This window comes from Agrobacterium sp. 22-210-1, from assembly GCF_053522525.1.
The window spans coordinates 1670966-1778138 of sequence record NZ_JBNWCI010000001.1 but is presented as its reverse complement, the minus strand read 5'-3'; the positions used below and the strand labels follow the sequence as shown (position 1 = coordinate 1778138).

Here is a 107173-nt window from a genome sequence, read left to right as displayed (position 1 = left end):
CAATTTCATCCAAGACGCGCACCCCACGCACCATCATGCTCCTGTCCTCCACCCACAGGACACACCCGCACCATGACACCCGAATTCCTCATCACATCTTTCATCGTCGCCGCGTCTCCCGGAACCGGCGTGGTCTACACGCTGGCCGCCGGTCTTTCGCAGGGGGCGAGGGCGAGCATCGTCGCGGCCTTCGGCTGCACGCTTGGCATCGTGCCACATCTGCTCGCCGCCATCACCGGCCTTGCCGCCATACTGCACGCCAGTGCGCTGGCCTTCGGTATCGTCAAATATCTGGGGGTCGCCTATCTTCTCTACATGGCGTGGAACACGCTGCGGGAAGACGGTGCGCTGAAGATCGACGACACCAGGGAGCCTCAGAAAGCCGCCCGCATCATCGGCGAGGCGATCCTCATCAATCTGCTGAACCCCAAACTGTCGATCTTCTTTTTCGCCTTCCTGCCGCAATTCATCGCGCCGGATGAGGCCTTGCCGACATGGCGCATGGTCGATCTCGGGTTGATCTTCATGGCCATGACGTTTCTGGTCTTTGCGCTTTACGGCTGCTTTGCCGCCTCGGTCCGGCGGCAGGTGGTGTCACGCCCTGCGGTTCTCGCCTGGCTGCGGCGCAGCTTCGCGGCCGCTTTCGTGGCGCTGGGTGTGAAGCTGGCCCTGACCGAGCGATAAGACGGGAGCGGATGGCCCCGTTGCCTCAGTCGTCCCAATCGGGCGCGAGGTGGCCGGGGCTGACGATGCGGCCATTCGGCTTTGCAAGCGCGTGGATCGCCTGCATTTCCTCTTCCGTCAGCGCAAAATCGAAAACATCGAAATTCTCCTTGAGGCGGCTTTCCGTCGCGGTCTTGGAAAGCGCCACGATATCCGGCTGCTGCACCGCCCAGCGCAGGGTCACCTGCGCGGCGGTCTTGCCGTGTTTCGCGCCGATATCCTTCAGAACGGGATCGTTCGGCACCCGGCCGTCGGCCATCAGATAATAGGCCGTCACCGACATCCCGTGTTTGCGCGCCGCCGAAATCACCTTCGTCTGGTCGAGATAGGGGTGATATTCGATCTGGTTGGTGGCAAGCGGTGTGTCCGACAGTTTTACCGCCTCGTCGGTCAGCGCCACGTTGAAGTTGGAAATGCCGATATTGCGCGCCTTGCCGGCCTTGCGCACCGCGTTCAGCGCGCCCATGCGTTCGGCAAGCGGCACATCGCTTTTCGGCCAGTGCAGCAGCAGCAGATCGACATGGTCGGTCTTCAGTTTCGCAAGGCTTTCATCGACGGAGGCGAGAAAATCGTCGTGACGGTAACGGTCCACCCAGACCTTGGTGGTCAGGAAGATATCATGCCGGGAAATGCCCGATTGCGCGATGACCTCACCGACGGCCCCCTCATTCTTGTAGATCTGGGCGGTATCCACATGGCGGAAGCCGAGTTTCAGCGCTTCCGGCAGAATGCGCCTGATATCGTCTTCCGGAATGCGGAAGGTGCCGAAACCGAGGGCGGGAATATTCGCGCCATTCGCGCTGACGTCATACATGGATGTCTCTCCTGTTTGCTGAAAACATGGCCGGCGGGGGAGGCCGGGCGGGGAAGCCGTCTTTCATTAACTGGTGTCCGAGCAATCGGTTTCAACCCGGCGGGACGATATCACATCAGCACGTAATCCACCGGGCGCGGGTCGGCCGGCAGATCGGTCTCGCCCATCGCCTCGCGCAGATTGATTTCGATGGTGGTGGCAAGCGCATTGATCGGCAGCGCATTGAAGCCGGAGCCGAAGGGGTCTTCCAGCTCGTCGGACAGCGCATCGAGACCGAAAAACGTATAAGCGATGAGCGTGCTGGTGAAAGGCGTGGCCCAGCCGAGCAGATCCGTGAAACCGAACGGCAAAAGCAGGCAGAAGAGATGCGCGGTGCGGTGAAGCAGCAGCGAATAACCGAAGGGAACAGGCGTATGGCGAATACGCTCGCACGCGGCCTGTGCGGCCGCCATCTGCTGCACGGTGGCATCCAGCATCTGCAACTGTATATCGCTGATCTGCCCCTTCGCATTGGCGGAAACGAAGGCGCCGGATATTTCGCGCAACAGCATGTCCGGCTTGTTGCGGCTGCGGGCATAGGTCTGCGAAATGTCATCGGGAATGAGGCGGGCCGCGGTGGCGGTCGCGTCACCGGGGCGCAGATGCGAGACCAGCGCATGGCAGAAGGCGATTGCGAGATCGATGATCCGCCGGCGGGCAACGGGACCGGCGACATCCTGCCGGCTCTCGAGCATGGTGCTCTGGCGTGCCAGCGTGCGCGCCCCGGTCATCAGCGCGCCCCATTGCTTGCGGGCCTCCCACCAGCGGTCGTAACAGGCATTGGCGCGAAAACCGAGGAACACCGAAAGCGCAATACCGAGCAGCGAAAATGGCGCGCCGTTCAGCGCCTGCACCAGATCCGGCCGGACCTTATGCGCCCAGACAACCAGCGTCGACAGCAGGAAAACGGCAAGCACCTGCGGAAAGATGCGGACGACGATGGAGCCGCGCAGGATGGTGAAAAGTTGCAGCAGGTTCGGTTTTGGACGAACGATCATGGTGGAGACTCAAAATGCCTGTGATGGTGGCGGGAACGCGAAAATCCCCGCACATATTTACATGATGGCACGTCGGGCTTGTCCACTCCTTTTTGCGCGGTTGCGCCCGGCAGCGGGCGGAGTTACCCCTCGGGTCGCGTCGGCGAATGTCGGCGGCACGATCCGAATGGGCGGATGGAAGGAAATGTCGCATGTCACGCTCAGAACGGCTGCTTGATCTGTTGCAGATCCTTCGTTCCCACCGCTTGCCGGTCAGCGGTGCGGCCCTTGCCACGCAGACCGGCGTCAGCCTGCGCACGCTCTACCGCGATATAGCGACGCTTCAGGCGCAGGGCGCGGATATCGAGGGCGAGGCCGGCGTGGGTTATGTGCTGCGCCCCGGCTTCCTTTTGCCGCCGCTGATGTTTTCCGGGCAGGAAATCGAGGCGCTGGTGCTGGGTTCGCGCTGGGTGGCGGGTCGTGCCGATGCAGGGCTGGCCGAAGCCGCGCGTGCTGCGCTCGTCAAGATCGCCGCCGTGCTTCCCGATGCCCTGCGCGAAGAACTCGACAATTCCACTCTGCTCATCGGCCCCGGGCAAGCCATGGCAGCCATCCGCGTCGATCTCGCCGAAATTCGCGATACGATCCGCAAGGAGAGCAAGGTCGTGATAACCTATCGTGACGAAATGGGAGAGTTGACGGAGCGGGTGATCTGGCCTTTCGCACTCGCATTTTTCGATCTGGTGCGGGTGGTGCTGGCATGGTGTGAGACGCGGCAGGATTTTCGCAGTTTCCGGGCCGATCGCATCGAAACTTTCCGCCCTCTGAACAGCCGTTATCCCCGCCGCCGGCAGGCTTTGCTGAAAGAATGGCGCGAGCGCGAAAAACAGCGGCGGCGGCGGGATCATGCTGACAAAAACTGACAGCAGGCGGGTCTAGACATCGTTCATCCGCAACACAGGAGAACGACCATGACCCACCCCGATTTCACCATCCTCTATGTCGATAACCCGCCGGCCAGCACGCAGTTTTACAAAACCCTGCTGGGTACGGAGCCGGTCGAATCCTCGCCCACATTCTCGCTTTTCGTGCTTCAGAACGGCATGAAGCTCGGCCTCTGGTCGCGTCACACGGTGGAGCCGAAGGCAGCGGCGACGGGCGGTGGCGGCGAGCTTGCCTTCCGTGTCGAAACCGACGCTCAGGTGGATGAGACTTTCGCCGGCTGGCAGGCAAGAGGCGTCGCCATGCTGCAGCAGCCCGCAAAAATGGAATTCGGCTATACCTTTACGGCCACTGACCCCGACAACCACCGTCTCAGGGTCTATGCCTTCGCGGGCTAACGTTACTTCTTCACCGCAACCACAAACAGCCGTGGAAAGCGCAGAAGCAGGCGGCCGTCCGCCATCGGCGGATAGGCCGCCTCGATGCGCCGCGTGTAGTCGGCGAGGAAGGCTTCGTGGTTTTCCTCGCCGGCGGCGGTGAGATAGGGGCGAAGCCCGGTGCCTTTAACCCATTCGACGATGCTTTCCGCATCCTTCATCGGGTGATTGTAGATGGTGTGCCACACATCCACGCGAGCGGCTTTCGGCGCCAGTGCGTTGAAATAGTCGGATGGCGCGGGCAGGGGTTTGCGCCGCAGCCTGCCATCGGCAAATGTGTCTTTCCACGCGCCGTTGGCCCCGGTCTCCTCCATGGCGCGATGCGTCGGCTCCTGCAGATTGTCGGGCATCTGCACGGCCAGAACCCCGCCGCTTTCCAGCTGGTCCATCAATTGCGAGAGAACGGTGAGATGATCCGGCACCCACTGGAACACGGCATTGGCGTAAAGCAGGTCCGCCTTCTGCGCCGGCTTCCACTGGGCAAGATCGGCCTTGCCGAAACGTGTATTCGGCAGCCGGTCCGCGGCCTTTTCCAGCATGTCGTCGTCGCTGTCGATGCCGGTGATGACATTGACACCATAACGGTCGGTCAGAAGCTCGGTGGAATTGCCCGGCCCGCAGCCGAGATCATAGCCGTTCAGCACTCGCTCCAGCGGCACCTGCGCCAGAAGGTCCCGGGCGGGACGTGTCCGCTCATCTTCGAATTTGAGATATTGCTGGGCGGACCATGCCATGATTTCCTCCTGCAAGAGAGCTGTAAGACCGTGAGCATCGCACGGGCGAAATAGCGCCGCCATCATCCGATGCATGAATTATTGTGATGAACCTATTCACCAACCTTTTGTTTCGCCTCATAAAACATCTTTCCCGGGGTGTCGCTTTGTTATTTTCCATCAAAATCTGAAATCGCGGCAATTAAAACTTGACCTCATCAGGCGAGAGGCATTCACTCCGGCCGATTTCCAGAGCATTTCCAATAAAGTGCAAAGCGTTTTGCGCCGGGAATTGCTGCAAGACAAAAAGACGGAGCGTTTTTACCGAAACGCTTGAGACAGGAGACCATCATGAGCGTCGATACCGCACCCCGATCAACCACCTGGACCTATGTTGACGGTCAATGGCTGCCCGGCAATCCGCCGCTCATCGGCCCGACCTCGCATGCCATGTGGCTGGCCTCCACGGTGTTTGACGGCGCGCGCTGGTTCGATGGCGTGGCGCCCGATCTCGATCTGCATTGCCAGCGCGTCAACCGCTCGGCCGTCAATATGGGCATGAAGCCGACCATGACGGCGGAAGAGATCGAGAACCTGGCGCTGGAAGGCGTCAAGAAATTCGACGGCGAGATGGCGATCTATATCAAGCCGATGTATTGGGCCGAACACGGCATGCCCGGCAGCGTCGTGGCGCCGGATGCCAGTTCCACCCGCTTTGCGCTCTGCCTTTTCGAAGCGCCGATGGATGCCGGCAAGCCGCTGACGCTCACCGTCTCGCCGCTGCGCCGCCCTTCGCCGGAAACCGCGATGACAGACGCCAAGGCCGGCAGCCTTTACCCCAATAGCGGCCGCGCCATTCTGGAAGCCCGTTCGCGCGGCTTCGACAACGCCCTCATGCGCGACATGAACGGCAATGTTGCCGAGTCGGCCTCCGCCAACATCTTCATGGTCAAGGACGGCGTCGTCCTCACCCCCGTTCCGAACCGCACTTTCCTTGCCGGCATCACCCGTTCACGGGTGATTGGCCTGCTGCGCCAGGCCGGTTTCGATGTGCGCGAGGCGACCTTGTCGGTCGAGGATTTCCGCGAGGCCGATGAAATCTTCTGCTCGGGCAATTATTCGAAAGTATCGCCGGTCGTGAAGCTCGATGACCGGGAATTGCAGGCCGGACCCGTGGCGCGCAAGGCGCTCGATCTTTACATGGACTGGGCGCGTCTCGGCACCGACGTCTGAGCCTTCAGCAAGTCCTGTTTTCAGAAGCCGCGATGGGTCCATAACCGTCGCGGCTTTTATTTTGCCTTGCGATATTTACCCTGAAAATTAAGGGGCAATTTAATCCAATTTTAGAAAACCACCCTGTAGTCTGCGGCATTATCGATTTAGGCTATGGGGGCCACCAATGTTTTTCAGCATACGCAATATACTTGTGGGTTTTTTTCTGGTTGTCGGCATCGCACTTGCGGGTTTTGTCGGCAACGCCATGTGGCAATCCGTTCATCGCGCCCGCACGTTTTCGGACGTCGCGCAGCTCGTTTCGCTCGACAGGCTGCTGTTTAACGCCCTGCTGAATTTCCGCAGCGAACGCGGCAACAGTGCCTCGGCGCTGACCGTCGATCCGGCGAAGACCGCCAATACCATCGCCAGCGTGCAGGCATCGCGCCAGAAGGTGGATGCAGCGATGGGCGCCTTCCTCGAACAGTCTGCCGCACTTGATCAGGCTGGCCTTCAGGCGCCGCTTGCCCGCGTGAAGGATATCTACACGCAATTTCAGGAATTGCGCAAAAAGGTCGACGCCAACGTTACCCTGCCGCTCGACCGTCGCGAAAACGGGCTGGACAAGACTGTGCTGGCGCTCGGCCAGGATTTCCTGACCGCACTTGAGACGGGATCGACCGCGGTGGAGGGAGAGGTTCGCTCGCTGGACCAGAGCCTGACCGGTCTCATACAGCTCAGATCCTATGGCTGGTCGGCACGTGCGCTCGGCGGCAGCGCCACCGTCGTCATCAATGCGGTCGTCGCCCAGCAGCGGCCGCTCACCCCGCAGGAGATCCAGCAGCTCGGTAATTTCGATGCCGGCGCGGCGTTTGCGTGGAAAGCCACCGGCGAACTCGTCGCGCATGAATCAACGCCGCAAGCCCTGAAGGATATCTACGCCACTGCCGACCGGACCTATTTCAAGGGCGATTTCGTCGCGCAGCGCGCCAAGCTTGTCGATGATCTGAATAACGGCCGCACGCCGTCCTTCACCATCGATACATGGCGCAATACGGTCACGGCCAGCCTCGATACGGTCGCGAAAATCGCCTCCGAGGCGATGGAGGTTCTCAATGCAAGCGCTGAAAAGGCCAAGCAGCAGGCCTTCATCGGCGCGATGATCTATCTCGCGGCTTTCATCCTCACGCTTGGGGTCTGCATTCTCTGCCTTGCCGTCATCATCGGCCGCGTCACCCGCCCGATCAGCCGGTTGACCAAAGCGATGATGGAATTGTCCACCGGCAACCTGACCGTCGATGTATCCGGCTCCAGACGCAGCGACGAAATCGGCGAGATGGCCCGCGCGGTGGAAATCTTCCGCGAAGCGGCCATTCGCAACCGCGAGCTGGAGATGCAGGCGGACGCCAATCGCGACAAGGCCGAGCGCGACCGCGTCGAATTGCAGCAGCGCGCCGAAGCCGAGGCCGAGGAACGGCTCAATCAGGCGACCGGCTCGCTGGCCGGCGGCCTTCGCCGGCTTGCCTCCGGTGATATGGTCTGCGAGATCGCTACGCCGTTCGCGCCGCAATTCGAGGCGCTGCGGCATGATTTCAACAGCTCCGTCCACCAGCTGCGCGAGGCGCTGACAAGCGTCGGCCACTCCGTCCAGACGGTGAACGGCGGCGCGCATGAGGTTTCGTCCGCCTCCGACGATCTGTCCCGTCGCACCGAGCAGCAGGCCGCGTCTCTGGAAGAGACCGCCGCCGCGCTCGAGGAAATCACAGCCAATGTCACCGCCACCTCCAAGCGGGCGAGCGATGCACGCGACACGGTGCGCGATGCGCGCACCAAGGCTGATCTTTCCGGCAAGGTGGTGCGCGATGCCGTCTCCGCCATGGAACGCATCGAGCATTCCTCGCGCCAGATCGGCCAGATCATCGGTGTTATCGACGAGATTGCTTTCCAGACCAACCTTCTGGCGCTGAATGCCGGCGTCGAGGCGGCGCGGGCGGGTGATGCCGGCAAGGGCTTTGCCGTGGTGGCGCAGGAAGTGCGCGAACTGGCGCAGCGTTCCGCCAATGCCGCCAAGGAAATCAAGCAGCTGATCAACACCTCCGCCATCGCCGTGGGCGAGGGCGTCAGGCTGGTGGCCGATACTGGCGTCGGCCTTTCCGAGATCGAACAGCTGGTGCTTTCCGTCAACACCCATATGGACGCCATCGCCACGGCGGCGCAGGAACAGTCGGCCGGTCTTTCCGAGGTGAATACCGCCGTCAACCACATGGATCAGGCCACGCAGCAAAATGCCGCCATGGTTGAGGAAATGAACGCGGCCGGCGCGGGGCTGGCGCAGGAATGCGCCAATCTCCAGGCGCTGCTTTCGCAATTCCAGCTCGGCCAGCAGGCCTCCGCCTTGCATGAGACGGCAAGGCAGATGCGGCGCGCCGCAAGCCCCGGCCGCACTCCGGCCTATCCCGCTCCGGCCCATCCTGCTCTGAAGGCCCGCCCGGTTGCCGCACGCGGCAATGCGGCGCTGGCCGTGAGGGGTGATGACTGGGCGGAGTTCTGAAGGCGATCCAGCGTTGGATATGGCGAGGAACTGGCATCCACCCGCCGTCACCACTTGATCCGGGGCCCAATGCGATCAAGTCCTTGATCGCGAGAGAGTCCTTTCACGGCGCAGACGCGCCGTGGCTGGATGCCGGATCAAGTCCGGCATAACGGAAGAAAAGTGTCCTCCTCAACTGCCCGGGCCCGCATCCGCAACAGGTGCGGGCTTCATCGTTTCCGCACATCCGGCAGCGCAGCGGCAAGCGCCCGCAGCGGCGCGGTCATATGTTTGTCGCGTCTCATCGCCAGCGCGATCCGCCTTTCGAGCGGCGGGACGAGAGAGCGCCATTCAAGCCCGGACGCCGCCCCTTCGTGCTCCATCGCCATGCGCGGCACGATGGCAAGCCCAAGGCCCGCGCCCGCCAGTTTCTTGATCGCCTCGACGCTGCCCAGTTCCATGGCGGGCTGCACGGTGCGGCCGCTCGTCGAAAACCATTGATCCACCAGCCTGCGCGTATTACCGCCCTCGTAAAGCAGCAGTGGCCGCGTCGAAAGTGTTTCGGCGGTGAGTGCCGTTGCATCAGGGACGGCGCCATGCGGGAAAACCGCGACCAGTTCGTCGAGATGGATGTCGCTGACGTCGAGGCTGCGGCCGCTGGCGGGCAGGGCCACCACTGCCGCGTCGATCGTATTGGCCTCCAGCAGCCGCAAGATATCGTGGGTATTGCCGGTCTGCACGATGATTTCGATGCCTGGCATCGCCTGCCGGATGCGGCCCAGCACCGGCGGCAGCAGGTAGATGCAGGCGGTGGCGCCCGTGCCGATGCGCAGGCGTCCCGTCACCCCGCTGCGATGCGGCGCGACGGTATCGATGGCATGCGCCACTTCTTCCGCAATCCGCCTTGCATGGATGAGAAAATCCCGGCCCGCCGCTGTCGGCTGCGCGCGTCTGCCGACCCTTTCGATCAGCCGCACGCCAAGCTGCTTTTCGAGCAGCCTTATATGCAGGCTGATGGCCGGCTGCGTTAGCCCAGCCTTGTCGGCGGCGGCGGAAAAACTGCCGAGATCAGCCACATCCATGAAACTGCGCACCTGCCGCAGATCGAGGTCCATCATCAAAGAAAACCTTATCGTTTGTATAAGATAGATAATCTTTATTTTGGATGCGCCGCAATGCACAATGATGGCGTGAATGATCCGCAGGACAAGAGAATGACCCTTCCCACCGTTTCCAGCCTTACCATCCGCCCCTGTGAAGAGACGGATATTCCAGCCATTACCGAAATTTACCGGGACGCCGTGCTTCATGGCCGCGCCAGCTTCGAGATCGATCCGCCAACGGTGGAGACGATGGCCGAGCGCCGTCGCCTTCTGGTGGAGGGTAACTATCCCTATCTCGTCGCCGATGTCGGCGGAAAGGTAGCCGGATATGCCTATGCCGGCGCCTATCGCGCACGCCCGGCCTATGGCGCGGCGGTCGAGAATTCCGTTTACGTCGATCCGGCCATGAAAGGCATGGGCATCGGCCGCAAGCTGCTCGATGCGCTGATTGCGGAGGCGACCGCACGCGGCTTCCGGCAGATGATCGCGGTCATCGGCGATTCGGCCAATGCCGCCTCGATCGGCGTGCACCGTGCCGCCGGTTTCGAGCATATCGGCACCTTCAAATCCATCGGCTGGAAACACGGCCAATGGCTGGATACCGTGCTGATGCAGCGTGCGCTGGGCGAGGGTGACACCACGCCGCGCTTCTGAGTCGTCAGGGCGGAATGGCGAAAACCGTGAGCGGTTTTCGCCTGAAATCCCGCTCTCGCTGGAAGAATTAAGGCTTGGTGGAGCCGGGGATTTCGACCTTCAGCGTATCGCCGGCCAGCTCGCTGCCCAGTTCCACCGCCTTGGTCTTCTTGTCGTAAACGCAGATATGGCTGACCGTCGCATCCGCGCCTTTCGCCTTGCCGGTAAGGATGGCAAGGCCGTAATTCTCGCTGCCGACGGGATCAACCACTGCCTTGGCATCCTCGATCATGTCCCTGGCGCCCGCAAGGCAGGCGGTCTGCACATCCGCCACGAATTCCTTCCACGCATCATCCGATGATGCGGCGGCGGGGAGTGCCAGGGATGCGAAGGCTGCGAAGAAGAGAATGTTTCGGGTGATGAAGCGCGTCATGGAATTTCCTTCCTGCATTTTCGGTAAAAGCGAACCGATAGGGTGGAAAACGGTACGCCAGGGTTGTGAAACAAATGTGGTGGCAGCCGGCTCGAGACGAATTTTCTCTTTTGTCGGAACATTTTGATATTTCGCAGGTTGCCCAAACAGAGGTTCGCTCCTATGGTCCGCTCACACGGTTTCTAGGAGCGGTAACCCGCTGCAAAAAGGAGTAAAAACCATGGCCTTCGAACTTCCCGAACTCCCCTACGACTACGATGCGCTTGCACCTTACATGTCGCGCGAGACGCTCGAGTTCCATCACGACAAGCACCACAAGGCATATGTCGACAACGGTAACAAGCTGGCTGCCGAAGCCGGTCTTTCCGACCTGTCGCTCGAGGAAGTCGTGAAGAAGTCCTTTGGCACCAATGCCGGCCTCTTCAACAACGCTGCCCAGCACTACAACCACGTCCATTTCTGGAAGTGGATGAAGAAGGGCGGCGGCGGCAACAAGCTGCCGGGCAAGCTGGAACAGGCGATTGCTTCCGATCTCGGCGGCTACGACAAGTTCAAGGCTGACTTCATCGCTGCCGGCACCACCCAGTTCGGCTCCGGCTGGGCATGGCTCTCCGTCAAGAACGGCAAGCTCGAAATCTCCAAGACCCCGAACGGCGAAAACCCGCTGGTTCATGGCGCTGATCCCATCCTCGGCGTCGACGTCTGGGAACATTCCTACTACATCGACTACCGCAACCTGCGCCCGAAGTACCTGGAAGCCTTCGTTGATAACCTCATCAACTGGGACTACGTCCTGGAGCGTTACGAAGCCGCTGCCAAGTAAGGCTTGGCGAACGGAATTTTTGAACACCCGGCCTTTGTGCCGGGTGTTCTGCTTTTGGGGCGTGCGTGCCGTTCCGGCCGCTTGTCACAAGCCTGTCATCAGCCGGGTTTATCGCGGCGCATCATGAGTGAAAAAAGCAAGCCTCTCTTCTCCTTCGGCATCGTCGCCGATCCCCAATATGCCAATGCCGATCCCCGTCCGGACATGGGCCGCTATTATGCCGAAAGCCCGAAAAAGCTCTCCGAGGCGATCGCCGTCTTCAACGAAGAGGACCTCGCCTTTGTGGTGACGCTTGGCGACATCATCGACCGCGGTTTCGACAATTTCGATGCGATCCTCAGTGTTTATGACGGGCTTCGCCACCCCTCGGTCCTGTTGCCGGGTAATCATGATTTTTCGGTCGCGCCGGGGCATCTGACCGCCATCCATGCCCGCCTTGGCATGCCGGCGCCCTGGCATGACTTCGCCATCGGCAATGTCCGCTTCGCCGTGCTCGATGGCAACGAGGTCAGTCTCTTCGCCCCGCCGCTCGACGATCCGCGTCGTGCACTTGCGCAGGAGCGGCTGAAGCACCTGCAGCAAGCGGGCGCGATCAATGCACAGGACTGGAACGCCTCGCTCAGCGACGAGCAGTTCGAATGGCTGCGAAACGTCCTGCAAAAATCGGATACGGCCGGCGAAAAAGTGGTCGTGCTGTGCCACTATCCGCTTTATCCGGAAAACGCTCACAACATGTGGGACGCGCCCCGCATTGTCGATCTTCTCAGCGCCCATTCTTCAGCCGTCGCATGGTTCAATGGCCATAATCACGAAGGCAATTACGGTGTGCTGGGCAACACCCACTTCGTCAATTTCAAGGGCATGGTGGATACGCCCGACCAGAACACTTTCGCCATCGCCGATGTTTTCGAAGATCGGATCGTCATTCGCGGTTTTGGCCGCGAGGAGGATCGCCTCTTACGGCTGTGAGGATGGAATGCCCGGCTGGTTGCTCTGCCAGCCGCTCATCCACAATTGCCGCAGCTTTTCACCTTCCAGCTTGAAAAAGCTGCCGGTGCTTTCGCAGGTCAAGACCCGGTCCGAGCGGAAGTTACGGATCGCCTGCCGTAACTCGCACCAGCCGACGATATTCACCGTCTCCGAATAATAGATCACGGCAATGGGCCGGATCTGCCGCCGGGTCTCTGTGCCGGTTTCATCGCGATAGCTGATTTCGAGCCGTTCTTCATCGCGCACCGCACGCCTGACCGTCGCAAGATCGATGCCGACAGGCGCGGGTGCGATGCTGCCCCAGGCATGCAGGGCATTGGCCGACAGGGTTTTGGACAGGGGTTCGGGCAGGGAAGCGGCAATCTTGTCACTGGCCTTTTTCGCTGCCTGCCGCAATTCGGTATCACTGGAACGGCCAACCATGGCGAGCGCCAGCACGATTGCCTCGGTCTCTTCGATGGAAAACATCAGCGGCGGCAGGCTGAAGCCGGGTCGCAGAATATAACCGACGCCGCGCTCGCCTTCGATGGGCACCCGCATGGTCTGAAGGGCGGCTATGTCGCGATAGACCGAACGCGCCGTCACTTCCAGCTTGTCGGCGATTGTCTGTGCCGTGACTGGCCGGCGCGCCAGTCGCAGGATCTGGATGATCTCGAACAGTCTCGACGCCTTGCGCATTGACATTTTCCCGGCGTTTTTTCAAGACAACTGACACAATGCTGTCAGTTGTCTTTTCCTATAAACGGCAAAACACATTGAGAAACATGCATATTCCTAAATGTGCCGTGAACCGTCTGGGGAGATACTGACATGAGTTACGCCGAAAATCTCTGGCTTTTCTTTCTGCTCCTGTTCGGCATCATCATCCTGCCGGGCATGGACATGCTGTTCGTGCTGGCAAGTGCGCTGACGGGCGGCAAGAAAACCGGCCTTTCGGCCGCAAGCGGCATGAGCGCCGGCGGCATCGTGCATTCGCTTTATGGCGCGGCCGGCGTTGGCCTGCTCGCCACCTGGATGCCGTCGCTGTTCCTGCCGCTTCTCATTGCCGGCGCTGCCTATATGGTCTGGATCGGCATCGGCCTGATGCGCAGCGCAATCGTCGTGAATGGCGATGAGGCGCAGGCGAGCGCCTCAGTGAAAAAAGCGTTCTGGCGTGCGGTGCTGACCTGCCTTTCCAACCCGAAAGCCTATCTGTTCATGATGGCGGTCTACCCGCAATTTCTCAAACCTGCCTATGGTCCGATCTGGATGCAGGGGCTGGTGATGGGCGCGATGGTGGCGGTAACGCAGTTTACCGTTTATGGCGCGCTGGCGCTGACGGCGGATAAAAGCCGGCAATGGCTGGTGTCTTCCCCCGGTGCCACGATCTTCATCGGTCGCGCTGCCGGTTTCATGCTGGTTGCCGCAGCGCTGCTGACATTTTGGGAAGCCCTGTCGTGGAGCCTCGGCGAATAAGAGGAACAGATACTGCCGCTCCAGGGAGGCCATTCCCCGCACACCAACGAATGCTCTGCCAAGGCCCGTTGTTTTGTCACGGGGTCTTGTGGGACAACCGTCAGATACTTTTCGGCCTGATACTCTAGACTTCTGTTTTCACGGCGGAATTCACCGCAATGTGACTTCTTTTCGCCATGCGGGAAGGGCATCCTCGCGCCGTTCCATCAAGCGTCCGGCACCTGCCGGAATCAAGGAGAGAGTGTATGAAACTGAAAACCATCGCGGCGGCCATGCTTTTCGGCTGTCTTTGCGCCGGAGCGGTCTATGCTGCCGGCGAAGTCGAAAAACGCGAAGGCATGATGAAGCAGATTGGCGGTTCCATGGGTGCGCTCGCTGCCATCTCCAAGGGCCAGAAGCCCTTCGATGCCGAAGCCGTCAAGGCTGCCGTCACGACCATCAGCACCAACGCCAAGGCTTTCCCCGAACAGTTCCCCGCCGGCACCGAGACTGGCAGCGCGGCGGCTCCGGCCATCTGGGAAAATTTCGAGGACTTCAAGGCCAAGGCGGCCAAGCTCGGTACTGATGCCGATACGGTTCTTGCCAATCTCCCCACCGATCAGGCGGGCGTCACCACCGCCATGCAGACGCTCGGCGCCGATTGCGGCACCTGCCACCAGACCTATCGTCTGAAGAAATAATCACGAATTTCAAAACGCCGCTTCCCGGCGGCGTTTTTTCACGTTGAAAGACACCTGATCAACTCGGGTGGGAATGGGGAGAGGGGTATGTCTTCCATTTGGACGAAGCTTGTGGGCGGGGCCGTGATCGCGGCCATTGCCGGCTATGGCATTTTCGCCTGGGTCACCGCGCCGCAGCGTCAGGCGCCCAGCCATTGGGTCAGCCTCGGCGAGCCGGATCTGGCCAATGGCGAAACGCTGTTCTGGGCGGGTGGCTGCGCAAGCTGTCATGCCGCACCGGATGCCACGGGTGACGCGCTGCGGACGCTCGCCGGCGGGCAGCCGCTGAAAAGTCCCTTCGGCACCTTCCATGTGCCCAATATTTCCTCTGATCCGCAGCACGGCATCGGCAGCTGGACGCTGGCGGAATTCGGCGATGCCATGACGCGCGGGGTGGGAAAGAACGGCGAACATCTTTACCCGTCCTTCCCTTACGCTTCCTATGCGCGCATGACGCAGAAGGATGTCAACGACCTGTTCGGTTATCTGAAAACCCTGCCGGCCAGCCAGAATGACGCGCCGGATCACGATCTGCCGTTTCCCTTCAACCTGCGCATGGCGCTCGGCGGCTGGAAGTTCCTGTATTTCGACACCTCCGCACCGCCGCGCGTCGAGCTTGCCAATGCCAATGCCGAATTGCTGCGCGGCCAATATCTGGTGGAAGGGCCGGGCCATTGCGGCGAATGCCATACCCCGCGCGATGCTCTCGGCGGTTTCCTGAAAGACAAATGGCTGGCCGGCGGCCCCAACCCGGAAGGCGAGGGCCGTATCCCCGATATCACGCCCGGCTCTCAGAGCATCGGCGCCTGGACGACGGCCGATATTGCCGGTTATCTGGAAACCGGCTTCACCCCGGAATTCGACAGCGTCGGCGGCTCCATGGTCAAGGTGCAGCAGAACATGGCGCGTCTGACCGCCGAAGACCGCAATGCCATTGCCGCCTACCTTAAGGCGATCCCGTCTCGGTAAGGCGATACTTCGCCCGACGGATGACATTGAATGAGGTGCGTTGCCGGCCGTATGAACATCTCGCCGCCATTGACTCCCGCACTTACCCGGCGGATAACATGACCGTGATGGTTCCTTCCGGGCGTTCCGGAAGGTGAAAAGGGAACACGATAGGGAGTCGATCCTCATTCGTGGCTGCCCCCGCAACTGTGAGCGGAGAGCCTGAAACGAAATGCCACTGGCAAGCCATCTCGCCCCTATTCAAGGCGAGGGCGATGCCGGGAAGGTGTTTCAGGTTTTGACCCGTAAGCCAGGAGACCTGCCATCGCGGAAATGTCCATGCCGGCGGGGTGTCCGGAAGAGCGGAATGTCAGGGTCGTCGGTTCGATATCCCTGTGTCAGTCTCGTATCCCCGTGGTGAAGTGTATCATATGCGGTCTTGTGGCTTTGGCCATTCGGCCGCTTCTTATGGCGCGGGGTCGCGCCGGGAGAGGGGTCACCATGTCTATCCAGCAGAATACGGCCAATGCAGCCGTTTCAGCAAAAACGGGCAGCTTCGCGCAATCGCTGACGGCGATCGTGCTGGGCCTGTTCGTCGTCGGTTTTGTCGGCTTTTCGCATGTGGAAGCCGTTCACAATGCCGCGCATGACACGCGTCATGCCAATGCCTTCCCCTGCCATTGAGGGAAAACGGCATGTCATTTTTTCGCAATATCGTCTTTACCGCCGTCCTGGTCGGCATCGTCGGCGGTTTGGCCGTCTCGGCCATGCAGGCTTTCGGCACCACGCCGCTCATCCTTCAGGCCGAAACCTTTGAAAGCGCCGGCGGCGAAGCGGCCCATAGCCATGATGCGGCAGCACCCGGCGCTGCTGTTCCCGCCCATGAGCATAATGACGAGGCATGGGCTCCAGCCGATGGTTTCGAGCGCACCGCCTATACTGTTGCTGCCAATGTGCTGACCGCCATCGGTTACGCGCTTGTTCTGACCGGTCTCATCTCGCTGCGCGGCACCGATGCCGGCTGGCGCGAAGGCCTTCTGTGGGGCGTTGCCGGTTTTGCCGCCGTGATGCTCGCACCGATGATCGGCCTGCCGCCGGAATTGCCGGGAAGCCCGGCCGCAGCACTTGAGGCACGGCAGATCTGGTGGCTCTCGACGGTTGCCGCAACCGCCGGCGGCATTGCACTGATCGCGTTTCGCCGCGAGCCCTGGGCCATCGTTATGGCTCTGGTGTTGATCGTCGCGCCGCATGTGGTGGGCGCGCCGCTGCCGCCGGAAGGCGAACATGCGCTGGCGCCGCTGCCGCTGGAACGGCAGTTCATCGTTGCCGCCACCATCACCAGCTTCGTTTTCTGGGCGCTGCTTGGAACATTGAGCGCGTTTTTCCTGAAACGCTTCCAGTCGGCGTAAATCCATGCAGGACGCAGCGGAGTGGAGTGACGAACTCGATGCGCTGCGTTTTGCCGTTCCCGGTCACGGCGCTTTCTGCGCCGTGCACCGCCTTGCCTTCAAGGCCGCTCTGGGCAAAAGTCCCGATCGTGATGCGGCGCTTGCCTATTTTTATGACCACGAAGCTGCCTTTGCCGCTGCGGCAATCGCCAAGATAAAACGTTCAAACTTGCCCGCCGGCCGCAGCCTGCATTTGAACAGCCGCGATATCCGCCGTGCGATTGCCGGCGAGGGGCCGGAGTTTGCGGCGCGTGTCTGCCGGGTGCTTGATCGGCACTGACTGGCCTGATGTTCCCACTTCCGTCATACCGGCCTTGAGCCGGTATCCGGCCAGCCCAGGTCCCTGGGCTGAAAAGACTCTTCTCGCCGCGCAGACGCGCGTCGGCTGGATTCCGGCTCAAGGCCGGAATGACGGGGAGGTGGAGAGATTGTACGGCATCAAGACGGCTGCGCCTTACCGATGCTCCGCTGCAAAAACCTGAAGTTCCGCCGGCTTCCGGACCAAAGAGGCCGAGGTTTTTCAGAATTTCCACCGCAAAACTCACCGGCGCGCTGCCGGCTGCCGTGATGATGCCGCCATCGCTGACCGCCTTCGGCTGGTCGCGATAAAGACCATCGCCATTATAGGCCGGATAGGCCTTGTGTGAGGCGAGCGAATTGCCGGTATGGGCGACATGGTTCAGGATACCCGTGCCCGCCAGCGCGCTTGCCGCCGCACAGATACCGGCAACCAGCCGGTCCTTTTCGCGAAAGCGATGCACCAGCCCGCCAAGATCGGCGGCCGCGCCCTTCTCCCAGCTGAGACCGCCGGGAATGACGAGCGCATCGATGCTGTCAGGATCAAGCGCAGCATGGGAGGTTTCGGGTGTCACATTCAGCCCGCCCATCGATGTTACCGGCCGCCCGTCCGGGCTGGCTTGAACGATCTCGACGCCGAGATAGCTGCGTGCCGCCGCTGCAAGCAGCGCCGGTTCCCAGTCCGCAAAATCCTGTGCCAGCGCAATGGCGATCCGTGTCATGGCCGTCTCCGTCGGTTTTGATCAGGCGATGGACTGCATGTAGCGCATGCCGGTAACCGGACGCGGCGCGAAATCCATGTTTTCGTAGAAACGATGCGCCGCCACATTGCCGGTTGTGGCGCTGACGGAAAGATAGTCGCAACCCAGCCGCTTGGCGATATCACGGGCGCGGGAAACCAGATGCTGGCCGGTGCCGTGGCCGCGATGGCCGTCGCGCACGAAGAGATGGTGCAGCTCAAGCCCGCGCCGGCCTTCCTGCGCCCTGTAGAGCGGCAGAAGCAGTGCGTAGCCGATCAGCGCGCCATCGGCTTCGGCGACAAGGCCATGCACCCAGGGCAGGGGGCCGAACAGGTCGCGCTCAAGCTTGGCCGGCGTGATTGCCGCCGCATCGCCGTGGTAGGAGGCAAGCAGCGTGATCATCTCGTTAAGCTCGGGCAAATCCGTCTTGCGCGCGCCGCGAATGATGACGACGGGCGGTCTTTCCAGTGTAAGGGAGCTATCTTCGGTCATTTTTTCGGTCCTTTGGTCTTATCGGTGCCGTCAGGACGTTTGAAAACAACAAAGCCGCCTGACGGCGGCTTGTTGACAATATGATCTGTCGAGCCGCCCTTAAAGGTAGGCCCAAAAGTACGAGCAGGAGATGGGTGCGCGTTCGTTGATCATGTCATTGCAATGCGCCCGAATCCGTAATCTGTCAAGCGGCTTCAATTTGCAAATCGTGCGATTGCTGAAACAATCGCATCTTCCATCCCAGCATCCCCGGTGGAATGCCCGGCTCCACCTATGGCAATCAGCTCGCTTCCCGGCCATGCGGCGGCAAGTTCGCAAGCGGTGACGGGCGGTCCCTGCAGGTCGCGCATGCCCTGGATGAGCACGCCGGGAATGCCGGCAAGCAGGCCGGCATTGCGGAGAAGCACGCCGTCCTCCAACCATGCCGCATGGTGGAAGTAATGGGCGCAGAGGCGGGCGCGGGTCAGAATATAATCGGCGTCGCGCCATTTTTCCGGAAAGGCCGAGCTTGCCTCCGCGCTGATCGAACCCGCCTCCCACACATGCCACTCAAGTGCCGCCATGCGGCGGATGGCCGGGTCAGGATCGTTCAAAAGCTGGAGATACGCGCCAACGGGATCTTCCTTCGCCATGTGATCCGGGATAGCTGCGATGAAACGCTGCCACTGTTGCGGCAGAAACATCGCCAGCCCCTTGTAAAGCCAGTCGATCTCCTTTTGCCGCGTGGTGGTGACGCCGGCCAGCACCATCGCGCACACCCGATTTGGGTGGCGCTGGGCATAGGCCAGCGCGAGCGTGGCGCCCCAGGAGCTGCCATAAACCAGCCAGTCATCCACCGAAAGCGCGAAGCGGATGGCCTCCATATCGTCGATCAGGTGATGTGTGGTGTTGTGCGCAAGGCTCTCGCTAGCATTCGGCGTGCTTTTGCCGCAACCGCGCTGGTCGAACTGGATGATGCGGTAAAGGGCGGGATCGAAGTAGCGTCTGGCAGTCGCCGAAAGCCCGGAACCGGGGCCGCCATGCAGCAGGATCGCCGGCCGTCCCGCCGGATTGCCGGCAATCGTCACATGCAGCCTGTGGCCTTCGGAAACGTCGAGGAAAACAGTGTCGAACGGGGTGGTTTCGGAAAATATTTCGGCCATCCGGCATCCCTTCCTCAAGCAGGAGAGAGCGCATACAGGGCGCAGATGACAGTGGAATGTCAGCCCTGTTCCGGGTTGGGCCTAGTGTTCGCCGCCGCACATGCCGTGGTCGGAAAGTGCACGGATGACGTAGCAGTCCTCGATGGAATGGCCGTCGCAATGGGCGACGATGCGTTCCAGCTCGTGTTCCAGTTTCCTGAGCTTGGCAATTTTTTCGCGCACATCGGCCAGATGTTCGGCGGCGATGCGATCCGCTCCTTCGCACGGCATCTGCCGGTGCTGGCTGAGCGCGATCAGCTCGCGGATGGCATCGATGTTCAGCCCAAGATCGCGCGCATGGCGGATGAAGGCCAACCTTTCGAGGTCGGATTTTTCATAACGGCGCTGGTTGCCATCCGAACGATCCGCCTCGCGGATGAGGCCCATCTGCTCGTAATAACGGATCGTCGGCACCTTGACGCCGGTGCGTTTCGACAATTCACCGATGGACAGCATGGCTTTCTCCATATCGCGGACGCGGCTGAGTGGCGGGAACGGTCCCGCCGCTCATCATCCGATGCTCTAGTCTCTAGAGATATGGCTTTTTTGCCTGCTGTTCAATGGGGTCAGGCCGCTTCGTTCACGCCCAGCGCCTCAGCCAATGCCTTCAGAACTTCGTTCTCGATATTGGCTGCGGCTTCAGGCTGCGTGGCGGCGGTCATTTCAACGGCCGGCTTGGCCGCGTCGGAGGCGCCGCTGTCGAGATTCCACAATGCGGCGGCAAGACCGGCCGATACGCTGGCGGCAGCCGGTGCGACCGCCGTGGCAACGCTCTCGGCGCTTGAGATGGCGCGGTGTGCGGCGCGGGTCAACTCCAGCAGGGCTTCGGTGGTGGAGTGGGCTTCTCTGTTTTTCGTCGGCTCAACGGTCCGGACCGGAGATGCATAATAGCTGGTGGTGGTTGCTGCGATAGTCGTCATGACTGAGTCCCCAAGTTCTGATGGGGTATTTTTAGGGGCCGAAACATTCGCGAGGATTGCGTCACGCAGGACTTGAACGAAAAACCAACACAATATAGTATACCCCCCTATACTATATGAGGTGCTTATGTCCCATACGATCCGCAACAAGGAGAAGCTGCTCGCCCGCATCCGTCGCCTCAAGGGCCAGATGGAGGCGGTGGAGCGTGCGCTTGATGATGCCAAGCCCTGCGGCGAGGTGCTGCAATTGCTGGCTTCGGTGCGTGGTGCGCTATCCGGCCTGACGGGGGAGGTGATGCAGGAGCATCTGCACGAACATGTGGTGCATGCCGAGAATGAAGACGAGCGGGCGCGGGCGGCGGAAGAACTGGCTCAGGTGCTGAAGACCTACATCCGCTAGCGCGTCCCCCCAAAGTGTCCGCGATTTTGGGGGAGAAGACATGCGTGGAAAAAACACCTTGAAGATCGAACAGGATTAGCGACATGACGACGACATCCGAATTCCCTGCCGCGACCGGCCACGACCATGTTTTTCTAGGCCAGAACCATGAGCGCAATGAAAAGCGCGTGTGGATGGTCATCGCGTTGACCACCGTGATGATGGTGGCCGAAATCGTCGCCGGCAACTGGTTCGGCTCCATGGCGCTGACGGCTGACGGATGGCACATGTCCACCCATGCGGGCGCGATGCTGATTTCGGCGCTGGCCTATCTTCATGCCCGGCGCGAGGCGCGCAACCCGCGCTTCACCTTCGGCACCGGCAAGTTCGGCGATCTCGCGGGTTTTGCCAGCGCCATCGTGCTGGCGGTGGTGGCGCTGCTCATCGCCGTCGAAAGTGCGATGCGCCTCGTCAATCCGGTCGAAATCGACTTCAACCAGGCGATCATCGTCGCCGTCATCGGCCTTGCCGTCAATCTCGTCAGTGCCGTGCTATTGAAGGACGATCACGGGCATGACCACGGCCATGGTCACGGCTCACATGCCCATCACGGCCACGGCAACCACGATCACGGTTCGCACGCGCATCATGGAGACCATGGCGCAGCAAAGGGCGGCAGGGACAATAATCTGCGCGCCGCCTATCTGCATGTGCTGGCGGATGCGCTGACCTCGGTACTCGCCATCGTCGCCCTGCTGCTCGGCAAATGGAACGGCTGGTCTTTCCTTGATCCGGCAATGGGTATCGTTGGCGGTCTGGTTATCGCCCGCTGGTCATGGGGCTTGGTGCGCTCGACGGCGACAACCCTGCTCGATGCCATGCCGCAGGCGGAAGACCTGCCGCAGGAAATCCGTGAAAGCGTCGAGACGGAAGAGGATCGCATCACCGACCTGCATGTCTGGCAGGTGGGTCCGGGGCACCATGCCGCCATCGTGGCGATCCAGTCGCAGGCGCCGCAAGCGCCGGCTTTCTACAAGCAGAAACTTGCCGCCATACATGAACTCTCGCATGTGACGGTGGAGGTCAGCCCGGCAAGGGCCTGAGAAGAATCGCCTATTCGTATTCGGAATAGGCGCTGCGCACCCACTCGGCCTGCGCTTCCGCCTTGTCCTCGGCGGAAGCCACTGCGGGCGTATCCTGATAGGCCGGCGCGCTGCCATTGCCCACGGCCCACAACACGTTGGCCAGCGAATGCGAAAGAATGGTGCTGGAAACGGTGGGGTTGCCGGGGCCGCGTTTGACGGCCTGCTCCTCCGGTGTGCTCTGCGCGCTGCCGGTTTTTTCGATCTCGCGGATACGTCCCTGATAATTGTATCCGCCGATATTGCTTTCGATCTGCATGTCGGTGATTCCGCGTTCAAAAGTTAACAAAGGGTTAACGGCGGCGACTTGTCTGAAACTTGCGCTTGTTGCGTTGCAGCGACTGTCCCGGCTTGACAGGCGGTGAAGTGGTGCTTCGTTTAGGCGCGGAAGAGGAAGTGATACTCCCTGATGGCGCGCAACGGAGACGAATAAGATGAAGCGATGCCGACGCTACTACAGGCCTCCTCGCCCCACCCTCCACGTCATCCTCGCCCTTGAGGCGAGGATCCATTTTTAAGTTCCATAGCGTCCGGCCGTGGATCCTCGCCTCAAGGGCGAGGATGACGCGGAGTGTAGGGTGAGGGATGACCAGTTCGGTGTGAGGAGTGAACCTCAAAACTTATCGAACTATGCCGTTTCCTTCTCCACCGGCAAAACCGGCTCCCGCACCTTCGCAGGCTCCTCCACCGTCTCGGCCTTCTGCGGCGCGGGCGTCACCGCCTCAACCGTGGTGTCCGGTTCCTGCGCAGCCGGGGTCACCATCGCTGCCACCAGCGTGTCGAGACCGATCGAACCGACCGGCTTGCCATCCTCATCAACCACATGCGCCTGAGTCTCGTTGGCCTCCGACATATCGCGGGCAATGGTTTCCAGCGTCGCGTTCTCAGGCACCGACATGCCTTCCGGTTTGCTGTCCAGCGGCTCCATGACCGTGGTGGCCTGCAATACGCGGCCACGATTGACGTCGCGAACGAAGTCGGTGACGTAGCCATCGGCAGGAGAGAGGATGATGCTCTGGCCGTCGCCCTGCTGCACCACTTCGCCGTCCTTGAGAATAGCGATGTGGTCGCCGAGCCGCAAAGCCTCGTCCAGATCGTGGGTAATGAACACCACGGTCTTTTTCAGCTCCTGCTGCAGATCGAGCAGCATGGTCTGCATATCGACACGGATCAGCGGATCGAGCGCCGAATAGGCCTCGTCCATCAAAAGAATATCGGCGTCATTGGCAAGCGCCCGGGCAAGGCCCACACGCTGCTGCATGCCGCCGGAAAGCTGGTTCGGATAATAATCCTCGTAACCGGCAAGGCCGACGCGCTCCAGCCAGTAACGACCCTTTTCCTCGCTCTTGCTGCGCGGCACGCCCTGGATGTCGAGCCCGTAGACGCTGTTTTCCAGCACGGTGCGGTGTGGCAAAAGGCCGAATTTCTGGAACACCATCGCCGTCTTGTGGCGGCGGAACTGCCGCAGCGCCGAGGCGCTCATGCCGCAGATATCCTCGCCGTCATAGAGAACCTCGCCCGCCGTCGGGTCGATCAGCCGGTTGATGTGGCGGATCAGCGTCGACTTGCCGGAGCCGGAAAGGCCCATGACGACGGTGATCTTGCCGCCCGGCATGGTGATGTTGATGTTGTTGAGGCCAAGGACGTGGCTGTGTTTGTCATTCAGTTCCACCTTGTCCATGCCTGCTCGCACCGCTTCGAGGTATTTCTCGGGATGCTTGCCGAAGATCTTGTAAAGATTCTTGATTTCGATGCTTTTAGCCATGGGAGACCTCGCGGTATTTCTGCAGGCGCTTGCCAAAAGCCTGGCTTGCCCGGTCGAACATGATGGCGATGGCGACCAGAGCGAAACCGTTCAGGAAGCCCACCGTGAAGAACTGGTTGTTGATGGCCTGCAGCACGTTCTTGCCAAGCCCGCCGACACCGACCATGGAGGCGACGACGACCATGGCGAGCGCCATCATGATGGTCTGGTTGATGCCGGTCATGATGGTGGGCAGCGCCAGCGGCAGCTGCACGTTGAACAGCTTCTGGCGGTTGGAAGAACCGAAGGCGTCCGCCGCTTCCAGCACCTCGCGGTCCACCAGACGGATGCCGAGGCTGGTCAGGCGGATAACGGGCGGAATGGCATAGATCACCACTGCGATCAGGCCCGGTACCTTGCCGATGCCGAAAATCACCACCACGGGGATGAGATAAACGAAGCTGGGCAGGGTCTGCATCACGTCGAGCACGGGATTGATGAGGCGTTGCAGGCGTTCAGAACGTCCCATCAGGATGCCGAGCGGCAGGCCGATGACGATGGCGATCAGGGTGGCGATGGCGACGATGGACAGTGTCGTCATGGCATCGCGCCACAGGCCGACCGCGCCGATCATCAACAGGGAGATGGCGGTGCCGCCGGTGATCTTCAGGCTGCGCCCGGCCAGATGCACGATGGCCAGAATGACCAGCATCGTGATGATCCACGGCGTCTGGATGAACAGCCGCTCCGAGGAGTTGAGGAACAGCTGCAACGGATGCACGATCACATCGATCGCATCGCCGTAATTGCGCACGATGTCGCGAAAACCATCATCGATGGTCTTGCGTGCCACACGCATCGTGGAGTTGTCGATGGCCGGGAACTTGCAGAGCAGGTCCGGCAGGTAATTGCAGAGGGCCATTATTGTTGTTTTCCCTTTGGGGTTTGGGATGGGCGGTTAAGGCTGGAGCGCGGGGCACCCCCCTCTGTCCTGCCGGACATCTCCCCCACAAGGGGGGAGATCGATCCGGGGCAAAGTCTCGCCCATCAAACAGGTTGCGGATTTGTGAGAGGGTGCGCCCAGCCGATCTCCCTCCTTGTGGGGGAGATGCCCGGCAGGGCAGAGGGGGGTAAGCCACGGATGCCAACCGAAGCTTCCCACTCTCATCACATCGAAGCCTTGATCTTCTCCGCCACCTCGGCCGGAACCCACTTTGTCCAGGTTTCCTCATGGTTCTCGAGGAAATATTCCGCGCCATCCTCGTTGGTGCCCTGGTTCTCATCCATCCAGGCGAGGATTTCGGCGACCATCTTGTTGTCCCAGTTGCGGGCCTTGAGATAATCCATCGTCACCCCGGCCTTGCCTTCGAAATCCTTGGTGATGACGGTAAAGACATCGGCCACCGGATAGGCGTTGACCTTGGGATCGGCGCAATCGACCTTGGCCGTGCACTCGTCAAAATGGGCGCGGTCGAGTTCGACGCCGTCATCCAGCTTCACCATCTCGTATTTGCCGAGAATGGCGGTGGGCGACCAGTAATAACCGAGCCAGCCCTGCTTCTTTTCAAACGCATTGGCGATGGAGCCGTCGAGGCCGGCGGCAGAGCCGGTATCGACCAGTGTGAAGCCCTTTTTGTCGCCTTCGCGCGCCTTGTAGAGATTGGTGGTGGTCACCTGGCAGTTCCAGCCGGAGGGGCAATTATGCACGGCGCCCTTGCTGGCATCCTCCGGAGCGGGGAAGAGTTCGGGATGTTTCAGCGCATCCTCGACGGTCTTGATATCTGGGTGTGCGTCGGCGATGAATTTCGGGATCCACCAGCCTTCGATACCGCCTTCGGAAAGAATTTTGGACGCTTCGACCATGCGGCCGTCCTTGACGGCGGCGTCGAGCGGTTCGCGCACGGCGTTCACCCACAATTCGGGCGCCATGTCCGGCTGGCCCTTTTCGTTCATGGAGGCGAAGGTCGGCATGGTATCGCCGCTGACGACGTTGACCGTGCAGTCATAGCCGTTTTCCATGATGAACTTGTCGACGTAAGCCGCGACACCGGCGGATGCCCAGTTCATTTCGGCGATGGTGATGCTGCCGCACTCTTCGGCGGCATTGGCGGCATTTGCTGCACCGGCAGCGATGATAAAGCCCGTTACGAGAATGGTCGAGGCTAGGAGTTTCTTCATGGTGTAAGACCCCCAAGTCTGATGCAGTGTTTTCAATTGGCAAAGCGGGAGCACTGCAAAGCCCGGATTGCCAAGGGCGAACTGACATGGCGCGTGAAAAAGCCGAAAAATTCCGGCATAAAGAATATCCGCAATACGTGCTGCGGGAATGCCGCAAGAGGTGCGGCGAAAAGGCGCATGAATATGTCAACGACCGGCATAATACGGCCAAAAAGTGATATTGCAACGCGAAAAGGCGCATTGCAGCCATGCATTCGATTTTCGGAACATTTTCTCATGTCGGGTAATACATGAGCGTTATTTGCTTTTAAGTCAGATATATTGTGAGTTACAGTAACAGAAAATAAAAATTCACTAGCGACGAAAGTGGCATTTGTAGAAAAGGCACAGTCGAGATTTTGTGGAAAAAATATTCAAAAAGAGGTTTTTTACAGGTATTTTCGTTCGAGATAATGTCGGGCGACGGTTTAGTCCGTCGCCCGTTCGGCAGTCAGCGTGTCATGCCGCGTCCTTGCCCGCCACCTTCAGCGCGAAGGCATATTCGAAGGCGATTTCTTCCAGCCGCTGGAAACGGCCGGATTTGCCGCCATGGCCGGCCGCCATGTTGGTCTTGAGCAGGATGGGTGCTTCCCCCGTGGTCTTCTCACGCAGCTTCGCCACCCATTTGGTCGGCTCCCAATAGGTCACGCGGGGATCGGTGAGGCCGGAAAGCGCAAGGATAGGCGGGTAAGGCTTCGCGCCCACATTGTCATAGGGGCTGTAGGCAGCAATCCAGCCATATTCCTCTGCCGATTCCAGCGGATTGCCCCATTCCGGCCATTCCGGCGGGGTGAGCGGCAAAGTGTCATCAAGCATGGTGGTCAGCACATCCACGAAAGGAACGGCGGCGATGATGCCGGCGAATTTCTCCGGCGCCATATTGGCAACGGCTCCCATCAGCATGCCGCCGGCCGAGCCGCCTTCGGCGATAATGCCCCCATAAGAGGTGAAACCTTCCTGAACCAGATGATCGGCAGCGGCGATGAAATCCTTAAAGGTGTTCTGCTTGGCTTCCATCTTGCCGGTCTCGTACCATTCGAAACCCTTGTCCTTGCCGCCGCGAATATGGGCGATGGCATAGATGAAACCACGGTCGGCGAGCGACAGCGTGGTGGTGGAGAAGGAGGCCGGAATGGTGATGCCGTAAGCGCCATATCCGTAGAGCAGGCAGGGGGCGGAACCGTCAAGCGCCACATCCTTGCGGTAGAGCAGCGAGACCGGCACCAGCTCGCCGTCATGGGCAGGCGCCATGATGCGGCGGGTGATGTAATCGTCAGGATTGTGGCCAGAGGGCACTTCCTGCGTCTTCAGCAGCGTGCGCTCGCGCGTCACCATGTCGTAATCGAACAGCTGGCTCGGCGTCGTCATCGAGGAATAGGAGAAACGGATGACGTCAGTGTTATATTCCGCCGCGCCATGCAGGCCAAGCGAATAGGCCTCTTCGGCAAAGGCGATGGAATGTTCCTCGCCGGTGCGGCGGTCGCGGATGACGATGCGCGGCAGGCCGTCGCGGCGTTCCAGCCAGATCAGGTGGCGGGCATAGGCATCGACCGAGAGAATAAGGCGGCCCGGCTCATGCGGAACCACCTCTTTCCAGTTTTCCTTGCCGGGTGCGGTGACCGGTGCTTCCACGGTGCGGAAATCCTTGGCGTCACCATCATTGGTGAGGATGAAGAAGACATCGCCGCCTTCGCACATCGAATATTCGATGCCCTCTTCGCGCTCCGCCACGATAGCAGGTTCGGCCGTCAGGTCTTTGGTGGAGAGAATGCGATATTCGCTGGTCTCATGGTCGTGAATGTCGATGAAGATGAAATCGTCGAGAACCGACGCGCCGACGCCCATGAAGAAGCCGGGATCCTTTTCCTCATAAACCAGCCGGTCGGCCGATTGCGGCTCGCCGATGATATGGTGGAAGACCTTGGAGGGGCGGTGGTTCTCGTCCTGTAGCGTATAAAAGAAGCTCTTGCCGTCGGGCGCCCACGCGCCGCCACCGCCGGTATTTTCCACGACGTCGGCAAGGTCTTTGCCGGTTTCGAGGTTACGGATGCGCAGGGTGAAATATTCCGAGCCCTTGTCGTCATAACCCCAGATGCCGTGACTGTGATCGGAGGACTGGTCGAGACCAGCAAGACGGAAATAATCCTTGCCCTCGGCCTCCTTGTCACCATCAAGCAGCACATGTTTTTCGCCGCCGCCGCGCGGGGTGCGGAAATAATGCGGCTGCTCGCCGCCGGTCACGAACAATGTCCCGTAAGCATAAGGCCCGTCATTGACCGGCACGGAGGAATCGTCCTGCTTGATGCGGCCCTTCATCTCTTCGAACAGCTTTTCCTGAAGCGCCCTGGTGTCACCCATGGCCGCTTCCATATAGGCGTTTTCCGCCTCCAGATGGGCGCGGATCGACGGGTCGAGCAGGGTCGGGTCCTTGAACATGGCCTGCCAGTTATCGGCCCGGAACCATGCGTAATCGTCGGTGCGGGTAATGCCGTGATGCGTGTCCTGAACGGGCCTTTTTTCGGCGGTCGGTGCGGCGGGCAGGTTCTTGAAAATCGGCAATGGAAACTCGCTTTCCTATAAAAATCCATGGGCAATACCAAGGTGTGGCACCAAGATGTAGAGTGACCCTCCCGGCCGATCAAGTTTCAAATCTCCACAGGCGTAATGCGGCTTGGGCACAATTTCGTCAGCTTTCGATCACATTTTGGCAATATCCGGCAAATCAGCGATGATGCGCGCCGGTCTCCGGCCCGCCGTCTATCGACAAGAACAAACGAAAAAACTGACAGGACCCCATGCGAAAGCTTCTTCCCGCTGCCCTTTCTGCCTTTTTCCTCAGCTTGCAGGCCTTTACTCCCGCTTTTGCAATCGACGCCAGCGTCATGCGGCAGCTGAACGCGCTTGCCCCTGAAGAGCGTCTGGAGCAGCGCTGCGATATCGAGGCGATGGAAAGGATAGCGACGGAGCAGAAGGGCATGCGGCCGGACAAGGTCATCGCCTATACGTTTGGGGATCCGGAAGTCGGCAAGAACTCCATCAAGGCGCCGGGTGCGGTCTTCAGAAGTTCCGGCGAATGGTACAAGCTCAAATACAAATGCCAGCTGAAGAGCGACAGCCTCAGCATCCAGTCCTTTGATTACCGCGTTGGCGACAGGATTCCCGAGGAGCAGTGGAAGAAGTTGTATCTTTATGACTAAGCAAGGATTTTTTCGGTTGTCGGCAGGCGTTTAGCCGCCGCTTTTCTTGCCGCTCCGCCGCCGGCTCTGTAACCCTGCCGCCTGATCAAAGCGAGGGAGACGGGCATGGCGATACGATTCAAGGGACTTTCGGCTTTTCCGATCACGCCGGCCGATGAGGCCGGGCGGGTGGACACGCAGGCCTTCTCCGCCCTGATCGAGCGGCTGGATGCGGCGGCGGTCGATTCCGTCGGCATTCTCGGCAGCACCGGCATCTATATGTATCTCACACGGGAAGAGAGACGCCGCGCCATCGAGGCGGCAGCCGCCGTCCTCAAGCGCAAGCGCATATTGATGGCCGGTGTCGGTGCCTTGCGCACCGATGAGGCCGTGGCGCTGGCGAAGGATGCGGAAGCGGCCGGTGCCGATGCGCTGCTGCTCGCACCCGTCTCCTACACGCCGCTGACGCAGGAAGAGGCCTATCATCATTTCGCCGCCGTGGCGGGCGCAACGGCGCTGCCGCTTGCCATCTACAACAACCCGACGACAACGCGCTTTACCTTCAGCGACGAGCTTCTGGTGCGGCTTGCCTACATCCCGAATATCCGCGCCATCAAGATGCCGCTACCGGCCGATTCCGATTATGCGGGTGAACTCGCGCGGCTGAGGCCGAAGCTGTCGGATAATTTCGCCATTGGTTACAGCGGTGACTGGGGCTGCGCCGAGGCGACACTTGCCGGTGGCGATACCTGGTACAGCGTCGTTGCCGGGCTGCTGCCAGTTCCAGCCCTGCAATTGATGCGGGCGGCTCAGGCCGGCAATGCGGAGGAGGCAAAAAGGCTCGATGCGGCCTTCCAGACGCTCTGGGCGCTGTTCAAGGAATTCGGCAGCATCCGCGTGGTTTACGCCGCCGCCAACATACTGCAACTGACGGCATGCGAACCGCCCCGACCGATCCTGCCGCTCACCAGCGCGGAACGCCAACGGGTGGAAGAGGCGCTTGAAGCCCTGTCCGCGCTGGAAACCGCGCCATAATTCGGGCGCTTTACGGGCGGATTGCCACGGGATTATACGTTATTACACTGCGGAAAACGAAAATGATGCGTCGCTTCCTCCTTGCTGTCTTGTTTGCCTCCGCCGCGTCGGCCGCGCTCGCGGGCACCGGGCTTGTCGAGCCGACGTTGAAGATGACGCCGCAGCATGACGGCAAGGTGCGGGTGGCGATGACGCTTGATGCCTGCATGGGCAAGACCGATCACCGCATCCTCGATACGCTGGTACGCGAGCGCATCCCCGCGACGATCTTCGTCACCGCCCGCTGGCTGAAACACAATGGCGAGGCGCTCGCCGTGCTCATGGCGCATCCGGACCTCTTCGAGATCGAAAACCACGGCGAAAACCACGTGCCGGCGGTGGACAAGCCCGTTTCCATCTATGGCATCGCCGCCGCAGGTTCTGAAATGGCGGTCGAGCAGGAAGTGGAGGGCGGCCGTCAGGCCATCGTCGCCGCCACCGGCCTCCAGCCGCAATGGTTCCGCGGTGCGACGGCGAAATATACCAATTCCTCCATGGCCACCATCAACCGGCTCGGCATGCGGGTGGCCGGTTATTCCGTCAATGGCGATGGCGGCTCGCTGCTGGGCGCGGGCGCGACGGCAAAACACATCGCCTCGGCAAAAGACGGCGACGTCATCATCTCCCACATCAACCAGCCCACCCATGAAGCGGGCGAGGGCGTGGTGAAAGGCCTTCTGGCGCTGAAGGCGCGCGGCGTGATTTTCACGCGTCTCGACGACCCGTCCTTCGCACCGCCGGGGAATTGATCCGCAAGGTCGCCGCCCGTTTCTTCTCCCCGCCGGGGAGAAGATGCCCGAAGGGCAGATGAGGGGGCAACCTCTCCGCATATCTCTGCCCTTGCCCCTCATCCGGCGCTGCGCGCCACCTTCTCCCTGGCGGGGAGAAGAAATATGCCGCACCGGCTTGGCCGTGAAACGGCGCGGACACAAGCCGACAACATCCTCTACATCCATGCCCGTTTTTCGGCGGCGCGGGCCAAAAATTTGCGCTAGCATCCTCCCATGATGCTGTTCAAACGCCCCGACACCGAAACCCTGTATTCCGCCCTTGTGAACAAGGATCCCGCCTATGAAGGCGTGGCCTATGTCTGCGTGACCTCGACCAAGATTTTCTGCCGCTTCACCTGCACGGCGCGAAAGCCGAAGATCGAGAATTGCCGGTTCCGCGAGACCATCGCCGAATGCCTGGAGGCGGGTTTCCGCCCCTGCAAGCGCTGCAAGCCGATGCTCGCCTACGGCACCGCCGACGAGACCGTCACCTCGCTTCTGACGGCGCTGGAAAACGAACCGGCGCGGCGCTGGCGAGAGGAGGATGTGGTGGCGCTGGGACACGACCCTTCCACCGTGCGCCGCACCTTCAAGCGTCGTTTCGGCATGAGTTTTCTGGAAATCGCCCGGCTGCGCCGGCTGGGGGATGCGGCGACGAGCCTTGCCTCGGGTGAGGCGGTGATCGGCGCGCAGATCGATGCGGGCTACGAATCCGGCAGCGGCTTTCGCTCGGCGATCAACCAGTTCTTCGGCACGTCGCCCGTCGCCATGAAGGGCAAGGGGTTTTTGAAAGGTGACTGGATCGATACGCCGATCGGTCCGATGCTGGTCGTTGCCGACGATCATGCCCTGCATCTGCTCGAATTCGCCGACCGGCCGGCCCTTCCAGCCGAGCTGAAGCGGCTGAAGGCCCGCACCGGCGCGGATATGGTGCTTGGCCGCACCGCGGTGACCGGCCAGATCGCGGCGGAACTTGCCGCCTATTTCGCCGGCAGTTCGGCGGCCTTCGAAACCCGGCTTGCCGGCCACGGCACGCCCTTCGAGCGCGATGTCTGGCAGAACTTGCGGCAAATTCCAGTGGGTGAGATCGTCAGCTATTCCTCGCTCGCAAACACCATGGAAAGACCTTCCGCCGTGCGCGCCGTGGCCCGCGCCAATGGCGCCAACCAGATCGCCATCGTCGTTCCCTGCCACCGGGTGCTGGGAGCGGATGGCAGCCTGACCGGATATGGTGGCGGTTTATGGCGCAAGAAATGGCTGATCGAGCACGAGCGCCGTATGGCGCAGGCGCAGGGGCAGCGAATGCCGCTCGCTTCCTGAGCGGCCTGGCTGTTGGATTTCGGGAGGTTGTTCATTTAGTTGAGCGGGGTGAGTGTGGCTTTACCCCCCTCTGCCCTGCCGGGCATCTCCCCCTCAAGGGGGAGATCGATCTGCGGCGATGTTTCGCCTATCTCAACGTTTGAGAATGAAGTGGCGGTAGCGCCTCCTGCCGATCTCCCCCCTTGAGGGGGAGATGCCCGGCAGGGCAGAGGGGGGTAAACCCCTCGCGCGCCCTCCGTCGACGGACAATCTAATTACAGCTCAAACCCGGAGTGGTTCGCATTTCCAGCCGGAAAGCCGCCGGTCAATCCGGCAATTTCGGCACCACCCGGCGCGAGGGAAACAACTCCCGCGTCACCGTCATGGCAATCAGCGATAGGGGCAGGGCCAGCATGGCGCCGGCCGCCCCCCACATCCATGTCCAGAAGATGATCATAACGAAGACGAGGAAGGGGTTGATCTCCATGTTGCGGCCCACGACAGCCGGAAAGGCGAGGTTTTCCATCAACAGGTGAATGGTGAAGAATATTGCCGCCGGCAGAAGCGCCAGAACGATGTTGTCATGGGTGATGATACCGGCCACCGTCAGCGAAATCGTCATGGCGGTAATGCCGAGAAACGGCACGAAGCTGGAGAGGAAGGCGAACAGCCCCCAGAGCAGCGGCATGGCCAGCCCGCCAAGATAGGCGATAACCACCATCGTCACGCCAAGTCCGGCATAGATCAGCGCTGCCGTGGCGAAATAGGTGCCGAGGACTTCTTCCACGGAGCCAATGATGCGGATGGTGCGTAGCCGCTGGTGGCGGGCCGGAAAGGCCATGATGATCGCCTTGCGCAGCCGCAGCCGGCTATAAAGGAACATCAGCAGTGCGGCGAGGAAAATCAGCCCCTGAATGACCGCCGGGGTGACGTTGGCGCCGAGCACGGAGATGATCTCGCCGCTGCGCGAAATCAGCGATTCCATCGACATCGATCCCATGCTGAAACTCGCCGCCGAAATATTCAGCCATCTGAGGCTTTGCAGATAGGGCAGGAAACGGTCGATGCTGCGCTCCACCAGCGCCGGCCCTTCCGAAGCGAGCAGGGAAAGCGGCTCGGTCAGTGAATTGACCACGAAGAACATCACCGCCGCCACAAGAGAGGAGAGGATGAGCGCGACGCCGAAGCCGGGAATGCCGTAGGAGCCGAGTTTTTCGGCGGCGATGCCGAGGATCATACCGACCACGATGGCCATTACCACCGGGATGAGGATGAGCGACAATTCGTGGATGACCGCCATCAGCATGATGAGGAAGATGCCGATCACCGACCAGGCGACAACGACATCGAGCGCTTCGCGGCCGAGCGGCTGCTGGCTGCGCGCATCGTCGCGGCGTGAACCGGAGGCAGGGGTTTCCAGCGGATCGGCCCTTGTCGCCGGGGCGGCTGCGTTGCTGGCCACGTGATGGCCGAAAGTGCCGGTTTTGTCCGGTCTGGCATTTTCATTCATTGAACGGTCCCCCAATCAAGGGACAAACGTTCGAAAAATATGGCGGTTCCGGGGCGGCGCAAATTTTTGGCCGCCCCTTTTTTATGTTTATGCGGAAAGCTTTAGTCCGATGCCCCAAGGGTCTTTCAGGACGATGCCATCGCTTTGCCGCTCCGTTGTGATTTCCAGCCGGTCGAGCGCGGCGACAGCCTTGTCGAGTGCTTCAGGCTCGTTGAATTTCAGCGAGTAACCGGAAAGCCCCGTCATATTTTCCTTGCGTGCCGCAGCACCCCGGCTGTTCCAGATATTGGCGGCCACATGGTGGTGATAGGCCCCGGAGCCGAAGAAGCTCGCGCCCGGATAACGCGCCATGATGTTCAGGCCCAGCACGTCCTGATAAAATTCATCCGCCTGCGGAATATTGCCGACCTGCAGGTGAATATGGCCGATGGCGGTCCCCTCCGCCGCACCCGCGAAAGCGGTTTTCGGTGCGCTGTCGTAAAGCGCCTGAAGATTGAGGGCGAGGGTGGCCATCTCCACCGTACCATCAGGCTGGTAGGTCCATTCGGACGGTGAACGGTCGCGATAGACCTCGATGCCGTTACCTTCGGGGTCGGCAAGATAGATCGCTTCGCTGACCAGATGGTCGGACGCGCCCTGAAGCTGGACGTTGTTATGCGCGGCATGCGCCAGCCATTGCGCGAGATCATCGCGGCTCGGCATCAGGAAGGCGGTGTGGAACAGGCCGGCGGCATTGCGCGGTGCGCGTTCCACCGTGTTGGAGGTGGAAAGCGTCAAGAGCGGCTGGCCATTCACGCCCAGAACCTCGCCGCTCGGGGTCTTTTCAAGCACCGAAAGGCCGATGATCTTCTGGTAGAAATCCGAAACGCGCGGCAGGTCGTGGACAACGAGATGAGCCTGGCCGACATAGGCCGGTCGCGTCAGGGCGAATTGTTTGATTTCACTCATCATAATCTCCATATTGAATATGACACACCGGAAAGCGGATCGGCGGTCACCGGCATTGGCCGACGCCGCTTTGCGGCGTTTGTCTGTGGTGAATATGGGCGGATTTCGTCGTTCAGCAAAGATCGCCGTCTGGCGATTGACCGTCCACTATTCGTTGACAATGCCCTGTTGCGAGACCGGCACAGCCTTGACTTCGATCAAGGCGGATCAAGCGATGGCAGGGAAATATGAGCTTGAGCACGACACGCGAAACGGCGGAATAAGCCAAAGGAGACAGCCATGTACAAGAAGATCATCGTACCGGTAGACCTCAGCGCCACCGACAAGGGGGAAAAGATCCTTGAAAAGGCCAAGGCGCTGCTGGACGCCGATGGCGAGATCGTCCTCATCAACGTGGTTGAGGAACTGCCCGGCTACATGGCGATCGACCTGCCCGTCGATCTTATCGAAAACGCCATAAAGGACGCCAAGACGAAACTTGCGGACCTGAAGGCAAAGTTCGGTTTCAAGGGCAGCCAGGAAATCCGCAGCGGCGCGCCAGCGCGTGAGATCATCGCCGCCGCCGAGCAGCACAAGGCGGACCTGATCATCATCGCCTCGCATACGCCGGATTTCAGCAATTATTTCATCGGCGCCACCGCCGACCGCGTGGTGCGCCACGCCAAATGCTCGGTGCTGGTGGACCGATAACCGGGCTAAGATGCAAGGGTGCGGGCGAATGGCCGCCCGCATCGGCTGGAGGAAAACACCATGAATGTCGAGAGTTACGAGAAAATCCTGCGCGACCGCCAGCGTGAGCTTTACCGCCGTCTGCACCGGATCGAGGCCGATTTTGAGCAGCCGCGCAATCCCGATGACGAGGAACGCGCCACTGAGCGCAACAATGACGAGGTGCTGGATGAGATGGGGCAGGTTGGGCAGGACGAGCTGCGCGCCATCGACGCGGCGCTCGACCGCATCACGAGGGGCACCTTCGGCACCTGCGTCAAATGCGGCAAGACGATCTCGGAGGACCGGCTGAAGGCGGTGCCTTACACGCCGTTCTGTCAGGAATGCGCTGCGGCTTTGTAAAACGCCGTTGCAATGAAGGATTGGTTGGTACGACATCACGGCAGATTTCTTCTCCCCGCCGGGGAGAAGGTGGCCCGAAGGGTCGGATGAGGGGGCAAGCTCTCCGAATATCTTTGGCCTCGCCCCCTCATCCCGCTGCCGCGGACTTCTCCCCGGCGGGGAGAAGAAACACGCGGCCACCGCTCGCTCCAGAGGCGTTCACTGGCGCACGCGAAACGTCACCTCTCCTTTCGCAACAGCCTCGAACGCAATTTGATCGACGTTAACCGGCTGCTGTCTTGTTCCTGTCTAATATTGTCTCCATGCTTTGGTGGAAGCACGCAGACGGGAATGAACTATGAGTGATTTGTGGCGGTTCGGGCGCAAATATGATTTTCACGAGATTGTCGCCGATGGCATCGTTCATGGCGTCGGCATTGTTTTTGCGTTGGTCGGCGCCACGGCGCTGATTTTTTACGCCACCGTCTGGGGTACGCTGAGCGCGATCGCGGCCGCGTGGATTTACGGTCTCGGTCTGGTTGCCTGTCTTTCCGTGTCCTTCACTTACAATATCTGGCCGCATTCCCGGGTAAAATGGTTCCTGCGCCGGCTGGATCATTCGGCGATCTTCATCCTCATCGCCGCCACCTATACGCCCTTCCTGATGCGCGGCATTCACGATCCGCTGATCGCCACCATGCTGGGGCTGATCTGGCTCACCGCGCTCTGCGGTATCCTCCTGAAATGCCTGTTTCCCGGCCGATACGACCGGGTGGCCATTGGTCTTTATCTCGCCATGGGCTGGAGCGGCATCATGGTTGTCGAGCCCCTGTCGTCGCATCTCGCTCCCGTCACGCTCTGGCTGATCGTCGCCGGCGGCGTCATCTATTCGCTTGGCGTGATCTTCCATGTCTGGGAAAAACTGCGCTTCCAGAATGCCATCTGGCACGGTTTCGTCGTTACCGCCGCCGCCATTCATTATTTCGCCGTGGTCACCGCTTTCAGCCTTGTTCCTCTGGCGTCCTGAACAGCCTCCCCATATCGTGCCGGAGACACTGGACAGGCCGCGGCGTCATCGCTTAAGGCTCGTGAGGATCGCGACCGCAACAATGCCGGCGCGTATTCTGCAATGAGCGAGGGCGAAGGATAATGACCGTGGAACTGCGTGACGCGACCGTGGATGATCTCTCCGGCATCATGGAGATTTACAATGATGCGGTCGTGAACACGACGGCGATCTGGAACGACGTGCTGGTCGATCTGGAAAACCGCAAGGAGTGGTTCACTGCGCGCAAGGCGCGGGGCTTTCCGGTCATCGTCGCCATCCTCGACAGCAAGGTTGCCGGCTACGCATCCTATGGCGACTGGCGCGCCTTCGACGGCTATCGCCACACCCGCGAACATTCGGTCTATGTGCACAGGCAAGCCCGCGGCCACGGCATTGGCAAGCGGTTGATGCAGGCGCTGATCGACCACGCTTCCGGCAATGACGTGCATGTGCTGATCGCCGCCATCGAAGCGGAAAACACCGCTTCCATCCGCCTGCACGAAAGCCTCGGTTTCAGGGTCGTCGGAAGGTTTTCGGAAGTCGGCACCAAGTTCGGCCGCTGGCTGGATTTGACGTGTATGGAGCTGAAGCTAAGCTAAGAAGTTGAAGGCCACCTGTAGATCGGGCGAGTGCCGCATTGTTCTTCTCCCCGCCGGGGAGAAGTCCGCGGCAGCGGGATGAGGGGGCGAGCTCTCGGTCTATCGCTGACGTTGCCCCCTCATCCGACCCTTCGGGCCACCTTCTCCCCGGCGGGGAGAAGAAATTCGCGGCACTGTTTTGCGACACGCAGTCGATTAAGAGGTTTTACCTCTCCCTCAAACCGGCTCGAACACCATCGAATGCCCATTGATACAGTAACGCAGTCCGGTCGGCTTCGGGCCGTCGGGGAAGACGTGGCCGAGATGGCCGCCGCAATTGGCGCAGCGGATTTCGGTGCGCACCATGCCGTGGCTGGCGTCGCGCAGTTCGGTCACCGCATCCGGTTTGATCGGCTCGAAATAGCTCGGCCAGCCGCAGCCGGCATCGAACTTGGTGTCGGAGAGGAATAGCGGCTCGTCACAGGCGGCACAGCGGTAGAGGCCTTTTTCGGTGGAGTTCCAATAGGGACCGGTAAAAGGGCGCTCCGTGCCGTGCTCGCGCAGGATGTGATATTGCTCCGGCGTCAGCTGTTCACGCCAGTCGGCATCGCTCTTGTTGACTTTGGGGGGTGTCAGATCGCTCATGGAATGATCCTTTCTGTTCTCGCCACAGATAATCATCGCCGCTTCCGATTGAAAGGGGCGGGCGTCATAACGCGTTCGTTATGAGCCGTAAGTGTCGATTTGGGTTGAGATGGCTTTGTCTATGCCTTAACTGGAAAAATCGATTTGAAAAAGAACGCCATTCATTGGCGCGCAGGGGTGGGGGACACCCCGGGAGATGTGAATGACATCAGATGTCACAGCGCTGACATTCCTGTCGCTGTTTTTGCCGTTTCTGGCAGCACTTGCCGCACCGGTGCTGGTGAAAAGGTTCGGGCACAATGCCGCCTGGGTGCTGGCGCTTGCGCCGGGTCTGGCCTTTGTCCATTTCGCGCTGATGCTGCCCGAGATCGCAGCGGGCGGCGTGATTACCGGCGGTTATGCCTGGGTGCCGAGCTTCAATCTCAGCTTTTCCTGGTTCATCGACGGCCTGTCGCTGACCTTCGCTTTGCTGATCACCGGCATCGGCCTGCTGATCGTGCTTTATGCCGGCGGCTATATGAAAGGTCATCCGCAGCAGGGCCGCTTCCTGTCCTTCCTGCTTTTGTTCATGGGAGCCATGCTGGGCGTCGTCGTTTCCGACAGCCTGCTGATGCTGTTCGTCTTCTGGGAGCTGACCTCCATCACTTCCTTCCTGCTGATCGGCTTCGATCATGAGCGCCCGGCCTCGCGCCGCGCCGCACTGCAGGCGCTGGTGGTGACGGGCGGCGGCGGTCTGCTGCTGCTTGCCGGGCTGATCTTCATCTGGGACATCAGCGGCATGACGCAACTGTCCATGCTGGTGCGTGGCGGCGATATATTGCGCGACAGCCCGTTTTATCTGGCGGCGCTGCTTCTGGTCCTCGGTGGCGCCTTCACCAAATCGGCGCAGTTTCCCTTCCATTTCTGGCTGCCCAACGCCATGGAAGCGCCGACACCGGTTTCCGCCTATCTGCATTCGGCAACCATGGTGAAGGCCGGCGTCTATCTGCTGATGCGCCTCAACCCGGTTCTCGGAGACACGGCCGCATGGCAGATCCTGCTGCCCTTCTTCGGCGGGCTGACGATGCTCACCGGCGCGCTGCTGGCCGTGCGCCAGACCGATCTGAAGCTGATGCTCGCCTATACCACGGTGTCGTCGCTCGGCCTTTTGGTGATGCTCACCGGTTTCGGCTCGGACCATGCCATCGAGGCGGCCGTTCTTTATCTCGTGGCGCATTCGCTGTTCAAGGGCGCGCTGTTCATGGTCGCCGGCATCATCGACCACGAGACCGGTACGCGCGATGTCACGAAGCTTGGCGGCTTGCGCAAGGCCATGCCTGTCACCTTTGCGGCGGCGCTGGCGGCGGCGATTTCCATGGCTGGCCTGCCGCCGTTTTTCGGCTTCCTCGCCAAGGAAGAGATTTATTACGCGCTGGCGCATGGCAATCCGCGCGCCGTGCTGTTTACCGGCATCGCCATTCTCGGCAATGCGCTGATGTTCGCGGTCGCCTTTGCAGTGGGGCTGAAACCCTTCCTCGGCAAGCCGGTGAAAACCCCGAAACACGCGCATGAAGGCCCGCTGCTGCTCTGGCTCGGCCCGGCGCTCCTGGCGCTGAAAGGGCTCACCATCGCGCTTTTTTCCGGCATCGCGCATTTCTACATCTCCATCCCCATGGCAAGCGCCATCGCCGGTGAGCCGCGCCCGGTGGAAATCTCGCTCATTCCCCATATCGGCGTGCCGCTCGGCCTGTCGCTGCTGACGATCGCGCTCGGCATCGTCCTTTATACGCAGCTTGTCCCCCTTCGCAGCCTGGTTGACCGCACGTTCAAGGCGCTGGGAGCCGGGCCGGACAGGGGTTTTGATGTCTTCATCGAAGCGCTGGTGAAAATCTCCTTCCACGTCACACGGCTCATTCAGCCCGGCCGGTTGGAGTTTTACGTCACCGCCACCTTCGCCGTCATCGCCGCCGTGCTGCTTGTGCCGCTGTTTCTTTACGGCGAACTTCCGGCGATGCCCTCTTGGCCGCACGATATTCAGATCCATGAACTGACCTTCATCGCCATCGCGGTGGTGGGGCTTGTTGCGGTGCTGACGGCGTCGAGCCGGCTCACCGCCATTATCGCGCTTGGCATTCAGGGCTTTGCGGTAGCGGTCATTTTCCTGCTGTTCGGCGCGCCCGACCTGTCGTTTACGCAATTCATGGTCGAGACCCTGTCGGTGGTCATTCTGACGCTGGTGATGACGCGGCTTCGCCTGTCGCCGTCGGACCATCGCGGTCTTGGCCAGAAGCTCCTGGACAGCACCATCGCCATTGCCTGCGGAACCGGCTTTGCCCTGTTCCTGATGCGGGCGACGCAAGCGAGCTTCGATAACCGCCTTACGGACTTCTACAATACCTATTCCAAGGTCATCGCCCACGGCGCCAATGTCGTGAACGTCATCATCGTCGATTTCCGCGGTACGGATACGCTGGGCGAAATCGCCGTGGTGATGATCACCGGTCTCGCCATCCTCGCGCTCATCCGCATCCGCCCGGCTGCGGCCGTCAAGGGGCCGGTAAAGACCACGAAGAAGAAGGGAGTGCAGGCATGAATACGCTCATTCTGCGCACCGTCGCCCCTGTCATCACCAGCCTCATGGTACTCTTCTCGATCGTCGTGCTGTTGCGCGGCCATAACGAGCCGGGTGGCGGTTTCATCGGCGGGCTGATCGCCGTTTCGGCGCTGGCGATCTATGGCATCGCTTATGGCGTGGCGGCTGTCAGGCGCGCCATCGTGTTTCATCCGCTCGCGATTGCAGGCGCGGGTCTGCTGATGGCGATGCTGTCCGGCCTCGTTTCGATTGCTGCCGGCGTGCCGTTCATGACCGGGCTTTGGGTCTATCCGAGCCTGTTTAGCGTTGAAGTGCCGCTTTCCACCGTCATGTCCTTCGATATCGGGGTCTATCTCGTTGTGGTCGGCGCCATCACCTCCATTGCCCTGGCTCTGGAAGAAAGGGAAAGCGACTGATGGAAGCGGTCTTCTCCATTCTCGTCGGCATCTTCTTTTCGGTGGCGATCTATCTCATGCTTTCGCGACACAGCATCCGCGTGCTGCTCGGCATCGCCATTCTCGGCAATGCGGTCAACCTGCTGCTGTTCACCGCAGGCCGGCTGACGCGTGAAGTGCCGCCGATCATCCCCGCCGGCATGGATGCCCTGCCGGCGGGTGCTGCCAATCCGCTGCCGCAGGCGCTGATCCTCACGGCAATCGTGATTTCCTTTTCCTTCTTCTGTTTCCTTCTGGTGCTGACCTGGCGTGCCTTCCAGGAATTGCAGACCGACGATACGGACGAAATGCGCACCGCAGAACCGGCCGGCGAGCCTATGCCGCCGCTCGGTTATTGAGCGGGCGAGGCTGAGACAGACATGGCTTCCTCCACCCCTTCCGCAGTTACCGATCTTTCCGCAGCACTCGTCATGGCACCCGTGCCGCTGTCCGACTGGCTGATCATCCTGCCGGTCGCGCTCTGCATCGGCACCGGCGCGGTGCTGATGATGATGCGCCACGCCATTCGCCACCACGCGGCCGTTGCCGTCGCCGCGCTCTTCCTGCTCGTGCTTCTCGATGCAGCGCTTTTGTGGAAGGTCGCGACGCAGGGTCCTTTCACCATGGTCATGGGCCGCTGGCTGCCGCCTTTCGGGATCGCATTTACCGCCGATCTCACCGGCACGCTGCTGTCGCTCGCGGCTGCCATCGTCGCGCTCGCCGGTGCCATTCATGCCGGCAGCGATATCGACTCAAGCGGCAGACGATACGGGTTTTATCCGTTCCTGATGCTGCTGATGGCCGGTGTCACCGGCGCTTTCCTGACGGGTGATCTGTTCAACCTCTATGTCTGGTTCGAGGTGCTGCTGATCTCGTCCTTCGGCCTGATCGTGCTCGGCTCGACCCGCGAGCAGATCGACGGGGCGCTGAAATATGCCATCCTGAACCTCATCGGCACCACGCTGTTCCTGATCACGGTCGGTTATCTCTATGCCATCTTCGGCACGCTCAACATGGCCGATATCGCGCTGAAGGCGAACGGGTTGCGCGGAACCGCGCCGCTGATGACGCTCGCCAGCCTCTTCGCGCTCGCCTTTGCCATGAAGGCCGCCGCCTTTCCGGTGAATTTCTGGCTGCCCGCTTCCTATCACACGCCACGCATCGTCGTGTCGGCGCTGTTCGGCGGGTTGCTCACCAAGGTCGGCATCTATTCGCTGCTGCGCGTCATGGTCATGCTGTTTCCGGTCGAGAGGGAGGAACTCAGCATCGTCATCGCCGTTTCCGCAGCACTGACCATGGTTCTGGGCGCGATGGGCGCACTCGCCCAGAACGATATCCGCCGGATGCTCGGTTACATCGTCATTTCAGGCATCGGTTACATGATGGCCGGCATCGCCATCGGCACGCCGTCGGGCGTGTCAGGCGCGATCTTTTACGCGCTGCATTCCATGGTGCTGATGACGGCGCTTTATCTTGCCGCTGGCCATGCCGCCCGTCTCGGTGGCGGTTTCAGCCTGACGGCGCTCAGCGGTCTTTACCGGCAGGCTCCATGGTTTTCGGCGCTGGCGCTGGCGCTGTTTTTCGCCGGCTCCGGCCTGCCGCCGTTTTCCGGCTTCTGGCCGAAGGCGGTGCTGGTCAAATCGGCGATCGATATCGGCGCCTGGTGGCTCGCCGCCGCCATTCTCGTCTCCGGCTTCATCGCCACCATCGCCTTCGGACGGATTTTCCTGCTGTGTTTCTGGCGCCCGGCAACGTTGGCAGGCCAGCCGCCACTGCAGGCACAGTCCTCTCTGGCGGTGCCCTCCGTCGTGCCGCTGCTCGGACTGACCTTGCTGGTGGTATTTTTCGGCCTGTTCCCGGAAAGCCTGCTCAGTCTCAGCCAGCAGGCGGCTGCGGGGCTCGGTGATCCCCAGGCCTATATCCAGTCGGTCTTTCCCGAGGGAGGCAAACCATGAGCCTCTATATCGTCCTGTCGATGTTCCTCGCCATCTGGCTTGCCATAACCGGCAGCGTCACGCCGGCGAATATCGTTTTCGGCGTCATCGTTTCGGCACTGGCGCTCGGGCTTATCCGCCATCAGATACCCAGGGGCAACAATCACTGGCTGCGGCTGACGCGAATACTGTCGCTCGTGCTGCTGTTCTTCAAGGAACTGGCGCTGTCCGCCTGGAAAGTGGCGGTGCTGGTGACGCGGCCGAAACTCGACGTGCAGCCCGGTATCTTCGCCTATCCGCTGACGGTGACGACGGACTTCCAGATCACGCTGCTCGCCAATCTCATCACGCTCACCCCCGGCACGCTGTCGGTCGATGTATCCGAGGACAGGAAAACGCTCTACGTCCACGCAATCGATTGCAGCGATATCGAAGCCGCAAGGAACGACATCCGCAACGGCTTTGAAAAAAAGATCATGGAGGCGTTTCAGAAATGACGCCGGAACAAATAGTTTCATTTGCAACTATACTTGCCTCGGTTGTACTCTCGGCAGCCTTTTTGCTGACAGTATATCGTGTTGTCATCGGGCCGACTCTGCCGGACCGGATCGTCGCGCTGGACATGCTGGTCGGCATCGCCATCGGCTTCATTGCGGTCATCGCCATCCGCACCGGCTTCACCCTTTATGTTGATATCGCGATTGCGCTCGGGCTTGTCGGTTTTCTGGCAACGGTGGCCTTTGCCCGTTTTGTACTGGCGCGCGGCGCAGATGGCGGGCGGAAGTCGAAGGCGGTTCTGGATGGCGAAAGAGCCTCGGAATCCATTGAAAAAAAATCGCAAAATCAAAATCTTGGCAAAAAGCGAAAGGGCGGAAAATGACCGGCTGGCTGGTGGCTATCCTCGTTGCGGCACTGACGGTCTCGGGAGCCGCCTTTTCACTGATCGCCGCAATCGGCCTCAATCGCCTGCCCGATGTCTATACCCGCATGCATGCGGCTTCCAAGGCGGGAACGGTGGGGTCCGGGCTTCTGCTTCTGGCCGTGGGCATTCATTCGATGGACTTGTCGACGCTGGCACGGGCGCTTGCCGGCTTCTTTTTCTTCATTCTGACTGCACCGGTCTCTGCACATCTTCTGGCTATGGCCGCTCACAAGGCAGGTTATCCGCTTCATGTTAAATCGGTAGTTGATGACCTCAAGAAAATTTGAAGTTGAAAATCCCCCTAATAATAGGGGGTGTTCATTTTCAATTGCTACTTGGCATAGTATTTTATTACCCGTAATTTTTTGTATTGCCATTAGACTGTTTTGAACTGAAAAATTCACAATAGCAATTTGACTTTTGCTGTTTTGCTGTTATCCAAATTAAGTGTAAAGTTGCTAATCGCGATTTGCATCTAGCCTCTTCATAGTCGGCATAGACATTTTATTAATGTCTAATCTATGGTCCATAAGACCATTGCTGCCCATGTCGCGGGCCATAAGTTGAATCTCGGATCAATACGTTTCCGGTTTTCGCTTGAAATCTAGGGGTAGATTTCACGTTGGTTTCAACAGGGCGAAGGTGGGGCACCGGGTAACTTCACATCGCTCGAAGCGGCGTTCGTCCGCTTCCGGGGATAAATAAACAGGAGATACTTAAATGACGGAAACTGCATACGGTAACGCCCAGGATCTGCTGGTCGAACTGACGGCGGATATTGTGGCTGCCTATGTTAGCAACCACGTCGTTCCGGTAACAGACCTTCCCGGCCTTATTTCGGATGTTCACACGGCACTCAGCGGCACCTCGGCACCGGCATCGGTGGCGGTCAATGTCGAAAAGCAGAAGCCTGCTGTCTCGGTTCGCAAGTCTGTTCAGGACGATCATATCGTCTGTTTGGAATGCGGCGGCTCGTTCAAGTCGCTGAAGCGCCATCTCACGACACACCACAGCATGACGCCGGAAGAATACCGCGAAAAATGGGATCTGCCGGTCGACTACCCGATGGTTGCACCCGCTTATGCCGAAGCCCGCTCGCGGCTCGCCAAGGAAATGGGTCTCGGTCAGCGCCGCAAGGCCAGCCGCTAGTCGGATCTGCCTGTTCTTCTCCCCGCCGGGGAGAAGATGGCCAGAAGGGTCAGATGAGAGGGGGGCAAGCTCTCCGCATATCGCCGAGGTGGCTCCCCTCAACCTACCCGCTGCCGCACCTTCTCCCCGGCGGGAAGAAGGCGGCAAGCGGAGCCCGCCCGTTTCACATGTTTCCTTTGAAGCTGTCTTTCCCGCCACATGAATGTCCAGCCGGTCCGTTGACCGGCTTTTTTATTGCCGCGTCGAATCTTGTGTGAGGAAAAAAATCCTTTATCGCGCGCGGCATTTCTGCAAAAGTAAAACCATATCAAGCGCATATTCTCTCCCGGCAAATTCACGCTTCCCCACAGTCGTTCTCAGGTGTATGAATTAATTCCTATTCGTAGAGGAGTTGCATATGCCGTCGGATATATTGCCCCTGCCTGTTCCAGCGCGGCCATGTGTGCCGGTCGCTGATCGTCATTTTCGCCGTTTTCCGCCTGCCGCCGGGCGGGATGAGGTTGCCCGCATCTGCCGGCTGATCCGGCAGCTGACCACTGAAATGGTGCAGTTGACCGGTGAGCGGCTGGGCGCACGCCGCGACAGGCGGCGCAGCGAATGCCATGTCCGCCAGATCGCCATGTATGTGTGCCATGTGCAGCTTGGCATTCCCATGTCGGATATCGGCCCCTGTTTCGGCCGGGACAGAACCACGGTCGGCCATGCCTGCCAGGTTATCGAGGACCGCCGTGACGAGCCGGCCTTTGACGAATTCGTCGCTGCGCTGGAACGGTTGGCCGGCAGCATTTTCAATGTGATGAAAGGAGTGCGGGATGAGTGAGGCAACAGGTACTCCGGTCGATCCGGCCCTGCTGCGGCTTCTGCGTTGCATCGCAGCCGGCCCGGCTGAAATCCGCGAAGACGGGAGCGATATCCTCCTGCACCGAAGGCGGGAGGGGCGTTCGGCACTGCGGTTGCCGGCGGCCCTGATGCAGCTTGCGCTCTCCTCCGGGCTGGTCGAGAGGCGGGAAGACAGGGTGTCTGCCGCGCCGCCGCTCGCCTCTTATCTCAAGCGCGCGATGGCGAAGGACCGGGACGAAATATTTCAGGAGCAGCATCGGGATTTGCAGAGCGTTGTCGTTGATGTCGATGGCGACAGACAACCGGCCCGGCAGAACCTCAACACGTCGCCCCTCATGGCCTTCTCCCGCCTGAAGGAGCGGGATGGCACGGCTTTTTTCCCAACGGAAGCCTTGCAGGCGGGCGAACGCCTCTCGGCTGATTTCCATCGCGGCCATCTCAGCCCGAAGGTGACGGCAACTTGGGAGCCGCGAATAGCGAACCGAACAAAGGGGGAGGCGGGCGGCACACTTGATCTCACCGAGGCGGCGATGGCCGCACGGGTCCGGTTTGCCCGCGCCGCCGATGCCATGGGGCCAGAGCTTTCGGGCGTCGCCATCGATGTCTGCTGTTTTGAAAAGGGGCTGGAGGTGGTGGAGCGGGAGCGGCAATGGCCGGCGCGCTCCGCAAAACTTCTCCTCAGGGCGGCACTTCTGTCGCTCGCGAGACACTACGCACCGCCGCCCAGCCGCGCCAGCCGGACAAGCCACCATTGGGGCGAAGAGGATTATCGCCCGCCGATGGCGGCAATGACGCTGACACGGTAGTGCTCAGGCGGGTAATGGTCAGGCGGCGAGCAGCCTTGCTTCTTCACGAATGCGCTTGACCATGGAGCGCAGACCATTGGCGCGCTGCGACGACAGATGCTCCACCAGCCCGATCTTGTCGAACACCTCGATGGCATCGAGGCCGGCGATTTCGGAGGCGTTTTTACCGGAATAGACGGCAAGGACGATGGCAACGAGGCCGCGCACGATATGCGCATCGGAATCGCCCTCGAAGGTCATGAGAGGGTCTTCCGCACCGTCGCTATAGCTGACGAGCCAGACCTGACTGGCGCAACCCTGCACCTTGTTCTCAGGCGTGCGTTTGTCCTCCGGCAGATCGGGCAGCGCCTTGCCGAGTTCGATGACATAGCGATAGCGATCCTCCCAGTCGTCGAGGAAGGCGAAGTCATCAAGGATCGTTTCGAGAGAGGCCATTTGCGCGCCGTATCGTCCATTATTGCATGTCTTTGCTACGATATAGGGCAAGTGCGACCGCTTTTGAACCGTGCAGGCCATGAAAAAGCCCACGGAAAACAGGTTTCCGTGGGCAAGTTTGGCAGGCAGTCACGCAGACGGGCATATCCGGCTGCAGAGAAGGGGCGGCGCGGCGGTGCGCGACCGGGAAATAATCAGGGGGCAGGGCGCTTCTGCGGCAGGGGAATGACCGTGCCGGTCTTCAGCATGTCGGTATTCCCGGGAAATTCGACGCTGATAGCAGGCGCTTCGGCCAGTTTCTCGGTTTCGACAGCCACTTCGGCGGCGGGAGCGGTCTTGTCACCGGCGGCAAGCTGCGCGTCGAGCAGTTCATAAGCGACCTTGGCGCCTTCCTTTGCCCGCTCACCGAGCGCGTGGAAGGTTTCGGCGCCTTTGACGCAGACATCAGGCTTTTCAATGCAGATGGCGCTGACATAACGATAGGCCTCACCGGCGGCCGAAACGGCGCTGGGAAGATCGAATGCCGAAGGTTCCTTGGTGGGGTCGTTGTAGCTACCGAAATAGGACAGCGCCACCAGCACCAGCGAAAACCAGAATGTTCCTTTGATCAGAAACCACATTGTCAGACACCCTGCCAGATGATCTTTGTTTTGAAGCCCCGCCCGGTTTCGGGTCATTGGCCTTTGTCCCGTTTTTCGGGCTTGAGGAGAAGCTACAGGCGACCGGCGAACAGCCAATTGCAAAAAGCGGCGCAATTTAATTCAAATTGTATCTATTCTCCTCGCATCGGGACGTCTGCCCTCAATTCATTCGCATTTTAACAGTCCATGTTAAGCATAATTGCGACAGAGGCCGCGCGTTCCGGGGCAAAGCGGCGGCACGCTTTGCCACAAAGGTTAACACGATGGCAAAAATGAAGCGAAATCCGTCGCTTACCCGTCATTAACCATGATTGGCAAAGCTTCGAATAAATGCCCCGTATTGGGACTGCGGTGCATTTGAAGGCCGTTTGAGGCCATTCTTTTTATCCATTCCTTAAGCCGCCGCCTTCTATTGTCGGGACCATAAGATCCGCCTCAGGGATTTAGGTTTGGTATTGCGTAATATGAGAGAAAAAGCGGTCGCACTGGTCGACCATGCCGCGGGCAGATGGCTTGCGCGCATGGAAGAGGACGCTGAAAGGCGCGCCGGAACCATTGCGCGCCTGCGTCGGCTGATTGCCTTCGGCGCCGTCGGCCTTCTGGTTGTGCCCGCCCTCTTCAGCCTCGTCTTCAGCCCCGCCATCGCGCTGCCCATCGGCGCAGCCCTGGTGCTGGCGCTGTTCCTGTCCGCTGCCGCCGTGTCGATTGCTTTTTCCCGGCCGCTGCATGGTTCGGCATCCTCCTCCGCCCCTGCGGCTGATGACGACCTTGTTGCAGCGTCGCAGGTGCCGGGCCTCGTGCTCACCATCAATGAAAACGGCCTTGTCGAACGCGTCTCCGGTCGTGACCGTGAGAAATTTCCGGCCGAGCTTCAGGCCTGCAAAGACCACGTCTTTGCCGAATATGTTTATGTTTCAGACCGTATCGAGCTGATGCAGGCCTTCGACCTCTTGCGGCAGGGCGAGGACAAGGCCAGCGCCGAGCTTCGGTTTGAGACCGGCGCGAAATCGCGCCCGGCGCAGTTCATGCATGCCCGTATCGAGATGACGGCGATCCGCAGCACGGCCGGCCGGCTTCGCCGCGTCGTCGCCCAGCTTTCCGATGTCACCGAGATCGAACTGCTGCGCCGCGATGTCGCCCGCAAGGCGGCAGAGGCGGAATCGGCCAATGACGCCAAGTCGCGTTTCCTTGCCGCCGTCAGCCACGAGTTGCGCACGCCGCTCAACGCCGTCCTCGGTTTTTCCGATATTCTGGCCGGTGAATATTTCGGCCGGCTGGAAAATGATCGTCAGCGCGAATATGTCGGCTTGATCCGCCAGTCCGGCGCGCATCTCCTGTCGGTCGTCAATACCATGCTTGATATGAGCAAGCTGGAAGCCGGCCGCTACGAGCTGCTGATGGAAAGTTTCCCGATTGCCGAAACCATCTCGTCCTGCGAGGCGATGCTTGGCCTGCAGGCGAAGGAAAAGGGCCTGACTTTGACGAGCCGCATCCAGCGTGGCATCGGCGAAATCTCGGCCGACCAGCGCGCCATCCGCCAGGTTCTCATCAATCTGGCCGGCAATGCCATAAAATTCACCGATGCGGGTGGTGTTGTGTCAATCGACGCCGCGCGTGAAGGCAAGATGCTGAAACTCACGGTCAGCGATACCGGCATCGGCATCGCTTCCGACAAGATTGACCTGCTGGGCCAGCCCTTCATGCAGGTTCAGAACGAATATACCCGTCGCTATGAGGGCACGGGTCTTGGGCTGTCCCTGGTCAAGGGGCTGGTGGCACTGCATGGCGGCACCTTCGTCATCGCCAGCCAGCCCGGCGAGGGGACGGTCGTAACGATCATGTTGCCTGCCGATGGTTCCGGCATGGCGGGTGGCGAAGACGCCGAAACTGAACGCATGGTGGAATTTCCGCCGCGCATCCGGCAACTCGGCGAAATGGCTGCGATTATGAAGAAGGATGGTGACGATGGCCCCGCGAAAGCGAAAATCGCCTAAGAAAACAACGGCCCAGATTGGCGCCGGGTTTGTTTCCTTGGTGGTTGCGGCCATCGGGCGCGAAGTCCTGCGCCATCCGAAACTGGTTGGCGGCTGCGGTGCCTTCGCGGTCGTCTTCGGCTTTGTCGCGGCCAACGCGCTCTGGTATCAGCCGGGCATTCACCCGTCTCCCTTCCTGCGCACGCGCGATGCGGAAAACCCGAACGGGATCGCCGGTTATCGCCCGGCAGAGCCGCTCGGCACCCACGGCAACGTCACCACCTTTCGCATAGAGCGGCCGGCAGAGACGGAAGCGACGCAGCCACCCGCCGCCGAGACTGCGGCGCTGCCGCCAGCCGAAAGCCAGAAGCCGCAGCAGATCGTTGCCGATATTCAGGGTGAACTGAAGAAACGCGGGCTTTACGAAGGCGACGCGGATGGCCGCATGGGGCCGAAGACCGCCGCCGCCATCATGTTCTTCGAAGAAACGCTCGGCATGGAACAGACCGGCGAACCGACGACCCGGGTGCTCGCAGCCCTCCGGATCGACGGCGCCACCGTTGCTGCAATTCCAAAGGACCGGCCATCCGACGCCAACACCGGCGGCGGAGTGGAAATCGACCCGGTCGCCGCCGCCATCCGCAAGGCGGAGAAGCCGCAGGTAAAGGCCGAACCAGCCTCCCTCAACAGCGCGACTGCTGGCGCAAAACCCGCAAGCAGCGCACTGATCGCCAAGATCCAGCAGGGGCTGATCAACATCGCCTATGCCGACGTGAAGGTGGACGGTGTGGCCGGCCAGCAGACCCGCAACGCCATCCGTGCTTTCGAAAAACACTATCGCCTGCCGGAAACCGGTGAACCGAGCGAAGTGGTGCTGAAGAAACTGAAGTCGATCGGCGCGATTTGAGGTTTAAGCTTCAAGAGGTTGTCCGTTGACTGCGGGCCGGAGGTGCGTGGGGCTTTACCCCCCTCTGTCCTGCCGGACATCTCCCCCTCAAGGGGGGAGATCGATCTGCGGCAAGGTCTCGCTCATCTCGGAGCTTGAGAATGAAGTGACGGTAGCGCCTCCTGCCGATCTCCCCCCTTGAGGGGGAGATGCCCGGCAGGGCAGAGGGGGGTAAAGCCCCACGCGCCTTTGCCAGATCCAACATCGAGAGCACGTCTCACTGTTTCCTTCGAAAGCACTGCCAATGCGCCTCAAATCCGAAATCTTCGTCTCAGCCCTCATCCGCCGCGTTTTCGCCGCCGGTGGATTTGCCGCGGTCGAAAAGAAGGGTGCGGAGGAGGCGGGTGCGATCTTCATCCGCCAGCGCCTGCGCGATGGCCGTGAAAACCTCTATGGACCGGCGCCGCAGAGTTTCGCCGATGACGAGGAAATCCGCGCTGAGCGCCGTTTCGAAACGCGTCTTGCCGGTGCGGAGGGTGAGGAAAGTGCCGCCCTGCTGGAAAAGGAACGGCGCTTCGACAGCGATCTGTGGATCGTGGAGATCGAGACGGATGAGATCGGCACTCTGCTGACGCTGGTGGACCAGCCGCAGGCTTAGACGGCCAAAGGCCGTTTACCGCTCACGTCCCGGTTTTGCGGGGAACGACGGTAATACGGCTCGGCCGCTCGCGGCCATGGGTATAGCTGTCCGCCCTGCGCCAGCTTTCCACCCGCTCTTCGGACTCGACGATGTCGAGGCGGTCGAGCAGCGCTTCGGCGCGGCTCATGTCACCTTCTGCGGCGGCAAGGTGCGGATAGAAGCACTGCAAGACGAAAGCGGCTTCGGAAAACTCCATGCCAAGCCCGGTGAGCGTGGTCGCAAGCTGCGCGCCGGAAATATCGAGCATGATACGTTCCGACAGCCAGTAGCTGGATGACAGCGAATCCGCCAGCGCCACCGCAAACTGCCGGGCGTTACGCTCACGGGCGAAACGTACGAGCAGCGCTTCCTGCACCTCGCTCAGGCGGCGCAGACCAAGCACGTCACCTTCGGGGCGGTTGAGATGATGCGCCATCTGCTTGATCCGCTGACGCATTTCTTCTTCAAGTGCGGATACTTCATCAATTTTCGTCGTCGTCTCAGGAATGGCCACGTCCACCACCTGCGGCTCGACGGCTTCTGCCACCTTCTGCGGTTCGGCGGCAGTCGTCGGCTCATCCGGCCGCTTCAGATCTTCGGCATGCCGCAGGCCAACCAGAGCATCGATGACGGTGGGGGAGAGGTCTTCGCGGCGCACGATGGCGCGGGCATGCGCGGCACCCTGCGTGCGGGCAATGGTGATCAGCGTTTCGTCAGTGAGGCACTTCGACGCGATAAGGAAGGGGGCCGCAAGCGAAATCGGCTGGCAGGCGATGAAGAAGGCGACGGCCGAAGGCACGCTCGGATGCTGCGACAGGGCGGCAATCGCTTCCCGCTTGGCTTCTTCGGTGGAGGCGTTGAAAAGCGGCATGAAAAGTTCGGCAAACTGCCGAAGGTCCGTTTTTGACGGATGGGAAACATTCTCGAAATTCGTCACCGTGGCCATAAGCACCACATCTTTCTTCCTCACGGCTCTTGGCCTCTCAAGTTCTCGAAACCGGTCGGTCAACGCACTACCCAACAAACGCAAACACAATATCGGCTCAAATTAGAGCAAATCCGTTGACGTCCTGTTAACTATGGGGGGTGGCAAGAGATATTCTGCCTCTATCAACAAGGAAATTTTAAAACCTTCATGACGGAAAAAATGTCATGGAACTTTGCCGCATCGCCTTTGTTTTCAACGGGTGCAGCCCTGTCGGCGATAAATTGCCGTCCAGCGATTAGGGTTAACGGATCATTAACCTCTGTCTGTTTGTAATTTCATGGGCAGTATTAGGATTCCATGTTATTCTGACGTTCGGAATAAAAGCCAAAATGGCGGCGAAATGCCTGAATGTCCGCATAGTCCCGCGCTAAAGCCTTCTGCGGTTTTAGGGACATGCGAAAACCAGCCTGTGGGCTGGATTATGCGCAATGTGATGGTGATGAAATTCCCGACGCAAGACGAGGCTTGCGCGGTTCCCATGGGCAACATTGACTCCCGAAGAGGAGAGAAGCATGGCAGAGATTATTCCAATTGGTGACGCCCGACGAAGCCTGCGTCCCGCCGGCATTGCGGCCAGGGTAATCGGCCCCGCGAAGGTGGTGCTGTTTACCGGCGTGCGTTATGAAAAGCGCGAAACCGAGCCCGCTGGCAAGGTCGTGCGCAAGGGCAAATCCGTACCGGAAACTGCCCTGAAATCCTGATTATATCTCAAAGACCGGCGTTATTTCCACGGCGTCGGCTGGCATTTCGCTTCGTTCAGGAAACGTTCTGCCTCTTCTCCGAAACTTGGCTGCGGCACCAGGGTCCGCAACACCACATATCCTTCCGTCTGATCCGATTCCGCCAGAATGGCCTGTGACAGCGATGGCGGCTGCGCCTTGCGGATGGCGGCGATCTGCACCGCATCGGCGACCAGAATATCCATCACCCCGCCGGCAGATGTGCGGTCATTCATGCTGAACACCTCGTTCGAGGCCTTGTCGTAAACCGCGACCGACCAGAAGGGCACAACGCCAACGGCGGTGAGCCGGACGGGCTTTTCCTCAATATTGAACGTGCAGACCGCGACCCGCATGAAGGGATCGCCGCTGGCAAACGTCTTTTTCTCCGTCGTCTCTTCGAGCAGATGAAACAGATGCGGCTTTCCTTCCGCGACCGCGCGAGTATAGGCATCGCGATTGCTGAAATGCGGTATCGCCAGAAGAATGATGACGTGCAGCACGGCGGCGGCGACAAGGCCGGTGAGGATGGCGAGCAGAACCCTAAGCATTGCCACACCCCAGCTTGCGGATCTGCGGCATGGCGATGTCGATCAGGCCGGAACTGCCGGCAACCGGCGTGTCGAGCAGCGTCATGACCAGCTTGAATGTCTGGCCCTGCGGCACCGCCAGCCAGTTATAGGTCTGGGCGTCGGGGGCGATGGTGACGTCGATGCCGCCATCGGCGCTGCGCAGGAGTGTGCGGGAATTCAGAGCGAAGGGCCGCCCGGCATCTTCGGCCAGCACATTGCCTTGCTGATCGGCGGTATAAAGCGTCCAGAACCGTGAAGGCGGCACCGCGCCGGCCAGCCGGTAACGGCATTCGCCGCTGAGTCGCTGGCCATCGCTGTCGACGGAGGCGGTAAAGGCCAGCCCCTCGGTCGTGCCGTAAAGCAGCCTGCCGGCATCGGCGCGGTGCGATTTGGCGTAAGGGTCGGCCTCGATCGTCTGCGCTTCGGGAAACGCATCCCAGGAACCGATGCGGATCGATCCGAAACCGGATGTCGCCTCAAGCGCCGCGAGTGTTACGGCAATACCGCCGCCAAAGGCGATCAGAAGGGCAATGCCGACAAGGAATGGAACTCGGAACACGCTGTTTTCCCGTTTTTGAACAGGTCGAGGACTATCACTGATTCCCCGTTTGGAAAATGGTGCCCTTTGTTTAGTCTTTGTGAAAATGAGCGGGATGGCGAATTCCGGTTCTCACGCACCCATGACCAGCTTGAAGGCGATGGCCCACATGGTAACCGCAATGACGCCTTCGAGAATGCGCCAGGCGGAGGGTTTCTCGAAGATCGGCCGCAGCCAGCGGGCGCCATAACCCAGCGAAAAGAAGAACAGCACCGAGCCGGTGGCCGCACCCGCCGCAAAGGTCTTTTCAAAGCCGGGAAATTGCGTCGAGATGGTGCCGAGCAGCACGACTGTATCGAGATAGACATGCGGATTGAGGAAGGTGAGCGCCAGGCAAATGGCCAGCGTCTGCCACAGGCTCGCCTCCTGCCGCTCGGCCACCGACAGCGCTTCGGATGAACGCAGCGCCGAATGCAGGCTTTTGGCGCCATACCAGATGAGGAAGGCAGCCCCGGCATAACGCATGATGGGATCGAGCGCCGGCATGACGGCGCTTATCCGCTGAAACCCGAAGACGCCGACGGTGATCAGCAGCGCATCGGCAATGGCGCAGGTGGCGCAGACCGCAAACACATGCGAGCGCGCCAGCCCCTGCTTCAGAACGAAAGCATTCTGCGCGCCGATGGCAACGATGAGGCTGAGGCCCATCGTTAGGCCAGTGAAGAAGATTTGAATGTCCATGCGTGTCGCGGCCCCTGCCTCTTTCCATGTGTAATGGCCGAAGGCGTTGCTTCCCGACCGAGTGCTTGGATATTTCCGCCAGATAGTTTAATCCAATTAAATAAACTCAATCCAGATAAGCTGGTCTAATGTCGCACTTCTCTCTTCAACCTCTCGATTTTCCACAACGTTGCCATCTCTCTACCCTCATTCCTGTGCTTGTCACAGGAATCCAGCCAGCCCAAGCCCTTGGGCTGAAAAGACTCTTCCGCCGCGCAGACGCGCGTCGACTGGATTCCTGTGACAAGCACAGGAATGAGGGGAGGAGAGGCCGTCGCCTATGGCTTCCAAGGCCCCCACGCCACCTCCAAACCCTGCATGAGGTGCCGTAGTGCTCGATTACCCCTCAATGCGGGCCGTGGCGCTCGTGGCCCAGACCGGCAGTTTCGAAAAGGCGGCGCAGGTGCTGTGCGTTACGCCTTCGGCCGTCTCGCAACGTATCAAACAGCTGGAGGAGCGGCTGGGCGTGGTGCTGATCGTGCGCGGCAACCCTTGCGTGGCGACGGAAAAGGGCGAATGGCTCTGCCGGCATATGGATCATGTCGGTATGCTGGAAAGCGAATTGTTCCGCCAGCTGCCGGCACTGGCGGAAGCGGGATCGGTGCGGGAGCGCGTGACACTCAACATCGCCACCAATGCCGATAGCCTCGGTACCTGGTTTCTGGAGGCCGTTTCGAAATTCACCGGCGGCAGCGATTATCTCGTCAATATCGCGGTGGACGATCAGGATCACACGGTGGAATGGTTGCGTGGGGGCAGGGTGCTTGCCGCCGTCACCGCCCATGCCAAGCCCGTGCAGGGCTGCCGCGTCACACCACTCGGTGTGCTCAGATATCACGCTACCGCCAGCCCGGATTTCATGGCCCGCCATTTCGCCGATGGCGTCACCTCGGCCGCCCTTGCCCGCGCGCCTGGGCTGACCTTCAACCAGAAGGACAGGTTGCAGGCGAGCTGGATCAGGCAGGCGCTGGGAGAAGACATCTCCTATCCCACCCACTGGCTGCCCTCGACCGATGGTTTCGTGAAGGCAAGCCTTGCCGGCATGGGCTGGGGTCTCAATCCGGTGCAGCTTGTGGGGGAGCACCTCAAGGCGGGGAGGCTGGTGGAAGTCGTTCCCGGCACGCCGCTGGATATTCCGCTCTACTGGCAGGTCAATCGTTTGGCTGCCGACCGACTCGGCGCGCTGACATTGCATGTGGTGGAGACGGCGAGGGCGGTGTTGTTGCGGTGATGCATTTCACACCGGGTTGCGGTTTAGGGAGACGGTAGCGGTTGAGCGAGTGGCTCACCCCCCTCTGCCCTGCCGGGCATCTCCCCCTCAAGGGGGGAGATCGATCTGCGGCAAGGTCTCGCCCATCTCTAGGCTTGAGAATGAAGTGGAGGTAGTGCCTCCTGCCGATCTCCCCCCTTGAGGGGGAGATGCCCGGCAGGGCAGAGGGGGGTGAACCACAGGTTCGGAAGGCAACGTCTTCCACGCGATGCAACCTCACCGCCGCGCCGCATCCTCCGCGCCCTCGCGCAAGGACGCATCCGCCACCTTCTGCGTCGTTACGCTCAAAGCCGAAGCGTCCTTCATCTTCTTGGCGATGGAGCGGATGACGCGTGTCGCCTCTGCCGAGAGCGAACGCGGGCGCGTGAGTGCCGGCATGGCGGGCGTGCTGGCGGATGCGGATGCGACTTCTGCCGAGGGTTGCGGGCGCGCGCCTGTCGGCAGCGGGTTCTGGATGCCGGGAATGGGGCGCAGTTCCATGCCCTGATGGGCATAGTCCATCAGCCGCTTGTAGGTCATGGCCGGAAGCGCGCCGCCGGTCATGTTGTTCATCGGCGTGAACTCGTCATTGCCGAACCAGACGGCTGTGGTGTAGTTGCCGGTAAAGCCCACATACCAGGCGTCGCGATAGGCCTGCGAAGTGCCGGTCTTGCCGCCGGAGACGATGCCGTTATCCAGTGCGCCGCGCCGGGCCGTGCCCATGACCGGAATGGTCACCAGCATCTGGTTCATCTTGGAATTGGCGTCTTCGGAAAGCACCCGCTTGGCGGGCGGCTCGTCATGGCTGAAATCGTAGAGAACGTTGCCTTCATAATCCATCACCTGCTCGATGCCGTGGCGGCGTGACTGCATGCCATCGGCCGGGAACACGGCATAGGCCGTGGCCTGGTCAAGAACGGTGACTTCCGAAGTGCCGAGCGGGATGGTCTTGTCGCTGCGCAGCGGCGTGGCCACGCCCATGGCCTTGGCGGTATCGACGATCACCTGCGTGCCGAGCACATCCTTGGCGAGCCGCACAGGCACGGTATTGTAGGATTTGGCGAGCGCCATCTGCAGCGTCACCTTGCCGGCATAAGACCGGCCGTAATTCTGCGGCGACCAGCCGCGCCAGGTCACCGGCGCATCGGAAATCAGCGTTTCCGGCTTCATGCCCTTTTCCATGGCGGCCGAGTAGGTATAGACCTTGAAGGAGGAGCCCGGCTGGCGTAGCGCCGCGGTGGCGCGGTTGAACTGGCTTTCGCCATAGTCGCGGCCGCCGACCATGGCGCGCACGCCGCCGCCGTTCTCAATCATCACCATCGCGCCCTGCTTGACGCGGTAACCCTCGCCATATTCGCGCAGCTCCATTTCCATCGCCTGTTCGGCCGCCTGTTGCAGGCCGGTATCGATGGTGGTGCGCACGACGACGGTATGGTCCTTGAACTTGCCTTCGGCAGCCAGCCGCTGCACCTCGTCGAAGGCCCAGTCGAGGAAATAATCCGGCGCCTTCACATCGGCGCGGTCGATGACGGTGGCCGGGTTGCGCCGCGCGCCGATCACCTGGCCCTCGGTCATCAACCCGCTCTGCACCAGGTTGGAAAGCACCGTGTTGGCGCGGGCGCGGGCCGCCGGCAGGTTGACATGCGGCGCATATTTGGCCGGCGCCTTGAACAGGCCGGCCAGAATGGCGGATTCCGAAAGCGTCACGTCGGTCAGGTTCTTGCCGAAATAAAACTGCGCCGCCGCAGCAGCACCGAAGGTGCCGCCGCCCATATAGGCGCGGTCGAGATAAAGGCTGAGGATTTCCTTCTTCGACATGTTGCTCTCAAGCCAGAGCGCGAGGAAGGCTTCCTTGATCTTGCGCTCCAGCGAGCGCTCATTGGTGAGAAACAGGTTCTTGGCGAGCTGCTGCGTCAGCGTCGAGCCGCCCTGCACCACGCCGCCGGCGCGGGCATTTTCGCTCATGGCGCGGGCAAGGCCGATGAAATCGATGCCGAAATGGTCGAAGAAACGCCGGTCTTCGGTCGCCAGAACCGCCTTGATGAAATGATCCGGCATCTGGTCGATCGGCACGCTGTCTTCATGGATGATGCCGCGATGGCCGATGGTGTTGCCGTAACGGTCGAGGAAGGTGACGGCGAAATCGCCGCGATAACGCCAGTCCTTCTTGGTCTCTTCGAAAGCGGGCATGGCCAGCGCCAGAAGCACGACTGCACCTGCCGTTCCGAAGGTCAGCGCATCACAGGTCAGGTTGACGACAAGTTTCTTCCAGCCGCGCACATGCAATTTGCGTGAGGCGATGGTGACGTCTTCCCAGAAATCCACCAGCCGTGCCGCAGCCGTCCACAGGCCGGAGTCGATGAAGCTATCGATCCGGAGCAGGATATGCCGCTTTTTGCGGCCGTTTTTATCGTCTTTTTCTTCCTGCACCTGGCGATGTTTTCCTGTTCAACGCAACGCGGCCCGTCGATATGCCTGCCCGAAATTCCTGCTTCAACCCATTCCCGACGCAAAAGCGTGGCATGGTTATGTCGGAATTGCTTGACGTGGTGACTTCTTGCAGGCCAATGACCCTTCAACCGCCGCCAATATGCTAAAATATCGTACAAACCAGCCCTTGGCGATACGATATAAAGGATTAGGGACCGGTTAAACACTCCCGTCCAAGAGATCAAAATGAAACGGAAATGTTAACGATGAATGACGCGCCGTTCTGGAAAACCAAATCGCTCACCGAGATGACCGGCGAGGAATGGGAAAGCCTGTGCGACGGCTGCGGCCTGTGCTGTCTCAACAAGCTGGAAGACTGGGACACCGGCGAAGTGGTGTTCACCTCGGTCCGCTGCGTGCTGCTGGACGGTGAAAGCTGTCGATGCTCCGACTATGAAAACCGCCGCGCCACCGTGCCGGACTGTATCCAGCTTGACCTGAAGAAGGTGCATGAGATCGGCTGGCTGCCGCCCACCTGCGCCTATGCGTTGGTGCGCGACGGCAAGGATTTGTACTGGTGGCACTATCTCGTCTCCGGCGACACGGACACGGTGCATCAGGCCGGCATTTCGGCACGCGGCAGAACCATCAGCGAGGCGGATGTGGATGTTGACGACTTTGAGGATTATGTGGTCGATTGGCCCCTGACAGTGGGTGAGAGGGCAGGCGAAAAGGAACGGACTTGACGGAAGACGTCAATTTTCGTTTTGGTCCTATTCCTGCCCCATCAGTCACCTAGACCGCTCTCACCATTCAGGCAAATGATCCGCAAAATGCGGACGAGGGACATCAAAACGCATGCGCTACCGGCTGCCCGCCATCGTTCTTTCGTGCCTTGCCCTTCCGGGCTTCCTGCCGCTTTCCGCTTCTGCCCAGCAACAGCCGCAGGCGTTTGAATGCACACTGGTCACCTCCATCGAGACGGGGGCCGTCATCAACCAGCAGGGCGCCTGCGACCAGCGCGTCGCCCCGGCCTCCACCTTCAAGGTGCCGCTGGCGCTGATCGGCTACGATGCCGGCATCCTTCAGGATGAGAAGTCGCCCGCCTGGGACTGGAAACCGGGCACGGAGGCCCGCGCTTCGGACCGCAAGACGGTCGATCCCACCATATGGGAGCAGGATTCGGTGCTGTGGTACTCGCGCGAAGTCACCCGCCGTCTCGGCCCGGAAAAATTCGCCGCTTATGTAAAGCGTCTCGGTTACGGCAATGCCGATGTTTCCGGCGAACCGGGCAAGAATAACGGCCTCACCCATTCCTGGCTCGGTTCGTCGCTGACCATCTCACCGGTGGAACAGGTCGGCTTCATCCGCCGTCTGCTGGCCGGTAACCTGCCTTTTTCCCGTGACGCGCAGGCAAAGACCCGGGCGATCGTGCCCGTCTTTGATGCGCCCGAAAGCTGGGCCGTGCATGGCAAGACCGGCACCGGCTACATGCGTGATGAAAAGGGCAACCCAGATCGCAACCGCCCCTTCGGCTGGTTCGTCGGCTGGGCGGAGCGGGAAGGCCAGCACATCGTCTTCGCAAGGCTGCGCGTCTCCGACAAACCATCCAATGAGCCGCTCGGCCCCGCCGTACGCGACGCCTTCCTGCGCGATATTCCGCGGCTGGCGGTACATCGGTAAAGAACGGCGTCGCCGCGTTACGCTGAACCCGGGAAAGGACATCAGGAAATGTCGAACGCCTCCCGTGATGTCATCGGGCTCTATACCGAACACGGCGCTGATTTCGACAAGGAGCGCGGCCGGTCCCTTGCCGAAAAACCCTGGCTGGACAGGTTCACCTCGCTTTTGCCCGGCGGCGGTTCCATTCTCGATATCGGCTGCGGTTCTGGCGAACCGATTGCCAGCTATTTCATCGCCAATGGCTATGACGTCACGGGCATCGACGCGTCGCTGCCGCTGATCGAATTTTGCCGCAACCGGTTTCCGGAAAATCTGTGGGTGGTCGCAGATATGCGTGAGTTGGCTCTCGGTCGCCGTTTTGACGGTTTGATCGCCTGGCACAGTTTTTTCCACCTGAAGCCTGAAGATCAGCGCCTGATGTTCGGTATTTTCCGCCGGCACGCCAATGACGGTGCGGCCCTGATGTTCACGGCCGGGCCGGGACATGGCGAAGCGATCGGCACGTTTCAGGGCAAGCCGCTTTATCACGCCAGCCTTGCGCGCGACGATTATGAAAGCCTGCTCGCCGCACATGGGTTCCGCCTTCTCGATCACATCGTCAATGATCCGCAATGCGGTGGGGCGACGGTCTATCTCGCCAGACGCGTCGCTGCCTGAAAGGCGAGCCCGCGGTGACCCGACAGCAAAGGTAAACGGCGGAAATTCCTGCTTTTATGGCCGGTGCCCGTGCTCACGATTGTGTGTTCGACAAAAAGCTTGCCCATACCTTGACCTTCCCATCATGGGAAGCCCTACATAGGGTCTCGAAAGGGGATTTCCCATGAACGAGACAGTCAGACACGCCCATTCAAATCAGCCGGTTTCCATTCCCGTGGAAGGCATGACCTGCGCGTCGTGCGTGCGGCGCGTGGAAACGGCCGCGGCCAAGGTGCCGGGCGTTGCATCAAGCTCGGTGAACTTCGCGACAAAGAAGCTCACTGTCGAACCCGCCGAGGGCTTTTCGGCCAAGACGCTCGGCGCCGCCATCAAAAAGGTCGGTTACGATATCGCACCGGACCGGCATGAATTTGCGGTCGAAGGCCTGCGCAGCGATGCGGATGCCGGGCGGTTGAAGGCCGTTCTGGACGCCGTTGCCACCACCGTCGACGTGAAGGTGGACGCTGCGGCCGGAAAGGTCGCGGTGGAAACCATCGGCGGCCGTCGTGAGCGGGATGCGCTGGTGGAAACGGCAAAGCTCGCCGGCTTTGCATTGACGACACGCAAGCCGCAGGATCATTCCGCCCATCAAGGCCACAGCCAGCACCATGGGCATCATCAGGGCCACGACCAGATGGCGACGGCTGGCGAAAGTGGCGGCCATGACCATATGCAGCATGCGGGTGAAGAGGGCGCGCTGAAACGCGACCTGACGATTGCCGCCATCCTGACCGCGCCGCTTTTCGTGCTGGAAATGGGCGGCCATCTCTATGAGCCGATGCATCACTGGCTGATGGGCATCATCGATACGCAGAACCTCTATTACATCTATTTCGTGCTGGCGACGGCGGTGATTTTCGGGCCGGGCCTGCGCTTCCTCAAGACCGGCTTTCCGGCCCTGCTGCGTGGCGCGCCGGAAATGAACTCGCTGGTGGCGCTGGGCGTCACGGCGGCCTATCTCTATTCCGTGGTGGCGACCTTCGTGCCAGATCTGCTGCCCGCAGAAGCGCAGTTCGTCTATTATGAAGCGGCCACCGTCATCGTTACGCTGATCCTGACCGGACGGCTTCTCGAAGCCCGCGCCAGCGGCCGCACGGGAGACGCCATCCGCAAGTTGATGAGCCTGCAGGCAAAGACCGCCCGCGTGGAGCGCGACGGTGCGACCATCGATATTTCCCCTGACGATCTGGTGATGGGCGATATCGTTGTCATCCGTCCCGGCGAAAGGCTGGCGGTGGATGGCGAAGTCGTCGAAGGCTCGTCCTATGTCGATGAATCGATGATATCAGGCGAACCCGTGCCGGTGGAAAAGACGGTCGGCGCAGCGGTCGTCGGGGGCACCATCAACAAGACCGGCGCCTTCAAGTTCAAGGCGACCAAGGTGGGCGCCGACACCATGCTGTCGCAGATCATCCGCATGGTGGAGGAGGCTCAAGGGTCCAAGCTGCCCATCCAGCTGCTGGTCGACCGCGTCACCGCGCTGTTCGTACCCGTTGTCATCGCCATTGCGGTGCTGACCTTCATCGTCTGGGCAATCTTTGGTCCTGAGCCTGCCTATACTTTCGCGCTGGTCAATGCGGTCGCGGTGCTCATCATCGCCTGCCCCTGTGCCATGGGTCTTGCCACGCCGACCTCGATCATGGTCGGCACCGGCCGGGCGGCGGAGCTCGGCGTATTGTTCCGCAAGGGACAGGCGCTGCAGGAACTGCGCTCGGCCGAGATCGTCGTGGTCGACAAGACTGGTACTGTCACCAAGGGCCGTCCGGAACTGACCGATCTGGTGGTTGCGGAAGGGTTTGCTGATAATGAAGTACTGGCGCTGGTCGCCGCCGTCGAAGGCCGCTCGGAACATCCGATTGCCGAAGCCATCGTCCGGGCTGCGGAAGAAAAGAAGGTTGCGACCGCTGCAGGACTCGAACCTGCGACTGTCGAAAACTTCGAAAGCGTGACGGGCTACGGCATCGCCGCCACCGTCAATGGCCGGAAGGTCGAAGTCGGCGCGGATCGTTACATGGCCAAACTCGGCCATTCGGTCGATATCTTCGCTGACGCCGCCGCAAGGCTGGGTGACGAAGGCAAGACGCCGCTTTATGCCGCCATCGACGGCAGGCTGGCGGCTGCGATTGCCGTCGCCGATCCGCTGAAGCCGTCGAGTGTGACCGCCATCCGGGCGCTGCAGGCCATGGGTATCGAGGTGGCGATGGTGACGGGCGACAATGCCCGCACGGCAAACGCAATCGCCCGGCAGGTCGGTATTTCCCGCGTGGTGGCCGAAGTGCTGCCCGAGGGCAAGGTGAAGGCGATCCACGAGATGCGCGAAGGCGGCAAGGTGCTGGCCTTCGTGGGCGACGGCATCAACGATGCGCCGGCGCTGGCCGAGGCCGATATCGGCATCGCCGTCGGCACCGGTACGGATGTCGCCATCGAAAGCGCCGATGTCGTGCTGGTCGGCGGCGATCTTTTGGGCGCAGTCAACGCCATTGAGATGAGCCGGGCGACCATGCGCAACATCAAGGAAAACCTGTTCTGGGCCTTCGGTTACAACGTGGCGCTGATACCGGTTGCGGCGGGCGTGCTTTATCCCGCCTTCGGCATCACGCTGTCGCCGATGATCGGCGCGGGCGCCATGGCGCTGTCCAGCGTCTTCGTTCTTGCCAATGCGCTGCGGTTGAAACGGGCCAAGGTGGCCCATCGGGAGGTGACGTCGTGAATATCGGCCAGGCATCGGAAGCATCGGGCGTCTCCGCCAAGATGATCCGTTATTACGAGCAGATCGGCCTCATCAATCCCGCCGCCCGCACCGGTAATAACTACCGGGTCTATGGCGAGCAGGACGTGCACAATCTGCGCTTCATCAAGCGGGCGCGCACGCTGGGTTTCTCGCTGGAAGAAACCGAGACGTTGCTGAAACTCTGGCAGGACAAGAGCCGCGAGAGTTCCGCGGTGAAGGAGATCGCGCTCGTCCATATCGCCGATCTCGAGCAGAAGATCGCCGAGATGAAGAGCATGGTGAAGACGCTGTCCCATCTCGCCCATTGCTGCGGCGGCGATCACCGACCCGATTGCCCGATCCTCGATGATCTCGCGGGTTCCGAAAAGAACGAAGGCAAGCCCGCCAGAACCCACTGAACTGCAATGACACCCGGCACGCAAACAGGCGTGCCGGTCAACTGGAGAAAACCATGAGTGCAACCACCTTCCTCATCCCTGACATGACCTGCGGCCATTGCGAAAAGACGTTGCGCGGCGCTCTCACCGAGGTGCTGCCGGATGCGTCTGTCAGCATCGATCTCGCCACCCACAAACTCACAGTGGCGGGCGACGCCGCAGCGGCGGAAGCGGCGATCCGTGATGCCGGTTATTCGCCGGAACGGGTGGGCTGAAAGTCATTGGTGCTGGAATGAATATGGAGGGTGTGCTACTGAGTAGCATCACCCTCCATGCAAAAGGAGTGCCGCAATGTCCGTCAAGGCATCCGTATCCATTTCCGATCAGCAGGATAGCTTCGCCCGCAGGCTGGTGGAGGAGGGGCGTTATGCCAGCCTCAGCGCCGTGGTACAGCGCGGGCTGGAACTGCTTCGGCAGGAAACCGAACTGAAGGACGCGGAGCTCGCCGCGCTTCGCGACTTGCTTGTCGAACGCAGGCAGGGCGACTTTGTATCGATCGGGGAGGGCAAGGACAGAACCGCGGCCATGATCGCGGCCAAAAAGGCCAGCTATGGCCTTTAGGGTCCTGCGTTCGACACAGACGGACAAGGACCTCGGCCTCATTCTCGACCATCTCGTCCAGTCCTATCTCGATCTTGGCGATGCTTTGCCGGCCGCATTCACGCGGGCTGCACGACGGGTGGGATCGATTGAGGCGGATATGGACGCTCTTCACAAAGCGCCGTTTCAGGGAACGCTAACACCAGAATTGCTACCCGGCCTTCGCCGGGTAACGAAAAATCAGGCAGTTTTTTATTTCGATGTCGATGAGGGCGAAAAGACCGTGCGTATTTTTGCCGTCTTCTTCGGCGGGCAGGACCATCAGCGCCATATGCTGCAGCGCCTTGCATAAGGCTCTGGCAGCCCCGATCAAACCTCGTCGAAAGTCCCGCCTTCCCGCGAAGGATTGCGATTGATCACCCGCTCTTCTGCATCGTCGGGAAGGGCCTCGTCGCTTTCCTGATAGGGATCATCCTCGCTCTCGGCCTCTTCCTCCTCGATTTCCTGTTCGATGGATTGCGGAATTTCTCCCTTGGCGGGAAGGGCGTCGATGTCGACATCGAGCAGATCCTCGTTCATGGCGTCTTCGTTGAGCGGCATGATTTTCTTGCGGTTCATGACGATATCCTTTCTGTCGGTTCTTCAGCAAACGGCCGGGCGCGCGCAGGGTTCCTGTCGCCCGCCAATTCCTTCAAACCAAATTGCGTGAAAAAGCCGTCTTGACCTCAATGGCGCTTGAGGTTCTAGTTTGCCCGCCGTATCGCAAAAATGGAAAGGATACGGCTTTGACGAGTATGGAAATGACGGAGAAAAACGGCTGGGGCGAATTGCTGAGCGGGGCGAACCTCTCGCTTCTGACCGTCATTTCCTCCGGTATCGGCCTGCACGCCTTCAACCAGTTCGCGGTGGTGACGGCCTTGCCCGTCGCCGTCAACGAAATCGGCGGCGCCGCTTATTATAGCTGGGCCTATAGTCTCTACTTCGTTGGTTCCGTGGCCGGCGGTGTCACTGCCGTGCTGTTTCGCGAGCGTTTTGGCGCACGCGCCGTTTTGCTTCTCTGCTGCCTGATCTTTTCCTTCGGCTCGGTCCTTTCGGCAATCGCCGGGGATTTTTTATGGGTCGTCGTCGGCCGGGGATTGCAGGGGCTGGCCGACGGGTTGATCGTGGCGGTGTGCTACAGCCTCATTCCCGCCGGTTTCCGCTCCGGCCTGTTGCCGAAGGTCTTTGCCATCGAGGCGGCGATCTGGGCGGTCGCCTCCTTCATCGGCCCGCTGACCGGTGGTTTCGCCACCGAGCACATGTCCTGGCGCGCCACTTTCCTGCTGTCGGCGCCGCTGATCGTGCTTCTGCTGGTCTACACGACCGTCGCCGTCTCAGTCGAGCGGCCGGTGGCGGCGACGCGCAAACCACTCTTGCCGCTGGTTCTGTGCCTTGTTGGCGCCTTGGCTTTTTCCGCGCCTTCCGCCTTCGAGGATGCGAGCCTGCGGGCGATCTCGTTGCTGGCAGGTGCGGCGCTGTTATGGGCCTCGTTGCGGGTGGGCATCCGTCCTTCTTCCGGCCTGTTCCCGAAGGATTCCTTCCGGCTGAAAACCGTGCTGGGCAGCGGTTTCTGGGTACTGTTCCTGATGTCCTATGCCCATGCGCTCGGCAGCGTCTATCTCGCTTATGTCGCCATCAATCTGTGGCACTATGAACCGACCTTCGCCGGCTTCATCGTGGTGACGATGCCGCTTGCCTGGAGCTTCGTTGCGATGCTGATCGGCAGCCTGCGATCGATCCGCCTGAGAGAAATTTGCCTGCATTATGGCCCCTATCAGATGGTGCCGGGCTGCGCCCTTCTGGGGCTGGGGCTTGCAAGCGGAAACTGGGGTGAAATGCTGCTCGGGCAAATCCTGATCGGGTCTGCCTTTGGCATGTCATGGGCCGGCATCAGCCAGGCCGCCATGGAGGCAGCGCCGGAAGAAGAGCGCAAGATGACCGGTGCATTGCTTCCCACGGTCTCCACGCTGGGGGCGGCGGCCGGCGCGGGGGCGAGCGGCACCGTCGCTGCCGCCACCGATCTCGTTGCGCAGATCGAGCATGCGGATGTGACGATGCCGATGGTCTATCTTTACGGGCTGGGTGCCGCCGTGTCGCTCATTGCGCTCCTGACCGCCCGCGGGCTGCGAAGCGCACGGGGCTGAGTACGGGTTTCCGGACAAGGCGAGGCGTTAAGACTGCGTGGCGGCTATGGTGATCGCCGCCAGATAAACGACGAAGGACATGATTGCGATCGCGCCGATAATGATGATGATGCCCTTGCCGGCGCGTTTTTTCTCGGCCTTGTTTTCATTGGCTTCGGTCGGAAACAGAATGGGGTCGCTGGTATCGCGGATTTTGGTCATGCCGTTTCTCCTTTTTTGCGGGCTGGTCGGCTGTTGCTGGTCTATCAACCGCCATATCCGCCAAAAGGTTCCTCACGGTTTGAGCGCCCAGCTGGTCGCGTGCACCACCGCACCGGCAGCTGCCTTCAGCAGCGCCGAACGCACGGGTTCGAAACCCTCGATGCGTTTTGTGCCCACATATCGACCGCGATTGGCGAAGACTTCGATGGAACCGTAATCCAGGAAAATGCGGATTCGTGAGGCCCGTGCGCCCTTGGCGATATAATGCGGCGAGGGGCCATCGCGCCCGTCTTCATGGCAGATCCACAGCCCCGTTTCATCGGAAACGAGGCCGAGCGTGACCGTCGGATGCTCGAGCGTCAGTTCGAAAGGAGCGCCGGGGGAGGCAAGCTCGATCAGAATTTCCACCGCGCCGTTGATGAAGGTGACACGCTCACCCGTCGCCAGGCGCGTGCGGTCGAGAATATGGCTGCGCAGGCTTTCCGCAGCGCCGATGGGCGGGGTCAGAAGCTCGCCGTTGACGTAGTGAATCCGGCGCGGCAGCGTCATGGAGGTGGGAAAATCGATTTCCGGATTGGCATCAGCCCAATTGGCCAGCCAGCCGATGCCGATGATACTGTCGCCATCCAGAAAGGCCTGAAAGGCGTAGTTATCGGTGCCGAAATCCAGTTCCTGACCGAATTCCTTGGTGAAGGCCTTACCGTCGAACCAGCCGACATCGGCCATGGTGAGGTTCTTGCGGCCGGTTTGCGGATCTTCCGAATGCATCAGCCCGTAGATCAGCACCCAGCGGGTGGAGCGGGCATTGGCCGGGCCGTCCAATGGCAGCAGACATGGGCATTCGATAGCTGTCGTCCTGTAGCGTGTTTCCACCCACAGCTTGCCGACATAGGTCCAGCCCGATGCGGCCGTGGGGTCCAGCGTCTCGTAAAGCAGGATGACGCCGCCGCCATCACTCTGGCTGCCGAGCAGCATTTTCCACAGCCCGTCGGGGCCGCGAAATACGTAAGGATCGCGAAAATCCGGCGTCAGCCCCTGTCCGTCCGGGCGGTGGGCCAGAATGACGTCTGCCTGCCCGGCCATGATGAGATCGGAGGAGGTGGCGGTGAGCTGGATCTGCTGTTCGGGAACGCGGTCCTGCACCTGTTCGGTGAAGAAGACGCGGATGCCTGACCCTTCGACCAGCGGAATGGTGGAGCCGGAATAGGCGCCGCCACGCTTGTCCGGGCGGGTTGTCAGATCCTCCGACGGGAAGAGGAAGATTGGCAGATGCCGCCAGCGCAGGTAGTCCGAAGAAACGGCGTGGCCCCAATGCATCGTGTTCCAGCGCAGCCCATGTGAATAATGCTGATAGAACAGATGCGGCCGGCCTTCAAAACGCCCAAAGCCATTCGGATCGTTCATCCAGCCGAAGGGCGGGCGGAAATGATAACTATCAGGCAGTTCCGGGGCGGCATTGTCAGGCTTGGTATGAACGACGGTGATGCCGGTTTCGAGCACATCGGAAGCAGTGAACCAATAGATGACGGAAACGGCTGTTGTCACCGTATCGTAACTCAGTTCCACATGACCACCGCCGAACACCTGATAGATTCGAAAACCGAACTCTTCCGTATTGACGCTTGAAACTTCAGCGAATTTTCCGTTCTGGTTGGAGAAGGAGACGGCGCCGGGTTCTGCGGCCTTTTTCGCTTTCAGCCAGACATGGAAGGTGGCGTTGACGGGCAAGTCGGTGTGAATGGTGCGGATGGCGCTTTCCGGTACTTCCGTCACGGTTTCAACGACGCTCATTGCTGTTCCTTTCATTTCGGCATTCTGCGGGTCAAGCATAGGAACGATGATGGCGCTGGAAAGTTCATTGCGCAAAATACAATCAGCGGCGCTATAGGCACGGTGTGACGGGTGGATGTGGCATTTATCGCTCGCATCCTTCGCCTTCCGGCCCCATATAAAGGCAAAAGCAGGGAGTTTACCCGTGATCAGATTCGACAATTCCTATGCCCGCCTGCCGGAACGGTTCAGCGCCGCCGTGCTGCCGACGCCGGTGAAGGCGCCGCGCCTTATTGCCTTCAATCGCCGGCTGGCAGACGAACTCCTTCTGGATGTTTCCGGTCTCGACGACGAAAGGCTGGCGGCGATCTTTTCCGGCAATGTGGTGCCGCAGGGGGCCGAGCCGCTGGCCATGGCCTATGCCGGCCATCAGTTCGGTGGCTTCGTGCCGCAGCTTGGTGATGGCCGCGCCATTCTTCTCGGCGAAGTGATCGACGTGAATGGCAAAAGGCGGGATATGCAGCTGAAGGGCTCCGGCCCTACGCCGTTTTCACGCAGGGGAGACGGGCGTGCCGCCCTCGGACCGGTGCTGCGTGAATATATCGTCTCGGAAGCGATGTATGCGCTTGGCATTCCCGCCACGCGGGCCTTGGCGGCCGTTCTCAGCGGCGAAAGGGTGCAGCGTGAAGTGGGGCTGCCGGGCGGCGTTTTCACCCGCGTCGCGGCAAGCCATATCCGTGTCGGCACCTTCCAGTTCTTCGCCGCGCGGGAGGATGACGAGGCAATCAGGAGCCTCGCCGATTACGTGATCGATCGCCATTATCCCGAGGCGAAAACCGCCGATAATCCTTACCTCGCTTTGTTGCGCGGCATCGCTGAAAGGCAATGCGACCTTATCGCCCGCTGGATGATGGTGGGCTTTATCCATGGCGTGATGAACACCGACAATATGGCCGTTTCTGGCGAGACGATCGATTTCGGCCCCTGCGCCTTCCTCGATGAATACCACCCCAACAAGGTCTTCTCTTCCATTGATGCACAGGGCCGTTACGCCTTCAACAACCAGCCTGGCATCGCCCAATGGAACATCGCCAGGCTGGCGGAATGCCTGTTGCCGCTGCTTGACCCACAGGTGGAGAAGGCCGCCGAACGCGCCAACGCCGTGCTGGCCGATTTCGCCGCCGCCTTTCCCAAGCGCTGGCTGGCCGGCATGCGCGAAAAACTCGGCCTGACACTGGAAGAGGAAGGCGATCTCGATCTCGTGCAGGCGCTTCTTTCGCTGATACAGGCATCGGAGGCGGATTACACGCTGACCTTCCGGCGACTTTCCCACGCGGCGAATGGCGATGCCGAACCATTTCGCGGCATGTTCATCGATATTGCCGGGGCGGATGAATTTCTGGCCCGCTGGCGGAAACGCGCCGACCGCGAAGATATTTCCGATGCCGAAAGGTCACGGGCAATGCTATCGGTCAATCCGGCCGTCATCCCGCGCAACCACCGGATCGAGGAACTGATCGAAGCGGCGGTGGAAGAGGATGATTTCGAGCCGTTCCACGCCATGCTGACGGCAATTGCGACGCCCTTCGAGGAACGGCCGGACAATTTTGTCTATATGCAGCCGCCGATGAGCCATGAGCGGGTGTTCAGGACATTTTGCGGGACGTGAGTAAAGGTCGATCCGCAGCGTTGGAACGAGCGGGCGCCTCCTTCGCCTTCTCCCCGCCGGGGAGAAGGTCGCGGCAGCGGGATGAGGGGGCTAGCTCGCCGAAATCCGGGGACGTTGCCCCCTCAGCCGACCCTTCGGGCCACCTTCTCCCCGGCGGGGAGAAGAAACCCAGCAGCAACGCTGCGCCCTATAAATATTAGCTCTTCACCCCACCCGGGCGAGCGGCTCATGCGAGCCATAATACCGGCCGAACCGGTTTTCGAGGAATTTCGGCAGCGCCACTTCTTCCTGCCGCACGAAACCCTTCTGCGGCAGGGCGCCTTCGGCCAGCAGGTCGAGAACCGTGCAGATGCCGGCGGCGGTGGTGATCTGGATGGCGCTCATCATCCGGCCGGAAACCGGGCCGGCATAGACCTTGTTGGCATAGGTTTCCTGCAGGAAGCGGCCATTGCGGGTACCGCAGACGGTGACGAAGACGATGACGACATCCTGCATGGTGCCGGGCAGGGCGTTTTCGAACAGGTCCTTCAGCACGTCGCGGCGGTTGCGCAGGTTGAGGTCGTTCAAAAGCGCCTTCATGATCGCCACATGGCCGGGGTAACGAATGGTGCGGTAATTCATCGTCCGCACCTTGCCTTCCAGCGTGGCGCACAAGGTGCCGAGGCCGCCCGAGGTGTTGAAGGCCTCGTAGGTAACGCCGTCGAGCGAAAATTCCTCACGCTCTTCCAGCGCCGGAACGGCGGTGAGGCGGCCTTCGACGATGGCTTCGCAGGGCTCGATATATTCGTTGATCAGCCCGTCCGTGCTCCAGGTGAGGTTGTAGTTGAGCGCGTTGGACGGATATTGCGGCAGCGCGCCGACACGCATGCGCACGCTGTCCAGCTTGTCGAAACGGGCGGCGAGATCGGCGGCGACAATGGAAATGAAGCCGGGCGCGAGGCCGCATTGCGGAATGAGCGCGGTCTCAGCCGTTTCCGCCAAGGCCTTGACCTTGCGGGTGGATTCCACGTCTTCGGTAAGATCGAGATAATGCGTGCCGACGGCGACGGCTGCCTCCGCAATACCCGCCGTCAGGTGAAAGGGAGCGGCGGATAGCACGGCGAATTTGCCCTTCAGCAGTGCTTCCAGCGCCGGGCGATCGGCGATGTCGACGATTTCGGTATCGACCCGCTCATGGTCAGGCACGTTGGCCAGCTGGTCGGCCGAGCGGTCGGCAACCGTGATGCGATAATCGCCCGTGGCGGCCAGCATCCAGGCGATGGCTGAACCGATATTGCCCGCGCCGATGACGACAATGTTTTTCATGTTTTTGTTCCCCGCAGTAAATTCGCATGTCTTTGCGCAACGAATGCGCCTCAAAGACAGAATGCCAGCTTTTATTGACGATTCGCAGCTTCACTATGTGCAGATGGCGGTATATTATTGAACAATTAGACGACAGGATTGATCACTATGACGATCGCCGACAAGGACCGGGCGCTGCTTGCCCTGCTTTCCGAAAATGCCCGCATGCCGGTGGCGGAACTGGCGCGCAAACTCGGCCTTTCCCGCACCACCGTGCAGGCGCGCATCGAGCGGCTGGAGGCCGACGGCGTGATTGCCGGTTATGGCCTCAGGCTTTCGGAAAGCTATCTTTCCGGGCTGGTGCGCGCGCATGTGCTGATCACTATCGCACCCAAGGCTCTGCCCGGCGTGACGGCGGCGCTTGCCGCCATCAAGGAGGTGACGACGCTGCATTCGGTGAGCGGCACATTTGACCTGATTGCCATTCTGGCCGCCCCTTCGATCCTCGATCTCGACCGGTTGATAGATCGCATCGGCGCGCTTGACGGGGTGGAGCGCACGCTGTCGTCGATCATTCTGTCGACGCGGATTTCTCGGTAGGGATGTTTTGGGAAGTGTAAGGTACGCAAAACCCACTTCCGTCATGCCGGACTTGATCCGGCATCCAGCAGCAGCGCGTCTGCGCGGCGAATAGAGTCTTTTCAGCCCAAGGACTTGGGCTGGCTGGATACCGGCTCAAGTCCGGCATGACGGAAGCAATGTTCTACAAAACGAAGCGGCGAAGGCGCTTGTCTCTCCCACGCTTTTGTCGCTACGCGAGGGCGAAGGCCATCTAAGCCGCAACCTTCTCATCATAAGCCCGCTGCGCCGCCATCACCGCATCAATATTGCCTTCCGCCCAATGCGCGAGCGCGGCCACCGTGTCGGTCAGTGTCCGCCCCAGCGGCGTCAGTGAATATTCGACCGTTACCGGCACGGTCGGAAAGGCCTGCCGTGAAATCAGCCCGTCGCGCTCGAGCTTCTTCAGCGTCTGCGACAGGACCTTCTGCGAAATGCCCTTGATCTCGCGCCGCAGCAGGTTGAAGCGCACGGGGTCCCGCCGCAGCTTGTCGAGGATCAACAGCGCCCATTTGTCGGCGATCCTGTCCAATACCATGCGCGTCGGGCAGCGGTCCTCATAAACATCATAGACATTCGCCATCGATTTCACCCTGTTGTTTCAAGGTCATGCCGGTTTCCGAAAGGAAACCAGATAACCGAAAAGTGCTCTCTTTTCATGATTTCGAAAACGCAGTACCTGTGTTTTCGAAACATGGTTTCCATTAGATACTAAGGATATTTGAGATGACAGGCAAGATACTCGTAATCGGTTCCACCGGCACCATCGGCACGCCGCTGGTCAAGGCACTCGTGGCAAAGGGCGAAAGCGTCAAGGCTGCCTCGCGCAGCGGCAAGGCGGCGGATGGCGCCCAAGGTGCGCGCTTCGATTATACCGACCGGGCGACCTACGCCGATGCATTTGACGGCGTGGATCGGCTGTTCCTGATCCTGGCGGGCGGGCGTCTGGATGCCATCGACGCGCTGACGCCTGTTGTCGAGGAGGCCGCGCGGCGCAAGGTGAAGATCGTGTTCCTCAGCGTCCTTGGCGTCGATGCCGACGATTCCATTCCCTATCGCCAGATCGAACTGAAGATCATCGCTTCCGGTACGCCATACATCATCCTGCGCCCCAACTGGTTTGCCGATAATTTCCACAGCTACTGGAAGGCCGGCATTGAACACGGTGAGATTGCCGTGCCGGCCGGCGAGGGCAAGTCGAGCTTTATCGACGTGCGCGATATCGCCGACAGTGCCGCCGCAGCGCTGACCTCCGACGCCTTTAATGGCAAGGCTTTCAACCTGACCGGGCCGAAGGCCTTCGGTTACGGCGAGGCCGCCGCAGTGATTTCGCAGGCGATCGGCAAGCCGGTTTCTTATGCTGCCGTTTCGGACGAGGTCTTCATCGGCATCCTCACCGGTGCGGGTGTGCCGAAGGATTACGCCTCTTTCCTCGCCTCGATCTTTTATCCCGTGCGCGAAGGCTGGACAGCGGTGGTGACCGGTGATGTCGAGACCCTGACCGGCCACGCACCGCGTTCGCTGGAAACCTATGTGGCCGACCATTTGGATATGCTGAAGGGCTGATGCCGGCAAACAACACGCCCGTCGCGCTCACGCCGGATCGGTGGAGCCGCGGCGGGCCTTGAAGAACATTTTCAGCCGCTGGATCTCCTCGGCGTTCCAGCCCTGCGGCTCCGTCACCTCGGTCCATGCATCGATATAATGTTCCGGCGCATAGACATGGCCGTAACCGATCGGCGCGGTGGTGGCGGCGGCGACATCGAGACCGAGCTGCAGCAGCGTCACCACCGGGAACCAGCGGAAGGACGTGGAAACATCCGGCCCGTGATGTGCCATCCACTCTGGACGCCGGTAGAGCGAAGCGGTTTCGAAGAAGGTGATCGGGTCGCTCGCATATTGCAGATAGACGATCCGCATCGGCCCCCAGGTCGCATCGGGCATATGGGCGGTGGTATATTGGTTGGCAAAACGGATGACGGAGGAATCGCGGAAACGCGGCAGCCATTCCGGCGTGCCCGCAACCCGGCCATTGGTGGCCATGCGCCATGTGGGGCTGGAAAAGGGCGGGCCGCTCCACAGCGCGCCCTGGAACGGATCGGAGAGCACATCGTAGAGATCGGAGGATTTCTGCGAATTGAGCGAACCGAGGCTCAAGCCATGCAGGTAAAGCTTCGGCCGCGTCTCTTTCGGCAAGGTCGTCCAGTAGCCGTAGACCGCCTGGAACAGTGCGCGCGCCGTTTCCACGCCGTAATCCGGTTCGGTCAGAAGCGCTATCCAGCTGGACAGATAGGAATATTGCACAGCCACGCTCGCGACATTGCCATCATGCAGATATTCGACCGTATCGAGCGCTTCCGGATCGATCCAGCCGGTGCCGGTGGGAATGACCACCAGCAGGACCTTGCGCTCGAAACCGCCGACCCGCTTCAGTTCCTCCAGCGCAAGGGCGGCCCGCTCTTCGGGGGTCGAGGCCGAATTCAGCCCCGCATAGACCCTCAGCGGTTCGCTGGCCGGACGATGGGTGAAGGCGGTGATTTCCTGCGCCTTCGGCCCGCCGGCCACGAATTCGCGCCCACGACGGCCAAGCGATTCCCATGTCATCAGCGAAGCGCTGCTGCCGGTTTTAAGCGCGTCGGAAGGCCGCGGCACGTCAGGCTCGATCAGCGAATCCACCTGTTTCAGCGAGGAATCGGCAAATTTCAGGCCGATATCGAAGATCAGGCCATTGAGCAGCATCCATGACAGCACGATGGCGGCAGCGATGCCAAGCACATTGGCCAGCCGGCGCGGCAGGAAATGACGGCTGCGCGCGGCAAAGAACCGGCGGATAAGCTGGAAAAGCCGACCGGCGCCAATCAGGATGGCGGCGACCAGTACAGCGATACCGCCGGTCTTGGTGGGATGGGCGCTGGGCAGCGGGTCGAGTTCCATCAGGACGCGGATGGAATTCTGCCAGTCCTTCGCCTGCCACAAAAACGCAATGGCCGTGATGGCTGCGGCAAGCGCGATAAGAAAACGAATGCCTCGCGCGTTGTGTCGCGAGGGTTCAGGCAGTTCCAGATAGGCCCAGACGGCGTGCATGGCGACACCGATCAAATAACCGATGGCAAAGGAAAACCCGCAGAGAACCCCCTGCATCAGCCATGTGCGCGGCAGAAGCGACGGTGTGAGTGAAGCGCAGAACAGGACCGTGCCGAAGACGATGCCGGTTGCCGAAAGACCCGCAAACAACCGCCCAACCCATTGTTTCACCAACTTGACTTGCCCCTTCTGCTCACTGCCTGGCGCGGAGTGTAATATGCGGCGGGCGAGGGTGCAAATCCTGTTGGAAGGATAAAAATCATTAAAATAGGAAAATAATCCTTTACACCGTGACGGTGATTTGGTAGTGTTTGGCTACGGTCGGAGATTTGCGGCTGACGGCAGAGGCCGGTTCGAAGGGTTGCCTTCGGGTTTGATGACGAGCCTCTTTGCATATTCGGCGTCATCCTTGGGCTTGTCCCAAGGATCTGAACACGTAAACAAAATCAAGACGTTGCAGATATTCGGGACAGGCCCGAGGATGACGTCGGAGTGTTGGGCGTGGTATTCGCCCAGTGTAGCCTCTTCGCAAGCACTATTATTGATCCGGCAGGCCGATCCCATGACGAATTCTGACACTTGCGACCCGGTGCTCTACAGCGCGTGGCCGGAGCGGCCTGCCTATGTCGGTGACGACATGCCGGATACCGCGCCTGAGACAAAGTCGCGGGCCGACAAGCTGGCTGCCGAGGATGCGGCGCGTAACGGCGAGCTAAGGCAGATGCTGAACGAGATGACGGAAGAGATGCGTGATCAGTTTCATCTGTATCGCACCCTGCGGCAGGAGAGCGAGGCGGCCCTGTTGGGGGCTGCGGATGACGCTCCCGGCAAACAGGCCCGCGCCGATGTGAAGGCCGCGACGGATCAGCTTTCGCTGATCGTGCGCACGCTGGAACGGATTGACGCCCTGCAACGGGTGCTGGCGGAAGAGAGGGAAGCGCTTGCCGCTGAGGACGAGACTGATGCAGAGGATTACGAGGCCGCAGTGGCGCATTTCCTCAAACGCATTGACGAACTGGCTGAACAGAAATGCCGTGCGAGGCTGGAGGCCGGTATCGCCGCCGGCGCATTGGCGGAGGCTGTTACATGAAGCAGTCTTCATCCGATCCCCGCCCGCAGGAGCAGGTCTTTGCCCTTCTGCGCGACTGGCGTTTCATCGGCAACCTGCCGCAGCAGCCGCCGGAGGGCGACTGGCGGACATGGCTTTTGATCGGCGGGCGCGGTTCCGGCAAGACGCGAGCCGGTGCCGAGTGGGTGCACGGCATTGCTTCCGCCAGCAAACAATCGGATTTGCGCATTGCGCTGGTTGCGGAAACGCTGGGTGACGCCCGCGAGGTGATGATCGACGGCATTTCCGGCATCTGCCGTATCGCCCGTCGCCGCCGTCCCGCTTTCGAGGTGTCGCGCCGCAGGCTCCTGTGGCCGAATGGTGCGATGGCGCAGGTATTTTCCTCGGAAGACCCCGAAAGCCTGCGCGGCCCGCAATTCCACATGGCCTGGGCGGATGAGTTGGGAAAATGGAAATATCCGCAGGAAACCTGGGACATGCTGCAATTCGGCCTGCGTCTGGGCGATGCGCCGCGGCAACTGGTGACGACGACGCCACGGCCCATTCCTCTGTTGAAAGCGCTGCTGGCCGATCCTTCGACCCGGGTTGCGCGGATGCCGACCGCCATGAATGCGCAGAACCTGTCTCCCGGTTTCCTGCAGGCCATGCAGGACCGTTACGGCGGCACACGGCTGGGACGTCAGGAAATCGGCGGTGAACTGATCGACGAGCGCGAAGGCGCGCTGTGGAAACGTACCGATCTGGACGCGATTATCGAGGCGGCGCATGAGCCGCTTTCGCGGATCGTGGTGGCGGTCGACCCGCCTGCCGGGGCGGGGGAGAATTCCTGTTGCGGCATCGTCGTTGCGGGGCTTGGCATATCAGGCAAACTGGTGGTGCTTGCGGATTGTTCGGTGGAAGGCGAAACGCCGGCTGGCTGGGCGCGCGCCGTGGTTGCCGCCTTCCGCCGCCACGAGGCCGACCGGGTGGTGGCCGAGGTCAATCAGGGTGGAGAAATGGTCCGTGCGATGCTGCAGAGCGTCGACGCGAACCTGCCTCTGACTTTGGTGCGGGCCAGCCGAGGAAAATTCACCCGAGCCGAGCCGGTAGCCGCCCTTTATGAGCAGGGCAGGGTGCGCCACGCTGCTCGGTTCGAGAAGCTGGAAGACCAGATGACGGATTTCGGGCCGGATGGCCTGTCATCCGGTCGTTCGCCCGACAGGCTGGATGCACTCGTCTGGGCGATAACGGCGCTGACGACGATGGTGGTGAATGAGCCGAGGGTGCGGGGGATGTGAGGTGGGCGATTTCTAGCCCCGCGAATGAGAGCGGGTTGGTATTCGCGCGAGTGATCACCGCTTGTTTCTTCTCCCCGAAGGGGAGAAGGTGGCGCGTAGCGCCGGATGAGGGGGCTACGGTAGAGATATGCGGAGAGCTGGCCCCCTCATCTGACCCTTCGGGCCATCTTCTCCCCGTCGGGGAGAAGAAATTTTTAGCGCCGTATCCGCCCATATTCGGGCGCCTAACAAGTCTTATTTCTTCGGAGATTGCGCCGGTTTCGGCTGCGAGCCGGTTTCGCGCATCTGGCGCCACTCGTTTTCGAGACGGTCATAAACGGTCTGGGGGATTGTCGCTGTCATGGTGGCATTCCTCCTTGAATTGTTAACGCTGCTGGATTGCGCGGTGATATGGAGTTAGCGCGCCAAGGTTCCGGAATTCAAGGAATTTTTTACCCCAAAACCGCGGCCTGCGGATTAAAATCGATTAAGGTTTTTTCAAATCGATTTAGTCCTGACGGCCGTCATGTGGAAAAACCGGGTGTCATATCGCCCATCATTTTCAGGAGCCGGCTATGGCCTATGACGAGGCGCGATTCTTCGCGTCGGTGCGGGTTTCGATCTTTGGTGGCCGCCTGCGTGCCGCGCAACTTGTCGGGACCAGGACGATACTTGCCGGATGCGGAAAGGCCCTGCCGCAAGGCGATCGCCGGCAGCTTCACCGGTCGCCGGCTTGCCGATTTCTTCGGCGCGCAGCGGGAGGACTGGGAGGGCGCACGCGCCATCATCAATGGCAGCGACCGGGCGCGGCTTGGGGCTGGCCACGCACGCGCATTTCATCGCGCCCTTGTCGCGGCGCGGATTGAACCGGCGCGGGTCAGGTGATAACCCCTTATGCGCGCCGAGAAGGCCGCCTTCGAATTCTGCATGACAGGTGACACCGTGATCCGCCATATCGTTTTTTTCACCGTTCCCGAGGAAAACCGCGACGCCGTGCGCAAGGGGCTTTCCGGCCTCACCGCGATCCCGCATGCGCTGACGCTCGAAATCGGCGAGAACGTGAAGAAAGACCAATGGGGCAACTCGGTCGATTTCATCGTTTACGGCGAGTTCGAAAACGAGGCGGCGCTGGCGGCCTACAAGGCCGACCCCGCCTATGATCTTTCGACCCGCACGGTGAAGCCGCTACGCGAAACCCGTGTCGCTGCTGATTTCAATAGCGACACGGCGGTGAAGGCGCCGATCCGGTAAACGTTCCGTTTCGCGGAAGTCGGCGCGAGATATTGCCGCTGTGCGGACAGGGTGCCTCACGCGCGACGTCATCCTTGGGCTTGTCCCAAGGATCTGATCACGTCCAATAAAATCGAGACGTTGCAGATGCTCGGGACAGGCCCGAGCATGACGAAAGAGCTTTCAGGACGCCGTCAGAAATTTCAGGGTCTACCCCGTCGGTGAAAACCCCACACGGGCGCCGCCGCAGGCCACGCCGCCGCACGCCATCAAAACAAGGACAATTCCATGCGATTTCCCTTTTCCCTGCCGTGGCTGCGCCCGGCGGATGGCAGAGCCGTGCCTGAAAGCAAAATGACGGCGGGCGGCTTCATGGCAGTGGCGACGCAGGGCGGACAGGCCTTCTGGTCGGGCCGTTCCTATGCCGCGCTCGCCCGCGAAGGCTTCATGAAGAATCCCGTGGCGCACCGGGCCGCCCGCATGGTGGCGGAAGCGGCCGCATCGGTGAACTGGCTGCTTTATGATGGCGACGAGGAAATCGCCGATCATCCGTTGCTGACGCTCTTGACAAAGCCGGCTGCCCATATGGGCGGGCCGGATTTTTTCGAGGCGCTTTATGGCCACCTGATGCTGGCGGGAAACGCCTATGTCGAACCGCTGACGGTCGGCGGGCGTTTGCGGGAATTGCATCTGCTGCGGCCGGATCGGGTCAGTATCGTCGAGGGAGCGGATGGCTGGCCGGTGGCTTATGATTATCGCGCCGAAGGTCGCGCGTCACGGCGCATCGCCGCCGAGCGCGACGGGCTGGGCCTGCTGCATCTGAAACTTTTCCATCCGCTGGATGACCGGGCGGGTTTTGCGCCGCTGGCCTCCGCAGGCGCCGCGCTTGATCTGCACAATGCCGCAAGTCAGTGGAACAAGCGCCTGCTGGACAATTCCGCCCGGCCTTCCGGCGCGCTGGTCTATCAGCCGAAGGAGGGCGGCAATCTGTCCACCGAGCAATATGAACGGCTGAAACGCGAACTGGAGGAGGGGTATCAGGGCGCGATGAATGCCGGCCGCCCACTGCTTCTGGAAGGCGGGCTGGACTGGAAGGCCATGGGCCTTTCACCGCGTGACATGGATTTTCTGGAAGCACGCAACGGAGCCGCCCGCGATATCGCGCTGGCGCTTGGCGTGCCGCCGATGCTGATCGGCATTCCCGGCGACAACACCTATGCCAATTACCAGGAGGCGAACCGCGCCTTTTATCGCCTCACCGTACTGCCGCTCGTCAACCGCACGGCGGCAAGGCTGTGCGGCTGGCTCACGCCGGTCTTCGGCGCGGGGCTGCGTCTGGAACCGGACCTCGACAAGATCGCCGGGCTTGCCGGCGAGCGGGATGCGCTCTGGAGCCGCATCGGTGCGGCCTCGTTTCTGAGCGACGAGGAAAAACGCGAAGCCGTCGGTTACTGAGCGGAGAAACCGCGCTCTCGCATCCGTCTGTTTCTGCTGAACCATTTTCTGAAGTGGCGGATTCTTTTTGTGAGGTGTTCCGCCCAAGCTTTTCCGAAGACTCGTGAAATCACCCATCGCAGGCGCGCAAACAGCGCCTGCGGGCGACGCGGTGCGTTCGCCCGATTGCAACATCCTAAACCGGAATGATTACCCATGTCTGAATTTGCCAATGAGGCCGGCATCTGGGCCGCCCGCATCACCGGCGCCGTCGCGGGTGCCGGCGTGTCGCTCGTCTATCTGCTGCCGAAAAGCAAACGCGAAGCGGCGAGCCGTTTCATCACCGGGGTGTCCTGCGGCATGATCTTCGGCGGGCCGATCGGCCTGTGGATCGTGCAGCAGCTCGACATTGCCGGCGCGCTTTCCGGTCGGGAAATCATGGTGGCGGGCTCCGCCGCCGCCAGCATGATGGCCTGGTGGGGGCTGGGCGTGATGGTGCGGGTGGCCAGCCACTACGGCACACGCCCGCGCGCCTGATATTTCTCTTTAAATCGCAGGAGTTACCCATGCACGCCTATCGCGGGCCGCGCCCCGCCACGCGCAAATTCGCCAGTCTGGAACTGCGCGGCATCGCCGGCGACGGCACGTTTTCCGGTTATGCCAGTGTCTTCGGCGAGGTCGATCTCGGCCGCGACGTGATCGAGCGCGGCGCTTTCCGCCGCTCCATCGAGGAACGGGGAGCGGCCGGCATCCGCATGCTCTACCAGCACGATCCGGCCGAGCCGATCGGCGCCTGGCGCACCATCCGCGAGGACGAGCGCGGGCTTTATGTCGAGGGCGTTCTGGCCCCCGGCGTCGCCCGCTCCTGCGAGGTGCATTCGTTGATGAAGACCGGCGCGCTGGACGGGCTGTCGATCGGCTTTCGCACCGTTCGCTCGGGCAAGGCCGAACGTTCCGGTGTGCGGCGCATCCTGGAAGCCGATCTCTGGGAAATCTCGGTCGTGACCTTTCCGATGCTGCCTTCGGCGCGGGTGTCCGACGTCAAACATGCCCGCTTCTTCCGTGACCGCGAGACCGAACTGGTGCGCAGCATGCGCCGCGCCGCCCGCTCGCTGTTCGACACCGCCTTCAAACGCTGACTTCCCGACACGCATTTTCGAAACAAGGATGGCGACATGACAGACCAGATGACGAAACCGGCGACGATGAGCATCGCTCCGCAGGTAAAGGCCGTGCCCGACACGATGACGGCGGCCTTCGACGAGTTCATGGAGGCCTTCGAGGCTTTCCGCGAAACCAACGACCAGCGGCTTGCCGATATCGAACGCAAGATGGGCGCGGATGTCGTGACCCGCGACAAGCTCGACCGTATCGACAGGGCGCTCGACGATAACAGGAGGATCATGGACGATCTGGCGCTCAGGAAGGCGCGGCCTGCGCTTGGCCGCAAGGATGCGCTATCGCACGATGCCGAAGAACACAAGGCCGCCTTCGAGGCCTATATTCGCCGGGGCGAGGAGGGCGCGCTGCGCGATCTGGAGGCCAAGGCCTTTGCCGGATCGAGCGGTGCCGATGGCGGCTTTCTGGTGCCGACCGAGACGGATGGCGAGATTGGCCGGCGCATGACGGCGATTTCACCGATCCGGGCGCTCGCCACCGTGCGGCAGGTGTCCACGGCCGTGCTGAAGAAACCCTTCGCCGCTGGCGGACTGGCCACCGGCTGGGTCTCCGAAACCGCGGCCCGTCCTGAAACGGCGACACCCAAGTTGTCGGAGCTTTCTTTCCCGACCATGGAACTTTATGCCATGCCGGCCGCGACCCAGGGGCTGCTGGATGACGCGGCTGTCGATGTCGAGGCGTGGATCGCCTCGGAAGTGGATATCGCCTTTGCCGAACAGGAGGCGGCCGCTTTCATTGCCGGTGACGGTGTCAACAAACCGAAGGGTTTTCTCTCCTATACATCCGTTGCCAATGACAGCTGGAGCTGGGGCAATATCGGTTATGTCGCAACCGGTGTTTCGGCCGGTTTCGCTTCCGCAGGGCCGATGGATGTGCTGCTCGATGCCATCTATGGCCTGAAGGCCGGCCACCGCCAGAACGGCGCGTTCCTGATGAACCGCAAGACGCAATCGACGCTGCGCCGCTTCAAGGATACGACCGGCGCTTACCTGTGGCATCCGCCCGCCGCCGCCGGCCAGCCCGCATCGCTGATGGGCTTTCCGGTGACGGAGGCGGAAGACATGCCGAATGTCGCGGCCAACAGCTTCGCCATCGCCTTTGGCGATTTCCGCTCCGGTTATCTCGTCGTCGATCGTACCGGTGTGCGCATCCTGCGCGATCCCTATTCGGCCAAACCCTATGTGCTGTTCTACACCACCAAGCGCGTGGGCGGCGGCGTACAGAATTTCGAGGCGATCAAGCTGGTGAAATTCGGGGTGAATTGACCCTCGACGGTGCCGCTCGTTTCTTCTCCCCCATGGGGAGAAGAAACTTGTTGCACCCGCTCGCTCATCCAGCCCGCAATTGCGTCATCCCGGAGACCTCATGACCTACGCCCTTATAAATCCGCCGCAGGCGGAGCCGCTGACCCTTGCCGAGGTCAAGGCGCATCTGCGCCTCGATAGCGGCGACGAAGATGTGCTTCTTGCCGCGCTCATCCGCACCGCCCGCGAGCATCTGGAGCGGGTGACCGGCCTTTGCCTGCTGCGCCAGACATGGCGGCTTTATCTCGACCGATGGCCGCAGACGGGTGTGATTCTGATTGGCAAGGGACCGGTGCAAACCATCGAAACGATTCTGGTTTTTGGCAGTGACGGGCGCGAGATCAATATCACCGCCGCCGATAAATTGCTGGATGGCGCAGCCCGTCCGGCAAGGCTGTGGCTGCGCGATCCGCTGGCCCCCGGACGGGTGATGAACGGTATCGAGATCGACTTCATCGCCGGCTACGGCGAGGCCGGGACGGATGTGCCGGATACGCTGAAACGCGCAATGCTGATGCATGTGGCCCAGATGTTTGCCTTTCGCGGCGCCGTCGCCCTGGAAAATCAGCCGGCGGCGGTTCCGGCCGGTTACGAGCGGCTGGTTTCGCCCTTCTGCCGCATGGGGCTTTGAGCCATGAACCTCGTTTTTCTCGATCCCGGCAAGCTGACGGCGCGGCTGGAGCTGGAAATGCGAACAGAGACGCCGGACGGGCAGGGCGGGGCGCTGGAAAGCTGGGATGTCCTGCGCTCTCTCTGGGCGGCGATCGAACCGGTTTCGGAGGCGTCCCATGAGCGGGCCTCGGCCGAGGGTGTGACGATCACCCACCGCGTCTGGCTGGCCTGGCGCAGCGATATCGCGGCTGGCATGCGCTTTCGCAAGGCCCGGCGCATTTTGGGCATCCGCACGGTGATGGACCCGGACGAGACCCGCCGCTTCATCGTCTGCCGCTGCGAGGAGGAAAGCCCGTGAGCGCTGCAAACGCACTTCTGAAGGCGGTTTTTGCAAGGTTGACGGGCGATGCGGTGCTCATGGCGCTGACATCGGGCGGCATCGTCGACCGGCTTTTGCCGCGCGCGCTTATGCCCTGCATCGTCATCGGCGAACTTGAAAGCCGTGATTATTCCACCGCGACGGAAAAAGCCGAGGAGCATTTCCTGTCGCTGGAAATCTGCAGCGATGCCGCCGGCCGTAAACAGGCGGGCGAAATCGCTGAAAGGGTGAAAACCCTGCTCGATGATGCCGCCCTTCCGCTCGCCAATGTCTCGCTGGTCAACCTGCAACTGCGCTCCTGCCGCTCGCGGCGCGAACCGAAGTCGCGGAACTTCATCGCGGACATGCGTTTCCGCGCGGTAACGGAATAGCGCCGTTTCAGGAAGCCTGCCTGCGCATGGTTTTCCAAAGTACGATCAGCAGCACAAACGAAATGCTGATAAGCACGGAGGCGATGGTCAGCATGGCCGAGACCCCGCCGCGATCCAGCGCCAGCGTGAAGATAACAGGCGCAAAGGCGATGGCAAGGTTTTGCGGCAGGGAGATACGCGCGGCCTGAAGGCCGTATTCTTCCGGCGAGAACACCGCCAGCGGCAACACTGCCCGGCTGACGGTGAGTACGCCTGCGCCAAAACCGAAGAATACGATGAAGCCGATGAAAGCCGGCATGGCCGGCGCAAAGGCCAGCAACAGCATGAGCGACAGGAGCAGCAGACAGAAGCCGATCATGGCGGTGACGAACGGGTTGCCGTGTTTGCCGAGCAGGAAATCCAGCCCGCGCGCGGTGATCGCAAGCAAGCTGCGCGCCGATGCCAGCTGCACGGCCAGCGATTGCGTTGCCCCGGCCTGAACCAGCAACAATGGCAGGAGCGGTGACAGGCCAAAGGTCGTAAACGCGCTGATCGTCGTCATTGCAGCCAGAAGCATGAAGGCGCGGCGTGTATCGACGGGCGGGGGCAAAGCCCCGGCCACCTCCCGCGAACCCGTGGCCTTGCGGGCCGGCCGCCCGGGAAGAACGAAGACGTAGAGAGGCAGAAGCACCAGGAGCTGTAGACACGCATAGGCGACAAGCGTGCCGCGCCAGCCGAGATGCTGGTCGGCAAGCGCGGTGACCGGCAGGAAAACCGCTGCCGAAAGTCCGGTAAACAGCATCAGCAGCGTCAGCAACCGGCCGCTTTCTGCACCGACACGCTCCACCACCGCGGCATGGGCCGCTGTCGTCAAACCACAGGTGGCGGCAAAACCGATCACGGCCCAGCCGAGCAGATAGCTCGCCACACCGCCCGCAAAGGCGAGCACGGCAAAACCGGCGGCAAACAGCAATGAACCCGCCACGAGCACGGGTGCCGCGCCGTGGCGCACCAGCGTTCTTCCCAGAAGCGGGCCGCAGAGCGCGCTGATTGTCATCATCACGGTGAGGCCGGCGAAAACCACCTCGTTGGCGATGGCGAGATCGCGTCCAATCCGTGGGCCGAGCACGGCCAGCATGTCGAACCCGCTGCCCCAGCTGATGATCTGCCCAACCGCAAGCACGCCGATAAGGCGCGCGCGGGACGGGAAGGGGGCGGCTTCGGACATGATGAAAATCGCGGGTGCGAGATGCGGAGGAAATAATTGGTAGCAGGCCGATTGCGACCCGGCAACATCAATCCAAACCATAAGGAGAACACCCATGGTGGCGCAGAAGGGCAAGGACCTGCTGCTGAAGATCAACAATGCCGGTTCCTATGTGACCGTGGCAGGACTGAGAACAAAGCGGCTGGCCTTCAACGCGCAGGCCGTGGACATAACCGATGGCGAAAGCGCCGGGCGCTGGCGCGAGCTTCTGGGCGGCGCCGGCGTGCAGCGGGCGTCGCTGACGGCCTCCGGCATCTTCAAGGACGGAGGGAGTGACGCGCTGGTACGCAGTGCGTTTTTCACAGGCGCCATTCCGGGCTGGCAGATCGTCATCCCCGATTTTGGTACCGTGACCGGACCGTTCCAGATCGTCGCGCTTGAATATTCCGGCCGCCATGATGGCGAGGTGCAATTTGAGATCGCGCTGGAATCTGCCGGTTCTCTCACATTCGGAGCGCTGTGATGCCGCAGGGTTTACGTTATGGGCGGGCGAACCGCCATCGCGGCGAGATCGAGGCGCTGATCGACGGCGAAAGGCGCATTCTTTGCCTGACGCTCGGCGCTCTCGCCGAACTGGAAACCGCCTTTCAGGCTGATGATCTCACCGCACTCGCTGAACGCTTCGCGACCGGGCGCATGAAGGCCGCCGACATGATCCGGGTCATCGGTGCGGGCCTGCGTGGCGCCGGCAACACGTTTTCCGATGAGGACGTGGCGATGGCGACCGCCGAGGGTGGCATTGCAGGCCATGCCGCGATGGTCGCCGATCTTCTGACCGCCACCTTCGGCGGCCCGAAAGGAGAAACACAGCCGGACCCTTGAGCGCCGCAGCAGGCGAAGCGAGACCGCGCCCTTTTCCCTGGGAGGCGGTCATCCATGCCGGCTTCTGCCTGCTGCGGCTTTCTTCTGAAACCTTCTGGCGGCTGACACCAAGGGAGTTTTTCGCGATGACGGGTGGCGCACGCGCCATCTCCCGCAGCCCCGATCGTCAGGCGATGGAGGCGATGATGCGGCTGTTTCCGGACGGGTGAGGTGGACTTGTCTCGTTGCGGAAGCGGGGCTTTTTTTGTGAAAACGGCCAGACAATTCAAAAACCTATCGTTCCGATTTGAATCAGAAAGGCAAGCGCGATGGCAGGCGAAAGATCGATTGCGGAGAACCGCGAGGAGGCTGAGGCGCTTGCGGATGTGATGGGCGATCTAGAAAAGCGCTCCGAGCGGTTCGGGGCGGCTTTGACCAGCGCCCTGCAGGCGGCAACGATGGGTGGCAAGGGGCTGGATGATGTGTTGCGCGGGCTCGGCGAACGCCTGTCCGGCATGGCGCTTTCGGCCGGTTTGAAGCCGCTGGAGAATATGATCGGCAATGCGGTTGGCGGGCTTTTGAACGGTGGCGGCTCCTTGTTTGCCTTTGCCGATGGCGGGGTGCCGGGGCGCAGCATCACGCCTTTTGCCGATGGCGGCGTGGTGTCCAGCCCTGCCTTCTTTCCGATAGGCGGTGGGCTCGGCCTGATGGGTGAGGCGGGAGCGGAGGCGATCCTGCCGCTGAAGCGTGGCTCGGACGGCGCGCTGGGTGTGGCGGCTCCGGCGGGCGGTGGCGGTGCGCAGATCGTCTTCAATGTGACGGCCACCGATGCGGTGAGTTTTAGAAAAAGCGAAGGCCAGATCGCCGCCATGCTGGCGCGCAGCGTCGGGCGTGGCCAGCGCGGTTTGTGACCATCGACCTTTCAACACAGCAAAAAGATTCGTGGAACAACGACATGGCGGCATTTCATGAAGTGCGGTTTCCGCTGAGGCTGGCGCTCGGTGTGAGCGGTGGGCCGGTGCGACGGACCGATATCGTCAATCTTTCCAATGGCCGGGAGAGCCGCAACCAGCGCTGGAAGAATGCGCGGCGCGCTTATGACGCCGGGTCCGGCATCCGTTCGGTGGCCGATCTTTACGAGGTGCTCGCCTTTTTTGAGGCGCGGCGCGGTGAGCTTTATGGTTTCCGCTTTCGTGATCCCGTCGATTGCAAATCCTGCCCGCCAGGCGGGGCACCCGCCACCACAGATCAGAGGATCGGCACCGGTGACGGCGCAACGGCGCAGTTTCAGCTGGTGAAAACCTATGCCGATGCCGGCGGCGCCTTCATCAGGCGGGTGGAAAAGCCGGTCGAAGGGTCTGTCTTCGTTTCGGTCGAGGGCGTGCGTGTCCCGCCTTCGGATGTGTCGGTGGATCATGTAACCGGCGTGGTGGCGTTTCGTACCGGCAAGCTTCCATCTGCCGGTGCGGCGATCCGTGCTGGTTTCGAATTCGACGTGCCGGTGCGCTTTGCGATCGATCGCATCGACGTCAATCTCACCGCCTTCGAGGCGGGCCGCATTCCCTCCATTCCATTGATGGAAATCCTGCCATGAAGACCGTTCCTCCCGCCCTTGCCACACATCTGCAGGGCGATGCCACCACCACCTGCCATTGCTGGAAGGTGACACTGAAGGATGGCGTCGTGATCGGCTTTACCGACCACGACGAGACGCTCTCCTTTGCCGGAACGGCCTATCTGGCCGCCAGCGGTTTCGGGGCGAGCGACAGCGAAAGCGAAACCGGGCTGGGCGCGAGCACCGGCGAGGTGGCTGGCGGTTTTTCCAGCGAGGCGATTTCGGAAGATGATCTCGCCAAAGGCCGTTTCGATGGCGCGAGAGTGGAGCTTTTTCTCGTCAACTGGCAGGTGCCGGATGAGCATGTGCTGCTCTCCATCCGCGAAATCGGCGAAGTGATGCGGGCCGGCGGGGCGTTTCGCGCCGAACTGCGCAGCCTTGCCCATCGCCTCGGCCAGCCGCAGGGCCGGGTTTATGGGCGGGGTTGCGATGCCACACTTGGTGACCGGCGCTGCGGCGTCAATCTTTCGCGGTTTACCGGCAATGGCAGCGTGGTGGCGGTGGATGCGGCGGGCAATCTGCTGGTCTTGGGGCTTGACGCTTTCACTGACGGTTTTTTCAGTCGGGGAAAGTTGCGGTTTCTAAGCGGTACACTCGCCGGCAAAAGTTTTGATCTCGACGTCCACGCGCGGCGCGACGGCGGTACGCTTCTGTCCTTCTGGCTTTCGCCGGAACGGATGCCATTGCCGGGAGACGGCTTTTCCATCACCGCCGGCTGCGACAAGAGTTTCGGCACGTGCAGGGCAAAATTCTCCAATCACCTGAATTTCAGGGGCTTTCCGCACCTGCCGGGGGCGGATTTCGCCTATTCTTACGCGAGCGGCGGCCAGACCCATGATGGCACGGCACTGTTTCCATGAATGACACCGGAGGAAAAGTGCTGGCGGTGGCGCAGGGCTGGATCGGCACGCCCTACCGGCATCAGGCCTCGTCAAAGGATGTCGGCTGCGATTGCCTCGGCCTCGTCCGTGGCATCTGGCGTGAACTTTACGGCGCGGAGCCGGAATTGCTGCCGCCCTATGCGCCTGATTGGGCCGAGCGCGCCGGTGAAGACCGGCTGATGGGCGCGGCAAAGCGCCACTTTGTTCCACTGCCGGGCATGGAACAGGCGCAGCCGGGCGACCTGCTGCTGTTTCGCTGGCGGGCCGATGCGCCGGCGAAACATCTCGGCATCCTCGCCGGGCCTCAGCATTTCATCCACGCCTATGAACAGGCGGCGGTGGTGTGTTCCGCGCTGGTGCCGGGCTGGAAACGGCGCATCGCCGGCACCTTCCGTTTTCCCGATCTCTGAAACGTCTCGAGGCGACCATGGCGACCATAGTTTTTCAGGCGGCGGGTGCGGCGCTGGGCGGCATTTTCGGCCCCGTGGGCGCCATCATTGGCCAGGCGGCGGGTGCACTGGCGGGCAATGCCGTCGACCGCGCATTGCTGTCCAGCGGGCGAACCGTCTCGGGCGCACGGCTTTCGACGGCGCGTATTCCGGGCGCGGACGAAGGGGCGGCGGTCAACCGGCTTTACGGCACGGCGAGGATCGGCGGCACGCTGATCTGGGCGACGCGGTTTGAAGAAAGCATCGAGGTGGAGCGGCGCGGCGGCAAGGGCAATCGCGGCCCGAAGGTTGAAACCTATCGTTATTTCGCCAATCTCGCCATTGGCCTTTGCGAAGGCGAGGCGGCCATGGTGCGGCGCATCTGGGCCGATGGACGCGAAGTTGATCTCAGCGGCATCGAGATGCGTTTTTATCCCGGCAGCGAAACGCAATTGCCCGATCCGCTGATCGAGGCAAAACAGGGCAGCGGCAACGCCCCGGCCTTTCGCGGGCTGGCCTATGTGGTGTTCGAGCGCCTGCCGCTCGACGCCTATGGCAATCGTATTCCGCTGATGCAGTTCGAGGTGGTGCGGCCCGTTGGCCGGCTGGAAAAGTCGATCCGCGCCATCACCGTCATTCCTGGGGCAACCGAGCATGGTTACGCAACGGTGCCGGTTTCCGAGCGCACCGGCATGGGGCAAAGCCGCATCATGAACCGCAACGGCTTGACCGCAGCCACGGACTGGCAGGCGGCCATCGACGAATTGCAGGCGCTTTGCCCCAATCTGCAAAGCGTGGCGCTGGTGGTGAGCTGGTTCGGCACGGATATGCGGGCGGGCGAATGCCGCATTCTGCCCGGCGTGGAAGTGGCGGCCCGCGATGGCGAAACGGCGCCATGGTCGGTTGCCGGCCTTCCGCGCGGTGAGGCGCATCCGGTCAGCCATCATGGCGGCGGCCCGGCCTATGGCGGCACGCCTGATGATGAAAGCGTGCTGCAGGCGATAGCCGACCTCAAGTCTCGTGGATTGAAGGTTTGCCTTTATCCCTTTGTGATGATGGATGTGCCCGCCGGCAATGGTCTGCCGGATTCCTATGGCAAGGGCGAACAGGACGCTTATGGCTGGCGCGGGCGCATCACCTGTTTTCCGGCACCCGGCAGGCCCGGCTCTCCCGACCGCAATGCTGCGGCGCGCAGGGAGGTTGAGCGGTTTTGCCACCGCGATGAGGGTTATCGCCGCATGGTGCTGCATTATGCGGCCCTGACAGCCAAGGCGGGCGGGGTGGATGCTTTCCTGATCGGCTCCGAGCTGCGTGGTCTGACGCGCCTGCGCGATGAGAACGATGCCTTCCCCTTTGTCGAGGAACTGGTGCGGCTGGCGGGCGATGTACGCGCCATCATGGGACCGGCGGTGAAGCTGACCTATGCGGCGGACTGGAGCGAATATTTCGGCCATCAGCCGGCGGATGGCTCGGGTGATGTGTTTTTCCATCTCGATCCGCTCTGGGCGAGCCATGATATCGACGCCATCGGCATCGACAACTACATGCCGCTCTCCGACTGGCGCGACGAAGACGCAGCAAACGGCAATCCGGATGGCATGGCCGGTGCTGATGACGCCAGCGCCTTTCGCCGCGCCATCACGGCGGGTGAGGGTTTCGACTGGTACTATGCCAGCGATGCCGACCGCGCCGCGCGGCGACGCACGCCCATCACCGACGGGCTGAGCAAAAAGCCATGGGTCTTTCGCTACAAGGACATCGGGAACTGGTGGGAAAACCTCCATTACGACCGGGTGCGGGGTGTGGAGAAATCGACACCCACCGCATGGGTGCCGGGCTCGAAGCCGATCTGGTTCACCGAACTCGGCTGCCCGGCGGTGGACAAGAGTGCTGCACGCCCGAATGTCTTTCCCGATCCAAAATCGGCGGAAAACGCCTATCCCTATTTCTCCCGCCGGAACCGGGCAGACAGCCAGCAGCGGCGGTTTCTGGAAGCGCATCTCGACCATTGGGATCAAGGCGATGCGGCGATGGTGGATAAAAACCGGGTCTATCTCTGGACCTGGGATGCGCGACCCTTTCCCGCCTTTCCGCAGAATGGCGCTGTGTGGAGTGATGGCGGCAACTGGCGCACCGGCCACTGGTTGAATGGCCGGCTGGGAACGGCGACGCTTGCCGATACCATCGCCGCCATCCTCACCGATCACGGCTTTTCCGCTTTCGACGTCTCCGCCGTCAGCGGCGACATGACCGGGTACGTGCAGGGCGACGTGACCTCGGCCCGCAACCTGCTGGAGCCGCTGATGGCGGCGTTTCAGCTGGATGTGGCGGAGGACGGCGGCACCCTGCGCTTCCGTTCACGCAATACGGCAGTTTTGCCCGTCAGAGATATTTCCGTGCTTGCCGATCTCGATGACGAGCCGCTCTGGTCGGAAAATCGCGGTCATGACAGCGATTTCGCCGCTGAAGCCGTGCTGACCTCGTTCAATCCGACGCTGGACTACGAACAGGCGAGCGCGCGTTCCCGCCGCATCGACAATGCCGGCAGCCGGGTGATGCGGCTCGACCTCAACGCCGCCTTGCCGGCGGAAACGGCGCAAGCCGCCGTCGAAGCGGTGCTGCGAGACAACCGTCAGGCGCGGCGCACCGTGCGTTTTGCCCTGCCGCCCGCCGATATAACCCTCGAACCCGGTGATTGCATCCGTCTGCTGGAGGACGCCTTGCCGCAGGCTCCGCCAGGCCGGTTTCTGGTCAGCCGGATCGAGGATGGCGCGGTGCGGCAGGTGGAGGCACGCGCCTTTTCCGCAGCTGTTTCGGCTTTTGCCGGCGTGGTGGATGAGCGGCGCGCCGGCAGTGCAAGCGGTGCTGAGGGTTTTGCCCCGGAAGTGCTGTTTCTCGACCTGCCGTACCATGATGGCGTCGCGCCGGAGCGTTCGGCGCGGATCGCAGCCTTCGCAAGGCCATGGCGGCCAATCCTCGTTTCCGCATCCTCGGGCACGGAAGGTTATCGGCAACGCGCCGTGCTCGATCATCCGGCCATGATCGGGGCACTGACAATGCCGCTTTTGCCCGGCCCCTCGGGCCGTTTCGACCGGAAGAATACCGTCCTGATCGACCTGCCCTTCGGTGGGCTCGGCTCGGCAAACGAACTGTCGGTGCTGAACGGCGAGAACCGCATCGCAATCAAGGCCGCAAACGGCGTCTGGGAGATCGTCGCTTTCGCAAAGGCCGAAGAAATTGCGCCCAAGCGCTGGCGGCTCTCCGTCCTCCTGCGCGGGCTGGCGGGCACGGAAGATGCGTTGGTTGCCGGCGCGCCCGCAGGCGCACCGGCGGTGATGCTGGACGCGGCGGTACAGCCACTCGGCCTTGCCGCGAGCGAGCGTGGGCGGCGGCTGAACTGGATCGTCGAGGCGGCAGGAAAGGCGGGCGCTTCGGCCGGGCCTTTCGCCTTCGAGGGTGGGTTGCGGGCGCAGATGCCGCTTTGCCCGGTGCATCTTTCCGCCGAACGGAAAAAGGATGGCGTGCTGATCCGATGGAAGCGCCGGAGCCGGATGGAGGCCGATGGCTGGGATGCGAGCGACATCCCGCTGGACGAGCCTTTCGAGCGATATCGTCTGGAGGTGCTGGAAGGCGAGGCCGTAAAACGAATGGCGGAGGTCTCCGAACCCCTTTGGTTCTACCCTGTCTCGGCCGAACTCACAGATTTCCCGGTCCTGCGGGATCACATTTCCGTGCGTGTCCGCCAGCTCGGCCGCGCGGTGCCTCTGGGAGTGGCGGCGCAAGCCTTTCTCCCGCTCTGACAACTGCCTGAAAAACAACGCAAAGGATGAGAGAATGGACAGCACCAAGGCATGGTATCAATCACGCACGATCTGGGGGGCGCTGATTGCGGTTTTTGCGCCGCTTTTCAGCATTGCCGGCCTCGATCTGCCGGCCGGCCTGCACGGCGAGCTGGCCGAAGGACTGGTAACGGTTGCGGGCGGAATTGGCGGCCTGATCGCACTTTATGGCCGTCTTTCGGCAACCCGCGCCATCCGCTGACGATTACCGCAGCAGCAGTACCCCCGCCGCAGCTCCTGGCGGCGGGGGTAGCATTCATTTGCCATTCAGACGCTTTGCGCTACATATTCGGTCACAATAAGGTTCGAGACGCACCCGGTTTTTGGAAGTTTGTAGAATGGCATCACCTCTCATCATCGCGACGCTTGCAGCCGGGCTTTCCGGTTTCACGGCGCCCGAGGCTGATCTGCAGGGCCACTACATTCTGGCCGCCAGCGATTGCGGCGCAGCCGTCGCCCGTGTTGTGCGCGAAACCGGTGGCCAGCTTCTTTCGGTCTATCCTTCCGGTGATGGTCAGTCCTGTGTCGTCACCGTTCTCGTCCAGGGCAATGGTGAGCGACCGCGCAAGGTAACGATGCGCGTGCCGATGTAGCTTGCCCGCATCGCCGAAATATCGGAAAACAAACCGAGACACTTAGCATGACCGGAACGCAGGCGGGCCGGGACACAGGAAAGGGCGGACAATGCGTATTCTCGTGGTTGAGGATGATGCCAATCTCAATCGTCAGCTGACCGATGCGCTGAAAGAGGCCGGTTATGTTGTCGATCAGGCATTTGACGGCGAGGAAGGGCATTATCTCGGCGATACCGAACCCTATGACGCCATCGTCCTCGATATCGGCCTGCCGCAGCTGGATGGTATCACTGTCGTTGAAAAATGGCGTGCGGCCGGCAAGGCCATGCCTGTGCTCATCCTCACCGCCCGCGATCGCTGGAGCGACAAGGTAGCAGGCATCGATGCCGGCGCCGACGATTACGTCACGAAGCCTTTCCATGTGGAAGAAGTGCTTGCCCGCGTGCGCGCGCTCATCCGCCGCGCCGCCGGCCACGCTTCCTCCGAACTGGTCTGCGGCCCGGTCAGGCTGGACACTAAATCCTCCAAGGCGACCGTCAACGGCACGACGCTGAAGCTCACCTCGCACGAGTTCCGCCTGCTGTCCTATCTCATGCATCACATGGGCGAGGTCGTCTCGCGCACGGAACTGGTCGAACATATGTACGATCAGGATTTCGACCGCGATTCCAACACGATCGAGGTGTTTGTCGGACGTTTGCGCAAGAAGCTCGGGGTTGATCTGATCGAGACGATCCGTGGTCTCGGTTACCGGATGCAAGCGCCGGCAGATGCGAAGTAATTCCCTTACCGCCCGCGTTCTTCTGCTCGCGTCTGCCTGGTCGGCGCTGGCGCTGGTGGTGATCGCCGTCGTGATTTCGACGCTTTACCGGCAGGGGGTGGAGCGCAGCTTCACCGACCTTCTGCGGGCGCAGCTTTATAACGTCATCAACTCCGTGACGATTTCCAACGAGAATACGCTGGCCGGCAGCCCGCAGCTTGGCGATCTCCGGTTTTCGCAGCCTGATACCGGCTGGTACTGGGTTGTCGAGCCACTCGGCAATTTCCAGACCGCGCCGCTGGTTTCTTCTTCGCTCGGCGTGTCGACGCTGCCGGTGCCGAGCATTCTCGACGCACCCTTCGACAACAGATACGAGCGCTTTTATGCGGTTACCGACGAGGCCGGCAACAAGGTGCGCGTGGCGGAAACGGAAGTGGTGCTTGACGGTGAGGGGCGGGCGGCGCGTTTCCGCGTTTCCGGCAATCTGAATGTCGTGGAAGACGATGTGCGCGATTTCTCCAACAGCCTCTATCTGGCGCTGGCCGTCTTTGGTGTCGGCAGTCTCGTCGTCAACGGCCTTGCCATTCTCTACAGTCTGCGGCCGCTCGATCAGGCCCGCGTCGCGCTCGGCAAGATAAGAGGCGGGGAGGCGGAGAGCCTCGAAGGTGAATTCCCGCGTGAAATCCAGCCGCTGGCCAATGAAGTCAATGCGCTGATCGACAGCAACCGCCGGCTTGTGGAGCGTGCCCGCATGCAGGTCGGCAATCTCGCGCATTCGCTGAAAACACCGATTGCCGTTCTTCTGAACGAGGCCCGCACGCTGGAGCCGCAGCATGGCGATCTGGTGCGTGCGCAGGCCGACGCCATGCAGGCGCAGGTGCAATCCTACCTTTCCCGTGCCCGCATCGCCGCCCAGCGCGGCTCGATCCTTGCTCGCGTGGAAGCCGAACCGGCGCTGGAACGGCTGGTGCGTGTGATGCGCCGCCTGAACCCGGAAAAACAGTTCGTGCTGAATTTCGAGCAACCGGGCGCGGTACTCGGCATGGAGCAGCAGGATCTGGAAGAGGTCGTCGGCAACCTTCTGGAAAATGCCGCACGTTTTGCGCAGACCAGAGTGGTCGTCACGCTTGCCACCGGCACGCACCCTTCCTCCGATGCCGAAATCGGCCGCCGTTCATGGGTGGAGCTGACGGTTGAGGATGACGGGCCGGGGCTGGAGCCGGAACAGATCAGCGAGGCAATGAAGCGCGGCCGGCGGCTTGATGAGAGCCGTCCGGGCACGGGGCTCGGCTTGTCGATCGTTTCCGAGGTGGTGTCAGAGTACCATGGCCGCTTTTCGCTGTCGCGTAGCGCCATCGGCGGGCTGAAAGCCGATCTGATTTTGCCGGGCCTTTCGAAAGAGCTTGCGTGAGGCAAGAAAAAAAGCAAGAAATTCAATGGTAGCATATTAGGTGCGATGCGGTAGGAAGAGGACAGGGTTTGGTTGACGTGTATGATGGCTGTCGCTCCGTGACGATGCGTTCGCTGGTGTCACGCCCGGCACTTCTCTCGATCCTGTGCGTTTCGATGCTGAGCGCCTGCACCACCACGGGCACCCGCCCGGCGGGCGGCGGCCTGTTCGGTCGCTCGGCGCAGCCTTCGACGCCTTTCCTTGCCAATCTTGAGGGCGGCATTGTCGGGCGAAGCGGCGTGCAGCTCGACAGGGGCGATCAGACCAAGGCGCTGGAGGCGGAATACAAGGCGCTGGAAACGGCGCCTGTCGGCACGCCCGTTGCCTGGAACGGCGATGATGCCAAGGGCCAGGTGGTTGCCAATGCGCCCTATCAGGTGGGCAATCAGAACTGCCGGCAATATTCGCACACCCTCACCATGGATGGACGCGAAACCAAGGTGCGCGGCGCGGCCTGCCGCAATGCCGATGGCAGCTGGTCGCCTTTGACCTGACGAGTTTGACGTAAATCAAGGTCACCGACCTCTGCCGATGACAAGAAAAGGCACGGCGGAACAGCCGAAACAGGGCTTGCGGTGCGGCGTGATGTCTCAAATTCACGTCATCCCCGTGCTTCATGTTTCCATGTGCCGCGCATTCGAGTAATTGAGCCTTATGTTCTGGATTGTCGTTGCGATATTGACGGCGGCTGTCGCCGTCGTCCTGATGTACCCGCTGATGCGGAAGACCGAGGCGCCTGAGACGCGCCGCGACGGTGAGGTTGCCGTTTACCGCGACCAGTTGGCCGAACTGGACCGCGAGCGTGCGGCTGGTCTGATCGGCGAAACCGAGGCGGACTATGCCCGCGCCGAAATCGGTCGCCGCCTGCTTGCCGCCGCCGAGACGGAGGAGCAGCAGGGCAGGCAGGACCGGCCGCGCCGGCACAATCTCGCTGCAAGCCTCATCACCGTTCTTTTGCCTGCACTCGGGCTCTGTCTTTACGTCTGGAACGGCAGTCCGGAAGTGCCGGACATGCCGCTCGAGGCACGTCTTGAAAAGCCCGGCAATGACATGAACCTGCTGGTCGCCCGCGCCGAGAGGCATCTGGCGCAGAACCCGGATGACGGCGCCGGCTGGGATATTCTGGCCCCGATCTATTTCAAGACGTTGCGGCTTGGCGATGCCGAGCTTGCCTATCGCAATGCGCTTCGTATTCTGGGACCCAGCGCCGAGCGGCTGACGGGCCTTGGCGAAACGCTGGTGGCCGGCAATGACGGCATCGTCATCGAGGCAGCACGTGACGCCTTTGCTGAGGCCGAGAAGCTGAAGTCAGGCAATCCGCGCGCGCGCTTCTATCTGGCGCTGTCGCTGGAACAGGCGGGCAAGGCGGACGAGGCACGTGCGGCCTTTGCGGCGCTGGAGGCCGATGCGCCGGCTGGCGCACCCTGGCTGCCGCTGGTTCGCGAACATATCGCCCGCACCGGCGGCGAGACGGCCCCAGCCACGCCCGGTCCGACCGCGCAGGATATGGCGGCTGCGAATGACATGACGGCCACCGACAGGCAGGCGATGATCGAGGGCATGGTGGCAAGCCTCGACGCCAAGCTGAAGGAAAACCCGGCCGATTTTGAAGGATGGGTGCGGCTTGTGCGCGCCTATTCGGTGCTGAAGAATGAAGCCAAGGCCGGAGAGGCTCTTCGGGCGGGGCTGAAAGCCTTCCCGCCGGAGGGTGAGCAGGGCAGGCAGCTGCTGGCGCTGGCGAAGGAACTGGGCGTTTCCGCCGGACCGATCCGCACAAACGGGCAACAGGATGCCGCGCCGCAGGGAGTGACGCAATGACCCGCAAACAGAAACGTCTGGCAATCATCGGCGGCGGCATGAGCTTCATCGTTGCAGCCGTGTTGCTCGTCATGTTCGCCTTCGGCCAGTCCATCGCCTATTTCTACATGCCTGCCGATCTGGAAAAGACGCCCGTCAATCCCGGCACCCGCATCCGTCTCGGCGGTCTGGTGGCGGAAGGTTCGATCAAGCGCGGCGAGGGCCGCACGGTGAGCTTCACCGTGACGGATGGCGAGGCCAATGTGCCCGTCAGCTACACCGGCATCCTTCCCGATCTTTTCCGCGAAGGGCAGGGCGTTGTGACCGAAGGTGTGTTCGATGTCGCGACGCGTGGCTTCGTGGCCGACAGCGTGCTGGCCAAGCACGACGAGAACTACATGCCGAAGGAAGTGGCCGACCGTCTGAAGGACAAGGGCCTGTGGCAGCATGGCGGCGATGGCGAGAACCCCGCCGCCGCAACGCCATCAGCCGGCGCCGCCTCTGCTGAGAAGACCGGAGCGACAAAATGATCAACGAGATCGGCCACTATGTTCTGGTTCTGGCGCTCGGTGTGGGGCTGATTGTCTCGACGCTGCCGGTTATCGGTGCGCGCCGCAACGACCGGGCGCTGATGGATGTCGCCTCGCTTGGCTCCGTCATGATGTTCCTGCTGGTGGGCTTTTCCTTCGCGGCGCTGACGCGGGCCTACGCGGTCTCGGATTTTTCCGTGCGCAACGTCTGGGAAAACTCCCATTCGCTGATGCCGATGCTTTACAAGCTGACCGGCGTGTGGGGCAACCATGAAGGCTCCATGCTTCTCTGGCTGCTCATTCTGGTGTTTTTCAGCGCGCTCGTCGCCGCCTTCGGCCGCAATCTGCCGGAAACGCTCAAAGCCAATGTTCTGGCCGTACAGGCCTGGATTTCCGTCGCCTTCCTGCTGTTCATCCTGCTCACCTCCAATCCGTTTCTGAGACTGTCACCGGTGCCGGCCGAGGGGCAGGACCTCAACCCCATCCTTCAGGATTTCGGTCTCGCCATCCATCCGCCGATGCTTTACCTCGGTTATGTCGGCTTTTCCGTCTGTTTTTCCTTCGCCGTTGCGGCGCTTTTGGAAGGCCGCATCGATGCCGCCTGGGCGCGCTGGGTGCGGCCATGGACGCTTGCCGCCTGGACCTTCCTGACCGCCGGCATCTCCATGGGGTCCTACTGGGCCTATTATGAACTCGGCTGGGGCGGCTGGTGGTTCTGGGATCCGGTGGAAAACGCCTCCTTCATGCCCTGGCTTGCCGGAACGGCGCTTCTGCATTCGGCGCTCGTCATGGAAAAGCGCGAGGCGCTGAAAATCTGGACCGTGCTTCTGGCGATCATGACCTTTTCGCTGTCGCTGCTCGGCACCTTCCTCGTCCGCTCCGGCGTCTTGACCTCGGTGCATGCCTTCGCCACCGATCCGAGCCGCGGCATCTTCATCCTCGGCATTCTGACGATCTTCATCGGTGGGGCCTTCGCGCTCTTTGCATGGCGCGCGCCGTCGCTGAAGGTCGGCGGCCTGTTTGCGCCGATCTCGCGCGAAGGGGCACTCGTCCTCAACAATCTCATTCTCACGGTCTCGACCGCCACGGTGCTGATCGGCACGCTCTATCCGCTCATTCTGGAAACCCTGACGGGTGAAAAAATCTCGGTCGGCGCGCCGTTCTTCAACCTCACCTTCGGCCTGCTGATGATCCCGATCCTGATCGTCACGCCGTTCGGGCCGATGCTGGCGTGGAAGCGCGGCGATCTTCTCGGTGCATTCCAGCGGCTTTATGTGGCCGCCGCCATTGCAGCCCTTGCCGGGCTGGCGCTCTGGTACGTGGAAAATGGCGGCCCGGTGCTGGCGGCACTCGGCATCGCCGCCGGTTTCTGGCTGATTTTCGGTGCGTTTGCCGATCTCTGGTATCGCGCCAATTTCGGCAAACTGGCCTTCGGCATTGCATTCCGCCGTTTAAAGGGCCTGCCGCGCTCTGCCTTCGGCACCGCGCTCGCGCATATGGGCGTCGGCATTACCGTGCTTGGCATCGTCATCGTCACCACCTACGAGACCGAAACCGTTCTGGAAATGAAACAGGGCATGGTGGCGGAAGCGGGCGGTTACAGCCTCACCTTTGATGGTATCCGCCACGCCGTCGGCCCCAACTTCACCGAGGATCGCGGCCATTTCACCGTGCGCAAGGCGGGGGTCGAGGTGGGTGACGTCTGGTCGTCCAAGCGGCTCTATACCGCGCGGCGCATGCCGACGACGGAAGCCGGCATCCTGACCTTCGGCCTCAGCCAGCTTTATGTCTCGCTTGGCGACCCCATGGCCGATGGCGGCATGGTGGTGCGCATCTGGTGGAAACCCTTCATCCTGTGCATCTGGGGCGGCACGCTGTTCATGATGGTGGGTGGCTTCATCTCGCTATCCGACCGGCGTTTGAGGGTGGGGGCACCCAATCGCAAGGCGAAGCCTGTACGGGCTGCGATGCCGGAGGCGGCGGAATGAGTGTGGCCTTGCTACCCTCATTCCTGTGCTTGTCACAGGAATCCAGCCGACGCGCGTCTGCGCGGCGAGAGAGACCTTCCAGCCCGAGGATTTGGGCTCGCTGGATTCCTGTGACAGGCACAGGAATGAGGGAGTGTGTGGTGGCGCTCGGGCTTCTTTTCACCCTCATCTTCGCTGCAGCCTCGCCGGCCTTCGCCTTCAACCCCGACGAGGTACTGAAAGACCCCGTGCTGGAACAGCGCGCCCGCAACCTGACGTCTCAGCTGCGCTGCATGGTCTGCCAGAACCAGTCTATCGATGACAGCAACGCCGAGCTTGCGCGTGACCTGCGCGTCCTGGTGCGTGAGAGGCTGGTTCAGGGCGATAGCGACAAGGCCGTCATCGATTATGTCGTGTCGCGTTATGGCGAGTTCGTGCTCCTGAAACCGCGCCTCAGCCTTCGCACCGTGCTTTTGTGGGGCGCGCCCGTCGGTCTTACACTTGTGGGCATTTTCGCTGTTTTCGTCTTTTCGCGCCGCCGGGCAACGCAGGAGAGGCCGCAAAAACTGAGCGCGGACGAAGAAGAGAGAATTCGTAATCTCATTGAAAAATAACCGGTTTCCATGTCGGCCCTCGGTTCTTTTTCAACATTACGGATTTTTCATTCGTCAGACACTTCGCCGTAAGGTGTTGCCTCCTATATCTTCATCATCCACCGCTTCTCCCCGGTCAAACGGGCTCCAGTCTGAATGAAGAAAGAAGGTACCAATGTCTCACTCTCAAAACGGACGCTCCTCGCTGAAAACGGCTCTGAAGGCCACGACCGTCGGCGGCCTTGCCGCGCTGATGCTTTCGACCGGCATCGCCGCACCGATCGCTCATTCGCTTGCAGCACCCGTCGAAGTGACTGCGCCGCAGGTTCCGAGCTTTGCCAATGTGGTTGATGCGGTTTCGCCCGCCGTCGTCTCCGTTCGCGTCCAGTCGAATGTGCAGCCCGCTTCCGATGACTCCAGCAACTTCTCCTTCAATTTCGGCGGCCGTGGTCTCGACCAGCTGCCGGACGATCATCCGCTGAAGCGCTTCTTCAAGGAATTTGGCGGCCCCAATCAGGACCGTTCAGAGCGTGGCCCGAATCGCCACCGTGACGGCAAAGGCCCGCTGCGCCCGGTCGCTCAGGGGTCGGGCTTCTTCATCTCCGAAGACGGTTACGTCGTCACCAACAATCACGTTGTCGATGACGGTTCCGCCTATACGGTCGTGATGAATGACGGCACCGAACTCGATGCCAAGCTCGTCGGCCGTGATCCGCGCACCGATCTGGCGCTGCTGAAGGTCGATGTGAACCGCAAGTTCACCTATGTGAAGTTCGCCGATGACAGCAAGATCCGCGTCGGTGACTGGGTCGTCGCCGTCGGCAACCCCTTCGGTCTCGGCGGCACGGTGACATCGGGCATCATCTCCGCCCGCGGCCGCGATATCGGCTCCGGCCCCTATGACGACTACCTGCAGATCGACGCTGCCGTGAACCGTGGTAACTCGGGTGGCCCCGCCTTCAACCTCAACGGTGAAGTCGTCGGCATCAATACCGCGATCTTCTCGCCCTCCGGCGGCAATGTCGGCATCGCCTTCGCCATCCCCGCATCGGTCGCCAAGGACGTGATTGCCGACCTGCAGAAGGACGGCAAGGTCGAACGCGGCTGGCTCGGCGTGCAGATCCAGCCCGTCAGCAAGGATATCGCCGAATCTCTCGGTCTTTCCGAAGCAAGCGGTGCGCTCGTTGTCTCGCCGCAGTCCGGTTCGCCGGGCGACAAGGCCGGCATCAAGCAGGGTGATATCATCACCGCCGTCAATGGCGAGCCGGTCAAGGATGCCCGCGACCTGTCGCGCCGCATCGGTGGCATGGCCCCCAATGCCAAGGTTGAAATCTCGCTCTGGCGCGGTGGTAAATCGCAGTCGGTAACCGTGACGCTTGGCGATCTGGCAAGCGACGACGCCTCCAAGGCAACGCCTGCCCAGAACGACGACAAGGGCAGCCAGTCTTCCAGCGAGAAGGTGCTGTCCAGCCTCGGCCTGACGGTTTCGCCCGCCGATGACGGCAACGGCCTTGCCATCACCGATGTCGATCCGGACAGCGACGCCGCCGCCCGTGGCCTGAAGACGGGTGAGAAGATCACCTCCGTCAACAACCAGCAGGTCGCTTCCGCCGCCGATATCGAGAAGATCCTCGAACAGGCCAAGAAGGACGGACGCTCCAAGGCGCTGTTCCAGATCCAGACGGACGACGGCAGCCGCTTCATCGCTCTGGATATCGACCAGGGCTGATGATTTGAATGACGATGCCGGTTCTTTTGGGACCCGGCATCGCCACGGAATGTGTCTCGCCTCAAGGCGGGACAAAGAATATGGAGCGAGCGTGTGCCGCTTGTTTCTTCTCCCCGAGGGGGAGAAGGTCGCGGCAGCGGGATGAGGGGGCGACGTCAGCGATAGATCGCGAGGTTGCCCCCTCATCCGACCCTTCGGGCCACCTTCTCCCCGACGTGGAGAAGAAAGGACCCGCAACGCCGGTCCAGGCAGTATCGCGGAGGAAATCTCATGGAAAACAAGGTTCAGGAAATGTCTGTCGCATCTCTTTCCGGTTGTGCGGAAAAGGGCGAGGGCGCTATTGTCCCGCACATGAAGATTCTTGTCATTGAAGACGACCTAGAGGCTGCGGCCTATATGACCAAGGCGTTCCGCGAAGCCGGGATCGTTGCCGACCACGCGAGCGACGGTGAGAGCGGCCTGTTCATGGGTTGCGAGAACGCCTACGACGTCATGGTGATCGACCGCATGCTGCCGCGCCGCGACGGGCTTTCCGTCATCAGCGAGCTGCGCCGCCGCGGCATCGAGACGCCGGTTCTAATCCTCTCCGCGCTGGGGCAGGTGGATGACCGCGTCACCGGCCTGCGCGCCGGCGGCGACGATTATCTGCCGAAACCCTACGCCTTTTCCGAATTGCTCGCCCGTATCGAGGTGCTGGGCCGCCGCAAGGGCAAGCCCGAGCAGGACATGGTCTACCGGGTCGGTGATCTCGAACTTGACCGCCTGTCGCATGATGTCCGTCGCGGCGGCAAGGAAATCCTGCTGCAGCCGCGCGAATTCCGCCTGCTGGAATATCTGATGAAGAATGCCGGTCAGGTCGTCACCCGCACCATGCTTCTCGAAAACGTCTGGGATTATCACTTCGATCCGCAGACCAATGTCATCGACGTGCATGTCTCCCGCCTGCGCTCGAAGATTGAGAAGGACTTCGAGAAGCCGCTGCTGAAGACCATTCGCGGTGCCGGTTACATGATGAAGGACGAGGGCTGATTGGCGAAAATGGCCCGCCTCAGAATATTGTTCCGGTCGACCGCGGTGCGCCTCTCGGCGCTCTATATCCTTTTATTCGCGCTCTGCGCCGCCTTTCTGGTCTTCTACGTCACCGCGCTTTCCGAAAAACTGCTGAACCAGCAGACGCGTGATGCGGTGTTGCAGGAAGTCTCGGATGTGCAGCGCATCTATAATCGCGGCGGCATCAACCCGCTGCTCAGGATGATGGAGCGGCGCGCGCGTCAGCCGGGCGCGAGCCTTTATGTCATTGCCGGTCCGAATGGTGAAATCCTTGCCGGTAACGTTGCCTCCGTGCAGCCTGGTGTCTTCGACAAGGAAGGCTGGACAGGTTTCCCCTTCCGTTATGAGCGTTATTCCGAAAGCGGCGACAGCGTGCAGCATCTCGCCACCGCCAATATATTCCTGCTGGACAATGGCCTGCGCATCCTGATCGGCCGCGACCTTGGCGAGCCGACCAAGTTCCGGGCGCTGGTGCGCAATGCGCTGATGGTGGCGCTTGCGATCATGAGTGGCGGTGCGCTGCTCATCTGGTTCGGCATCGGCCGCAATGCGCTGAAACGCATCGACCGCATGTCGGCGGCCACCAAGAAGATCATGGCCGGCGATCTTTCCCAGCGCCTGCCGCAAGGCCGCTCGGGAGATGAGTTCGACCGACTGTCCGGCTCGCTCAACGCCATGCTCGGCCGCATCGAAAAACTGAACGAGGGTTTGCGGCAGGTCTCCGACAATATTGCCCACGACCTGAAGACACCGCTGACCCGGCTCCGCAACAAGGCCGCCGCAGCACTTGACGACGATGACGAGACCAAAAGGCGTTCAGCGCTTGAGGGCATCATCGCCGAGTCCGATCAGCTCATCCGCACCTTCAATGCGCTGTTGATGATCTCCCGAGTCGAGGCCGGTTCGATCGCCGCCGAAATGACCGATGTGGACGTCTCGGCAATCGCCGCAGACAGCGCCGAGCTTTACGAGCCGGTGGCCGAGGATGCCGGCCTTGTGCTGGAAACCCAGATAGAGCCCGGACTTACCGTGCAGGGCAACCGCGAACTGATCGGCCAGGCACTATCGAACCTCATCGACAACGCCATGAAATATGCCTGCGAAAGCGAAGGCGACAAAAAGCTCGTCGTTCGTCTGGCGAGAGAAGAAGAAGCAATCGTGCTTTCCGTCGCCGATAGTGGCCCCGGCATTCCCGCCGACAAGCGCGGCGAGGTGCTGAAACGTTTCGTGCGGCTGGATGAAAGCCGTTCCAAACCGGGCACTGGCCTCGGCCTCTCACTGGTGGAGGCCGTGATGGAACTGCATGGCGGTTCGCTGCTGCTATCGGACACCGATGCGTCGAATACCGCCTGCCCGGGACTGACCGTTTCGATGGTGTTTCCCGTTTCAAAGCCATAGGCTGAGCCGTCGGACGATCTCGTCATTGCAAGCGATGACGTTGCCTTGTGTCAGCGCGGATAACGGTTCGGCGGGTCACCGAAATTTGCGCAGATATTCTTTCCCGGTCGAAAAATAGCTGTCGCCCGAGATTGAATTGAAAGATGATCGGAAGAATATTCATAGGGATGATTGCTGCACTTTATGCGTCGGTCTGATGGCGATCGACAAAAGGACTTGGCCACAGATGGCAGACACCACTCCCGCAGCCGGCGACCGGCATGGCCCGATCATTCTGTTCGATGCCGAATGTGTGCTGTGTTCCGTGAATGCGCAATTTGTGCTGCGGCATGATAAGGCAGGGTACTTCCGGCTGGCGTCGATGCAGGGATATGTCGGTGCGGAAATCTATCGGCGTCACGGCATGGACCCCACCAATCCGGCAAGCATGCTGGTCGTCGAAGGCGACAGGGTGCGGCAGGACAGCGACGCGGTGCTGAGCATCTATGAGGCGCTTGGCATGCCGTGGCGGCTTGCTGCGATAGTTCGCGTCATCCCCGCATTCTTACGCGATCCCATTTATCGCTTCGTCGCACGTAATCGCTATCGTTGGTTTGGAAAACGTGAGCGATGCTGGGTAGCGCCGCCGGAATACAGGGACAGGATCCTTTGACCGCGTTGAGGGCAGGTGGGCGCTCGACGTAGGGACCGATGCGCGACCATGTTGCGGATATGGTCGCGCACGCTCTTAGATGGGTCGCCCCAACTTAGAACGTATAAGCCACGCCCACCATCGCAAACGGCTGTATGTCCTTTTTCACCACCGGGCTGTCTTTTGCGTCGCCCAAGAGGAAGCCGACGCCGCCGGTTCCGGTGATCGTCCAGTTCTCCGTCATCATGTAGGAGACCGAGGCGCTGGCGTCGATGCGCTTGAAGCCGGCTTTGGCGTCATAGCGACGCAAACCGGAGCGGGCGGATTGGGCTGAGGTGACGCCGAAATAGGATTTCATGTGGTTGTCGTCCGCCCAGGTGGCGGAGAGGTCTGCGCCGAGGATGAACTGGTCGACCTTGTGTGAGACGCTGGCGCCGATGGTGGCGGTCAGGCCTTCGCTGCCGCCGATGGTCTTGTCCACCTTGGCATAGATTTCGAAGGGGTCCATGCCGTAGGCGATGACGCCGCCGACCACACCGCCGGCCTTGATGTCACCCAGCCCACGCAGGTTCTTCTTGTCGTCCTTCTCCTTGCGCCCGGCTTCCCAGCCGCCCTTGATACCCAGTCTGAAACCGTTCTGGTTCAGGAGGTTGACGGTGGCGCCGCTGAAATCGATGCTCAGCGTATCGCCATATTGCACGGAAACCAGCGGAACGGCACCTGCTTCCAGCTTGTCGGAACCTTCATATTTGGGGGCGTAAGCCGCACCGACGCCGAGCGTGATTTTCCAGTCGCTGGAATTGCTGTAGCGGGCATTGTCGAAATTGCCTTGCGGATCGCCCAGCCTGTCCGATTTGCCGATATCGGCGGCAAGAACCGGTGTGCAGACGGCCTGCGCCAAGGGCAGCGTTGCCAGGCATAACGCCATCGCACGCAGGTTCTTTTGCCATTTCACCGTAAAAATCTGTCTCATCATCATATCCGTTGCAGCATCTAGCGTTAGAAAACCGGGGAGTCGGGTTTCGTTGAGGATGACGCTACGTGGGCACAATTGCGGAGACATTACGTGTTGTGGGTACTTGCGCTTCGGAGTGAAAAACCGCGACGCGGCCGCGTAAAACATCGCCAAAAACGGTTTTCCTCATCGCAAAGCGCCGCGCATTTGTTACAACGCCAAGTCTATGCGTCCGAACGCTTCGGCAGAGGACGGCGGCAGGACGGTTTGCGGGGAGCGGCCCGTCCCTGAAAATGCTGCAGGCAGAAGAGTGCGGATGCGAAAGCGGCAAGAGGGAGAGAGACAGTGACGAAACCCCAAAACGCCGAAAGGCGGCTGAGCGAGGTTCTGCCGGGCGTGATCCGCCCCTATACGCAGACGGAGCTGAAATCCGTTCTTTCGACGCTGAAGGACATCGGCAAGGTTGAACCGGCGGTGGCCGCGCTGCTGGCGGACGAAAGCC

119 protein-coding genes, 1 pseudogene and 1 riboswitch (1 of these 121 only partly in view) are annotated in these 107173 nt (G+C 61.2%); of the genes and pseudogenes, 86 read left to right on the top strand and 34 right to left on the bottom strand.

Annotated features, from left to right (window positions below; genetic code table 11):
- Positions 1–72: 72 nt before the first annotated feature.
- Positions 73–684, top strand: a complete 612-nt coding sequence (locus ACQZ5F_RS08930; protein ID WP_225340027.1) for a LysE family translocator — start codon at positions 73–75, stop codon at positions 682–684.
- Positions 685–709: 25 nt separating this feature from the next.
- On the opposite strand, the gene ACQZ5F_RS08925 is transcribed toward ACQZ5F_RS08930, so the two are convergent.
- Together ACQZ5F_RS08925 and ACQZ5F_RS08920 are read right to left on the bottom strand one after the other, a co-directional pair.
- A complete protein-coding gene (locus tag ACQZ5F_RS08925; RefSeq protein WP_225340028.1) occupies positions 710–1537 on the bottom strand; it encodes an aldo/keto reductase in 828 nt (275 codons plus the stop codon).
- A 110-nt stretch (positions 1538–1647) separates the two neighbouring features.
- Complete coding sequence (locus tag ACQZ5F_RS08920) at positions 1648–2574, bottom strand: bestrophin family protein (protein WP_225340029.1); 927 nt, start codon at positions 2572–2574, stop codon at positions 1648–1650.
- Positions 2575–2765: 191 nt separating this feature from the next.
- Between ACQZ5F_RS08920 and ACQZ5F_RS08915 the strand changes: the two genes are divergently transcribed.
- Positions 2766–3476, top strand: a complete 711-nt coding sequence (locus ACQZ5F_RS08915) for a helix-turn-helix transcriptional regulator (protein ID WP_225340030.1) — start codon at positions 2766–2768, stop codon at positions 3474–3476.
- Positions 3477–3524: 48 nt separating this feature from the next.
- Positions 3525–3893 (top strand): VOC family protein, encoded by a 369-nt coding sequence (locus ACQZ5F_RS08910; protein ID WP_052817514.1) that lies wholly within the window; start codon positions 3525–3527, stop codon positions 3891–3893.
- A gap of 2 nt (positions 3894–3895) precedes the next feature.
- On the opposite strand, the gene tam is transcribed toward ACQZ5F_RS08910, so the two are convergent.
- Positions 3896–4666 carry a trans-aconitate 2-methyltransferase gene (gene tam, locus ACQZ5F_RS08905; RefSeq protein ID WP_225340031.1) on the bottom strand — a complete coding sequence of 257 codons (771 nt, stop codon included), beginning with the start codon at positions 4664–4666 and terminating at the stop codon, positions 3896–3898.
- Positions 4667–4996: 330 nt separating this feature from the next.
- On the opposite strand from tam, the gene ACQZ5F_RS08900 reads away from it, so the two are divergent.
- Positions 4997–5878 carry a branched-chain amino acid aminotransferase gene (locus tag ACQZ5F_RS08900; protein ID WP_225340032.1) on the top strand — a complete coding sequence of 294 codons (882 nt, stop codon included), beginning with the start codon at positions 4997–4999 and terminating at the stop codon, positions 5876–5878.
- Between the two features lie 166 nt (positions 5879–6044).
- On the top strand, positions 6045–8408 hold the full coding sequence (locus ACQZ5F_RS08895) for a methyl-accepting chemotaxis protein (protein WP_225340033.1): 2364 nt from the start codon (positions 6045–6047) through the stop codon (positions 8406–8408).
- 209 nt (positions 8409–8617) lie between these two features.
- On the opposite strand, the gene ACQZ5F_RS08890 is transcribed toward ACQZ5F_RS08895, so the two are convergent.
- Entirely contained in the window at positions 8618–9505 is an 888-nt protein-coding gene (locus ACQZ5F_RS08890; protein ID WP_137083746.1) for a LysR family transcriptional regulator, read from the bottom strand.
- A gap of 96 nt (positions 9506–9601) precedes the next feature.
- Between ACQZ5F_RS08890 and ACQZ5F_RS08885 the strand changes: the two genes are divergently transcribed.
- Positions 9602–10144: a GNAT family N-acetyltransferase gene (locus tag ACQZ5F_RS08885; protein WP_225340034.1), complete on the top strand. Its 543-nt coding sequence runs from the start codon at positions 9602–9604 to the stop codon at positions 10142–10144.
- A 67-nt stretch (positions 10145–10211) separates the two neighbouring features.
- Here the strand turns inward: ACQZ5F_RS08885 and ACQZ5F_RS08880 are convergent, their stop codons facing one another.
- Positions 10212–10556 carry a hypothetical protein gene (locus ACQZ5F_RS08880; protein ID WP_175414438.1) on the bottom strand — a complete coding sequence of 115 codons (345 nt, stop codon included), beginning with the start codon at positions 10554–10556 and terminating at the stop codon, positions 10212–10214.
- Between the two features lie 220 nt (positions 10557–10776).
- Between ACQZ5F_RS08880 and ACQZ5F_RS08875 the strand changes: the two genes are divergently transcribed.
- Positions 10777–11379 carry a superoxide dismutase gene (locus ACQZ5F_RS08875; RefSeq protein ID WP_046798591.1) on the top strand — a complete coding sequence of 201 codons (603 nt, stop codon included), beginning with the start codon at positions 10777–10779 and terminating at the stop codon, positions 11377–11379.
- A gap of 123 nt (positions 11380–11502) precedes the next feature.
- Positions 11503–12348 carry a metallophosphoesterase gene (locus tag ACQZ5F_RS08870; RefSeq protein WP_225340035.1) on the top strand — a complete coding sequence of 282 codons (846 nt, stop codon included), beginning with the start codon at positions 11503–11505 and terminating at the stop codon, positions 12346–12348.
- On the opposite strand, the gene ACQZ5F_RS08865 is transcribed toward ACQZ5F_RS08870, so the two are convergent.
- On the bottom strand, positions 12337–13047 hold the full coding sequence (locus ACQZ5F_RS08865) for a helix-turn-helix transcriptional regulator (protein ID WP_046798593.1): 711 nt from the start codon (positions 13045–13047) through the stop codon (positions 12337–12339). The two genes, ACQZ5F_RS08870 and ACQZ5F_RS08865, sit on opposite strands and share 12 nt — an antisense overlap.
- 132 nt (positions 13048–13179) lie before the next feature.
- Between ACQZ5F_RS08865 and ACQZ5F_RS08860 the strand changes: the two genes are divergently transcribed.
- The 6 genes from ACQZ5F_RS08860 (at position 13180) to ACQZ5F_RS08835 (ending at position 17219) form a co-directional block, all read left to right on the top strand.
- Positions 13180–13824 carry a LysE family translocator gene (locus ACQZ5F_RS08860; RefSeq protein ID WP_225246393.1) on the top strand — a complete coding sequence of 215 codons (645 nt, stop codon included), beginning with the start codon at positions 13180–13182 and terminating at the stop codon, positions 13822–13824.
- A gap of 245 nt (positions 13825–14069) precedes the next feature.
- Positions 14070–14504 (top strand): c-type cytochrome, encoded by a 435-nt coding sequence (locus ACQZ5F_RS08855; protein WP_052817533.1) that lies wholly within the window; start codon positions 14070–14072, stop codon positions 14502–14504.
- An 87-nt stretch (positions 14505–14591) separates the two neighbouring features.
- The gene (locus tag ACQZ5F_RS08850) at positions 14592–15512 is read left to right on the top strand and encodes a cytochrome c (protein ID WP_046798596.1); all 921 of its coding nucleotides are present in this window, start codon (positions 14592–14594) and stop codon (positions 15510–15512) included.
- A 91-nt stretch (positions 15513–15603) separates the two neighbouring features.
- Positions 15604–15832: riboswitch (cobalamin riboswitch) on the top strand.
- A 160-nt stretch (positions 15833–15992) separates the two neighbouring features.
- A complete protein-coding gene (locus tag ACQZ5F_RS08845) occupies positions 15993–16175 on the top strand; it encodes a CbtB domain-containing protein (RefSeq protein WP_046798597.1) in 183 nt (60 codons plus the stop codon).
- Between the two features lie 11 nt (positions 16176–16186).
- A complete protein-coding gene (locus ACQZ5F_RS08840) occupies positions 16187–16900 on the top strand; it encodes a CbtA family protein (protein WP_052817537.1) in 714 nt (237 codons plus the stop codon).
- A 4-nt stretch (positions 16901–16904) separates the two neighbouring features.
- A complete protein-coding gene (locus tag ACQZ5F_RS08835; protein WP_225246394.1) occupies positions 16905–17219 on the top strand; it encodes a hypothetical protein in 315 nt (104 codons plus the stop codon).
- A gap of 174 nt (positions 17220–17393) precedes the next feature.
- Here ACQZ5F_RS08835 and ACQZ5F_RS08830 read toward each other — a convergent pair.
- The 5 genes and pseudogenes from ACQZ5F_RS08830 to ACQZ5F_RS08810 form a co-directional block, all read right to left on the bottom strand.
- Positions 17394–17958, bottom strand: a pseudogene (locus ACQZ5F_RS08830) (type 1 glutamine amidotransferase family protein).
- Between the two features lie 21 nt (positions 17959–17979).
- Positions 17980–18468, bottom strand: coding sequence for a GNAT family N-acetyltransferase (locus tag ACQZ5F_RS08825; protein WP_003509304.1), 489 nt, complete (start codon positions 18466–18468; stop codon positions 17980–17982).
- A gap of 194 nt (positions 18469–18662) precedes the next feature.
- Complete coding sequence (gene pip, locus ACQZ5F_RS08820) at positions 18663–19610, bottom strand: prolyl aminopeptidase (RefSeq protein WP_448730540.1); 948 nt, start codon at positions 19608–19610, stop codon at positions 18663–18665.
- Positions 19611–19691: 81 nt separating this feature from the next.
- The gene (locus ACQZ5F_RS08815) at positions 19692–20105 is read right to left on the bottom strand and encodes a MerR family transcriptional regulator (RefSeq protein WP_046798602.1); all 414 of its coding nucleotides are present in this window, start codon (positions 20103–20105) and stop codon (positions 19692–19694) included.
- A 110-nt stretch (positions 20106–20215) separates the two neighbouring features.
- The gene (locus ACQZ5F_RS08810; RefSeq protein ID WP_448730541.1) at positions 20216–20569 is read right to left on the bottom strand and encodes a hypothetical protein; all 354 of its coding nucleotides are present in this window, start codon (positions 20567–20569) and stop codon (positions 20216–20218) included.
- A 127-nt stretch (positions 20570–20696) separates the two neighbouring features.
- Here ACQZ5F_RS08810 and dmeR point away from each other — a divergent pair, with 127 nt between their 5' ends.
- Both dmeR and dmeF read left to right on the top strand, forming a co-directional pair.
- Positions 20697–20969 (top strand): Ni(II)/Co(II)-sensing transcriptional repressor DmeR, encoded by a 273-nt coding sequence (gene dmeR, locus ACQZ5F_RS08805; protein WP_003509296.1) that lies wholly within the window; start codon positions 20697–20699, stop codon positions 20967–20969.
- Positions 20970–21052: 83 nt separating this feature from the next.
- Entirely contained in the window at positions 21053–22051 is a 999-nt protein-coding gene (gene dmeF, locus ACQZ5F_RS08800; protein WP_448730542.1) for a CDF family Co(II)/Ni(II) efflux transporter DmeF, read from the top strand.
- A 10-nt stretch (positions 22052–22061) separates the two neighbouring features.
- On the opposite strand, the gene ACQZ5F_RS08795 is transcribed toward dmeF, so the two are convergent.
- From ACQZ5F_RS08795 to ACQZ5F_RS08775, 5 genes are all read right to left on the bottom strand, one after another.
- A complete protein-coding gene (locus ACQZ5F_RS08795) occupies positions 22062–22349 on the bottom strand; it encodes a hypothetical protein (RefSeq protein WP_046798605.1) in 288 nt (95 codons plus the stop codon).
- 369 nt (positions 22350–22718) lie between these two features.
- On the bottom strand, positions 22719–23855 hold the full coding sequence (locus tag ACQZ5F_RS08790; RefSeq protein WP_448730543.1) for a quaternary amine ABC transporter ATP-binding protein: 1137 nt from the start codon (positions 23853–23855) through the stop codon (positions 22719–22721).
- Positions 23848–24756, bottom strand: coding sequence for an ABC transporter permease (locus tag ACQZ5F_RS08785; RefSeq protein ID WP_137083768.1), 909 nt, complete (start codon positions 24754–24756; stop codon positions 23848–23850). Before ACQZ5F_RS08785 ends, ACQZ5F_RS08790 begins: the two co-directional genes overlap by 8 nt.
- A 245-nt stretch (positions 24757–25001) precedes the next feature.
- A complete protein-coding gene (locus ACQZ5F_RS08780; RefSeq protein ID WP_448730544.1) occupies positions 25002–26012 on the bottom strand; it encodes an ABC transporter substrate-binding protein in 1011 nt (336 codons plus the stop codon).
- Between the two features lie 498 nt (positions 26013–26510).
- A complete protein-coding gene (locus tag ACQZ5F_RS08775; RefSeq protein WP_448730545.1) occupies positions 26511–28610 on the bottom strand; it encodes a S9 family peptidase in 2100 nt (699 codons plus the stop codon).
- A gap of 236 nt (positions 28611–28846) precedes the next feature.
- On the opposite strand from ACQZ5F_RS08775, the gene ACQZ5F_RS08770 reads away from it, so the two are divergent.
- The 4 genes from ACQZ5F_RS08770 to ACQZ5F_RS08755 all read left to right on the top strand — a co-directional run bounded on the left by ACQZ5F_RS08770 (position 28847) and on the right by ACQZ5F_RS08755 (position 32391).
- A complete protein-coding gene (locus tag ACQZ5F_RS08770) occupies positions 28847–29248 on the top strand; it encodes a DUF930 domain-containing protein (RefSeq protein ID WP_046798610.1) in 402 nt (133 codons plus the stop codon).
- Positions 29249–29353: 105 nt separating this feature from the next.
- Positions 29354–30262, top strand: coding sequence for a dihydrodipicolinate synthase family protein (locus tag ACQZ5F_RS08765; RefSeq protein WP_448730546.1), 909 nt, complete (start codon positions 29354–29356; stop codon positions 30260–30262).
- A 62-nt stretch (positions 30263–30324) separates the two neighbouring features.
- The gene (locus ACQZ5F_RS08760) at positions 30325–31050 is read left to right on the top strand and encodes a polysaccharide deacetylase family protein (protein WP_046798612.1); all 726 of its coding nucleotides are present in this window, start codon (positions 30325–30327) and stop codon (positions 31048–31050) included.
- Between the two features lie 255 nt (positions 31051–31305).
- A complete protein-coding gene (locus ACQZ5F_RS08755) occupies positions 31306–32391 on the top strand; it encodes a bifunctional transcriptional activator/DNA repair enzyme AdaA (RefSeq protein WP_448730547.1) in 1086 nt (361 codons plus the stop codon).
- 304 nt (positions 32392–32695) lie between these two features.
- On the opposite strand, the gene ACQZ5F_RS08750 is transcribed toward ACQZ5F_RS08755, so the two are convergent.
- Together ACQZ5F_RS08750 and ACQZ5F_RS08745 are read right to left on the bottom strand one after the other, a co-directional pair.
- Positions 32696–33880, bottom strand: coding sequence for an AI-2E family transporter (locus tag ACQZ5F_RS08750; RefSeq protein ID WP_046798614.1), 1185 nt, complete (start codon positions 33878–33880; stop codon positions 32696–32698).
- Between the two features lie 87 nt (positions 33881–33967).
- Positions 33968–34828 carry a VOC family protein gene (locus tag ACQZ5F_RS08745; RefSeq protein WP_448730548.1) on the bottom strand — a complete coding sequence of 287 codons (861 nt, stop codon included), beginning with the start codon at positions 34826–34828 and terminating at the stop codon, positions 33968–33970.
- Here ACQZ5F_RS08745 and ACQZ5F_RS08740 point away from each other — a divergent pair.
- The 5 genes from ACQZ5F_RS08740 (at position 34811) to ACQZ5F_RS08720 (ending at position 37525) form a co-directional block, all read left to right on the top strand.
- A complete protein-coding gene (locus tag ACQZ5F_RS08740; protein ID WP_225340041.1) occupies positions 34811–35059 on the top strand; it encodes a hypothetical protein in 249 nt (82 codons plus the stop codon). The two genes, ACQZ5F_RS08745 and ACQZ5F_RS08740, sit on opposite strands and share 18 nt — an antisense overlap.
- 48 nt (positions 35060–35107) lie before the next feature.
- A complete protein-coding gene (locus ACQZ5F_RS08735; RefSeq protein WP_046798616.1) occupies positions 35108–35518 on the top strand; it encodes a universal stress protein in 411 nt (136 codons plus the stop codon).
- 60 nt (positions 35519–35578) lie between these two features.
- Positions 35579–35899, top strand: coding sequence for a TraR/DksA family transcriptional regulator (locus tag ACQZ5F_RS08730; RefSeq protein ID WP_153513381.1), 321 nt, complete (start codon positions 35579–35581; stop codon positions 35897–35899).
- Positions 35900–36236: 337 nt separating this feature from the next.
- Complete coding sequence (gene trhA / locus ACQZ5F_RS08725; RefSeq protein ID WP_046798618.1) at positions 36237–36905, top strand: PAQR family membrane homeostasis protein TrhA; 669 nt, start codon at positions 36237–36239, stop codon at positions 36903–36905.
- 122 nt (positions 36906–37027) lie between these two features.
- Entirely contained in the window at positions 37028–37525 is a 498-nt protein-coding gene (locus tag ACQZ5F_RS08720) for a GNAT family N-acetyltransferase (protein WP_052817562.1), read from the top strand.
- Between the two features lie 216 nt (positions 37526–37741).
- On the opposite strand, the gene msrB is transcribed toward ACQZ5F_RS08720, so the two are convergent.
- Positions 37742–38149: a peptide-methionine (R)-S-oxide reductase MsrB gene (gene msrB / locus ACQZ5F_RS08715; RefSeq protein ID WP_046798941.1), complete on the bottom strand. Its 408-nt coding sequence runs from the start codon at positions 38147–38149 to the stop codon at positions 37742–37744.
- Between the two features lie 202 nt (positions 38150–38351).
- Between msrB and ACQZ5F_RS08710 the strand changes: the two genes are divergently transcribed.
- The 10 genes from ACQZ5F_RS08710 (at position 38352) to ACQZ5F_RS08665 (ending at position 46806) form a co-directional block, all read left to right on the top strand.
- A complete protein-coding gene (locus ACQZ5F_RS08710) occupies positions 38352–40721 on the top strand; it encodes a putative monovalent cation/H+ antiporter subunit A (RefSeq protein WP_225245145.1) in 2370 nt (789 codons plus the stop codon).
- Complete coding sequence (locus ACQZ5F_RS08705) at positions 40718–41137, top strand: Na(+)/H(+) antiporter subunit B (protein ID WP_448730549.1); 420 nt, start codon at positions 40718–40720, stop codon at positions 41135–41137. The genes ACQZ5F_RS08710 and ACQZ5F_RS08705 overlap by 4 nt, the downstream gene beginning before the upstream one ends.
- Positions 41137–41514 (top strand): Na+/H+ antiporter subunit C, encoded by a 378-nt coding sequence (locus tag ACQZ5F_RS08700; RefSeq protein ID WP_046798622.1) that lies wholly within the window; start codon positions 41137–41139, stop codon positions 41512–41514. The genes ACQZ5F_RS08705 and ACQZ5F_RS08700 overlap by 1 nt, the downstream gene beginning before the upstream one ends.
- Positions 41515–41535: 21 nt before the next feature.
- Complete coding sequence (locus ACQZ5F_RS08695) at positions 41536–43110, top strand: Na+/H+ antiporter subunit D (RefSeq protein WP_046798623.1); 1575 nt, start codon at positions 41536–41538, stop codon at positions 43108–43110.
- The gene (locus ACQZ5F_RS08690) at positions 43107–43586 is read left to right on the top strand and encodes a Na+/H+ antiporter subunit E (RefSeq protein WP_046798624.1); all 480 of its coding nucleotides are present in this window, start codon (positions 43107–43109) and stop codon (positions 43584–43586) included. The genes ACQZ5F_RS08695 and ACQZ5F_RS08690 overlap by 4 nt, the downstream gene beginning before the upstream one ends.
- Positions 43583–43969 (top strand): cation:proton antiporter, encoded by a 387-nt coding sequence (locus ACQZ5F_RS08685; RefSeq protein ID WP_046798625.1) that lies wholly within the window; start codon positions 43583–43585, stop codon positions 43967–43969. Before ACQZ5F_RS08690 ends, ACQZ5F_RS08685 begins: the two co-directional genes overlap by 4 nt.
- A complete protein-coding gene (gene mnhG, locus ACQZ5F_RS08680; protein WP_046798626.1) occupies positions 43966–44298 on the top strand; it encodes a monovalent cation/H(+) antiporter subunit G in 333 nt (110 codons plus the stop codon). The genes ACQZ5F_RS08685 and mnhG overlap by 4 nt, the downstream gene beginning before the upstream one ends.
- Positions 44299–44731: 433 nt before the next feature.
- On the top strand, positions 44732–45160 hold the full coding sequence (gene ros / locus ACQZ5F_RS08675) for a MucR family transcriptional regulator Ros (RefSeq protein ID WP_003497181.1): 429 nt from the start codon (positions 44732–44734) through the stop codon (positions 45158–45160).
- A gap of 397 nt (positions 45161–45557) precedes the next feature.
- A complete protein-coding gene (locus tag ACQZ5F_RS08670) occupies positions 45558–45980 on the top strand; it encodes a helix-turn-helix domain-containing protein (RefSeq protein ID WP_046798627.1) in 423 nt (140 codons plus the stop codon).
- On the top strand, positions 45973–46806 hold the full coding sequence (locus ACQZ5F_RS08665) for a DUF6456 domain-containing protein (protein WP_225340042.1): 834 nt from the start codon (positions 45973–45975) through the stop codon (positions 46804–46806). Before ACQZ5F_RS08670 ends, ACQZ5F_RS08665 begins: the two co-directional genes overlap by 8 nt.
- Before the next feature lie 18 nt (positions 46807–46824).
- Here ACQZ5F_RS08665 and ACQZ5F_RS08660 read toward each other — a convergent pair whose 3' ends face one another.
- Positions 46825–47241 (bottom strand): SufE family protein, encoded by a 417-nt coding sequence (locus tag ACQZ5F_RS08660; RefSeq protein ID WP_225340043.1) that lies wholly within the window; start codon positions 47239–47241, stop codon positions 46825–46827.
- A 194-nt stretch (positions 47242–47435) separates the two neighbouring features.
- Entirely contained in the window at positions 47436–47861 is a 426-nt protein-coding gene (locus tag ACQZ5F_RS08655) for a DUF5330 domain-containing protein (RefSeq protein WP_046798630.1), read from the bottom strand.
- Between the two features lie 485 nt (positions 47862–48346).
- On the opposite strand from ACQZ5F_RS08655, the gene ACQZ5F_RS08650 reads away from it, so the two are divergent.
- The 3 genes from ACQZ5F_RS08650 to ACQZ5F_RS08640 all read left to right on the top strand — a co-directional run bounded on the left by ACQZ5F_RS08650 (position 48347) and on the right by ACQZ5F_RS08640 (position 51399).
- A complete protein-coding gene (locus ACQZ5F_RS08650; protein WP_225340044.1) occupies positions 48347–49876 on the top strand; it encodes a sensor histidine kinase in 1530 nt (509 codons plus the stop codon).
- On the top strand, positions 49848–50762 hold the full coding sequence (locus ACQZ5F_RS08645) for a peptidoglycan-binding domain-containing protein (RefSeq protein ID WP_046798942.1): 915 nt from the start codon (positions 49848–49850) through the stop codon (positions 50760–50762). The genes ACQZ5F_RS08650 and ACQZ5F_RS08645 overlap by 29 nt, the downstream gene beginning before the upstream one ends.
- 283 nt (positions 50763–51045) lie before the next feature.
- On the top strand, positions 51046–51399 hold the full coding sequence (locus ACQZ5F_RS08640; RefSeq protein ID WP_046798632.1) for a DUF1491 family protein: 354 nt from the start codon (positions 51046–51048) through the stop codon (positions 51397–51399).
- Positions 51400–51421: 22 nt separating this feature from the next.
- Here ACQZ5F_RS08640 and ACQZ5F_RS08635 read toward each other — a convergent pair whose 3' ends face one another.
- Complete coding sequence (locus ACQZ5F_RS08635) at positions 51422–52366, bottom strand: DUF2336 domain-containing protein (RefSeq protein ID WP_448730577.1); 945 nt, start codon at positions 52364–52366, stop codon at positions 51422–51424.
- Between the two features lie 554 nt (positions 52367–52920).
- Between ACQZ5F_RS08635 and ACQZ5F_RS08630 the strand changes: the two genes are divergently transcribed.
- Positions 52921–53109, top strand: a complete 189-nt coding sequence (locus ACQZ5F_RS08630; RefSeq protein WP_046798634.1) for a hypothetical protein — start codon at positions 52921–52923, stop codon at positions 53107–53109.
- A gap of 20 nt (positions 53110–53129) precedes the next feature.
- On the opposite strand, the gene ACQZ5F_RS08625 is transcribed toward ACQZ5F_RS08630, so the two are convergent.
- The 3 genes from ACQZ5F_RS08625 to ACQZ5F_RS08615 all read right to left on the bottom strand — a co-directional run bounded on the left by ACQZ5F_RS08625 (position 53130) and on the right by ACQZ5F_RS08615 (position 54978).
- A complete protein-coding gene (locus ACQZ5F_RS08625) occupies positions 53130–53678 on the bottom strand; it encodes a DUF1254 domain-containing protein (RefSeq protein WP_046798635.1) in 549 nt (182 codons plus the stop codon).
- Positions 53671–54258 (bottom strand): DUF1214 domain-containing protein, encoded by a 588-nt coding sequence (locus tag ACQZ5F_RS08620; RefSeq protein WP_046798636.1) that lies wholly within the window; start codon positions 54256–54258, stop codon positions 53671–53673. Before ACQZ5F_RS08620 ends, ACQZ5F_RS08625 begins: the two co-directional genes overlap by 8 nt.
- A gap of 111 nt (positions 54259–54369) precedes the next feature.
- Entirely contained in the window at positions 54370–54978 is a 609-nt protein-coding gene (locus tag ACQZ5F_RS08615) for a LysE/ArgO family amino acid transporter (protein WP_052817581.1), read from the bottom strand.
- Between the two features lie 370 nt (positions 54979–55348).
- On the opposite strand from ACQZ5F_RS08615, the gene ACQZ5F_RS08610 reads away from it, so the two are divergent.
- Positions 55349–56248 carry a LysR family transcriptional regulator ArgP gene (locus ACQZ5F_RS08610; RefSeq protein WP_225340045.1) on the top strand — a complete coding sequence of 300 codons (900 nt, stop codon included), beginning with the start codon at positions 55349–55351 and terminating at the stop codon, positions 56246–56248.
- Positions 56249–56503: 255 nt separating this feature from the next.
- Here the strand turns inward: ACQZ5F_RS08610 and ACQZ5F_RS08605 are convergent, their stop codons facing one another.
- Positions 56504–58696 (bottom strand): transglycosylase domain-containing protein, encoded by a 2193-nt coding sequence (locus tag ACQZ5F_RS08605; protein ID WP_046798639.1) that lies wholly within the window; start codon positions 58694–58696, stop codon positions 56504–56506.
- Positions 58697–58962: 266 nt separating this feature from the next.
- Here ACQZ5F_RS08605 and ACQZ5F_RS08600 point away from each other — a divergent pair, with 266 nt between their 5' ends.
- The 8 genes from ACQZ5F_RS08600 to ACQZ5F_RS08565 all read left to right on the top strand — a co-directional run bounded on the left by ACQZ5F_RS08600 (position 58963) and on the right by ACQZ5F_RS08565 (position 65135).
- Positions 58963–59442: a YcgN family cysteine cluster protein gene (locus ACQZ5F_RS08600; protein ID WP_046798640.1), complete on the top strand. Its 480-nt coding sequence runs from the start codon at positions 58963–58965 to the stop codon at positions 59440–59442.
- A 112-nt stretch (positions 59443–59554) separates the two neighbouring features.
- Positions 59555–60379 carry a class D beta-lactamase gene (gene blaOXA / locus ACQZ5F_RS08595; RefSeq protein ID WP_046798641.1) on the top strand — a complete coding sequence of 275 codons (825 nt, stop codon included), beginning with the start codon at positions 59555–59557 and terminating at the stop codon, positions 60377–60379.
- A 48-nt stretch (positions 60380–60427) separates the two neighbouring features.
- On the top strand, positions 60428–61036 hold the full coding sequence (locus ACQZ5F_RS08590; RefSeq protein WP_225340046.1) for a class I SAM-dependent DNA methyltransferase: 609 nt from the start codon (positions 60428–60430) through the stop codon (positions 61034–61036).
- A gap of 163 nt (positions 61037–61199) precedes the next feature.
- The gene (locus ACQZ5F_RS08585) at positions 61200–63785 is read left to right on the top strand and encodes a heavy metal translocating P-type ATPase (RefSeq protein ID WP_225340047.1); all 2586 of its coding nucleotides are present in this window, start codon (positions 61200–61202) and stop codon (positions 63783–63785) included.
- Positions 63782–64204 carry a Cu(I)-responsive transcriptional regulator gene (gene cueR / locus ACQZ5F_RS08580; protein WP_052817590.1) on the top strand — a complete coding sequence of 141 codons (423 nt, stop codon included), beginning with the start codon at positions 63782–63784 and terminating at the stop codon, positions 64202–64204. The genes ACQZ5F_RS08585 and cueR overlap by 4 nt, the downstream gene beginning before the upstream one ends.
- Before the next feature lie 53 nt (positions 64205–64257).
- Positions 64258–64458: a heavy-metal-associated domain-containing protein gene (locus ACQZ5F_RS08575; RefSeq protein ID WP_052817593.1), complete on the top strand. Its 201-nt coding sequence runs from the start codon at positions 64258–64260 to the stop codon at positions 64456–64458.
- A gap of 76 nt (positions 64459–64534) precedes the next feature.
- Entirely contained in the window at positions 64535–64804 is a 270-nt protein-coding gene (locus tag ACQZ5F_RS08570) for a ribbon-helix-helix domain-containing protein (protein WP_137083802.1), read from the top strand.
- On the top strand, positions 64794–65135 hold the full coding sequence (locus ACQZ5F_RS08565; protein WP_046798647.1) for a hypothetical protein: 342 nt from the start codon (positions 64794–64796) through the stop codon (positions 65133–65135). Before ACQZ5F_RS08570 ends, ACQZ5F_RS08565 begins: the two co-directional genes overlap by 11 nt.
- 17 nt (positions 65136–65152) lie before the next feature.
- Here ACQZ5F_RS08565 and ACQZ5F_RS08560 read toward each other — a convergent pair whose 3' ends face one another.
- Positions 65153–65401 carry a hypothetical protein gene (locus tag ACQZ5F_RS08560; protein WP_137083804.1) on the bottom strand — a complete coding sequence of 83 codons (249 nt, stop codon included), beginning with the start codon at positions 65399–65401 and terminating at the stop codon, positions 65153–65155.
- A 176-nt stretch (positions 65402–65577) separates the two neighbouring features.
- On the opposite strand from ACQZ5F_RS08560, the gene ACQZ5F_RS08555 reads away from it, so the two are divergent.
- Positions 65578–66966, top strand: coding sequence for an MFS transporter (locus tag ACQZ5F_RS08555; RefSeq protein WP_170979830.1), 1389 nt, complete (start codon positions 65578–65580; stop codon positions 66964–66966).
- 27 nt (positions 66967–66993) lie between these two features.
- Here ACQZ5F_RS08555 and ACQZ5F_RS08550 read toward each other — a convergent pair whose 3' ends face one another.
- Both ACQZ5F_RS08550 and ACQZ5F_RS08545 read right to left on the bottom strand, forming a co-directional pair.
- Entirely contained in the window at positions 66994–67167 is a 174-nt protein-coding gene (locus ACQZ5F_RS08550) for a hypothetical protein (protein ID WP_020009686.1), read from the bottom strand.
- A gap of 72 nt (positions 67168–67239) precedes the next feature.
- Positions 67240–68958 (bottom strand): GH32 C-terminal domain-containing protein, encoded by a 1719-nt coding sequence (locus ACQZ5F_RS08545; RefSeq protein WP_448730550.1) that lies wholly within the window; start codon positions 68956–68958, stop codon positions 67240–67242.
- A gap of 187 nt (positions 68959–69145) precedes the next feature.
- Between ACQZ5F_RS08545 and ACQZ5F_RS08540 the strand changes: the two genes are divergently transcribed.
- The gene (locus ACQZ5F_RS08540; RefSeq protein ID WP_225340081.1) at positions 69146–70606 is read left to right on the top strand and encodes a protein adenylyltransferase SelO; all 1461 of its coding nucleotides are present in this window, start codon (positions 69146–69148) and stop codon (positions 70604–70606) included.
- 204 nt (positions 70607–70810) lie between these two features.
- Here the strand turns inward: ACQZ5F_RS08540 and ACQZ5F_RS08535 are convergent, their stop codons facing one another.
- Positions 70811–71911: a saccharopine dehydrogenase family protein gene (locus tag ACQZ5F_RS08535; RefSeq protein ID WP_080842205.1), complete on the bottom strand. Its 1101-nt coding sequence runs from the start codon at positions 71909–71911 to the stop codon at positions 70811–70813.
- A 147-nt stretch (positions 71912–72058) separates the two neighbouring features.
- On the opposite strand from ACQZ5F_RS08535, the gene ACQZ5F_RS08530 reads away from it, so the two are divergent.
- Complete coding sequence (locus ACQZ5F_RS08530) at positions 72059–72490, top strand: Lrp/AsnC family transcriptional regulator (RefSeq protein WP_052817598.1); 432 nt, start codon at positions 72059–72061, stop codon at positions 72488–72490.
- 232 nt (positions 72491–72722) lie between these two features.
- On the opposite strand, the gene ACQZ5F_RS08525 is transcribed toward ACQZ5F_RS08530, so the two are convergent.
- Positions 72723–73091, bottom strand: a complete 369-nt coding sequence (locus ACQZ5F_RS08525; RefSeq protein WP_046798651.1) for a winged helix-turn-helix transcriptional regulator — start codon at positions 73089–73091, stop codon at positions 72723–72725.
- Between the two features lie 143 nt (positions 73092–73234).
- Between ACQZ5F_RS08525 and ACQZ5F_RS08520 the strand changes: the two genes are divergently transcribed.
- Complete coding sequence (locus ACQZ5F_RS08520) at positions 73235–74074, top strand: SDR family oxidoreductase (protein WP_225340049.1); 840 nt, start codon at positions 73235–73237, stop codon at positions 74072–74074.
- Between the two features lie 27 nt (positions 74075–74101).
- Here the strand turns inward: ACQZ5F_RS08520 and ACQZ5F_RS08515 are convergent, their stop codons facing one another.
- Complete coding sequence (locus ACQZ5F_RS08515; RefSeq protein WP_052817908.1) at positions 74102–75742, bottom strand: alpha/beta hydrolase; 1641 nt, start codon at positions 75740–75742, stop codon at positions 74102–74104.
- Positions 75743–75792: 50 nt separating this feature from the next.
- On the opposite strand from ACQZ5F_RS08515, the gene ACQZ5F_RS08510 reads away from it, so the two are divergent.
- The 12 genes from ACQZ5F_RS08510 to ACQZ5F_RS08455 all read left to right on the top strand — a co-directional run bounded on the left by ACQZ5F_RS08510 (position 75793) and on the right by ACQZ5F_RS08455 (position 84426).
- Positions 75793–75858: a hypothetical protein gene (locus ACQZ5F_RS08510; RefSeq protein WP_137085915.1), complete on the top strand. Its 66-nt coding sequence runs from the start codon at positions 75793–75795 to the stop codon at positions 75856–75858.
- A gap of 296 nt (positions 75859–76154) precedes the next feature.
- Positions 76155–76682: a hypothetical protein gene (locus ACQZ5F_RS08505; RefSeq protein WP_225340050.1), complete on the top strand. Its 528-nt coding sequence runs from the start codon at positions 76155–76157 to the stop codon at positions 76680–76682.
- Complete coding sequence (locus tag ACQZ5F_RS08500) at positions 76679–77938, top strand: DNA-packaging protein (RefSeq protein WP_225340051.1); 1260 nt, start codon at positions 76679–76681, stop codon at positions 77936–77938. Before ACQZ5F_RS08505 ends, ACQZ5F_RS08500 begins: the two co-directional genes overlap by 4 nt.
- Before the next feature lie 651 nt (positions 77939–78589).
- Positions 78590–78802: a hypothetical protein gene (locus tag ACQZ5F_RS08495; protein WP_225340052.1), complete on the top strand. Its 213-nt coding sequence runs from the start codon at positions 78590–78592 to the stop codon at positions 78800–78802.
- Between the two features lie 57 nt (positions 78803–78859).
- Entirely contained in the window at positions 78860–79168 is a 309-nt protein-coding gene (locus ACQZ5F_RS08490) for a Dabb family protein (RefSeq protein WP_046798947.1), read from the top strand.
- Between the two features lie 267 nt (positions 79169–79435).
- Positions 79436–80602: a phage portal protein gene (locus tag ACQZ5F_RS08485; protein WP_225340053.1), complete on the top strand. Its 1167-nt coding sequence runs from the start codon at positions 79436–79438 to the stop codon at positions 80600–80602.
- 195 nt (positions 80603–80797) lie between these two features.
- Positions 80798–81118, top strand: coding sequence for a DUF6107 family protein (locus ACQZ5F_RS08480; RefSeq protein WP_312361077.1), 321 nt, complete (start codon positions 80798–80800; stop codon positions 81116–81118).
- A gap of 29 nt (positions 81119–81147) precedes the next feature.
- Positions 81148–81720 carry an HK97 family phage prohead protease gene (locus ACQZ5F_RS08475; RefSeq protein WP_225340055.1) on the top strand — a complete coding sequence of 191 codons (573 nt, stop codon included), beginning with the start codon at positions 81148–81150 and terminating at the stop codon, positions 81718–81720.
- Between the two features lie 36 nt (positions 81721–81756).
- Entirely contained in the window at positions 81757–83025 is a 1269-nt protein-coding gene (locus tag ACQZ5F_RS08470; protein ID WP_225340056.1) for a phage major capsid protein, read from the top strand.
- 100 nt (positions 83026–83125) lie between these two features.
- A complete protein-coding gene (locus tag ACQZ5F_RS08465; protein ID WP_225340057.1) occupies positions 83126–83695 on the top strand; it encodes a head-tail connector protein in 570 nt (189 codons plus the stop codon).
- A 3-nt stretch (positions 83696–83698) separates the two neighbouring features.
- Positions 83699–84034: a phage head closure protein gene (locus ACQZ5F_RS08460; protein ID WP_225340058.1), complete on the top strand. Its 336-nt coding sequence runs from the start codon at positions 83699–83701 to the stop codon at positions 84032–84034.
- A complete protein-coding gene (locus ACQZ5F_RS08455) occupies positions 84031–84426 on the top strand; it encodes a DUF3168 domain-containing protein (RefSeq protein ID WP_052817615.1) in 396 nt (131 codons plus the stop codon). The genes ACQZ5F_RS08460 and ACQZ5F_RS08455 overlap by 4 nt, the downstream gene beginning before the upstream one ends.
- 7 nt (positions 84427–84433) lie before the next feature.
- Here ACQZ5F_RS08455 and ACQZ5F_RS08450 read toward each other — a convergent pair whose 3' ends face one another.
- Positions 84434–85633 carry an MFS transporter gene (locus tag ACQZ5F_RS08450; protein WP_225340059.1) on the bottom strand — a complete coding sequence of 400 codons (1200 nt, stop codon included), beginning with the start codon at positions 85631–85633 and terminating at the stop codon, positions 84434–84436.
- Positions 85634–85727: 94 nt separating this feature from the next.
- Between ACQZ5F_RS08450 and ACQZ5F_RS08445 the strand changes: the two genes are divergently transcribed.
- The 21 genes from ACQZ5F_RS08445 to ACQZ5F_RS08345 all read left to right on the top strand — a co-directional run bounded on the left by ACQZ5F_RS08445 (position 85728) and on the right by ACQZ5F_RS08345 (position 105737).
- Positions 85728–86135 (top strand): phage major tail protein, TP901-1 family, encoded by a 408-nt coding sequence (locus ACQZ5F_RS08445; RefSeq protein WP_052817619.1) that lies wholly within the window; start codon positions 85728–85730, stop codon positions 86133–86135.
- Positions 86135–86494, top strand: a complete 360-nt coding sequence (locus tag ACQZ5F_RS08440) for a gene transfer agent family protein (protein WP_052817621.1) — start codon at positions 86135–86137, stop codon at positions 86492–86494. Before ACQZ5F_RS08445 ends, ACQZ5F_RS08440 begins: the two co-directional genes overlap by 1 nt.
- Positions 86491–86703, top strand: a complete 213-nt coding sequence (locus tag ACQZ5F_RS08435; RefSeq protein WP_046798666.1) for a rcc01693 family protein — start codon at positions 86491–86493, stop codon at positions 86701–86703. The genes ACQZ5F_RS08440 and ACQZ5F_RS08435 overlap by 4 nt, the downstream gene beginning before the upstream one ends.
- Positions 86704–86802: 99 nt before the next feature.
- Positions 86803–87384, top strand: coding sequence for a phage tail tape measure protein (locus tag ACQZ5F_RS08430; protein WP_448730551.1), 582 nt, complete (start codon positions 86803–86805; stop codon positions 87382–87384).
- A 44-nt stretch (positions 87385–87428) separates the two neighbouring features.
- The gene (locus ACQZ5F_RS08425; protein WP_448730552.1) at positions 87429–88067 is read left to right on the top strand and encodes a phage distal tail protein, Rcc01695 family; all 639 of its coding nucleotides are present in this window, start codon (positions 87429–87431) and stop codon (positions 88065–88067) included.
- Entirely contained in the window at positions 88064–88948 is an 885-nt protein-coding gene (locus ACQZ5F_RS08420; protein ID WP_448730553.1) for a DUF2163 domain-containing protein, read from the top strand. Before ACQZ5F_RS08425 ends, ACQZ5F_RS08420 begins: the two co-directional genes overlap by 4 nt.
- A complete protein-coding gene (locus ACQZ5F_RS08415; protein WP_448730554.1) occupies positions 88945–89379 on the top strand; it encodes a C40 family peptidase in 435 nt (144 codons plus the stop codon). The genes ACQZ5F_RS08420 and ACQZ5F_RS08415 overlap by 4 nt, the downstream gene beginning before the upstream one ends.
- 17 nt (positions 89380–89396) lie before the next feature.
- A complete protein-coding gene (locus ACQZ5F_RS08410) occupies positions 89397–93197 on the top strand; it encodes a baseplate multidomain protein megatron (RefSeq protein ID WP_448730555.1) in 3801 nt (1266 codons plus the stop codon).
- A gap of 34 nt (positions 93198–93231) precedes the next feature.
- Positions 93232–93438: a hypothetical protein gene (locus ACQZ5F_RS08405; protein WP_046798673.1), complete on the top strand. Its 207-nt coding sequence runs from the start codon at positions 93232–93234 to the stop codon at positions 93436–93438.
- A gap of 136 nt (positions 93439–93574) precedes the next feature.
- Positions 93575–93829, top strand: coding sequence for a hypothetical protein (locus tag ACQZ5F_RS08400; RefSeq protein WP_003497070.1), 255 nt, complete (start codon positions 93575–93577; stop codon positions 93827–93829).
- 91 nt (positions 93830–93920) lie between these two features.
- Positions 93921–94592 (top strand): response regulator transcription factor, encoded by a 672-nt coding sequence (locus ACQZ5F_RS08395; protein ID WP_003509815.1) that lies wholly within the window; start codon positions 93921–93923, stop codon positions 94590–94592.
- A complete protein-coding gene (locus ACQZ5F_RS08390; RefSeq protein ID WP_046798674.1) occupies positions 94582–95982 on the top strand; it encodes a sensor histidine kinase in 1401 nt (466 codons plus the stop codon). Before ACQZ5F_RS08395 ends, ACQZ5F_RS08390 begins: the two co-directional genes overlap by 11 nt.
- 104 nt (positions 95983–96086) lie before the next feature.
- A complete protein-coding gene (locus ACQZ5F_RS08385; RefSeq protein ID WP_046798949.1) occupies positions 96087–96515 on the top strand; it encodes a membrane protein in 429 nt (142 codons plus the stop codon).
- Positions 96516–96675: 160 nt separating this feature from the next.
- Positions 96676–97839 carry a c-type cytochrome biogenesis protein CcmI gene (gene ccmI / locus ACQZ5F_RS08380; RefSeq protein WP_225340082.1) on the top strand — a complete coding sequence of 388 codons (1164 nt, stop codon included), beginning with the start codon at positions 96676–96678 and terminating at the stop codon, positions 97837–97839.
- Positions 97836–98348 (top strand): cytochrome c maturation protein CcmE, encoded by a 513-nt coding sequence (gene ccmE, locus ACQZ5F_RS08375; RefSeq protein WP_046798676.1) that lies wholly within the window; start codon positions 97836–97838, stop codon positions 98346–98348. Before ccmI ends, ccmE begins: the two co-directional genes overlap by 4 nt.
- Positions 98345–100336, top strand: coding sequence for a heme lyase CcmF/NrfE family subunit (locus ACQZ5F_RS08370; protein ID WP_225340061.1), 1992 nt, complete (start codon positions 98345–98347; stop codon positions 100334–100336). The genes ccmE and ACQZ5F_RS08370 overlap by 4 nt, the downstream gene beginning before the upstream one ends.
- 125 nt (positions 100337–100461) lie before the next feature.
- Positions 100462–100929, top strand: coding sequence for a cytochrome c-type biogenesis protein (locus ACQZ5F_RS08365; protein WP_046798678.1), 468 nt, complete (start codon positions 100462–100464; stop codon positions 100927–100929).
- 154 nt (positions 100930–101083) lie between these two features.
- Positions 101084–102637 carry a Do family serine endopeptidase gene (locus ACQZ5F_RS08360; protein ID WP_046798679.1) on the top strand — a complete coding sequence of 518 codons (1554 nt, stop codon included), beginning with the start codon at positions 101084–101086 and terminating at the stop codon, positions 102635–102637.
- Positions 102638–102907: 270 nt separating this feature from the next.
- Positions 102908–103666: a response regulator transcription factor gene (locus ACQZ5F_RS08355; RefSeq protein WP_035218197.1), complete on the top strand. Its 759-nt coding sequence runs from the start codon at positions 102908–102910 to the stop codon at positions 103664–103666.
- Positions 103667–103675: 9 nt separating this feature from the next.
- The gene (locus tag ACQZ5F_RS08350; RefSeq protein WP_225245314.1) at positions 103676–105085 is read left to right on the top strand and encodes a sensor histidine kinase; all 1410 of its coding nucleotides are present in this window, start codon (positions 103676–103678) and stop codon (positions 105083–105085) included.
- A gap of 226 nt (positions 105086–105311) precedes the next feature.
- Positions 105312–105737, top strand: coding sequence for a thiol-disulfide oxidoreductase DCC family protein (locus ACQZ5F_RS08345; protein WP_448730556.1), 426 nt, complete (start codon positions 105312–105314; stop codon positions 105735–105737).
- Positions 105738–105831: 94 nt separating this feature from the next.
- Here the strand turns inward: ACQZ5F_RS08345 and ACQZ5F_RS08340 are convergent, their stop codons facing one another.
- The gene (locus ACQZ5F_RS08340) at positions 105832–106695 is read right to left on the bottom strand and encodes a MipA/OmpV family protein (protein ID WP_046798681.1); all 864 of its coding nucleotides are present in this window, start codon (positions 106693–106695) and stop codon (positions 105832–105834) included.
- Between the two features lie 321 nt (positions 106696–107016).
- On the opposite strand from ACQZ5F_RS08340, the gene ACQZ5F_RS08335 reads away from it, so the two are divergent.
- Positions 107017–107173 carry the start of a bifunctional [glutamine synthetase] adenylyltransferase/[glutamine synthetase]-adenylyl-L-tyrosine phosphorylase gene (locus tag ACQZ5F_RS08335; RefSeq protein WP_448730557.1) on the top strand. The gene runs 2813 nt beyond the window's last position, so only the first 157 of its 2970 coding nucleotides appear in the window; it begins with the start codon at positions 107017–107019; its stop codon lies beyond the right edge, outside the window.

What these genes read in the sequence shown, in the direction of transcription:
- ACQZ5F_RS08930 (WP_225340027.1), top strand. Translation starts at nt 73, where the DNA reads ATGACACCCGAATTCCTCATCACATCTTTCATCGTCGCCGCGTCTCCC.
- ACQZ5F_RS08925 (WP_225340028.1), bottom strand. Translation starts at nt 1,537, where the DNA reads ATGTATGACGTCAGCGCGAATGGCGCGAATATTCCCGCCCTCGGTTTC.
- ACQZ5F_RS08920 (WP_225340029.1), bottom strand. Translation starts at nt 2,574, where the DNA reads ATGATCGTTCGTCCAAAACCGAACCTGCTGCAACTTTTCACCATCCTG.
- ACQZ5F_RS08915 (WP_225340030.1), top strand. Translation starts at nt 2,766, where the DNA reads ATGTCACGCTCAGAACGGCTGCTTGATCTGTTGCAGATCCTTCGTTCC.
- ACQZ5F_RS08910 (WP_052817514.1), top strand. Translation starts at nt 3,525, where the DNA reads ATGACCCACCCCGATTTCACCATCCTCTATGTCGATAACCCGCCGGCC.
- tam (WP_225340031.1), bottom strand. Translation starts at nt 4,666, where the DNA reads ATGGCATGGTCCGCCCAGCAATATCTCAAATTCGAAGATGAGCGGACA.
- ACQZ5F_RS08900 (WP_225340032.1), top strand. Translation starts at nt 4,997, where the DNA reads ATGAGCGTCGATACCGCACCCCGATCAACCACCTGGACCTATGTTGAC.
- ACQZ5F_RS08895 (WP_225340033.1), top strand. Translation starts at nt 6,045, where the DNA reads ATGTTTTTCAGCATACGCAATATACTTGTGGGTTTTTTTCTGGTTGTC.
- ACQZ5F_RS08890 (WP_137083746.1), bottom strand. Translation starts at nt 9,505, where the DNA reads ATGATGGACCTCGATCTGCGGCAGGTGCGCAGTTTCATGGATGTGGCT.
- ACQZ5F_RS08885 (WP_225340034.1), top strand. Translation starts at nt 9,602, where the DNA reads ATGACCCTTCCCACCGTTTCCAGCCTTACCATCCGCCCCTGTGAAGAG.
- ACQZ5F_RS08880 (WP_175414438.1), bottom strand. Translation starts at nt 10,556, where the DNA reads ATGACGCGCTTCATCACCCGAAACATTCTCTTCTTCGCAGCCTTCGCA.
- ACQZ5F_RS08875 (WP_046798591.1), top strand. Translation starts at nt 10,777, where the DNA reads ATGGCCTTCGAACTTCCCGAACTCCCCTACGACTACGATGCGCTTGCA.
- ACQZ5F_RS08870 (WP_225340035.1), top strand. Translation starts at nt 11,503, where the DNA reads ATGAGTGAAAAAAGCAAGCCTCTCTTCTCCTTCGGCATCGTCGCCGAT.
- ACQZ5F_RS08865 (WP_046798593.1), bottom strand. Translation starts at nt 13,047, where the DNA reads ATGCGCAAGGCGTCGAGACTGTTCGAGATCATCCAGATCCTGCGACTG.
- ACQZ5F_RS08860 (WP_225246393.1), top strand. Translation starts at nt 13,180, where the DNA reads ATGAGTTACGCCGAAAATCTCTGGCTTTTCTTTCTGCTCCTGTTCGGC.
- ACQZ5F_RS08855 (WP_052817533.1), top strand. Translation starts at nt 14,070, where the DNA reads ATGAAACTGAAAACCATCGCGGCGGCCATGCTTTTCGGCTGTCTTTGC.
- ACQZ5F_RS08850 (WP_046798596.1), top strand. Translation starts at nt 14,592, where the DNA reads ATGTCTTCCATTTGGACGAAGCTTGTGGGCGGGGCCGTGATCGCGGCC.
- ACQZ5F_RS08845 (WP_046798597.1), top strand. Translation starts at nt 15,993, where the DNA reads ATGTCTATCCAGCAGAATACGGCCAATGCAGCCGTTTCAGCAAAAACG.
- ACQZ5F_RS08840 (WP_052817537.1), top strand. Translation starts at nt 16,187, where the DNA reads ATGTCATTTTTTCGCAATATCGTCTTTACCGCCGTCCTGGTCGGCATC.
- ACQZ5F_RS08835 (WP_225246394.1), top strand. Translation starts at nt 16,905, where the DNA reads ATGCAGGACGCAGCGGAGTGGAGTGACGAACTCGATGCGCTGCGTTTT.
- ACQZ5F_RS08825 (WP_003509304.1), bottom strand. Translation starts at nt 18,468, where the DNA reads ATGACCGAAGATAGCTCCCTTACACTGGAAAGACCGCCCGTCGTCATC.
- pip (WP_448730540.1), bottom strand. Translation starts at nt 19,610, where the DNA reads ATGGCCGAAATATTTTCCGAAACCACCCCGTTCGACACTGTTTTCCTC.
- ACQZ5F_RS08815 (WP_046798602.1), bottom strand. Translation starts at nt 20,105, where the DNA reads ATGCTGTCCATCGGTGAATTGTCGAAACGCACCGGCGTCAAGGTGCCG.
- ACQZ5F_RS08810 (WP_448730541.1), bottom strand. Translation starts at nt 20,569, where the DNA reads ATGACGACTATCGCAGCAACCACCACCAGCTATTATGCATCTCCGGTC.
- dmeR (WP_003509296.1), top strand. Translation starts at nt 20,697, where the DNA reads ATGTCCCATACGATCCGCAACAAGGAGAAGCTGCTCGCCCGCATCCGT.
- dmeF (WP_448730542.1), top strand. Translation starts at nt 21,053, where the DNA reads ATGACGACGACATCCGAATTCCCTGCCGCGACCGGCCACGACCATGTT.
- ACQZ5F_RS08795 (WP_046798605.1), bottom strand. Translation starts at nt 22,349, where the DNA reads ATGCAGATCGAAAGCAATATCGGCGGATACAATTATCAGGGACGTATC.
- ACQZ5F_RS08790 (WP_448730543.1), bottom strand. Translation starts at nt 23,855, where the DNA reads ATGGCTAAAAGCATCGAAATCAAGAATCTTTACAAGATCTTCGGCAAG.
- ACQZ5F_RS08785 (WP_137083768.1), bottom strand. Translation starts at nt 24,756, where the DNA reads ATGGCCCTCTGCAATTACCTGCCGGACCTGCTCTGCAAGTTCCCGGCC.
- ACQZ5F_RS08780 (WP_448730544.1), bottom strand. Translation starts at nt 26,012, where the DNA reads ATGAAGAAACTCCTAGCCTCGACCATTCTCGTAACGGGCTTTATCATC.
- ACQZ5F_RS08770 (WP_046798610.1), top strand. Translation starts at nt 28,847, where the DNA reads ATGCGAAAGCTTCTTCCCGCTGCCCTTTCTGCCTTTTTCCTCAGCTTG.
- ACQZ5F_RS08765 (WP_448730546.1), top strand. Translation starts at nt 29,354, where the DNA reads ATGGCGATACGATTCAAGGGACTTTCGGCTTTTCCGATCACGCCGGCC.
- ACQZ5F_RS08760 (WP_046798612.1), top strand. Translation starts at nt 30,325, where the DNA reads ATGATGCGTCGCTTCCTCCTTGCTGTCTTGTTTGCCTCCGCCGCGTCG.
- ACQZ5F_RS08755 (WP_448730547.1), top strand. Translation starts at nt 31,306, where the DNA reads ATGATGCTGTTCAAACGCCCCGACACCGAAACCCTGTATTCCGCCCTT.
- ACQZ5F_RS08750 (WP_046798614.1), bottom strand. Translation starts at nt 33,880, where the DNA reads ATGAATGAAAATGCCAGACCGGACAAAACCGGCACTTTCGGCCATCAC.
- ACQZ5F_RS08745 (WP_448730548.1), bottom strand. Translation starts at nt 34,828, where the DNA reads ATGAGTGAAATCAAACAATTCGCCCTGACGCGACCGGCCTATGTCGGC.
- ACQZ5F_RS08735 (WP_046798616.1), top strand. Translation starts at nt 35,108, where the DNA reads ATGTACAAGAAGATCATCGTACCGGTAGACCTCAGCGCCACCGACAAG.
- ACQZ5F_RS08730 (WP_153513381.1), top strand. Translation starts at nt 35,579, where the DNA reads ATGAATGTCGAGAGTTACGAGAAAATCCTGCGCGACCGCCAGCGTGAG.
- trhA (WP_046798618.1), top strand. Translation starts at nt 36,237, where the DNA reads ATGAGTGATTTGTGGCGGTTCGGGCGCAAATATGATTTTCACGAGATT.
- ACQZ5F_RS08720 (WP_052817562.1), top strand. Translation starts at nt 37,028, where the DNA reads ATGACCGTGGAACTGCGTGACGCGACCGTGGATGATCTCTCCGGCATC.
- msrB (WP_046798941.1), bottom strand. Translation starts at nt 38,149, where the DNA reads ATGAGCGATCTGACACCCCCCAAAGTCAACAAGAGCGATGCCGACTGG.
- ACQZ5F_RS08710 (WP_225245145.1), top strand. Translation starts at nt 38,352, where the DNA reads ATGACATCAGATGTCACAGCGCTGACATTCCTGTCGCTGTTTTTGCCG.
- ACQZ5F_RS08705 (WP_448730549.1), top strand. Translation starts at nt 40,718, where the DNA reads ATGAATACGCTCATTCTGCGCACCGTCGCCCCTGTCATCACCAGCCTC.
- ACQZ5F_RS08700 (WP_046798622.1), top strand. Translation starts at nt 41,137, where the DNA reads ATGGAAGCGGTCTTCTCCATTCTCGTCGGCATCTTCTTTTCGGTGGCG.
- ACQZ5F_RS08695 (WP_046798623.1), top strand. Translation starts at nt 41,536, where the DNA reads ATGGCTTCCTCCACCCCTTCCGCAGTTACCGATCTTTCCGCAGCACTC.
- ACQZ5F_RS08690 (WP_046798624.1), top strand. Translation starts at nt 43,107, where the DNA reads ATGAGCCTCTATATCGTCCTGTCGATGTTCCTCGCCATCTGGCTTGCC.
- ACQZ5F_RS08685 (WP_046798625.1), top strand. Translation starts at nt 43,583, where the DNA reads ATGACGCCGGAACAAATAGTTTCATTTGCAACTATACTTGCCTCGGTT.
- mnhG (WP_046798626.1), top strand. Translation starts at nt 43,966, where the DNA reads ATGACCGGCTGGCTGGTGGCTATCCTCGTTGCGGCACTGACGGTCTCG.
- ros (WP_003497181.1), top strand. Translation starts at nt 44,732, where the DNA reads ATGACGGAAACTGCATACGGTAACGCCCAGGATCTGCTGGTCGAACTG.
- ACQZ5F_RS08670 (WP_046798627.1), top strand. Translation starts at nt 45,558, where the DNA reads ATGCCGTCGGATATATTGCCCCTGCCTGTTCCAGCGCGGCCATGTGTG.
- ACQZ5F_RS08665 (WP_225340042.1), top strand. Translation starts at nt 45,973, where the DNA reads ATGAGTGAGGCAACAGGTACTCCGGTCGATCCGGCCCTGCTGCGGCTT.
- ACQZ5F_RS08660 (WP_225340043.1), bottom strand. Translation starts at nt 47,241, where the DNA reads ATGGCCTCTCTCGAAACGATCCTTGATGACTTCGCCTTCCTCGACGAC.
- ACQZ5F_RS08655 (WP_046798630.1), bottom strand. Translation starts at nt 47,861, where the DNA reads ATGTGGTTTCTGATCAAAGGAACATTCTGGTTTTCGCTGGTGCTGGTG.
- ACQZ5F_RS08650 (WP_225340044.1), top strand. Translation starts at nt 48,347, where the DNA reads ATGAGAGAAAAAGCGGTCGCACTGGTCGACCATGCCGCGGGCAGATGG.
- ACQZ5F_RS08645 (WP_046798942.1), top strand. Translation starts at nt 49,848, where the DNA reads ATGGCCCCGCGAAAGCGAAAATCGCCTAAGAAAACAACGGCCCAGATT.
- ACQZ5F_RS08640 (WP_046798632.1), top strand. Translation starts at nt 51,046, where the DNA reads ATGCGCCTCAAATCCGAAATCTTCGTCTCAGCCCTCATCCGCCGCGTT.
- ACQZ5F_RS08635 (WP_448730577.1), bottom strand. Translation starts at nt 52,366, where the DNA reads ATGGCCACGGTGACGAATTTCGAGAATGTTTCCCATCCGTCAAAAACG.
- ACQZ5F_RS08630 (WP_046798634.1), top strand. Translation starts at nt 52,921, where the DNA reads ATGGCAGAGATTATTCCAATTGGTGACGCCCGACGAAGCCTGCGTCCC.
- ACQZ5F_RS08625 (WP_046798635.1), bottom strand. Translation starts at nt 53,678, where the DNA reads ATGCTTAGGGTTCTGCTCGCCATCCTCACCGGCCTTGTCGCCGCCGCC.
- ACQZ5F_RS08615 (WP_052817581.1), bottom strand. Translation starts at nt 54,978, where the DNA reads ATGGACATTCAAATCTTCTTCACTGGCCTAACGATGGGCCTCAGCCTC.
- ACQZ5F_RS08600 (WP_046798640.1), top strand. Translation starts at nt 58,963, where the DNA reads ATGAATGACGCGCCGTTCTGGAAAACCAAATCGCTCACCGAGATGACC.
- blaOXA (WP_046798641.1), top strand. Translation starts at nt 59,555, where the DNA reads ATGCGCTACCGGCTGCCCGCCATCGTTCTTTCGTGCCTTGCCCTTCCG.
- ACQZ5F_RS08590 (WP_225340046.1), top strand. Translation starts at nt 60,428, where the DNA reads ATGTCGAACGCCTCCCGTGATGTCATCGGGCTCTATACCGAACACGGC.
- ACQZ5F_RS08585 (WP_225340047.1), top strand. Translation starts at nt 61,200, where the DNA reads ATGAACGAGACAGTCAGACACGCCCATTCAAATCAGCCGGTTTCCATT.
- ACQZ5F_RS08575 (WP_052817593.1), top strand. Translation starts at nt 64,258, where the DNA reads ATGAGTGCAACCACCTTCCTCATCCCTGACATGACCTGCGGCCATTGC.
- ACQZ5F_RS08570 (WP_137083802.1), top strand. Translation starts at nt 64,535, where the DNA reads ATGTCCGTCAAGGCATCCGTATCCATTTCCGATCAGCAGGATAGCTTC.
- ACQZ5F_RS08565 (WP_046798647.1), top strand. Translation starts at nt 64,794, where the DNA reads ATGGCCTTTAGGGTCCTGCGTTCGACACAGACGGACAAGGACCTCGGC.
- ACQZ5F_RS08560 (WP_137083804.1), bottom strand. Translation starts at nt 65,401, where the DNA reads ATGAACCGCAAGAAAATCATGCCGCTCAACGAAGACGCCATGAACGAG.
- ACQZ5F_RS08555 (WP_170979830.1), top strand. Translation starts at nt 65,578, where the DNA reads ATGGAAATGACGGAGAAAAACGGCTGGGGCGAATTGCTGAGCGGGGCG.
- ACQZ5F_RS08550 (WP_020009686.1), bottom strand. Translation starts at nt 67,167, where the DNA reads ATGACCAAAATCCGCGATACCAGCGACCCCATTCTGTTTCCGACCGAA.
- ACQZ5F_RS08545 (WP_448730550.1), bottom strand. Translation starts at nt 68,958, where the DNA reads ATGAGCGTCGTTGAAACCGTGACGGAAGTACCGGAAAGCGCCATCCGC.
- ACQZ5F_RS08535 (WP_080842205.1), bottom strand. Translation starts at nt 71,911, where the DNA reads ATGAAAAACATTGTCGTCATCGGCGCGGGCAATATCGGTTCAGCCATC.
- ACQZ5F_RS08530 (WP_052817598.1), top strand. Translation starts at nt 72,059, where the DNA reads ATGACGATCGCCGACAAGGACCGGGCGCTGCTTGCCCTGCTTTCCGAA.
- ACQZ5F_RS08525 (WP_046798651.1), bottom strand. Translation starts at nt 73,091, where the DNA reads ATGGCGAATGTCTATGATGTTTATGAGGACCGCTGCCCGACGCGCATG.
- ACQZ5F_RS08520 (WP_225340049.1), top strand. Translation starts at nt 73,235, where the DNA reads ATGACAGGCAAGATACTCGTAATCGGTTCCACCGGCACCATCGGCACG.
- ACQZ5F_RS08505 (WP_225340050.1), top strand. Translation starts at nt 76,155, where the DNA reads ATGACGAATTCTGACACTTGCGACCCGGTGCTCTACAGCGCGTGGCCG.
- ACQZ5F_RS08500 (WP_225340051.1), top strand. Translation starts at nt 76,679, where the DNA reads ATGAAGCAGTCTTCATCCGATCCCCGCCCGCAGGAGCAGGTCTTTGCC.
- ACQZ5F_RS08485 (WP_225340053.1), top strand. Translation starts at nt 79,436, where the DNA reads ATGCGATTTCCCTTTTCCCTGCCGTGGCTGCGCCCGGCGGATGGCAGA.
- ACQZ5F_RS08480 (WP_312361077.1), top strand. Translation starts at nt 80,798, where the DNA reads ATGTCTGAATTTGCCAATGAGGCCGGCATCTGGGCCGCCCGCATCACC.
- ACQZ5F_RS08475 (WP_225340055.1), top strand. Translation starts at nt 81,148, where the DNA reads ATGCACGCCTATCGCGGGCCGCGCCCCGCCACGCGCAAATTCGCCAGT.
- ACQZ5F_RS08470 (WP_225340056.1), top strand. Translation starts at nt 81,757, where the DNA reads ATGACAGACCAGATGACGAAACCGGCGACGATGAGCATCGCTCCGCAG.
- ACQZ5F_RS08465 (WP_225340057.1), top strand. Translation starts at nt 83,126, where the DNA reads ATGACCTACGCCCTTATAAATCCGCCGCAGGCGGAGCCGCTGACCCTT.
- ACQZ5F_RS08460 (WP_225340058.1), top strand. Translation starts at nt 83,699, where the DNA reads ATGAACCTCGTTTTTCTCGATCCCGGCAAGCTGACGGCGCGGCTGGAG.
- ACQZ5F_RS08450 (WP_225340059.1), bottom strand. Translation starts at nt 85,633, where the DNA reads ATGTCCGAAGCCGCCCCCTTCCCGTCCCGCGCGCGCCTTATCGGCGTG.
- ACQZ5F_RS08445 (WP_052817619.1), top strand. Translation starts at nt 85,728, where the DNA reads ATGGTGGCGCAGAAGGGCAAGGACCTGCTGCTGAAGATCAACAATGCC.
- ACQZ5F_RS08440 (WP_052817621.1), top strand. Translation starts at nt 86,135, where the DNA reads ATGCCGCAGGGTTTACGTTATGGGCGGGCGAACCGCCATCGCGGCGAG.
- ACQZ5F_RS08430 (WP_448730551.1), top strand. Translation starts at nt 86,803, where the DNA reads ATGGCAGGCGAAAGATCGATTGCGGAGAACCGCGAGGAGGCTGAGGCG.
- ACQZ5F_RS08425 (WP_448730552.1), top strand. Translation starts at nt 87,429, where the DNA reads ATGGCGGCATTTCATGAAGTGCGGTTTCCGCTGAGGCTGGCGCTCGGT.
- ACQZ5F_RS08420 (WP_448730553.1), top strand. Translation starts at nt 88,064, where the DNA reads ATGAAGACCGTTCCTCCCGCCCTTGCCACACATCTGCAGGGCGATGCC.
- ACQZ5F_RS08415 (WP_448730554.1), top strand. Translation starts at nt 88,945, where the DNA reads ATGAATGACACCGGAGGAAAAGTGCTGGCGGTGGCGCAGGGCTGGATC.
- ACQZ5F_RS08410 (WP_448730555.1), top strand. Translation starts at nt 89,397, where the DNA reads ATGGCGACCATAGTTTTTCAGGCGGCGGGTGCGGCGCTGGGCGGCATT.
- ACQZ5F_RS08405 (WP_046798673.1), top strand. Translation starts at nt 93,232, where the DNA reads ATGGACAGCACCAAGGCATGGTATCAATCACGCACGATCTGGGGGGCG.
- ACQZ5F_RS08400 (WP_003497070.1), top strand. Translation starts at nt 93,575, where the DNA reads ATGGCATCACCTCTCATCATCGCGACGCTTGCAGCCGGGCTTTCCGGT.
- ACQZ5F_RS08395 (WP_003509815.1), top strand. Translation starts at nt 93,921, where the DNA reads ATGCGTATTCTCGTGGTTGAGGATGATGCCAATCTCAATCGTCAGCTG.
- ACQZ5F_RS08390 (WP_046798674.1), top strand. Translation starts at nt 94,582, where the DNA reads ATGCGAAGTAATTCCCTTACCGCCCGCGTTCTTCTGCTCGCGTCTGCC.
- ACQZ5F_RS08385 (WP_046798949.1), top strand. Translation starts at nt 96,087, where the DNA reads ATGCGTTCGCTGGTGTCACGCCCGGCACTTCTCTCGATCCTGTGCGTT.
- ccmI (WP_225340082.1), top strand. Translation starts at nt 96,676, where the DNA reads ATGTTCTGGATTGTCGTTGCGATATTGACGGCGGCTGTCGCCGTCGTC.
- ccmE (WP_046798676.1), top strand. Translation starts at nt 97,836, where the DNA reads ATGACCCGCAAACAGAAACGTCTGGCAATCATCGGCGGCGGCATGAGC.
- ACQZ5F_RS08370 (WP_225340061.1), top strand. Translation starts at nt 98,345, where the DNA reads ATGATCAACGAGATCGGCCACTATGTTCTGGTTCTGGCGCTCGGTGTG.
- ACQZ5F_RS08365 (WP_046798678.1), top strand. Translation starts at nt 100,462, where the DNA reads ATGAGGGAGTGTGTGGTGGCGCTCGGGCTTCTTTTCACCCTCATCTTC.
- ACQZ5F_RS08360 (WP_046798679.1), top strand. Translation starts at nt 101,084, where the DNA reads ATGTCTCACTCTCAAAACGGACGCTCCTCGCTGAAAACGGCTCTGAAG.
- ACQZ5F_RS08355 (WP_035218197.1), top strand. Translation starts at nt 102,908, where the DNA reads ATGGAAAACAAGGTTCAGGAAATGTCTGTCGCATCTCTTTCCGGTTGT.
- ACQZ5F_RS08350 (WP_225245314.1), top strand. Translation starts at nt 103,676, where the DNA reads ATGGCCCGCCTCAGAATATTGTTCCGGTCGACCGCGGTGCGCCTCTCG.
- ACQZ5F_RS08345 (WP_448730556.1), top strand. Translation starts at nt 105,312, where the DNA reads ATGGCAGACACCACTCCCGCAGCCGGCGACCGGCATGGCCCGATCATT.
- ACQZ5F_RS08340 (WP_046798681.1), bottom strand. Translation starts at nt 106,695, where the DNA reads ATGATGATGAGACAGATTTTTACGGTGAAATGGCAAAAGAACCTGCGT.